This is a genomic window from Acinetobacter sp. V115_6 (assembly GCF_031799025.1).
GTDB lineage: Bacteria > Pseudomonadota > Gammaproteobacteria > Pseudomonadales > Moraxellaceae > Acinetobacter > Acinetobacter pittii.
Window position 1 is genome coordinate 865,072 of the sequence record NZ_JAVQNO010000021.1, and the last position, 115,343, is coordinate 980,414.

Annotated in this window: 114 protein-coding genes (2 of these 114 only partly in view); 70 read left to right on the top strand and 44 right to left on the bottom strand. The window is 37.3% G+C overall.

Going from position 1 to position 115,343, the window contains the following annotated elements:
* From RMA94_RS12520 to RMA94_RS12560, 9 genes are all read right to left on the bottom strand, one after another.
* Positions 1–1,650 carry the 5' portion of an ABC transporter ATP-binding protein gene (locus RMA94_RS12520; protein WP_311083185.1) on the bottom strand. Its footprint begins 198 nt before the window's first position, so the window shows 1,650 of its 1,848 coding nt (coding positions 1–1,650); its start codon is at positions 1,648–1,650; its stop codon lies beyond the left edge, outside the window.
* 363 nt (positions 1,651–2,013) lie between these two features.
* Entirely contained in the window at positions 2,014–2,550 is a 537-nt protein-coding gene (locus RMA94_RS12525; protein WP_002121466.1) for a DUF2058 domain-containing protein, read from the bottom strand.
* Between the two features lie 3 nt (positions 2,551–2,553).
* Complete coding sequence (locus RMA94_RS12530; RefSeq protein ID WP_311083188.1) at positions 2,554–3,234, bottom strand: YoaK family protein; 681 nt, start codon at positions 3,232–3,234, stop codon at positions 2,554–2,556.
* A 5-nt stretch (positions 3,235–3,239) separates the two neighbouring features.
* Positions 3,240–4,442 (bottom strand): serine/threonine transporter SstT, encoded by a 1,203-nt coding sequence (gene sstT / locus RMA94_RS12535; protein WP_311083189.1) that lies wholly within the window; start codon positions 4,440–4,442, stop codon positions 3,240–3,242.
* A gap of 407 nt (positions 4,443–4,849) precedes the next feature.
* The gene (locus RMA94_RS12540; protein WP_086264549.1) at positions 4,850–5,161 is read right to left on the bottom strand and encodes a metalloregulator ArsR/SmtB family transcription factor; all 312 of its coding nucleotides are present in this window, start codon (positions 5,159–5,161) and stop codon (positions 4,850–4,852) included.
* 469 nt (positions 5,162–5,630) lie between these two features.
* Positions 5,631–6,194, bottom strand: coding sequence for a TetR/AcrR family transcriptional regulator (locus tag RMA94_RS12545; protein WP_002121343.1), 564 nt, complete (start codon positions 6,192–6,194; stop codon positions 5,631–5,633).
* Between the two features lie 354 nt (positions 6,195–6,548).
* Positions 6,549–7,712 (bottom strand): cupin domain-containing protein, encoded by a 1,164-nt coding sequence (locus RMA94_RS12550; protein ID WP_311083192.1) that lies wholly within the window; start codon positions 7,710–7,712, stop codon positions 6,549–6,551.
* A gap of 30 nt (positions 7,713–7,742) precedes the next feature.
* Positions 7,743–8,336: a Maf family protein gene (locus tag RMA94_RS12555; protein ID WP_311083193.1), complete on the bottom strand. Its 594-nt coding sequence runs from the start codon at positions 8,334–8,336 to the stop codon at positions 7,743–7,745.
* Positions 8,336–8,719, bottom strand: a complete 384-nt coding sequence (locus RMA94_RS12560) for a DUF2237 family protein (RefSeq protein ID WP_057062355.1) — start codon at positions 8,717–8,719, stop codon at positions 8,336–8,338. The genes RMA94_RS12555 and RMA94_RS12560 overlap by 1 nt, the downstream gene beginning before the upstream one ends.
* A 138-nt stretch (positions 8,720–8,857) precedes the next feature.
* On the opposite strand from RMA94_RS12560, the gene RMA94_RS12565 reads away from it, so the two are divergent.
* The 3 genes from RMA94_RS12565 (at position 8,858) to fba (ending at position 11,573) form a co-directional block, all read left to right on the top strand.
* Positions 8,858–10,045, top strand: a complete 1,188-nt coding sequence (locus tag RMA94_RS12565) for a phosphoglycerate kinase (protein ID WP_057070728.1) — start codon at positions 8,858–8,860, stop codon at positions 10,043–10,045.
* Positions 10,046–10,168: 123 nt separating this feature from the next.
* A complete protein-coding gene (locus RMA94_RS12570) occupies positions 10,169–10,414 on the top strand; it encodes a hypothetical protein (RefSeq protein WP_002121463.1) in 246 nt (81 codons plus the stop codon).
* A 121-nt stretch (positions 10,415–10,535) separates the two neighbouring features.
* On the top strand, positions 10,536–11,573 hold the full coding sequence (fba, locus tag RMA94_RS12575; RefSeq protein ID WP_311083197.1) for a class II fructose-bisphosphate aldolase: 1,038 nt from the start codon (positions 10,536–10,538) through the stop codon (positions 11,571–11,573).
* Between the two features lie 118 nt (positions 11,574–11,691).
* On the opposite strand, the gene RMA94_RS12580 is transcribed toward fba, so the two are convergent.
* Together RMA94_RS12580 and RMA94_RS12585 are read right to left on the bottom strand one after the other, a co-directional pair.
* A complete protein-coding gene (locus RMA94_RS12580; protein ID WP_311083198.1) occupies positions 11,692–13,002 on the bottom strand; it encodes a peptidylprolyl isomerase in 1,311 nt (436 codons plus the stop codon).
* Entirely contained in the window at positions 13,002–15,437 is a 2,436-nt protein-coding gene (locus tag RMA94_RS12585; protein ID WP_311083200.1) for an LPS-assembly protein LptD, read from the bottom strand. The genes RMA94_RS12580 and RMA94_RS12585 overlap by 1 nt, the downstream gene beginning before the upstream one ends.
* A 120-nt stretch (positions 15,438–15,557) precedes the next feature.
* Here RMA94_RS12585 and RMA94_RS12590 point away from each other — a divergent pair, with 120 nt between their 5' ends.
* The 28 genes from RMA94_RS12590 (at position 15,558) to pyrF (ending at position 37,726) form a co-directional block, all read left to right on the top strand.
* Entirely contained in the window at positions 15,558–16,571 is a 1,014-nt protein-coding gene (locus RMA94_RS12590; protein WP_068929464.1) for an aminoglycoside phosphotransferase family protein, read from the top strand.
* Positions 16,571–17,260, top strand: coding sequence for an N-acetylmuramate alpha-1-phosphate uridylyltransferase MurU (gene murU, locus RMA94_RS12595; RefSeq protein WP_002121402.1), 690 nt, complete (start codon positions 16,571–16,573; stop codon positions 17,258–17,260). Before RMA94_RS12590 ends, murU begins: the two co-directional genes overlap by 1 nt.
* Before the next feature lie 87 nt (positions 17,261–17,347).
* Positions 17,348–17,980: a 16S rRNA (guanine(527)-N(7))-methyltransferase RsmG gene (gene rsmG, locus RMA94_RS12600; RefSeq protein WP_032057021.1), complete on the top strand. Its 633-nt coding sequence runs from the start codon at positions 17,348–17,350 to the stop codon at positions 17,978–17,980.
* 21 nt (positions 17,981–18,001) lie between these two features.
* On the top strand, positions 18,002–18,784 hold the full coding sequence (locus RMA94_RS12605) for a ParA family protein (protein WP_002121458.1): 783 nt from the start codon (positions 18,002–18,004) through the stop codon (positions 18,782–18,784).
* Positions 18,781–19,668 (top strand): ParB/RepB/Spo0J family partition protein, encoded by an 888-nt coding sequence (locus RMA94_RS12610; RefSeq protein WP_311083202.1) that lies wholly within the window; start codon positions 18,781–18,783, stop codon positions 19,666–19,668. Before RMA94_RS12605 ends, RMA94_RS12610 begins: the two co-directional genes overlap by 4 nt.
* 50 nt (positions 19,669–19,718) lie before the next feature.
* A complete protein-coding gene (locus RMA94_RS12615; protein WP_005069550.1) occupies positions 19,719–20,354 on the top strand; it encodes a MotA/TolQ/ExbB proton channel family protein in 636 nt (211 codons plus the stop codon).
* Positions 20,355–20,369: 15 nt separating this feature from the next.
* Positions 20,370–20,798 carry a biopolymer transporter ExbD gene (locus RMA94_RS12620; protein WP_204084885.1) on the top strand — a complete coding sequence of 143 codons (429 nt, stop codon included), beginning with the start codon at positions 20,370–20,372 and terminating at the stop codon, positions 20,796–20,798.
* Positions 20,795–22,522 carry a lipid A export permease/ATP-binding protein MsbA gene (gene msbA / locus RMA94_RS12625; RefSeq protein WP_311083205.1) on the top strand — a complete coding sequence of 576 codons (1,728 nt, stop codon included), beginning with the start codon at positions 20,795–20,797 and terminating at the stop codon, positions 22,520–22,522. The genes RMA94_RS12620 and msbA overlap by 4 nt, the downstream gene beginning before the upstream one ends.
* 2 nt (positions 22,523–22,524) lie before the next feature.
* A complete protein-coding gene (lpxK, locus tag RMA94_RS12630) occupies positions 22,525–23,535 on the top strand; it encodes a tetraacyldisaccharide 4'-kinase (protein ID WP_284086246.1) in 1,011 nt (336 codons plus the stop codon).
* Positions 23,536–23,544: 9 nt separating this feature from the next.
* Positions 23,545–24,306: a 3-deoxy-manno-octulosonate cytidylyltransferase gene (gene kdsB, locus RMA94_RS12635; RefSeq protein WP_044100054.1), complete on the top strand. Its 762-nt coding sequence runs from the start codon at positions 23,545–23,547 to the stop codon at positions 24,304–24,306.
* Positions 24,307–24,319: 13 nt separating this feature from the next.
* Entirely contained in the window at positions 24,320–25,300 is a 981-nt protein-coding gene (locus tag RMA94_RS12640) for a DNA polymerase III subunit delta' (RefSeq protein WP_311083211.1), read from the top strand.
* Positions 25,301–25,310: 10 nt separating this feature from the next.
* Positions 25,311–25,652 (top strand): PilZ domain-containing protein, encoded by a 342-nt coding sequence (locus RMA94_RS12645; protein ID WP_002121335.1) that lies wholly within the window; start codon positions 25,311–25,313, stop codon positions 25,650–25,652.
* Between the two features lie 17 nt (positions 25,653–25,669).
* Positions 25,670–26,443 (top strand): TatD family hydrolase, encoded by a 774-nt coding sequence (locus tag RMA94_RS12650; RefSeq protein WP_311083213.1) that lies wholly within the window; start codon positions 25,670–25,672, stop codon positions 26,441–26,443.
* A gap of 36 nt (positions 26,444–26,479) precedes the next feature.
* The gene (locus RMA94_RS12655; RefSeq protein ID WP_005069536.1) at positions 26,480–27,088 is read left to right on the top strand and encodes a TetR/AcrR family transcriptional regulator; all 609 of its coding nucleotides are present in this window, start codon (positions 26,480–26,482) and stop codon (positions 27,086–27,088) included.
* A gap of 6 nt (positions 27,089–27,094) precedes the next feature.
* On the top strand, positions 27,095–27,649 hold the full coding sequence (locus tag RMA94_RS12660) for a type II secretion system protein (protein ID WP_060465739.1): 555 nt from the start codon (positions 27,095–27,097) through the stop codon (positions 27,647–27,649).
* Positions 27,639–28,019: a type II secretion system minor pseudopilin GspI gene (gspI, locus tag RMA94_RS12665; protein ID WP_017482272.1), complete on the top strand. Its 381-nt coding sequence runs from the start codon at positions 27,639–27,641 to the stop codon at positions 28,017–28,019. The genes RMA94_RS12660 and gspI overlap by 11 nt, the downstream gene beginning before the upstream one ends.
* Positions 28,019–28,834 (top strand): type II secretion system minor pseudopilin GspJ, encoded by an 816-nt coding sequence (gene gspJ, locus RMA94_RS12670; protein ID WP_311083217.1) that lies wholly within the window; start codon positions 28,019–28,021, stop codon positions 28,832–28,834. Before gspI ends, gspJ begins: the two co-directional genes overlap by 1 nt.
* Positions 28,835–29,794: a type II secretion system minor pseudopilin GspK gene (gspK, locus tag RMA94_RS12675; protein ID WP_311083219.1), complete on the top strand. Its 960-nt coding sequence runs from the start codon at positions 28,835–28,837 to the stop codon at positions 29,792–29,794. It abuts the gene before it with no gap.
* Positions 29,795–30,021: 227 nt separating this feature from the next.
* The gene (locus tag RMA94_RS12680; protein ID WP_002121363.1) at positions 30,022–30,618 is read left to right on the top strand and encodes a 6-carboxytetrahydropterin synthase; all 597 of its coding nucleotides are present in this window, start codon (positions 30,022–30,024) and stop codon (positions 30,616–30,618) included.
* A 53-nt stretch (positions 30,619–30,671) separates the two neighbouring features.
* Positions 30,672–31,385: a uracil-DNA glycosylase gene (ung, locus tag RMA94_RS12685; protein ID WP_311083223.1), complete on the top strand. Its 714-nt coding sequence runs from the start codon at positions 30,672–30,674 to the stop codon at positions 31,383–31,385.
* A complete protein-coding gene (locus RMA94_RS12690; protein ID WP_311083225.1) occupies positions 31,382–32,506 on the top strand; it encodes an enoyl-CoA hydratase/isomerase family protein in 1,125 nt (374 codons plus the stop codon). Before ung ends, RMA94_RS12690 begins: the two co-directional genes overlap by 4 nt.
* 5 nt (positions 32,507–32,511) lie before the next feature.
* Positions 32,512–33,015, top strand: a complete 504-nt coding sequence (gene tadA, locus RMA94_RS12695) for a tRNA adenosine(34) deaminase TadA (protein ID WP_002121378.1) — start codon at positions 32,512–32,514, stop codon at positions 33,013–33,015.
* A 70-nt stretch (positions 33,016–33,085) separates the two neighbouring features.
* Positions 33,086–33,526: an SRPBCC family protein gene (locus RMA94_RS12700; protein WP_014206600.1), complete on the top strand. Its 441-nt coding sequence runs from the start codon at positions 33,086–33,088 to the stop codon at positions 33,524–33,526.
* 10 nt (positions 33,527–33,536) lie between these two features.
* Entirely contained in the window at positions 33,537–34,217 is a 681-nt protein-coding gene (gene cmk / locus RMA94_RS12705) for a (d)CMP kinase (RefSeq protein ID WP_005069521.1), read from the top strand.
* 111 nt (positions 34,218–34,328) lie between these two features.
* Complete coding sequence (gene rpsA, locus RMA94_RS12710) at positions 34,329–36,002, top strand: 30S ribosomal protein S1 (protein ID WP_002121348.1); 1,674 nt, start codon at positions 34,329–34,331, stop codon at positions 36,000–36,002.
* 156 nt (positions 36,003–36,158) lie between these two features.
* On the top strand, positions 36,159–36,461 hold the full coding sequence (locus tag RMA94_RS12715; RefSeq protein ID WP_002121337.1) for an integration host factor subunit beta: 303 nt from the start codon (positions 36,159–36,161) through the stop codon (positions 36,459–36,461).
* A 25-nt stretch (positions 36,462–36,486) separates the two neighbouring features.
* Positions 36,487–36,852 carry a lipopolysaccharide assembly protein LapA domain-containing protein gene (locus RMA94_RS12720; protein ID WP_002121360.1) on the top strand — a complete coding sequence of 122 codons (366 nt, stop codon included), beginning with the start codon at positions 36,487–36,489 and terminating at the stop codon, positions 36,850–36,852.
* 175 nt (positions 36,853–37,027) lie between these two features.
* Positions 37,028–37,726 (top strand): orotidine-5'-phosphate decarboxylase, encoded by a 699-nt coding sequence (gene pyrF / locus RMA94_RS12725; RefSeq protein WP_025466022.1) that lies wholly within the window; start codon positions 37,028–37,030, stop codon positions 37,724–37,726.
* Here the strand turns inward: pyrF and RMA94_RS12730 are convergent.
* Positions 37,723–38,634, bottom strand: a complete 912-nt coding sequence (locus RMA94_RS12730) for a lysine exporter LysO family protein (RefSeq protein WP_060465733.1) — start codon at positions 38,632–38,634, stop codon at positions 37,723–37,725. The genes pyrF and RMA94_RS12730 overlap by 4 nt on opposite strands.
* Positions 38,635–38,680: 46 nt before the next feature.
* The gene (locus tag RMA94_RS12735; RefSeq protein WP_311083228.1) at positions 38,681–40,228 is read right to left on the bottom strand and encodes an NAD(P)/FAD-dependent oxidoreductase; all 1,548 of its coding nucleotides are present in this window, start codon (positions 40,226–40,228) and stop codon (positions 38,681–38,683) included.
* Positions 40,229–40,349: 121 nt separating this feature from the next.
* Here RMA94_RS12735 and RMA94_RS12740 point away from each other — a divergent pair, with 121 nt between their 5' ends.
* From RMA94_RS12740 to RMA94_RS12755, 4 genes are all read left to right on the top strand, one after another.
* Positions 40,350–41,372 (top strand): helix-turn-helix domain-containing protein, encoded by a 1,023-nt coding sequence (locus tag RMA94_RS12740; RefSeq protein WP_311083229.1) that lies wholly within the window; start codon positions 40,350–40,352, stop codon positions 41,370–41,372.
* Positions 41,373–41,449: 77 nt separating this feature from the next.
* On the top strand, positions 41,450–42,592 hold the full coding sequence (gene zapE, locus RMA94_RS12745; RefSeq protein ID WP_002117902.1) for a cell division protein ZapE: 1,143 nt from the start codon (positions 41,450–41,452) through the stop codon (positions 42,590–42,592).
* A 368-nt stretch (positions 42,593–42,960) separates the two neighbouring features.
* Positions 42,961–45,126: a malate synthase G gene (locus RMA94_RS12750; protein ID WP_284086250.1), complete on the top strand. Its 2,166-nt coding sequence runs from the start codon at positions 42,961–42,963 to the stop codon at positions 45,124–45,126.
* 99 nt (positions 45,127–45,225) lie between these two features.
* Positions 45,226–45,687: a GNAT family N-acetyltransferase gene (locus tag RMA94_RS12755; RefSeq protein WP_311083232.1), complete on the top strand. Its 462-nt coding sequence runs from the start codon at positions 45,226–45,228 to the stop codon at positions 45,685–45,687.
* Between the two features lie 56 nt (positions 45,688–45,743).
* Here RMA94_RS12755 and RMA94_RS12760 read toward each other — a convergent pair whose 3' ends face one another.
* The 6 genes from RMA94_RS12760 to RMA94_RS12785 form a co-directional block, all read right to left on the bottom strand.
* Complete coding sequence (locus RMA94_RS12760; RefSeq protein WP_002117898.1) at positions 45,744–46,157, bottom strand: biopolymer transporter ExbD; 414 nt, start codon at positions 46,155–46,157, stop codon at positions 45,744–45,746.
* A gap of 19 nt (positions 46,158–46,176) precedes the next feature.
* Positions 46,177–46,599 carry a biopolymer transporter ExbD gene (locus RMA94_RS12765; protein WP_002118000.1) on the bottom strand — a complete coding sequence of 141 codons (423 nt, stop codon included), beginning with the start codon at positions 46,597–46,599 and terminating at the stop codon, positions 46,177–46,179.
* A gap of 15 nt (positions 46,600–46,614) precedes the next feature.
* Entirely contained in the window at positions 46,615–47,496 is an 882-nt protein-coding gene (locus tag RMA94_RS12770) for a MotA/TolQ/ExbB proton channel family protein (protein ID WP_075382891.1), read from the bottom strand.
* Between the two features lie 40 nt (positions 47,497–47,536).
* Entirely contained in the window at positions 47,537–48,250 is a 714-nt protein-coding gene (locus tag RMA94_RS12775) for an energy transducer TonB (protein ID WP_005069504.1), read from the bottom strand.
* A gap of 109 nt (positions 48,251–48,359) precedes the next feature.
* Positions 48,360–51,029, bottom strand: a complete 2,670-nt coding sequence (locus RMA94_RS12780) for a TonB-dependent receptor (protein WP_205666258.1) — start codon at positions 51,027–51,029, stop codon at positions 48,360–48,362.
* A 520-nt stretch (positions 51,030–51,549) separates the two neighbouring features.
* Entirely contained in the window at positions 51,550–51,672 is a 123-nt protein-coding gene (locus RMA94_RS12785) for a hypothetical protein (RefSeq protein WP_014206611.1), read from the bottom strand.
* A gap of 132 nt (positions 51,673–51,804) precedes the next feature.
* Between RMA94_RS12785 and RMA94_RS12790 the strand changes: the two genes are divergently transcribed.
* From RMA94_RS12790 to RMA94_RS12820, 7 genes are all read left to right on the top strand, one after another.
* Positions 51,805–53,595 (top strand): ABC transporter substrate-binding protein, encoded by a 1,791-nt coding sequence (locus RMA94_RS12790; protein ID WP_311083239.1) that lies wholly within the window; start codon positions 51,805–51,807, stop codon positions 53,593–53,595.
* A 15-nt stretch (positions 53,596–53,610) separates the two neighbouring features.
* Positions 53,611–55,434 carry an ABC transporter substrate-binding protein gene (locus tag RMA94_RS12795; RefSeq protein WP_311083241.1) on the top strand — a complete coding sequence of 608 codons (1,824 nt, stop codon included), beginning with the start codon at positions 53,611–53,613 and terminating at the stop codon, positions 55,432–55,434.
* A complete protein-coding gene (locus tag RMA94_RS12800) occupies positions 55,435–57,468 on the top strand; it encodes a M3 family metallopeptidase (RefSeq protein WP_311083243.1) in 2,034 nt (677 codons plus the stop codon).
* 12 nt (positions 57,469–57,480) lie between these two features.
* On the top strand, positions 57,481–58,419 hold the full coding sequence (locus RMA94_RS12805) for an ABC transporter permease (protein WP_005304778.1): 939 nt from the start codon (positions 57,481–57,483) through the stop codon (positions 58,417–58,419).
* A gap of 7 nt (positions 58,420–58,426) precedes the next feature.
* Positions 58,427–59,569, top strand: coding sequence for an ABC transporter permease (locus tag RMA94_RS12810; RefSeq protein ID WP_311083246.1), 1,143 nt, complete (start codon positions 58,427–58,429; stop codon positions 59,567–59,569).
* Positions 59,570–59,581: 12 nt separating this feature from the next.
* Positions 59,582–61,315: an ABC transporter ATP-binding protein gene (locus tag RMA94_RS12815; RefSeq protein WP_311083248.1), complete on the top strand. Its 1,734-nt coding sequence runs from the start codon at positions 59,582–59,584 to the stop codon at positions 61,313–61,315.
* Between the two features lie 107 nt (positions 61,316–61,422).
* The gene (locus RMA94_RS12820) at positions 61,423–62,082 is read left to right on the top strand and encodes an SOS response-associated peptidase family protein (RefSeq protein ID WP_311084030.1); all 660 of its coding nucleotides are present in this window, start codon (positions 61,423–61,425) and stop codon (positions 62,080–62,082) included.
* A 58-nt stretch (positions 62,083–62,140) separates the two neighbouring features.
* On the opposite strand, the gene RMA94_RS12825 is transcribed toward RMA94_RS12820, so the two are convergent.
* A complete protein-coding gene (locus RMA94_RS12825) occupies positions 62,141–62,509 on the bottom strand; it encodes a hypothetical protein (RefSeq protein WP_005069482.1) in 369 nt (122 codons plus the stop codon).
* Between the two features lie 295 nt (positions 62,510–62,804).
* On the opposite strand from RMA94_RS12825, the gene RMA94_RS12830 reads away from it, so the two are divergent.
* Both RMA94_RS12830 and RMA94_RS12835 read left to right on the top strand, forming a co-directional pair.
* Complete coding sequence (locus tag RMA94_RS12830) at positions 62,805–63,662, top strand: 3'(2'),5'-bisphosphate nucleotidase CysQ (RefSeq protein WP_262461147.1); 858 nt, start codon at positions 62,805–62,807, stop codon at positions 63,660–63,662.
* 57 nt (positions 63,663–63,719) lie between these two features.
* On the top strand, positions 63,720–64,454 hold the full coding sequence (locus tag RMA94_RS12835) for a histidine phosphatase family protein (RefSeq protein WP_002117975.1): 735 nt from the start codon (positions 63,720–63,722) through the stop codon (positions 64,452–64,454).
* 56 nt (positions 64,455–64,510) lie between these two features.
* On the opposite strand, the gene rpsT is transcribed toward RMA94_RS12835, so the two are convergent.
* On the bottom strand, positions 64,511–64,777 hold the full coding sequence (rpsT, locus tag RMA94_RS12840) for a 30S ribosomal protein S20 (protein ID WP_002117906.1): 267 nt from the start codon (positions 64,775–64,777) through the stop codon (positions 64,511–64,513).
* Between the two features lie 212 nt (positions 64,778–64,989).
* Between rpsT and RMA94_RS12845 the strand changes: the two genes are divergently transcribed.
* From RMA94_RS12845 to RMA94_RS12880, 8 genes are all read left to right on the top strand, one after another.
* Positions 64,990–65,655, top strand: a complete 666-nt coding sequence (locus tag RMA94_RS12845) for an NAD(P)H-binding protein (protein ID WP_311083250.1) — start codon at positions 64,990–64,992, stop codon at positions 65,653–65,655.
* Between the two features lie 12 nt (positions 65,656–65,667).
* A complete protein-coding gene (rraA, locus tag RMA94_RS12850; protein WP_060465720.1) occupies positions 65,668–66,174 on the top strand; it encodes a ribonuclease E activity regulator RraA in 507 nt (168 codons plus the stop codon).
* A 24-nt stretch (positions 66,175–66,198) separates the two neighbouring features.
* Positions 66,199–66,978 (top strand): glutathione S-transferase N-terminal domain-containing protein, encoded by a 780-nt coding sequence (locus tag RMA94_RS12855; protein WP_311083252.1) that lies wholly within the window; start codon positions 66,199–66,201, stop codon positions 66,976–66,978.
* Between the two features lie 143 nt (positions 66,979–67,121).
* The gene (locus RMA94_RS12860) at positions 67,122–68,054 is read left to right on the top strand and encodes a Dyp-type peroxidase (protein WP_025470601.1); all 933 of its coding nucleotides are present in this window, start codon (positions 67,122–67,124) and stop codon (positions 68,052–68,054) included.
* Between the two features lie 81 nt (positions 68,055–68,135).
* Positions 68,136–68,492: a hypothetical protein gene (locus RMA94_RS12865; protein ID WP_005076223.1), complete on the top strand. Its 357-nt coding sequence runs from the start codon at positions 68,136–68,138 to the stop codon at positions 68,490–68,492.
* Between the two features lie 134 nt (positions 68,493–68,626).
* Positions 68,627–72,088, top strand: coding sequence for a transcription-repair coupling factor (gene mfd / locus RMA94_RS12870; protein WP_311083255.1), 3,462 nt, complete (start codon positions 68,627–68,629; stop codon positions 72,086–72,088).
* A 201-nt stretch (positions 72,089–72,289) separates the two neighbouring features.
* Positions 72,290–72,724, top strand: a complete 435-nt coding sequence (locus RMA94_RS12875) for an HIT domain-containing protein (RefSeq protein WP_002117900.1) — start codon at positions 72,290–72,292, stop codon at positions 72,722–72,724.
* A gap of 56 nt (positions 72,725–72,780) precedes the next feature.
* Positions 72,781–74,247, top strand: coding sequence for an adenylate/guanylate cyclase domain-containing protein (locus RMA94_RS12880; RefSeq protein ID WP_017403203.1), 1,467 nt, complete (start codon positions 72,781–72,783; stop codon positions 74,245–74,247).
* A 55-nt stretch (positions 74,248–74,302) separates the two neighbouring features.
* Here RMA94_RS12880 and fdx read toward each other — a convergent pair whose 3' ends face one another.
* From fdx to RMA94_RS12920, 8 genes are all read right to left on the bottom strand, one after another.
* Positions 74,303–74,641: an ISC system 2Fe-2S type ferredoxin gene (fdx, locus tag RMA94_RS12885; protein ID WP_311083257.1), complete on the bottom strand. Its 339-nt coding sequence runs from the start codon at positions 74,639–74,641 to the stop codon at positions 74,303–74,305.
* 17 nt (positions 74,642–74,658) lie between these two features.
* Positions 74,659–76,518, bottom strand: coding sequence for a Fe-S protein assembly chaperone HscA (gene hscA / locus RMA94_RS12890; RefSeq protein WP_311083259.1), 1,860 nt, complete (start codon positions 76,516–76,518; stop codon positions 74,659–74,661).
* A gap of 37 nt (positions 76,519–76,555) precedes the next feature.
* Positions 76,556–77,074 carry a Fe-S protein assembly co-chaperone HscB gene (gene hscB / locus RMA94_RS12895; protein ID WP_005076214.1) on the bottom strand — a complete coding sequence of 173 codons (519 nt, stop codon included), beginning with the start codon at positions 77,072–77,074 and terminating at the stop codon, positions 76,556–76,558.
* A 90-nt stretch (positions 77,075–77,164) separates the two neighbouring features.
* The gene (gene iscA / locus RMA94_RS12900) at positions 77,165–77,485 is read right to left on the bottom strand and encodes an iron-sulfur cluster assembly protein IscA (protein WP_002117986.1); all 321 of its coding nucleotides are present in this window, start codon (positions 77,483–77,485) and stop codon (positions 77,165–77,167) included.
* A 30-nt stretch (positions 77,486–77,515) separates the two neighbouring features.
* Entirely contained in the window at positions 77,516–77,902 is a 387-nt protein-coding gene (gene iscU, locus RMA94_RS12905; protein ID WP_002117907.1) for a Fe-S cluster assembly scaffold IscU, read from the bottom strand.
* 66 nt (positions 77,903–77,968) lie between these two features.
* The gene (locus RMA94_RS12910) at positions 77,969–79,186 is read right to left on the bottom strand and encodes an IscS subfamily cysteine desulfurase (RefSeq protein WP_311083261.1); all 1,218 of its coding nucleotides are present in this window, start codon (positions 79,184–79,186) and stop codon (positions 77,969–77,971) included.
* A gap of 1 nt (position 79,187) precedes the next feature.
* Positions 79,188–79,661, bottom strand: a complete 474-nt coding sequence (locus RMA94_RS12915; RefSeq protein ID WP_002117915.1) for an Rrf2 family transcriptional regulator — start codon at positions 79,659–79,661, stop codon at positions 79,188–79,190.
* A 109-nt stretch (positions 79,662–79,770) separates the two neighbouring features.
* Complete coding sequence (locus RMA94_RS12920) at positions 79,771–80,418, bottom strand: hypothetical protein (protein ID WP_005076210.1); 648 nt, start codon at positions 80,416–80,418, stop codon at positions 79,771–79,773.
* 208 nt (positions 80,419–80,626) lie between these two features.
* On the opposite strand from RMA94_RS12920, the gene RMA94_RS12925 reads away from it, so the two are divergent.
* From RMA94_RS12925 to RMA94_RS12935, 3 genes are all read left to right on the top strand, one after another.
* On the top strand, positions 80,627–81,082 hold the full coding sequence (locus tag RMA94_RS12925; protein ID WP_311083264.1) for a phasin family protein: 456 nt from the start codon (positions 80,627–80,629) through the stop codon (positions 81,080–81,082).
* 169 nt (positions 81,083–81,251) lie between these two features.
* Positions 81,252–81,524 (top strand): HU family DNA-binding protein, encoded by a 273-nt coding sequence (locus tag RMA94_RS12930; RefSeq protein WP_001043034.1) that lies wholly within the window; start codon positions 81,252–81,254, stop codon positions 81,522–81,524.
* A gap of 131 nt (positions 81,525–81,655) precedes the next feature.
* Positions 81,656–83,521, top strand: coding sequence for a SurA N-terminal domain-containing protein (locus tag RMA94_RS12935; protein ID WP_057070757.1), 1,866 nt, complete (start codon positions 81,656–81,658; stop codon positions 83,519–83,521).
* Between the two features lie 47 nt (positions 83,522–83,568).
* Here the strand turns inward: RMA94_RS12935 and RMA94_RS12940 are convergent, their stop codons facing one another.
* Positions 83,569–84,531, bottom strand: coding sequence for an AraC family transcriptional regulator (locus tag RMA94_RS12940; protein WP_005076206.1), 963 nt, complete (start codon positions 84,529–84,531; stop codon positions 83,569–83,571).
* A gap of 171 nt (positions 84,532–84,702) precedes the next feature.
* Here RMA94_RS12940 and RMA94_RS12945 point away from each other — a divergent pair, with 171 nt between their 5' ends.
* Positions 84,703–85,914, top strand: a complete 1,212-nt coding sequence (locus RMA94_RS12945) for an alkane 1-monooxygenase (protein WP_005076204.1) — start codon at positions 84,703–84,705, stop codon at positions 85,912–85,914.
* Between the two features lie 125 nt (positions 85,915–86,039).
* On the opposite strand, the gene RMA94_RS12950 is transcribed toward RMA94_RS12945, so the two are convergent.
* The 4 genes from RMA94_RS12950 to RMA94_RS12965 all read right to left on the bottom strand — a co-directional run bounded on the left by RMA94_RS12950 (position 86,040) and on the right by RMA94_RS12965 (position 90,691).
* Complete coding sequence (locus RMA94_RS12950) at positions 86,040–87,245, bottom strand: acyl-CoA dehydrogenase family protein (protein ID WP_014206631.1); 1,206 nt, start codon at positions 87,243–87,245, stop codon at positions 86,040–86,042.
* A 23-nt stretch (positions 87,246–87,268) separates the two neighbouring features.
* Positions 87,269–88,552, bottom strand: coding sequence for an acyl-CoA dehydrogenase family protein (locus tag RMA94_RS12955; protein WP_126645232.1), 1,284 nt, complete (start codon positions 88,550–88,552; stop codon positions 87,269–87,271).
* A gap of 228 nt (positions 88,553–88,780) precedes the next feature.
* Positions 88,781–90,154, bottom strand: a complete 1,374-nt coding sequence (locus tag RMA94_RS12960; protein ID WP_017386866.1) for an AarF/ABC1/UbiB kinase family protein — start codon at positions 90,152–90,154, stop codon at positions 88,781–88,783.
* A gap of 234 nt (positions 90,155–90,388) precedes the next feature.
* The gene (locus RMA94_RS12965; RefSeq protein ID WP_005076193.1) at positions 90,389–90,691 is read right to left on the bottom strand and encodes a hypothetical protein; all 303 of its coding nucleotides are present in this window, start codon (positions 90,689–90,691) and stop codon (positions 90,389–90,391) included.
* 189 nt (positions 90,692–90,880) lie between these two features.
* On the opposite strand from RMA94_RS12965, the gene ybaK reads away from it, so the two are divergent.
* The 9 genes from ybaK to RMA94_RS13010 all read left to right on the top strand — a co-directional run bounded on the left by ybaK (position 90,881) and on the right by RMA94_RS13010 (position 101,875).
* A complete protein-coding gene (ybaK, locus tag RMA94_RS12970; protein ID WP_311084031.1) occupies positions 90,881–91,348 on the top strand; it encodes a Cys-tRNA(Pro) deacylase in 468 nt (155 codons plus the stop codon).
* Positions 91,349–91,506: 158 nt separating this feature from the next.
* On the top strand, positions 91,507–93,738 hold the full coding sequence (locus tag RMA94_RS12975) for a TonB-dependent receptor (protein WP_311083270.1): 2,232 nt from the start codon (positions 91,507–91,509) through the stop codon (positions 93,736–93,738).
* Between the two features lie 563 nt (positions 93,739–94,301).
* The gene (mtlD, locus tag RMA94_RS12980) at positions 94,302–96,449 is read left to right on the top strand and encodes a bifunctional mannitol-1-phosphate dehydrogenase/phosphatase (protein WP_311083272.1); all 2,148 of its coding nucleotides are present in this window, start codon (positions 94,302–94,304) and stop codon (positions 96,447–96,449) included.
* A 100-nt stretch (positions 96,450–96,549) separates the two neighbouring features.
* Complete coding sequence (locus RMA94_RS12985) at positions 96,550–97,176, top strand: 2'-5' RNA ligase family protein (RefSeq protein ID WP_086398973.1); 627 nt, start codon at positions 96,550–96,552, stop codon at positions 97,174–97,176.
* Positions 97,164–97,682 (top strand): bifunctional adenosylcobinamide kinase/adenosylcobinamide-phosphate guanylyltransferase, encoded by a 519-nt coding sequence (gene cobU / locus RMA94_RS12990; protein WP_075382912.1) that lies wholly within the window; start codon positions 97,164–97,166, stop codon positions 97,680–97,682. The genes RMA94_RS12985 and cobU overlap by 13 nt, the downstream gene beginning before the upstream one ends.
* 1 nt (position 97,683) lies before the next feature.
* A complete protein-coding gene (cobT, locus tag RMA94_RS12995) occupies positions 97,684–98,739 on the top strand; it encodes a nicotinate-nucleotide--dimethylbenzimidazole phosphoribosyltransferase (RefSeq protein ID WP_311083276.1) in 1,056 nt (351 codons plus the stop codon).
* The gene (locus RMA94_RS13000) at positions 98,732–99,331 is read left to right on the top strand and encodes a histidine phosphatase family protein (protein WP_311083278.1); all 600 of its coding nucleotides are present in this window, start codon (positions 98,732–98,734) and stop codon (positions 99,329–99,331) included. The genes cobT and RMA94_RS13000 overlap by 8 nt, the downstream gene beginning before the upstream one ends.
* Before the next feature lie 124 nt (positions 99,332–99,455).
* Positions 99,456–101,024, top strand: a complete 1,569-nt coding sequence (locus RMA94_RS13005; protein WP_311083280.1) for a histidine-type phosphatase — start codon at positions 99,456–99,458, stop codon at positions 101,022–101,024.
* 107 nt (positions 101,025–101,131) lie between these two features.
* Positions 101,132–101,875: an adenosylcobinamide-GDP ribazoletransferase gene (locus RMA94_RS13010; protein ID WP_311083281.1), complete on the top strand. Its 744-nt coding sequence runs from the start codon at positions 101,132–101,134 to the stop codon at positions 101,873–101,875.
* 72 nt (positions 101,876–101,947) lie between these two features.
* Here the strand turns inward: RMA94_RS13010 and RMA94_RS13015 are convergent, their stop codons facing one another.
* Both RMA94_RS13015 and RMA94_RS13020 read right to left on the bottom strand, forming a co-directional pair.
* Positions 101,948–103,057: a 3-deoxy-7-phosphoheptulonate synthase gene (locus RMA94_RS13015; RefSeq protein ID WP_017482234.1), complete on the bottom strand. Its 1,110-nt coding sequence runs from the start codon at positions 103,055–103,057 to the stop codon at positions 101,948–101,950.
* A 96-nt stretch (positions 103,058–103,153) separates the two neighbouring features.
* Entirely contained in the window at positions 103,154–104,041 is an 888-nt protein-coding gene (locus tag RMA94_RS13020; protein WP_014206645.1) for a sulfite exporter TauE/SafE family protein, read from the bottom strand.
* Positions 104,042–104,102: 61 nt separating this feature from the next.
* Here RMA94_RS13020 and RMA94_RS13025 point away from each other — a divergent pair, with 61 nt between their 5' ends.
* Positions 104,103–104,219 carry a hypothetical protein gene (locus RMA94_RS13025; protein WP_002122212.1) on the top strand — a complete coding sequence of 39 codons (117 nt, stop codon included), beginning with the start codon at positions 104,103–104,105 and terminating at the stop codon, positions 104,217–104,219.
* On the opposite strand, the gene RMA94_RS13030 is transcribed toward RMA94_RS13025, so the two are convergent.
* The 4 genes from RMA94_RS13030 to RMA94_RS13045 form a co-directional block, all read right to left on the bottom strand.
* Complete coding sequence (locus RMA94_RS13030; RefSeq protein WP_161282125.1) at positions 104,194–104,475, bottom strand: DUF1634 domain-containing protein; 282 nt, start codon at positions 104,473–104,475, stop codon at positions 104,194–104,196. The two genes, RMA94_RS13025 and RMA94_RS13030, sit on opposite strands and share 26 nt — an antisense overlap.
* The gene (locus RMA94_RS13035; protein WP_311083285.1) at positions 104,472–106,028 is read right to left on the bottom strand and encodes a PepSY-associated TM helix domain-containing protein; all 1,557 of its coding nucleotides are present in this window, start codon (positions 106,026–106,028) and stop codon (positions 104,472–104,474) included. Before RMA94_RS13035 ends, RMA94_RS13030 begins: the two co-directional genes overlap by 4 nt.
* Positions 106,021–106,320, bottom strand: a complete 300-nt coding sequence (locus RMA94_RS13040) for a hypothetical protein (RefSeq protein ID WP_311083287.1) — start codon at positions 106,318–106,320, stop codon at positions 106,021–106,023. Before RMA94_RS13040 ends, RMA94_RS13035 begins: the two co-directional genes overlap by 8 nt.
* A gap of 66 nt (positions 106,321–106,386) precedes the next feature.
* Positions 106,387–108,522 (bottom strand): TonB-dependent siderophore receptor, encoded by a 2,136-nt coding sequence (locus tag RMA94_RS13045; RefSeq protein ID WP_311083289.1) that lies wholly within the window; start codon positions 108,520–108,522, stop codon positions 106,387–106,389.
* 220 nt (positions 108,523–108,742) lie between these two features.
* Between RMA94_RS13045 and lpxB the strand changes: the two genes are divergently transcribed.
* Positions 108,743–109,918 (top strand): lipid-A-disaccharide synthase, encoded by a 1,176-nt coding sequence (gene lpxB / locus RMA94_RS13050; RefSeq protein WP_311083291.1) that lies wholly within the window; start codon positions 108,743–108,745, stop codon positions 109,916–109,918.
* A 36-nt stretch (positions 109,919–109,954) separates the two neighbouring features.
* Here the strand turns inward: lpxB and RMA94_RS13055 are convergent, their stop codons facing one another.
* Positions 109,955–110,824: a DUF2797 domain-containing protein gene (locus tag RMA94_RS13055; protein ID WP_004708933.1), complete on the bottom strand. Its 870-nt coding sequence runs from the start codon at positions 110,822–110,824 to the stop codon at positions 109,955–109,957.
* Positions 110,825–110,863: 39 nt separating this feature from the next.
* Between RMA94_RS13055 and RMA94_RS13060 the strand changes: the two genes are divergently transcribed.
* Both RMA94_RS13060 and RMA94_RS13065 read left to right on the top strand, forming a co-directional pair.
* Complete coding sequence (locus RMA94_RS13060; protein ID WP_005069394.1) at positions 110,864–111,325, top strand: DUF6231 family protein; 462 nt, start codon at positions 110,864–110,866, stop codon at positions 111,323–111,325.
* A 99-nt stretch (positions 111,326–111,424) separates the two neighbouring features.
* Complete coding sequence (locus RMA94_RS13065) at positions 111,425–112,015, top strand: YidB family protein (protein WP_130172715.1); 591 nt, start codon at positions 111,425–111,427, stop codon at positions 112,013–112,015.
* Positions 112,016–112,125: 110 nt separating this feature from the next.
* Here RMA94_RS13065 and RMA94_RS13070 read toward each other — a convergent pair whose 3' ends face one another.
* The 3 genes from RMA94_RS13070 to RMA94_RS13080 all read right to left on the bottom strand — a co-directional run bounded on the left by RMA94_RS13070 (position 112,126) and on the right by RMA94_RS13080 (position 114,188).
* Entirely contained in the window at positions 112,126–113,232 is a 1,107-nt protein-coding gene (locus RMA94_RS13070) for a porin (RefSeq protein WP_068611319.1), read from the bottom strand.
* A gap of 255 nt (positions 113,233–113,487) precedes the next feature.
* On the bottom strand, positions 113,488–113,901 hold the full coding sequence (locus tag RMA94_RS13075) for an HIT family protein (protein WP_005069390.1): 414 nt from the start codon (positions 113,899–113,901) through the stop codon (positions 113,488–113,490).
* A gap of 17 nt (positions 113,902–113,918) precedes the next feature.
* Positions 113,919–114,188, bottom strand: coding sequence for a YARHG domain-containing protein (locus RMA94_RS13080; RefSeq protein ID WP_002122146.1), 270 nt, complete (start codon positions 114,186–114,188; stop codon positions 113,919–113,921).
* Positions 114,189–115,042: 854 nt separating this feature from the next.
* On the opposite strand from RMA94_RS13080, the gene RMA94_RS13085 reads away from it, so the two are divergent.
* Positions 115,043–115,343, top strand: the 5' portion of a protein-coding gene (locus RMA94_RS13085) for a hypothetical protein (RefSeq protein WP_311083294.1). The gene runs 167 nt beyond the window's last position; the window shows 301 of its 468 coding nt (coding positions 1–301); the start codon lies at positions 115,043–115,045; its stop codon lies off the right edge, out of view.

Below are 115,343 nucleotides of genomic sequence, written 5' to 3' on the forward strand. Positions count from 1 at the left end.
ATCAACCATCAGGTCATTTAAACTTGACTGGATTGCTGCTTCAACTTCTGAGTCTAATGCACTAGTTGCTTCATCTAAAATAAGAATAGGAGCATCTTTTAAGAATACACGTGCAATGGCAATACGCTGTCTTTGACCGCCAGAAAGCTTAACACCACGTTCACCTACTTGAGCGTTATAACCACTACGTCCTTTTAAATCAACTAATTGCGGAATAAATTCAGCAGCTTTGGCTTTATTTACAGCATTTTCCATATCTGCATCAGATGCATCAGGGCGACCATATTTAATATTTTCTGCAACTGAACGATGTAATAAAGACGTATCTTGAGTAACTAAAGCAATATTAGCTCTTAGACTATCTTGAGTTACATCTTCGATGTTTTGGCCATCAATTAAAATGGCACCTTGCTTAAGATGGTAAAAATGTAAAAGCAACTGAATCAGTGTCGACTTTCCTGCGCCAGAACGACCCACAATACCTATTTTTTCACCTGCTTTAATATGCAGGTTGAAGTGATCAATTACATTTTTATTGTTATAAGCAAAGCTTACATCTTTAAATACAATTTCACCTTTGGTGACTTTAAGTGGTTTCGCATCTGGTTTGTCTTGAATGTTGATCTTTTTACCTAATGTTTGCATACCATCTTGAATAGTTCCAACATTTTCAAATAAGGCTGACATATGCCACATCATAAATTCAGCCATACTATTAAGTTTTAAAATCATTGCAGTAGTTGCTGCAATTACACCTAATGCTGCTAAACCTTGGGTCCATAGCCAAACAGAAGTACCAATTACACCTACAAACAAAACAGCAGACAACATATTGATGCTGACTTCAAATAGGGTACCTAAACGCATTTGAGCATAGACTGTAGTCATAAACTCTTTCATAGATGCTTTTGCGTATTGGCTTTCACGACCCGCATGGGCAAATAGTTTTACTGTTTGGATGTTGGTATATGCATCTGTTACGCGGCCCGTCATAATCGCTCTAGCATCGGCTTGTTGCTGAGAAACTTTACTTAAGCGGGGGATGAAGAACCATGCACTTAATAAGAATAGACTTAACCAAACTAAAAGTGGAATAAGTAAAATTGGTGAAATTGCGCCAAGAACAATGCTGACCGTAATGAAGTAAATGCTGACGTAGGCCAACATGTCACCCAAAATAATCCAGAACTCACGGATTGCTAATGCTGTTTGCATAACTTTGGCAGAAAGTCGTCCTGCAAAGTCATTATGGAAAAAGTCCAAGCTTTGTTTCAATAAAAGATTATGGAAACGCCAGCGCAAACGCATTGGGAAGGTACTATATAAAATTTGATGTTTGATAATAGATTGAATATTTACAAAAAAGATGTTGGTAAATAAGACCGCAATCAAAATGAGTAAATCAGTAGCATGATGACTTAAAAAGCTTTCCGGATGACTTTTACTTAACCAATCTACGAGTTGTCCAATCTTTGAAAAAAGTAAGGCTTCAAAGCTTGCTGCACCTGCTGTAAAAAGAATAAGTAAGAATAAGTAAGGGCGTAGGCCTTCCGTAGCTTGCCAAACAAATGGGAAAAAACGAGTTGGTAAAGGTTCATCTAAACCTTTAGTTGGGTAGGGATCTACAAGTTTTTCAAACCATTTCAGCATGAATTACTACCTTTGAGACAAAAGCCACTTTATTAAATCTTTGCAATTTAATTTGCAAAAAGTCAGTTAGATCAATATCACTTAAGGTTTCGATCTTGTGAATATATGCAAATACACATGAACTGATTATGTTGCACGTCTTAAATTAATACATGACGCAAAAAAGGAGACTCGAAGAAATCTTCAAGAACGTCGCGAGGACTAAAAGTATTATTCATTATATCGAGATTAATAGATAAAGGGTGAAGGAATTTATTCTTTAAGTATTTTTTCTTAGTATTTTGAACATTTGTTAAATTGTTACAGCTACACATTAATTAGAAAAGACCTTTAGATCTATATCATAAAGGCCTAAGTATTGTATTACCACATTAAGTCATCTGGAATAACATATGCTGCATATGGATCTTCCTCATCAGTGGCTTGTTCGTTTTTCTCAGCATTATTAATCAAAATGAAGCCTTGCATTTTTTGATCAATTTTTTCACCTAAAGCTTTTGGAAGGTAGGCGTATTGATCTTGATCTTTAGCAATAACTAGGCTACCTGCAACAAGTGCATTATAAACTTGCTGAGATAGATACACTTTTTTGATTTTATTTTCATCAATAAATTGATAAGCCACATCCCCTGCAAAATCAGTAATCTTGTGCTGCTTAATCATCTGAATGATTGATGCTTTAAGTGCTTTTTCTTCAAGCTGTTTCTGTTTTTCTAAATTTAAAGCTTGATCTTTAGCTAACTTTTCTTGTTGAGCTTTTTCAATATTTGCTTTGATTTCAGCCTCATTACTTAGTCCAAGACGCTGTTCGTGATGAGCTTGCTTTGTTAATTTTTTTGCTTTTTTATTATCAACTAAACCAGCTTTTAATAGCTGTGCTTGTAAGGCATTTTTAACCATGTCTTAGTCCTTGTGTGAAGTTGAAGTGCTATAGAGATAAACTACCCAGTAAGAAATACTTAAGGCTAAGCTTAAAGTTGCCGGCAATAAAAATGATCGTAGCTTTAAATATGGATGTACTGAAGCGGCAAGAATTCCACCCAGCAGAAAGCCGATAAAAATAAGTAGATGTAAAACAATACGTCGATTTTCTACTATTAAGCCTCTGGCTTTATACCCAAGTGCTAAACCAATATCAGTTAAAACACCTGATAGATGGGTAGTGCGGATGATTGTTCCTTTATAGTGGCTTACCATTGCATTTTGTAAACCCATTGCCGTACAAGCCCATAATAATCCATAGCGTGGAAAATAAGGAAGCAATAGCCAGCAAAGGAAAATGAATAAGGCAACAAGGCTCAAAGGTAAGCCATAACGACGACCTAGTCGAAAATGACTGCTACCTAAAATAAAACCACTATAAAATGAACCGCAAACATAGCAAATAATCACTAAAAGTAAAAAAATGATATGTTCGGGTTGCCACTCTACCAAACTCATAGCCAGCATACTAACGTTGCCAGTCATATGTGAAATAGATTGATGCAAAAGAGTAATTAACCCTAATACATTAATCATTCCGGCATTAAAAGCCAGTAAAAAGGCTCCAAGTTGGAACCAGTTTGGTAGACGTTGAAATGGCATTTTGTTTAAGACGTTTGCTTGGAGCGAATATCTACAGCTGCAGTAAATAATACATCTGTAGATGAGTTAAGGGCTGTTTCAGTAGAGTCTTGCAATACACTGATAATCATACCAACCGCTACAACTTGCATCGCAATTTCTGTTGAAATACCAAATAGACTACAAGCTACAGGAATGAGTAGTAAAGAACCACCAGCAACACCAGAAGCACCACAAGCTGAAATAGTAGCAACAACTGATAAAATAACCATTGTCGCAAAATCAACATGAATGCCAAGAGTATGTACAGTAGCTAATGTAAGTACAGTAATCGTAACTGCCGCACCTGCCATATTTACTGTTGCGCCTAACGGAATAGACACACTTGCTGTAGATGGATTAACACCTAAACGCTCTGCTAAATCTAAGTTAACTGGAATGTTGGCCGCTGAGCTTCGTGTAAAGAAAGCTGTAATACCACTTTCTTTTAAGCATTTAAATACGAGAGGGTATGGATTTCCACGTATAGTAAGGGCAACAAGAATAGGGTTGATAACTAAAGCAACAAAGAACATGGTGCCTAACAATACCACTAATAATTGTGCATAGCTCTCAAGTGTTGCAAGTCCAGCATCGGCAAAAGTCACTGCAACTAATCCGAAAATACCGACTGGTGCAAAAGCAATTACTTTATGAATAATAGCACTTACAGCATGTGAGATATCCTGCATCACTTGTTTTGTGGTGTCTGAGCTGTGGCGCATAGCTAAACCTAGGCCAATTGCCCACGCTAAAATACCAATAAAATTAGCCTCACTAATTGCTTGAACAGGGTTCGCAATAAAGCTTAAGAGCAAGTTTTTTAATATATCTGCGAGACTACCAGGCGCTTGTAAATCATTATGTGAAACTGTATTGAGAAATAATGTGCTTGGGAAAGAAAGACTGACAATCACAGCTGTGAAAGCTGCAAGCAACATACCTGCCACATATAGAATCATAATAGGGCGTAAATTGGCGCTATGACCCACTTGGAAGTTGGCAATAGAAGAAAGCACCAATACAAAAACTAAAATAGGCGCAACCGACTTTAAGGCTTTAATGAAAAGCTCACCAAATAAACTTAAGTAAGGCGTAACGTTTGGAAATAGTAATGCAACGCCTATCCCTAGAATAATGGCGATAATAATCTTAGTGACTAAGCTTAATCGAGAAAAGAATGCAAGCATATAAAGGCCTTATTAACCTAATCATGGCTAAAGGTTGAACAAGCGGAGTATTTTATACTTAAGTGATGTGAATCTTAAGCTTTTTTATAGCACCTATAAGTATTTATAATTAATGGTAATATTAAATAGTTGTTTTTATTGTGGTTAATTCTATGTTTTAAATTTTATAGTTGGTGATTTTGCTTGTTAATTGCTCATTAAAAAACTAGGTATATCAAAAAGCTGTAGAAGCATCGAATAGACTAAGGAAAAATAAATTGGCAAAAGGTTAAATATGGTGGAGCATTTGGAAAAGCTACGCGAATTTTCAAAACTTTGTGCTTGGATTGGACTCTAAGCTTTCAAGCTGAAAAATCGCATATTTCAGGAAATTACTACTATTATTATAAATTTATAATTTGAAGATATTATTTACTTGCACAGTACAGCTGATAAAGCGTGTTTAAAATCGAATGCATATTGTCATCCTTAATAGAATAAAAAATTTGCTTACCATCACGACGAGTTGAGACAACATCACTTTTACGTAACATCATCAGTTGTTGTGAAAGAGTGGGCTGGGTAATTTGGGTCTTCTCTTCTATTTGCGAGACATTTAACTCCTCATAAGCTAAGTGACATAAAATTAATAAACGATCTGTATTAGCCAAAGATTTGAGAATTCCAACGACTGAATCAGCCGCATTTTTCATTTCTTCAATTTGGAGTCCATCTTTCATACTTTATACCTATATCAATATAGCGGGCATAGTATAGATTGATCTTATGAAAATGAATGTAGCAAAACTAATCAATCCAATTGTTTTTGTTGAAAAGCAATATAAGGGGAATTGATAAATAAGTAGTCTTTCTAATTAAAAACAACTATTTGTATTTCTTTTGTGTTTAAAATGTTGCTTTGTGTTATAAGTGTAATTGTTAAGTATAAGTGAAACGAAGTCAACCTAAAACAATTCCAATTTGCTATTCAATAAATAGTTAAATCTAATTTATCTTGAGACAAATCATAAAAAAGGATTGAGTTTTTATTTTTTAAATATATAATCTGTTTTGTACAGACAGGTCTGTATATTTTGGTTCAGTAAGGTCGAAAAAAACGTCTAATTGTGAACCAAAATGACTTTCAGACGCAGCGTGATACATAAGAAGAATCATTAAATATAAGAAGAAGAATATCACGCTTTATTTTTATGCTGCTCTTTCGAAATCGATTAATTTTTCTACTCGAGTCCAGTAATCATTAATTTTTATTGAACCATGTTCGACTTGAGCCTGTATGGTCATACCTTCCAAAATATTAACGAGTAGTAAAGATAGGGGAACTGGCTCTTTTACATCATACTGGTTAAGAAGATTTTGCATGAGTTGGGTCAACCAAGCTTTATACAAAGTGGCAGGTTGATGTGTTGAAGGATATTGTTTTAAAACCTCTTCCAAGGCTTTTTGAAACATGCAGCCATTAAAATCTTCACTATTAAACCAGTCGGAATACCATAAAAATACTGCTTTAATTCTCGCAAGAGGATCTAACTCATCATGTTTTGATAAGGCAGAAGTAAGAGAGTTTTGTAGAAGCGTATTTCGAAGAAGTAGACACTCTTCAATTAATTTTTCTTTTGATGGAAAATGCTTATAGAAAGTCATTTTTGCAACGCCAGATTCATTAATGATGCGATCTACACCTATAGAATTATAGCTATACGAGTTAAAAAGTCTTAATGCGGTGTTAATAATGTCATCTTTTTTCGACATACTTTAGCCTCTCACAAATGAATTGCTATTAGCTTGAACGGTGATCTTTATCAATGAGAATCTAGATAATTTAATTTTACAAGGTATTGTTTGTTATTGATAGAAAAAAGATATTATTTTTTTAAACGCTGAAGTTTTACTTTTAGGGGAATGGCAAAGAGTTTTAGGCTATATATTTAAATAATCATACTTCCTTTTCCAAAATCTTTTAACTCCAATATTTTTGCGATAAGTCGATTTTAAAATTTAAAAAGGAAAATTAATAAACAAAAAAACAAATCTATTTTTGAATTTGTCGGCTAATTTAAAAGTGGACTTCCCGTTGCTTTGAAAAGTCCACTTTTATTAAGTTTCTTACTCTGAAGGTGGTAAAAGCATCAAAATAGATTCATTGAGTAAGTAAGCAACATTTTCAAGGATTTCAAGCTCATTAAATTCGCTATCGAAAGCTAAGCTTTCTCCATCAGCAATAGCTTTTAATTTTGGTGCGAAAGTTTCAGCTATACATAGCGCTTCGCCATTTCCCCAGAAGTTTAAAATTCCGTTATTTTCTGTATAAAGTAGGCGAGAGGCAGGTTCTAATAGAACTTCATAACCTTCATGTAAGATCTCTTGAAGATCATCAGCTTCGATCTCATCAGGTTCTGGAATATTATCTGGATATTTAGGTTCGCTCATATATGACATGATTGCGGCATCAAGTGCTGCAGAATCTTGCAACTGAGCTAAAACTAGGTTTTTTAGATAACTTAGTTCAGTTGAGTTAATTTCACCAATCTGACTCATTTGTTTGCGTGCGATATCTACAACAGGATTTTGAAGTAAAGTATTAGCTGAAAATTGATCGCTAATACGTTCCATCATTCCTGCAACGTTTGGCATGCGAAAGCCAAATGAGAATGTTAAGCAGTCGTCTTCTGCAACCCCGTAATGTGCCATTCCAGGTGGAACATATAGTAAATCACCTGGTGCTAAAACCTCATCAAATTGCACATCTATTTCTGGCAAAAGTTTTAATGGTTGATTGGGTACAAATGCAGTATTTACATCGCACATTTGACCTAACTGCCAGCGACGATGACCATGCCCCTGAACTAGAAACACATCATAGAAATCGAAATGCTTCCCAACTGAACCACCTTTAGGCGCATAAGACACCATAATATCGTCGCGGCGCCATTGAGGAATAAAAGGAAATTTTTTCCAAAGTTCAGAAAGATCAAAAGAGTAGTGATCCACTGCCTGTACTAAAATCGACCATAATTTTGGTAGCTTTTGAAAATCACTTTTGGTTAAAGGTGAAGATTTTACGTGCCATTCGTTTGGATTTTTATCTTTTTGGCGAATCAGTCTGGCACTTGCATGTTCTTCCAAGGCAAGTTCTTGTACATCTTCGGGTTGTAAAAGACCTATAATCTCTGGCAATCCGTTACGCACCAGTAAAGGTTTTTTCTGCCAATACTCTGCTAAAAATTGCTCGGCAGTAATACCGCCTAAAACTGCTAAAGGTTCTGTCATGGAAATAACCTATTTATAAAATATCTAGAATTAAGGAATTTGTAGATCAAGTTGCCTTAAAATATGGCAAAGTTGAATCATAGGAAGACCCATAAGTGTGGTCTGGTCTTGGCCTATCATTTTTTCAAACAAGCTAATTCCTAAACTTTCACACTTAAAGCTACCTGCGCAATGTAGTGGCTGATCTAATAAAACGTATCGTTCAATTTCAGGTTGATTCAGGTTTCGAAATTTAACTTGATAATGTTCAACGAGCGTTTGTTCAAAGTTTCTATCGAGCCATTGCACGCTAAGAGCTGTACTAAAAAAAACAGTTCGACCAGAATTATCTGCTAGTTGTGCTTTAGCATTTTCAATAGTCATCGGTTTGCCAATAAAGTCATGCGGAGCGTGTTCTCGCCAAGCAACTTGATCTGAACCAATAACGATGGCTGATGGGTTTTGTTCAGCAATCACCTGAGCTTTTGTGAAAGCGAGCCTTTTTGCAAGTTCATCGGCATGGGTTTCATCGCGAGGACTTTCATCAATATCGGGACTAATACAAATATAATTAATTCCAAGACGGTCCATTAAGTCTTTGCGAGTTTGACTACTCGAAGCCAAAATAATTTGTGGCTGAACCATTACACTGCAAATTCCATTAATACATCTAAAGGTACATAGCTTAATACAGCTTGATGACATGCATGTATTTTAATAGGAGGGGCTTCACCCGCTTGATAAGCCTCTACCCAGCGAGTTACGCAGATACACCAGAAATCACCCGGTTTCAGACCAGGGAAACCTACTTCTGGCAAAGGGGTAATAAGATCATTACCAATTTTCTGAGAGAAATTTAAGAAATCAGCGGTCATTTGTGCACATACGGTATGCTGACCAAGGTCTGTTACTGCTGTGTGGCAGAAACCATTTCTAAAATAGCCTGTAATAGGGTCAAAGCAACAACTTGCTAAAGGTTCCCCTAAAACATTTAAGCGATTGATTTGTGGATCTGGATGAATAGACATAATGGGTGAAATATCAAATAACTACCTCTATCATAATCAAAACTGGGGCTTTCTACAGCTTTTATGCAAAAAAACTAACCTTTTTTGATGTAATCATTTAAAATTGGCGCGTTTTTAAAATCATAAAGAGAGCTTTACATGAATTTTCAGCGTATGACTGACCTTAACTTAACAGGCAAACGTGTCCTTATTCGTGAAGATTTAAACGTTCCTGTCAAAAATGGTGTGATTACTAGCGATGCTCGCTTACGTGCAGCATTACCAACTATTAAAGCTGCTTTAGATAAAGGCGCAGCAGTGATGGTATGTTCACATCTAGGTCGTCCTGTTGAAGGTGAACCAAAGCCAGAACAATCACTTGCACCAGTCGCTGCTTATTTAACAGAAGTATTGGGTCAAGAAGTTAAATTATTAACAGATTATTTAGAAGGCGTTGAGGTTGAAGCTGGTCAAGTAGTATTGCTTGAAAATGTACGCTTTAACCATGGCGAAAAGAAAAATAATCCAGAGCTCGCTCAAAAATATGCTGCTTTATGTGACGTGTTTGTTATGGATGCATTTGGTACTGCTCATCGTGCAGAAGCATCTACTGAAGGTGTAGCTCGTTTCGCTCCAGTTGCTGCTGCTGGTCCTTTGTTGGCTGCTGAGTTAGATGCACTAGGCCGTGCAATGCAAACTCCAGAAAAACCAATGGTTGCAATTGTTGCTGGTTCTAAAGTTTCAACTAAACTTGATGTTTTAAACTCACTTTCTAGTATCTGTGATCAACTGATCGTTGGTGGCGGTATTGCAAATACATTCTTAGCAGCTGCTGGTTTTAACGTTGGTAAATCATTATATGAAGCTGACTTGGTTGAAACTGCTAAACAAATTGCTGCTAAAGTAAGTGTTCCACTTCCTACAGATGTTGTAGTTGCTGATGCATCGCAAATTAATTTTGAAGATTTCTTAGGTTCTTTAGCAGCAGCTCAAGCTGTTGTGAAGAAAGTAGAAGATGTGACTGCAAATGATATGATTTTAGACGTTGGTCCAGAAACAGCTAAAGCATTTGCTGATATTTTAACAACATCAAAAACGATCCTTTGGAATGGTCCAGTAGGCGTATTTGAGGTAGATCAATTTGGTGAAGGGACCAAAGCGCTTTCTCTTGCGGTTGCTCAATCGGAAGGATTCTCGATTGCTGGTGGTGGAGATACATTAGCTGCGATTGATAAATATAACGTCGCTGACCAAATTGGTTATATTTCTACAGGTGGTGGTGCATTCCTTGAGTTTGTTGAAGGAAAAACATTGCCAGCAGTTGCTGTTTTGCTTGAACGTGCTTAATACTGTTATATAGAAATAAGAAGGGATTGGGCAACCAATCCCTTTTTCATTGATAAGTCATTAAACTGTCATATATTTGCAATAAAATGTCGAGTATTAAATCACCAACTCTGGACAATAGTGATGAATTTAAAGCTTACATTTGCTGCTATGTTAATTGTACCGATGATGTTGACTGCTTGTGCTAAGAAAGATGAAGCATCTCAAGCGGGGCAAGAATCAGCTGCATCTACTGCTGTTTCTGAAAAAGTAACGCCTGAGCAACAAGCAGCAATTGATGCGATTGATAAGCCAGTTCTAGATGAAAAGAATACAGATGTGGTTGAAGGTAGTGCGCCAAGTGAGGCTGCTGCTTCAGAAACACATTAATTTGTTGTTTTTTGTTAAAAAATCCCTGCAAATGCAGGGATTTTTTTTGAAATACTGTGATTTGTTGCTGAATTGAAATAAATGACAGGGTAGAATAAGCCGCACTACCTGGGAGGATATTATGGCACTCATTTCAATGCGCCAGCTCTTGGATCACGCTGCTGAACATAACTACGGCGTACCAGCATTTAACGTAAATAACTTAGAACAAATGCGTGCAATTATGCTTGCCGCGGATGCAACCAATTCACCTGTAATTGTTCAAGCATCAGCTGGAGCTCGCAAATATGCAGGCGCTCCATTCTTACGCCATCTTATTTTGGCTGCAATTGAAGAATGGCCGCATATTCCAGTGGTAATGCATCAAGACCATGGAACAAGCCCTGATATCTGTCAGCGTTCAATTCAGCTTGGCTTTAGCTCAGTAATGATGGACGGTTCATTAGGTACAGATGGTAAAACACCTACTTCTTACGAATATAACGTTGATGTAACTCGTAATGTTGTTGCTTTAGCGCATGCGTGCGGTGTTTCTGTCGAAGGTGAGATTGGCTGTTTAGGTAGCCTTGAAACTGGTATGGCTGGCGAAGAAGACGGTGTTGGTGCTGAAGGTGTCCTTGATCACTCACAACTTCTTACTTCAGTTGAAGAAGCGACTCAGTTTGTTGCCGATACTAATGTAGATGCATTGGCGATTGCTGTAGGTACTTCACATGGTGCTTACAAATTCACTCGTCCACCTACAGGCGATATCTTGGCGATTGACCGTATTAAAGAAATTCATACGGCGTTACCAAATACCCATCTTGTTATGCATGGCTCAAGTTCTGTGCCGCAAGAGTGGTTGAAAGTAATCAATGAGTTTGGCGGTGATATTAAAGAGACTTATGGTGTACCTGTTGAACAGCTTGTAGAAGCAATCAAACATGGTGTACGTAAGATTAATATCGATACAGACTTGCGTTTAGCATCTACTGGTGCAATTCGTCAGTTTATGGCTGAAAACCCAGCTGAGTTCGATCCACGTAAATACTTTGCTAAAACTGTAGATTCAATGAAGCAAATTTGTATTGATCGTTATGAAGCGTTTGGTACAGCTGGTAATGCTGACAAGATCCGTCCAATTTCTTTAGAGAAAATGGTTGATCGTTATAAATAATTCCCGCTAGGGTTTAATTTATAGAAACCGGTTATTTATATAACCGGTTTTTTATTAGGTAAATTTCATTCATAAAAAAACCTGTGATAAACACAGGTTTTGATAAAGACAAAAAGACTTACTTTTGTAAGTTCTTTTTGTCTAGACTTGGGTCTTTGATTTCTACATATGCGTTTGCACGTACTTCACGCAACCAGCTATCAATCTCGGTGTTAAATTGGCGTTCACCTAAAATTTGACGTGCCATACGTTCTTGATATTCGTGTGTCATATCTTTTTCACGTTTCTCAGTCACTTGTAAGATATGCCAGCCGAATTGAGTTTGGAAAGGTTCGCTGATTTCACCTACAGGAATTTCCTGCATTTTTTTGTCAAATTCAGGCACCATCATTCCAGGGGTTACCCAACCTAGACTTCCGCCATCACGCGCTGAACCTGTGTCGTTAGAATAAGTCGCTGCAAGTGTTGCAAAATCTGCACCAGCTTTTAAGCGTTTATAGATGTTATCAATAATTTGCTTGGCATTCTCAAGAGTAACTACTTCAGATGGCTGAATGAGAATGTGGCGGGTTTGAAATTGAGGTACTAAAGCTTTTTGCTCATTTTGTTTACGTTCAAGAAGCTTTAAAACATGTACACCATCACGTACTGAAACTAAGTCAGTCGTTTGCCCATCTTGTAATGGTGTAATACGAGCCGCAAGTTCAGCAGGAATATCAGACAGTGGGCGGAAACCCATATCAGCACCTTCAACTTTTACATTTGCAGTTGAAAGTTTTTTCAAAGCATTTATATCATTACTTTGCGCAAGCTTTGAACGCACTTCTTGAGCTACAGATTGAACTTCTTGTGCATTGTCACCAGAAATGCGCATATGAATTACATGTGCTTGATTACCTAACGCAGCTTGTCCCTGAGGTGATTTTAAGAAGTTTTCTACATCTTGATCACTAATTTTAATACGAGACATCACTTGTTGTTGGCGCAAACGGCTAATCGCTAAATCCTCAGCGATTCGGCCACGTAAACTTTCATAAGTTCCTGGTGCCATAGCATCCAACTTCTGCTGGAAAGCTTCTAAACTTTTAGAGCCAGATTGACCTGCTACTTTTAAGACTGCTTCATTTAAGCTTTTTTCATCAGGTTTGATGCCATATTTTTTAACTTGTTCAAGTTGTGCCTCACGCAAGATGAGTTGATCTAATACTTGAAACTGTAAGTATTGCTGAGGTGGCACTTCTTTCTTTTGAGCTTGCAGTTCATGAGCTGCTTCAGCCATACCTTGTTGAAGATCGCTTTTTAAAATTACGCTATTGTCCACAATTGCCACAACTTCATCAGCGGGTTGGGCAAAACTATGCATTGATGAAGAGATTAGGGCAGCAAGTGTAGTTGCTTTAAAAAACTGTTTAAGATGCTTTGTCTTCATTAACGTTGTGTCCAAGATTGATTAATTTTGTTAAAACCTAAAACGCGATTTTCAAGTAAAGACGCGAGTTTATTGTTTAAACCACCTAAACCTTTTAGTGTAATTTCGGCCATGATCGCGCGCTTTTCACTAACATCTGGAGATTTTGGATCGTCTAGATCGTTATAGTATGAACGGCCATAGACAGAAATACCCCAGCAACATGACTCATAGTTAACTCCTAGCAAGAGTTCACGGGCAACATCATTGTCCATGTCATATTGTACGTGGCCCATAATACGCCAATTGTCTTTAATTGGTTGTATAAACGATGCAACAACTTGGTCATAAGTATCTTGACGACCAAGAATATCTTTACGATAGAAATAGCCTAGGTTATATAGATTTCCTTTATCACCTGTGTAGTAAAGTTGGAAGTCACGTTGAGCATTGTCACCATTTGACATCCAAGCTGAGTTGGCAGCAATGGTAAAGTTTTGGTTAAGCTGGCTTGATAGACTCACCACAGGACCGGTGTTGCGCTCAGTATCAATTTCATCTTGTTGTCGTTGTAAGGTGACACGACGGTCTTCGAAATAGTAACTTTGGCCTACGCTTGCACGTAAACGCTCTAAACCTACTGTGTCAAAAAGGCTATAACTTACACCTAATGATAAAAAGTTATTGTCTTCTAGGCGGTCATGACCATAAAAACGGTAAGGGTTAAATAATTGATCATAACTTACTGACGCAGTGGTTGAGTCAAAGTTAGGGTAACCATCTTGATTTTTGTATGGCGCATATGCATAGAAAGCACGTGGTGTAAGAGTTTGTAGATACTTACCATCACGTTCAAAGTTTAGCCCAGTGTCTAAAGTAAATTGAGGTACAACGACTGATTTATTTTCAGAACCACCAGGGTTATTTAACTGAGTATCTTTATCATAAAACGTTTGAATAGAACGTACAGAGACTTCAGGAATCACAAAAGCTGCTGGTGTACGGTAGTTATAACGCGTTGCGAACTGGTTATAAATACGTGTACCACTACTTTCTTGAGCAGAATCATCATTAATTGATTTCTTAAAGTAAGCAGTGTCGTTATTAAATTCGTATTGTAGTCCTAGTGGATTGCCAGTGACGTAATTTAATAAGAATTGTGGTAAACGTGCATATGGTTTGTCTGCATCCTTAACTTGAGGATCAAGTGTCTGGAAATCTTCGACCTTAAGCTGTGCTTTTAATCCTGGAATACCATGTTGGTAGTTAAGTTCCCAAGCTCTACGTAAGTTGAGATCTGTTTTAGAGTTAGGACTGCTATCTAAGTCAGAGAAGTAATCTTTATCTGATGCATAGTTATATTCGAGGTTAGTAGACCATTGATCATTGATATCCCAATTATGTAAAAAATGGAAATCTTTACGATCTTTGTCATCATAACCTTTATCAGATGGCAAGATGCCACCCCACATTTCACCAGCACCAAAGCCATCAGTTAAATATCTAAATTCACCTTTTAGCATTGCACCGCGGTCTGCTAAATATCGCGGAGTAAGTGTCAAATCATAGTTAGGTGCAAGGTTTAAATAAACCGGAACAGAAAGCTCAACACCACCATCGTTTGAGAAACCAAATTGTGGGTTGAGAATACCTGTAGTACGGCGGTCGTCAATCGGGAAGTTAAAATAGGGAACAGCTAGAACAGGAACGTCCTTAACATATAATTTTGTTCCACGAGTTACGCCGCGTCCAGTTTCTTGATTTAACTCAATTTTATTGGCTTGGATTTTCCAACCAGGTTTTTGGCCTGGGGGACAAGTCGTATAGGTTGCATCATTAAGAACCATAACGTTTGGTGAGGTTCTTTCGATTTTTCCTGCGTGACCATGGGCATGTTGCTGTTCAGAAATATAAAAACTATTGTCTAAATTCCCGGTTTGGGTTTTTAGGTTGTAATTAATTTCATCACTCTGTGAAAGTAACCCGCCTTGAGCTAACTGTACTCGACCTTGTGCATGCGCAAAGGTTTGGGTCTTATCAATCGTTACTTTGTCAGCACGAACTGTGCGTCCTTCCTGATCAATAACGACATCACCTTCTAAAACAGAATCACCCGCTGGATTGTAATGTCCGTAGTTAGCCGTAACGACAGAAGTCGCTTTGTCGGCATCTAAAGCTTTGGTCTCAGGGTTAATCGGTGTAACCCATGTGCCTTGGCAAAATGCCGAGCTTAAATATTTATTGTCACGAAGCTGAGCTTCAGGTGCAGATTTATCAACATAATATTGCTGAAAGAATTCTTGACCTGGGTAAGCTTCCTTGATGCTCGCTTTAAGTTGATTATTGTCTATATTGGAGACAACATCAGTTGACTCAGCATAACTTGATTGTATGGAGCCACATAAGAGCGTAAAAATAGCTGTCGCTAAAGGATTAAATTTAAACTGATGCTTCATTGTCTCATTAACCAAGTATGCTAATTCACAATTAATTATTGTCGCATCATAGAGAAAAAGTTTATAAGTGGCTACACTTAACCCTTCAAAAATCTCAGCTTGTTTTAGATTTTATTGCAAATGAATACACAACGTGAACAATTGATATATACATGGCTTACATCTGTTCTTGAAAATGATCAATTTAAGATCGCTTTTTTAGCAGGTGATGCAAGCTTCCGCCGTTATGCGCGTATCGAGTTACAAAATAAAACGTATATGCTCATGGATGCCCCTCCAGAAAAAGAAGACTGTGTTCCGTTTGTGACCATTGACGAGTTTTTTGCGAGCCATGGTGTGCGTGTGCCTCAGATCGTTGCGAAGGATCTGGCTCAAGGTTTTCTATTGTTAGAGGACTTTGGTGATGTGCTTTTGTCGACATTATTAACTAATGAAACTGTTGATAAATACTACGAACAAAGTTTTAAACAGCTTATTCAATTGCAGTCTATTGACGGGACTAATCAGTTCCCAGCTTATTCTTACGAAAAATTAATGTCGGAAATGCAGCTACTCACAGACTGGATGTTACCGTCGCTTTCTATCCAGCCGACTGCTGAACAGAAAAAAACGATTGATAATGCATTTGATTTCTTGGCTCATGCTGCATTAGCCCAACCTCAAGTTATTGTACATCGAGATTTTCATAGTCGAAATTTGATGAAAATTACCGATGAGCAAGAGTTAGGGGTAATCGACTTCCAAGATGCTGTTATTGGCGCTGATACATATGACCTAATTTCGATTACTCGTGATGCGTATGTTCAATGGAACGCTGATCGTGTTTATCAATGGTTTAAAGTGTTTTATGACCTGTTGCCAGCGTCGACTAAACAAAACCGTAGCTTTGATCAATTTAAACGTGATGCAGATTTAATGGCGATTCAACGCCATATTAAAATTCTAGGTATTTTTGTTCGCTTGTTTGAACGTGATGGGAAGTCGGGTTATTTGAAGGATTTACCACGTGTCATGTGGTATTTGCTTGAAGAAAGCCGTGGTTACGCTGAGCTTGAAGAGTTTATGGTATTTATGAATAACAACGTGATGCCTAAATTTATCGAGAAATATGGTAGCTATGAGGTAGCAGCATAATGAAAGCAATGATTCTTGCTGCTGGCTTGGGCAATCGTATGCGTCCACTTACGCTATATACACCAAAGCCTCTGCTTGAGGTGGGTGGTAAACCCCTGATTGTGTGGCATATTGAAAAACTTAAGAAAATTGGTGTGACTGAAATAGTCATCAATTCTGCATGGTTGGCCGACAAGCTCATCAGTAGTTTAGGTGATGGCTCTCAATTTGGTGTGGATATCCGTTGGACACGAGAGGATGAAGGGCTAGAAACAGCTGGTGGAATTATTAATGCTTTGCCACTGCTTGGAACAGATCCTTTTATTCTGGTGAATGGGGATGTATGGACCACAATGGATTTTGAAGGTCTGCGCCATATTAAGCTAAATGATGATTTGGCACATCTTGTGTTGGTTGATAATCCTAAACAGCATCCTGAAGGTGACTTTACATTATTGGATGGGCGCGCTTTTACATTCGATCAAGATGTGACGGGCGAAAACCTCACTTTTAGCGGTCTATCAGTTATTCATCCTAAACTTTTTGACGGATTGGAAGCGGGTAAGCGTCCTTTAGCTCCACTATTGAAGCAAGCGATGCATAATCAGAAAATATCTGGTGAAAAGCTTAAAGGTGCATGGGTAGATGTGGGAACGCCTGAGCGTTTAATGGAGCTAGATTTGCAAATTCGTGAAGGCTTCTACGATTAAGTGTGTAATCCCTAATCGTTAACTAGTGTTCCACGATGCATAAATGGGTATACTTTGTTTTAAATTTTACTTAGATGTTATCTATTTATGCATCCGTTTTTTCAAGAGTTACAACAGGGTAGTCAAAAATTAGGTTTATCGCTTAGCGATGAAGCTTTGACATTATTGTTGAAGTATCAAGATGCTTTGGTACTTTGGAACAAAGCTTATAATCTAACAGCGATTCGTGATCCGAAAGAAATGTTAGTGAAGCATTTGTTAGATAGCCTAAGTATTTTGAAAGATTTGCCAACAGGCCGTTTGCTTGATGTAGGTACAGGTGGTGGTATGCCGGGCATGATCATTGCTTTATGTCAGCCGGAACGCTCATGTGTATTACTTGATTCAAATGGTAAGAAAATTCGTTTTTTGAAACAGTTTATTGCTGACCTTAAGTTAAAAAACGTAGTAGCCGTGCAAACACGTGTTGAAAATCAAGATACAATTGATGAGCTTGGTCAATTTGATGTGATTACAAGTCGCGCTTTTGCTTCTTTAACGGATTTTGTGGATGCAGCTCAGCCATACTTGCATCAGAGCAGTATAATTGCAGCAATGAAAGGAGTTGTGCCAGTTGAGGAAATTGAGCAACTTAATCAGGACTTTTCATGTAAAGTGATTGAGCTGCGCGTACCAAGACTTGATGAACAACGTCATTTACTTTTACTTCAACGTATTTAAATAAAAATTATTAGGGTTACCATGGCTCAAATTATTGCGATTGCAAACCAAAAGGGTGGTGTTGGTAAAACAACGACTGCAGTAAATCTTGCAGCGTCTCTAGCTGTATTAAAGAAACGTGTATTACTTGTAGATATGGATTCACAAGGTAATGCTACGATGGGGTCCGGTATTCAAAAGAACGATCTTTTGTATTCGATTACGGATGTTCTACTTGGTGAAGTACCAATTGAAACAGCTATTCAAAAAGCAGAAGTTGGATATAAAGTTTTAGGATCTAATCGTGAACTTTCCGGTGTTGAGCTTGCTATTGCAGAGCAAGAAGGGCGCGAATTTATTCTAAAAAATGCTTTGAATGAAATCCGAAACTCATTTGATTTTATCATTGTGGATTGTGCGCCAAGCTTGAGCTTGATTACTGTTAATGCTTTAGCAGCTGTAGATAGTGTAATCATTCCAATGCAATGCGAATATTATGCGCTAGAAGGTTTAGCTGATTTAACCCAGACTATTGATCGTATTCAAAAGGCATTAAATCCTGATTTAGAAATTATTGGTGTATTACGTACAATGTACGATGCACGAAATGCTTTAACACGTGATGTATCTGCTGAGTTAGAACAGTATTTCGGTAAAAAACTTTATGATACTGTCGTTCCACGTAATGTTCGCTTAGCAGAAGCGCCGGCGCATGGTTTGCCTGTTATCTATTTTGAGAAAAGTTCTAAAGGTGCAGTTGCATACTTAAATCTTGCAGCTGAGATGTTGAAGAAAAGTAAAGTGAAGAAAGGAAGTAAAGTATGAGCATCAAAAAACGCGGATTGGCTAAAGGACGTGGTTTAGATGCATTACTTGGTTCAATTCAAAAAGAAAAATTACAGCTGGAAGCACAGGCACTTGACCACGGACAGTTGAAACAAATTGATGTAAATTTATTGAAACGTGGTGAATATCAACCACGTCGCTTTATTCATGAGCATGATTTGCAAGAGTTAGCATCTTCTATTGAAAAACATGGAGTGATGCAACCTATTGTAATTCGTCCAGTTGATGATGGAGCACATCCATACGAAATCATTGCTGGTGAACGACGCTGGCGTGCAGCGCAACTAGCGGGTTTAACTGAAATTCCTGCAATTGTTCGTGATTTAAATGATCAGGTTGCTATTGCACTGGCGCTTATTGAGAATATTCAGCGTCAAGATTTAAATCCGATTGATCAGGCTATAGCCTTGCAGCGTTTTCATGATGAATTCGGTTTGAGCCATCAAGAAATTGCTGACACAGTAGGGAAAGCACGTACTACAGTAAGTAATTTACTTCGTTTGTTGAGTTTGGCGGATGAAATTAAAGATTTCATGCAACAAGGCCAGCTTGATATGGGGCATGCTCGAGCTATCTTGACGTTAAAGGGTAAAGATCAATTAGACGTTGCTAAAATCGTAATTGAAAAAGGACTATCTGTTCGTCAAACAGAGCAATTGGTGCGTGATAGAAGTGAGCCTAAGCAGGAGAAGGAAAAAGCACCTGTAGCACCTGATATTGAACAATTGACACAAAAATTATCAGAGCGTTTTGGCGCTAATGTGAAAATTGATCATAATCAAAAAGGTAAGGGAAAGCTTGTTATTCATTACCATACCTTAGATGAGTTAGATGGCATTTTAAATATTTGTTTGCCTGATTAATTTGTATTTGGGTCATATATTTCTAATTTTATATTCTTGGGGAAGAAGATATGTGGGAACTTGTGAGAGCGGGTGGCTGGTTGATGCTGCCTTTAATTCTGTGCTCAATTTTAACTGTTGCGATCAGCATTGAACGTTTTGTTCGGTTAAGACGTTCACAAGTTCTACCCAAAGCATTAATCGATGATAGTTCGTTAAGAACTGAAGATATTGTGGAAAATTTGGAACAAAATGTAGAAGTGCAAAACAGCGCATTGGCTCACATTTTAAAAGCAGGTTTTGATCATCGTGAGCATGGCGAGCAATTTGCACGTGCACAAATGGAAGTAGCCGCTTCTCAAGAAATTTCTTATTTAGAGAAAAATATTAATTTCTTGGGGACTTTGAGTGCTGTGGCGCCTTTATTAGGGCTGCTTGGTACAGTAGTCGGGATTATTGAGTCATTCCTTGTGATTGATTTTGGATCGGCAGGTAGTCCAAGTTTAATGATTCCGGGTATTTCTAAAGCGCTTATTACTACAGCTGTGGGAATGTTAATTGCGATTCCTGCTTTAGTTGCTTATCGCTATTTCCAAAGACTAGTACAAGATTATATTGCTGAACTAGAACAGCAATCGACTTTATTTCATGCCTCATTGTTCTATAAACGTTCCTCGTCTATAGCAGAACATCGTCGTGTTGGGTGATGGGTGAATAGCCAGATGAAATTTAAACGTTCTCAGGTTGAAGACATTCAAATCAATTTAACGCCTATGATTGACTGTTTGTTGTTCATTTTGGTTTTTTTATTACTATCGACTACTTTTAATCAGCCAAGTCGCCTCAATTTAACGTTACCAGATGCACAAGGTGTTCCACCAAAACAGTACGATCACAAAATTGAAGTCGTGGTAGACTCTTCTGGTCATTATGCTGTAAATGGTCAGGCACTTTCGTCTAAAGAGGTTGCTGATCTGAGTACTGCGATTAAGCAAGTTGCTCAAGAGCGCCGTGATTTTATGTTCATCATTGCTGCGGATGCCAAAGCGTCTCATCAGGATGTAATTCGCGTTATGGATGTAGCAGGACAACTCGGTTTTGTTAACATCAATATTAGTACCAAAGTTCCTTCTAGAGGTTTTTCTGAGTGAATCAAGATTTTAAGGTTTATTTGCGTCTCATAGCCTATTTAAAACCTTATTGGGGCGTGGCCTTATTAGTTCTTATCGGGTTCGGTATTAACTCAGCAACAGAAGTCTCCGTTGCTAAATTGATTAAATTTATTATTGATGCAATCCAAAATGGCAGTAGAGGTGATTTGGATTGGTTCCCATTATTAATCATTTTATTGGTTTTTTTCCGTGGTTTAGGCCTTTTTATGGGAGGTTACTATACTGCGGTGATTTCACGTAGTTTAGTTTTTAGTATTCGCCAAGAAGTTTATGCCAAACTTTTAAGACTACCGGCACAATATTACCTCGATAATTCATCAGGCCATATTACTGCCAAGATTATGTATAACGTTGAGCAGCTAACGGCAGCTTCTTCGGAGTCATTAAGAACCATTGTTAGAGATGGGATGATTACTCTGGGACTGTTAGGCTACCTGTTTTATACCAATTGGCGCCTTACGCTATGTATTTTTGTATTTTTACCTGTAATTGGTGTATTGGTACGTAAAGCTTCAAAACGTATGCGAAAACTCTCATTACAGGTTCAAGATACGATGGGTGACGTGAACCACGTTGTTCAAGAGAGTATCAATGGTAATGCTGTAGTAAAAACTTTTGCTGGTGAAGAGTCTGAACAAGAACGGTTCTATAAGTCATCGGAAGAAAACTTAAAACGCGGTTTAAAAATGGTAATTGTACAAAACCTGAATAGCCCTGTGGTTCAGGTAGTAATGGCTTGTGCGATGGCCCTTATTGTATGGTTAGCTTTACGACCACAAATTTTAGGTAATACTAGTGCTGGTGAGTTCGTGGCTTACCTTACAGCTGCTGGTCTATTAGCAAAACCAGTAAAAAACTTAACTGACGTTAATGAAAAGTTACAACGTGGTTTAGCAGCAGCTCATTCTGTTTTTGAACTATTGGATTTGCCTGAAGAGCAAAATAATGGTCAGTTGAAACCTAAACTAAATGGTGCGATTCGTTTTGATCATGTGGCATTAAATTATGCTGATGGCATACAGGCTATTAAAGATTTCTCTTTAGATATTCTTCCTGGTCAAACTGTAGCATTAGTTGGACGTTCAGGCGCTGGTAAAAGCTCATTAGTTAATATGTTGGTACGTTTCCAAGAAGTATCAAGTGGGCAAATTTACTTAGATGGTTTGCCAATTAATGACATTGAGCTTTCTTGTCTGCGTACTCAAATCGCAATGGTAAATCAGCAAGTTGTATTATTTAATCGTACTGTTCGTGAAAACATTGCGTATGGTCAGTTGCAAGGTGCATCAGATGAGGAAATTCATGCCGCTGCAAAAGCTGCATATGCACATGACTTCATTATGAATTTACCAAATGGTTATGATACTGTTTTAGGGGCACAGGGCCTAAACTTATCCGGTGGTCAGCGTCAGCGAATTGCTATTGCTCGAGCAATTTTAAAGAATGCTCCAATACTAATTTTAGATGAAGCTACAAGTGCTCTTGATAATGAATCTGAACATTTTATTCAGCAAGCATTTGATGAAGCGATGCAAGACCGCACTACGATTGTCATTGCTCACCGTTTATCAACAATTGAGAATGCTGATCGTATTGTAGTGATGGATCAAGGACAAATTGTTGAACAAGGTACTCATCAAGAACTCCTCGCCAAACATGGTGCTTATTATCAATTACATCAGCGTAATTTCGAGGATAACTAAGCATGTCATTAGCCCAGCTGATCCAGAATGCATGGAATAAACAATCGAGTTGGTTGATTGTTTTACGTCCATTGTCTTGTTTGTATCGGGCTGGGTTTTTACTAAATCGTAATCTTTATAATTCAGGTTTTAAGCAAGTTTATAAAGCGCCTGTACCTGTGATGGTTATAGGTAATATCACAGTAGGTGGAAGTGGAAAAACTCCCTTGCTAATACAACTGGTGAATTATCTACAGCAGCATAATGTAAAAGTAGGGGTAATTAGTCGGGGATATGGGGGTAATGGTCCTTTTCCACTGCTGGTTACCTCGGGAGGCCAAGTAGCTCAAGCTGGGGATGAGCCAGCATTAATTGTTCAGGCTACAAGTGTACCAATGGCAGTAGGCCCTAATAGGCAGGCCGCAATAGAGTTATTGCTTGAGTCATCAGAAATAGATTTGATTATTAGTGATGATGGGTTGCAGCATTGGGCATTAGATCGACAGATCGAGTGGATTGTACTGGATCAAAATCGTGGTTTAGGGAATAAAAAACTATTACCTGAAGGTTATCTGCGAGAGCCTGTTGAACGTTTAGAAACTGGAACAGTGATTGAGCATACTCATAAACCTGCTACAGAATTAAACATGTATCTTGAGACAGGACAGCCATATTTACTTAACCCTTTATCTAATTCTAAACCAAGCTTTGATCTTGAGAATAATTATCATGCTGTAGTTGGTATTGGTTTTCCTCAACGGTTTTATCAAACACTTAAAGATCTAGGGTTGAAGCAATTCCAAGAGCATGCATTTCGCGATCATCATGATTACACAATCAATGATTTAATTTTTAATGACGAGCTGCCACTTATTACAACTGAAAAAGATGCAGTTAAACTATTACCATTACTTGAAAAACATCCTGAATTTAAACAATCTATTTGGGTAGTTCCTGTTAAAGCTGTCCTGTCTACACAGTGTTATCAGGTTTTAAAAATGCAATTGCAAGAACTTGATATTCAATTATCTTAGGAAGAAAAAATGAAACACATCGTCATTCCAGCACGCTTCTCAAGTTCGCGTTTGCCAGGTAAACCATTGTTGCTTATTCATAACCGTCCTATGATTTTACGTGTAGTGGATCAGGCAAAAAAAGTCGAAGGTTTTGATGATTTGTGCGTGGCAACAGATGACGAACGTATTGCTGAGATCTGCCGTGCAGATGGAATTGATGTAGTTCTTACCAGTGCTGATCATCCTTCGGGTACAGACCGTTTAAGTGAGGTGGCTCGCATTAAGGGTTGGGATGCAGACGATATTATTGTAAATGTTCAAGGTGATGAACCTTTATTGCCAGCTCAACTTGTTCAGCAAGTTGCAGAACTTTTGGTTGATAAACCAAATTGTTCAATGTCTACGTTGTGTGAGCCGATTCATACCTTAGATGAGTTCCAGCGTGACAGTATTGTAAAAGTAGTCATGTCTAAACAAAATGAAGCTTTATATTTTAGCCGGGCTACCATTCCTTATGATCGAGATGGGGCTAAGCATGATGAACCGACTTTACATTCACAAGCATTTCGTCATTTAGGTTTATATGCTTATCGAGTGAACTTATTACAAGAATACGTAACATGGGATATGGGGAAGCTTGAAAAGTTGGAGAGCCTTGAACAATTACGTGTTTTGGAAAATGGTCATCGAATTGCAATTGCTGTAGCCGAAGCCAATTTACCACCAGGTGTGGACACTCAAGCTGATCTTGATCGCTTAAATAGTATGCCTGTTGAATCTTTTGAATAAGCGTTAATTTTTAATGAATCCGAATGTAACTTCAAAGGTTTATCCTTGGCAGCAAACAACATGGGACACCTTGACAACAAGGTTTCCCAATATTGGACATGGTCTCTTATTTTACGGCAAGCAAGGTTGTGGAAAACATGCTTTTGCTAAGCAGTTTTTGGCATGGGTACTTTGTTTAAATAAGCAGCCGCAGGGCTCTTGTGGTGAATGTAGTAGTTGCCAATGGTTAAAATCAGACACTCATCCCAATTATGTTCATATCACAACGGATGAAGAAAATAAAAAACAGAATGCAAAAATTAAAATAGAAAAGATTCGTGACTTACTACCTTTCGTACAACAAACGGGAGAAGGTTGGCGCGTTATTGTGATTGAGCCTGCAGAAGCACTTAATTTGGCATCTTCAAATGCTTTGCTAAAGACTTTAGAAGAACCAGGTGAGCGTGTTGTTTTAATTTTATTAGCTGATCACTATCTTAAACTACCGGCCACTATTCGTAGCCGATTGCAACATTTCGCTTTAGATCGTATTTCATATGAGCAAGCTACTTCTTATTTGAATGAGCATTTATCTGAACTTGCGGAAGTACAGCCTGATTTACTGCTTGGCTTATCTAATGATATGCCTTTACAAGCAATAGAAATTGCTCAAAGTGACTGGTTTGCGAAAAGGCAAGTTTTCTTAAATGATTGGCTTAAAATTGTTGCTCAAAAAAATATGCCTTTATTTTTCTCAGGCAAATGGCAAAAAGAATTAAGTTTTAATGATTTTATAATGCTTTTTGAATACTTGTTGGGTGATTTAATTTGTGTCAAGCTAAACCAACCACAGAAAAATACTGATTTAGATTTTGATCAGTTAAGCCCATATTATGATTTAGAAAGCTTATTTAATATTTATAGTGAATTACAGCAAGCAAAAAAGCTTGTTGAACAAAATGTACAAAGCCAACTTATTATTGATCAATTATTTATAACGTTAATGAATATTTAAGGGGAAAACTATGCAGCCGCAAATGGGGGGGATTATTCAGGTAAATATTCCTGATAAAGCTACTTTGCAAGCAAGCTATATGGGATATGTGCAAGGTGGAGGCCTATTCGTACCATCAAAACAAAAGGTAAAGATGGGACAAGAAATTTTCATTTTAGCGACTTTGCCTGAGCAGTCTCAAAAAATTCCTCTAACAGGTAAGGTAATCTGGATCTCCCATAAGCAAAGTGGATTTAAACCTCAAGGTTTTGCTATTCAGTTAAGCGGAGATAAGGGAATTTACTATAAAACTGAGGCAGAACGAGTTTTGGCTGGTAGTATGTCTCTAGACCGTCCAAGTTATACGATGTAATTAAATAGGAAAGAAAAGTGTTTGTTGATACGCATTGCCATTTAACGATGTTAGATTTAACGCCTTATAACGGTGATCTGGACCTTGTGCTTGCAGCGGCGCGAGCAGAAGGAGTGTCTAAGTTTATGGCAATTTCCGTTGATCTCGATGACCATATTGCACTATCTGAGATTGCAAAGAAACATGCAGATGTTGGTTATACGGTAGGTGTACACCCTTGTGAGGATGTGGACACAATGGCACGTGCAACAACTGAATATTTGGTTGAATTGGCTCAATCAGAAAAAGTATGGGCTTTAGGTGAAACTGGACTGGACTATTATCACAGTACAGATTTTATTGAAGAGCAAAAGGTGTGTTTTGCAAGACATATCCAAGCTTCAAAAATTGTAAAAAAACCAGTTGTCGTTCATACCCGATCAGCAAAGCATGATACGGTAGATATTATCCGTGCTGAACACTCAACACATGGGATTCTGCATTGTTTTACTGAAGATTGGGAAACTGCTAAAGCTGTGCTTGATTGTGGTTATTACATTTCTTTTTCCGGTATTGTGTCATTTAAAAATGCTCAAGATTTACGCGATGTAGCTAAACAGGTTCCACTAGATCGCCTTTTAATTGAAACAGATAGCCCGTATTTAGCACCTGTCCCATATCGTGGTAAAACAAATGAACCAAAATATGTGCCTTATGTAGCCAAAGCGCTCAGTGATGTATATGATAAATCGATTGAGGAAATTGCAATGATCACCTCACAAAATTTTGAGAACTTGCTAAAAGCGATTTAGGTTATAGAAACTATATAAGAGAGTAATTGCGTGAAGATGGATCGTCAGGCTCAGTTCCGAGCAAGAGAAGTATTAATATTTCAGGTTGCGGAACAATTATTGCTAGAAAATGGCGAAGCCGGAATGACACTTGATGTCTTGGCTGCTGAGCTTGATCTAGCAAAAGGAACTTTGTACAAACACTTTCAAAGTAAAGATGAGTTGTACATGCTGTTGATCATTCGTAATGAGCGTATGTTACTTGAAATGGTTCAAGATACTGAAAAGGCCTTTCCGGAACATTTAGCCTTTTTCATGTTGCATCATTTACATCATCCTGAGCGAACAGTTTTATTCCATCAAATTGAGGAAAAACTCTCAATCACTGCTCAAGGCGTACATCATCTTTTTCACGAACTTTATCAAGTGCGTAAACAGAGATTGCGAATTATCATTCGCATGACAGACCACTACTTAGAATCTATTCAAAGCAGTATGCCTACACGAGATTATCTTGCTTCTATTTGGTCATTAACTCATGGTGCGGCAGCTATTCTCAATTCAAGTTTTTATCAACGATATTTAGGTTCAAGAGACACTTTAAGAGTGGCTTATATTGATCAGGCTTTGGCCTTACCTAAACAAGCTGTTGAGCAATATGCTTAGGTCGATATGAAATCTCAATCACCACTTAAATCCCAAAAAGGTTTTACTCTCATAGAAGTGATGGTGGTGATTGTTATTATGACGATTATGACCTCTCTAGTTGTACTCAACATAGGTGGGGTTGACCAAAAGAAAGCGATGCAAGCAAGAGAGTTATTTTTGCTTGATATGCATAAAATTGGTAAAGAGTCGCTTGATCAGTCTCGTGTTTTAGCTTTATCTACTGTCAGTGAAACAGATGTTTCACCATTTTCTTATGAATTGTATGAGTATCACGACCAGAGTAAATTACAGGTCCAAGATTTAAAAAATCGCTGGCAGAAATATTCTGAGTTTAATACACGCCAGTTGCCTAAACATGTATCGTTTACAATACAACCTTTAGATGAGCAAAACTATTCAAAAGCTACGAATACTGATTTAATTGGAGGGCAGGCTCCCCAGTTAATCTGGTTCGGTAACGGTGAAGCTAAAACTGTGAAAATACAGTTTTACTTTGAACAAAAACCAATTGGTTCAGAAATACAAATTGATCATTTGGGTAAAATAAATGAAATCTAAAGGTTTTACTCTATTAGAAGTAATGGTTGCTTTAGCAATTTTTGCAGTAGCGGCTGTCGCGTTAACTAAAGTAGCCATGCAATATACTCAATCTACCTCAAATGCAATTCTTAGAACAAAAGCTCAGTTTGTGGCAATGAATGAAGTTGCTTTAATGGAGATAAATCAGGAATGGCTTGAAGGTACTCAAAGTAAGCAAATTACTTCTCAAGGCGAAACTTGGCAGATTGACAAATCTGCACAATCTACAATTAGCCCGAATGTTCAGAAAGTAGATTTACAAATTAGCTTATATGATTCTGATAAGGGCAAAGTTCAAAATGGTATTACTCACTTGGTATTTTTTAATTATCCAATGAAAGCAAAATAATGATAAAGAATAAAAGTTTTCGCTCTCCAAGCTTAGCTTCACGTCTTGCGGTACGATCGGAGCAGATGATGAGGGGTTACTCCGAGCAAAGCTCTTCGCCTTGCACTCAGACAAAGCATTGCTTTAAAGACTCTCACACTCGAAACATAGTTTCTCATCTTGCGACACGATCGAGCAGTGCTCGATTAACTCGTGCCTCAGGATTTACTTTAGTTGAGCTTTTAGTTTCAATTGCAATTTTTGCTATTTTATCTTTGTTGGGTTGGAAGGTTTTTGACTATTTATTAAAAGTTCGCGATCGTAATACTCAACATGAAGTGCAGCTATTTGAATTACAAGATGCTTATCAACAAGTTTTGCGTGATACATTGCAAATTATACCTTTATCAGCCAATCAAGGCGGGCAATTACGTCCAGCTTTAGAGATTGATAATCAAGTTCTCCGCTTTAGTAAGGCGGGTGTTACTGATCCATTAAAGCAAGGATTATCACCTTTTGAGCGTATCGAATATCGATATGATCCTGATCAAAAAAAGCTTTATCGCCTTAAATATAGTAACTTAAATACTTCAAATAGAGAGCAACCCTTATCAAGTACGCTGTTGAGCCAAGTTGAACAACTTCAAATTATGGTTTTGACACCTCAAGAAGTAACAAAGTGGCCTGAAGTTAACATTGACCCTACAAAACCTGATGAATTTAGGAAGTTGCCAAAAGGAATAAAAATGCAACTCACGGTTGCAGGTGTAAGTTATGAGTGGATTTATAGCTTAAACCAAGGTGACTTATCGCTCTCCAAACAGGGAGGTCAATAAATGTTACTCTATAAAAAAAATCAGCAAGGTGTAGCGTTACTCACAATTTTGATAATGGTTGCTTTGGCTACAATTTTAGCTGCCTCTATCGCAAAGCATCAAACTAATACGATGGAAAATACGGGTTATTTGATGCGTCAAAATCAGTCATTACTCTATGCAAAAAGTGCAGAAGCTTTTTTTTCTGAATTATTAATTCAAGATACAAATAATGCTGGTGGTATCGATCATTTAAAGGAAAGTTGGGCTCAGCCAATGCCACCTTTCCCAATAGAAGATGGAGCCGTATCGGGGCGCTTACTAGATGAGTCAGGAAAATTTAATCTAAACAATTTAACGACCAATGAAGGCAAGGTAAACGAAGCTGCTAAAAATTGGTTTGAGCGATTGCTTGTGCGTGTAGGATTGCCAGCAGAGTTAAGTCAAGCAGTTATTGATTGGCAAGATCCAGATGACGAACCATCTGGACCTATGGGGGCAGAAAGTAATTATTATGAAGGACTTGACCCTGGCTATTTAGCTTCAAATGCTAAATTTCATCGTATAGAAGAGTTGAAATTGGTAAGAGGTTTTGAAGGTAAGAAATATGATTTAATCGCACCATACATTTCTGCATTACCTGAAAATACAAAAGTGAATATTAATACCGCATCACCATTAGTATTAGCGAGTATTGATCAAAAATTAGATTTAGGGACTATAGAAAAAGAACTTCAATTACGCCAACAGAATTTAAAGTTCTTTCAAAATATTGATGAATTATGGCAATTGAATGCTTTTTCAACAGTTGATCCACAAAAGAAAACTGAAGTTAATAGTCTTTTAGATGTGAAGTCGAACTTTTTTCAAGCACAAATTGAGGTTGTGTTAAATAATAGAAAAAGACAGTTTACAAGTGCTTTAATGCGCAGTGATAAGCAGGTTTATGTATATTCTAGAAATATAGTGCCTTTTAACTAATTGAAAAATTATGATTTATTTGCTTTTGATGTTTTTGAAGTTTGTAATTATAAATTTTTCTCAAGTTAAACGTTAAAGTAAATATAAACTTTCTATATGTTTATATTCAATATTTCTTCATCAGTCTTATCATACTTTTTGCTAATTGTTTCTAATTGAAAAGTGGTGCGAAATTTTCGTCTTTTGCTTTATAATAATGTTCTTAGAAGGAATGATCGATTTGGCACATGTTAATTCGTAAGTTATTTAAGTTTGAAAATGCACATGTTGTACGTAACTGTACATCGGATCGTTGTAAGCGATCAATTCATGGACATAGCTATAAAGTTGAGTTATTGCTTAAAGCTTCGAAATTAGATCATGGGCAAATGGTTTATGATTTTGGACTCCTAAAAGGAGTAATAAAAGACCTATTCGACAGCTTTGATCACGCAATCTGTTTTTGGGAAAAAGATGATTCTCAATATATTGATGCATGTCAGACTTTTAGTGCTCGTTGGATTTCTTTACCTGTTTCACCGTCGGCTGAACAGTTTTCACGTATTTTCTTTTATCTAGCTCAGCAAGTTTTACAATCAACAGTCACTCAAAATGGGGAAGGTGATGTTGAAGTATATTCTGTTATTGTTCATGAGACTGATACTGGATATGCTCAGAGCTTTATTGAAGATATTCAAAACGAACAAATGGGTATTTTAAGTCTTGATGGAATTGTTTTTTCAGAACAAATTCAGATAGAGTGGGCAAATCCACAAATGTATGAAGACTTGAAAAAAGGGATTAAATTTAATAATCCTCAAGTTGATTTGCAAGTCGAAGTATAAATCGAATTACTTATTTTATTTGTAGAATTGAAAATTGATCTAGGATGACATTAATGCAATTAACTGAGCAACAGCAAGATAAACTCAGTAAAGTTCAATTAGAAGAAAGTTGGAAAAGATCTTTAGCATCTTTTCTATTAAGTCCTCAGATGGATAGTTTGCGCGATTTCTTATTTCAACAGAAACAAGCTCAGAAAATAATATATCCGCCTAGTAAACAGATCTTTAATGCTTTAAATACCACACCATTAGCTGATGTGAAAGTTGTGATTTTAGGTCAAGACCCCTATCACGGGCCAAACCAAGCGAATGGATTAAGTTTCTCTGTTCAAAAAGGTATTGCATTACCACCATCTTTGCGCAATATTTTTCATGAACTACATACAGATTTGGGTATTCCGGCTCCTCGTCATGGTGACTTAACAAAATGGGCTACGCAAGGCGTGCTTTTACTCAACAGTGTGCTTACCGTTGAGGCTGGACAGCCGACTTCACATCAAAAGCAGGGTTGGGAAGCCTTTACTGATGAAGTTATTGATGTTCTAAATGAACAGAGACAACATATAGTATTTATTTTGTGGGGTGCTTATGCACAGCGCAAAGGACAACGTATAAATAGAGATAAACACTTGGTTTTAACAGCCGCACATCCATCACCTCTTGCTGCAAATAGAGGGGGATTTTTTGGATGCAAAGTGTTTTCAAAAACAAATCAATATTTGAAACAACATGGCATTGAGCCCATAGACTGGCAATTGGACGCATGATGAACTCTCCCAATGTAAATAACTATCACCCGGACTTGGTGGTTGAAGAAGCAAAAAACGGCTGGCGTATAGTACGTTTGAATCGTCCTAAATCGTTACATGCTTTAGACGAATCAATCGTAACGGCATTATTGCGTGTATTTGAAGATTTCCGTGACGATGAACAGGTTAAAGCAATTTGGTTAGACTCAACTACACCAAAAGCTTTTTGTGCAGGTGGTGATGTTAGAAAATTACGCCAACTTGTTATAAATCGAGAAGTCGATACCGCAAATAAGTTCTTCCAGCAGGAATATGCTTTAGATTTACTTTTACATAATTATGCTAAACCGGTTGTGGTTTGGGGAGAAGGTTATGTAATGGGCGGTGGTTTAGGCCTGTTTATGGCTGCACCATTCCGTCTAGTGACGCCATATTCACGTTTAGCAATGCCTGAAATTAATATTGGTTTATATCCTGATGTTGGTGCGAGCCGTTTCTTGGCAGATCGTGGTCCAATAGGTTTGTTTACGGGTTTAACTGGTTCAATTATGACTGCTGCTGGGGCGTATAGCATCGGTTGGGCAACACATATTTGTGAAGCTCAGCGTGATAATGTTTTGCAAAAAGTTTTAAATATTAACTGGGCTCATTATCCTGCAGGGGATTTCCGAGCAATTGATGATACTTTAAATAGTTTGCACCGTCCTGTTGCGGCAGGTCCATTGCAAAACTCACTTGATGTAATTCATAGCGTTTGCCGTGGTTTTAATTTTGAACAAGACTATCAAGCTATTGTTAGCTTACGTGATGCGAGCAGTGATTGGTTACGTCAAGCGAGTGAGAATTTGCAAAAAGGATCTCCTAGTACTGCGGCAATTACTTGGTTACTGTGGCAATGGGGCAAACAAATTCACTCATGGGATGAGGTCTTTGATCTAGAGGCTCAGATTTCTGAGTGGAAAATACGTCATCCTGACTTTGTGGAAGGTGTTCGCGCACGCTTAGTTGATAAGGATTTATCACCTGAATGGAAACCATGTGACGATCTAAGCTTGAGAGGTATATTGGCTGATTGTCCACCAGTAACTTCAATTGATAGCTGGAATGCCTTACTTAGACAACACGGTGTGATCACCTAAAATAAATGACTGAATATAGTGATGAATACTGGATGCAGCTTGCTTACGAGCAAGCTGAATTAGCTGCTCAGCAGGGTGAGATCCCTGTTGGAGCGGTTCTGGTGAGCCAAAATCGAGTAATTGGATCTGGTTATAATGCTCCAATTACTTTATTAGATCCAACTGCACATGCAGAAATTCAAGCTATCCGTGCAGCGTGTTCCTCTTTAGAAAATTATCGATTACCCGAAGATACAACTTTATATGTCACTCTTGAGCCATGTACTATGTGTGTAGGTGCGCTCGTACATGCAAGAATTAAACATGTAGTTTTTGGTACGCCAGAACCTAAAGCAGGTTCTTTGGTGAGTGCACGTCAGTTATTACAGCAAGGTTATTATAATCATAGGTTTACATTTCAGAATGGTTGTCTACAAGAAAAATGTGCTCAACAGCTTAGCCATTTTTTTAAACAAAGACGTGAGCAAAAGAAACAAGAGAAACAACAAAAAACGTCCTTAAATGATTAAAAATTAACATACTCTTATGGCAAACTAACGCAGTTTTAATGTCATGATTCTATTTAATAAGGACGATCCAATGCGTAATGTAATTACCGTAGAAAAAGAATTTAATGCTCCTCTTACTGATGTATTTAATTTGCTCTCTAAGCATTCAACTTACAATACTGCTTTTGCACCTTTACAAGTTGTGCGTGTTAAAGACTCCGCAGATTCTAAAAGACCTGATGGTTTAGGCTCAATTCGACGTATGGGATTTGGTCCAATTAAGCCACTTAAAGAAGAAATTACATTGTTGGAAGAAAATAAAAGTATTGAGTATAAATTAATAGACAATCCTTTGATTAAACACCATTTAGGCAGAATCGAGTTTTCTGAGATCACACCATACATTACTTTAGTTACATACCGCATCGAGTTAACGGCAAAAGCGCCAGTGGTCAGTAAATTAATCCTTGCACAGCTAAAACTAGCCATTACACTAGGCTTTTCGAGATTAGCTAAAGCATTTGCTTCTTAGTGAGAGTTCAATGACAGTTCAAATTATTACTATTGATGGTCCGAGTGGTTCGGGTAAAGGAACATTGGCCGCAAAACTTGCAGCACATTATCAATATCATTTACTTGATTCGGGTGCCTTATATCGTTTATTGGGGTTGTCATTACATAAACACGATTTATTAGAGAAATTAGACAGTCAGCTTGATGAGTGTATCCAATATGCACGTCAACTGGACATTAAATTTGAAACGTCTACCTCAGGGATTTTGGTCTTTTTGGATGGAGAAGATGTATCTCAAACAATCCGTACAGAGCGAGTTGGTGAGTACGCTTCAAAAGTTGCAGTGGTTCCAGAGCTTAGACAGGCACTATTTGAAAGACAAAGAGCTTTTGCGCAAAGTCCTGGTTTAGTTGCAGATGGCCGTGATATGGCAACATCTATCTTTCCTGAAGCAAATGCTAAAATTTATCTGACAGCTTCGGCTGAATCGCGTGCTGAGCGTAGAGTAAAACAGTTGCAGGGTATGGGGCTAGATGCTAAAATAAACGACATTTTAGCTAATATACAGGCACGAGACAAAAGAGATATGGAGCGAGAAGTTGCTCCGCTCAAGCCAGCCAAAGATGCTTATATCATTGATAGTTCGGAATTAACGATCGATCAGGTATTTAAGTTAATGGTTGATTATGTCGATAGCCGTACTATTTAGTAAATAGAATTATCAGTTGAAGCATAGCTTGATCAGTCTATAAAGACTATGTTGATACTTAACTAAACCGGCCTTGTCTGATCCAAGACCGCTGAATTTATCAGGTATATCATGACCGAATCTTTTGCAGCCCTCTTTGAAGAAAGTGAATTAAACCTCAACGTTGAAAAGGGTGCAGTCATCCAAGGTGTTGTTGTAAACATCGATAGCGACTGGGTAACTGTTGACACTGGCCTAAAGTCTGAAGGCATTGTTGACCGTGCTGAATTTTTAAATGAACAACGTGAACTTGAAGTTCAGGTTGGTGATACTGTTGACGTAGTTGTTGAAGCTCTTGACAACGGTATGGGTCAAACAGTTTTATCACGTGAAAAAGCTAAGCGTGCTGAAACTTGGACTAAACTTGAAAAAATCTTTGAAGATGGCGAAATCGTTACTGGTGTTATCTCTGGTAAAGTTAAAGGCGGTTTCACTGTTGACATCGGTCCTGTTCGTGCATTCTTACCAGGTTCATTAGTTGACACTCGTCCTATCCGTGACACTACTCACCTTGAAGGTAAAGAGTTAGAGTTCAAAGTAATCAAACTTGATGCTAAACGTAATAACGTTGTTGTATCTCGTCGTGCTGTTATGGAAGCTGAATCTTCTGCTGACCGTGAAGCATTACTTGCTCAACTTGAAGAAGGTCAAACAGTTACAGGTACAATCAAAAACCTTACTGATTACGGTGCATTCGTTGATCTTGGCGGTATTGATGGTCTTCTACATATCACAGATATGGCTTGGAAGCGTATCAAGCACCCTTCAGAAGTTGTTGAAGTTGGTCAAGAAGTTACTGTTAAAGTACTTAAATTTGACCGTGAACGTAACCGCGTATCTTTAGGCCTTAAACAATTAGGCGAAGATCCATGGTTAGCGATCATGAGCCGTTACCCTAAAGGTTCTATCGTTAAAGCTCGCGTAACTAACTTAACTGACTACGGTTGTTTCGCTGAAATCGCTGAAGGCGTTGAAGGTTTAGTTCACGTTTCTGAAATGGACCACACTAACAAAAACATCCACCCATCTAAAGTTGTTCAGATTGGTGATGAAGTTGATGTTATGGTTCTTGAAGTTGATGAAGAACGTCGTCGTATTAGCCTTGGTATCAAACAAACTCGTGCTAACCCATGGGAAGAGTTTGCTAAAGCTCATGAGAAAGGCGAAAAAGTATCTGGTACTATCAAGTCTATCACTGACTTTGGTATCTTCATTGGCTTGAACGGTGGTATCGACGGTTTAGTACACTTGTCTGATATTTCTTGGAACGAGCAAGGTGAAGAAGCTATTCGTCGTTACAAGAAAGGTGACACTGTTGAAGCTGTTATCTTGTCTGTAGACGCTGAAGGTAACCGTATCAGCCTTGGTATCAAGCAATTGAACAGCGATCCGTTCAATGACTTCTTAGCTGCTAACGAACGTGGTGCTTTAGTTAAAGGTACTGTAACTGCAGTTGATGCTCGTGGCGCAACTGTTAAGTTAGCTGACGAAGTTGAAGCAACTCTTAAAGCTTCTGAAATCAACCGTGACCGCGTAGAAGATGCGACTAAATTCTTAGAAGTTGGTCAAGAAGTTGAAGCGAAGATCATCAACGTTGATCGTAAATCTCGCTCTATCAACTTGTCTATCAAAGCGAAAGACGAAGCTGAAGAGAAAGAAGCAGTTGCTAGCTTGCGTACAGCAACTACAAGTCAAGACAATGGTCCTAAGACTATTGGTGACTTGATCAAAGCACAAATGAAGTAATAAGTTAACAAAGTACAGTTTCATGTAACGGAATTGTACTTTTTATACAAATTACTGTAAACGGTAGCCTAGTATTCAACATACTGCGCTACCGTTTTGTATTTAAACAGGTTATTATCGAACGACATAGAGTAGCAATAAATAACGAGGTCGTAGATGACTACTGAAGCTCTTAATAAGTCTGATTTGATTGAACGCATTGCGCTAAAAAACCCACACTTAGCTGAACCTTTGGTGGAAGAGGCGGTTAAAATTATGATTGATCAAATGATAGAAGCACTATCAACTGATAATCGAATTGAAATCCGTGGTTTTGGTAGCTTTGCTTTACACCACCGTGATCCAAGAGTTGGTCGCAATCCTAAAACAGGAAAATCAGTTGAAGTTGCAGCTAAAGCTGTTCCACATTTCAAACCCGGAAAAGCCCTTCGTGATGCTGTAAACGAATCTGGGAAATAAATAAAATTTATAAGTCGGGGTGCCTATGCGTTATATTTTAATTGCATTGCTTATTGTTGTATTTGGCTATTCTTTAGCACTTGTTTTGCAGAATCCAACAGAACTTTCTGTTGATTTGTTATTTACCCAAGTTCCAGCTATGCGTTTAGGCTTATTATTGCTACTCACATTAGTACTAGGAACAGTGGTCGGTCTTTTACTTGGTGTACAGGTTTTCAGAGTATTCCAAAAAGGTTGGGAAATTAAACGCCTGCGTAAAGATATTGACCATTTAAGAAAAGAACAAATCCAAAGTGCTCAATTAGCAGCGGCTGAAGCAGCTGCAAATGTAAGACATGAAAAAACCGTTGTAGATATTTATCCGCAAGATAAAAATTCTACTCCGCTATAATCCGCGTACTACTCTTTATTAATGAGTAAAGAGTAGTATCTCTCTAAATTTTATCTCTTCTTTTATTCTTCTTAATATAAATGCTTTTTCTTATCGCTTTAATTTTGGAAAGCAGCTCTCTACATTCCTTTATTCCTTCATGAGTTGTCTATTATAATAACGCTGATTTTATATGATGGAAGAAAGTCTCTTGAGTATCATTGTTGCGTTAGATGCAAAAAGCCAATATGACGCTTTAAAAATTGTTGAACAGCTTGATCCTGCTTTATGTCGTGTAAAAGTGGGTAAAGAGCTTTTTACTCATGAAGGCCCATCTGTTGTAAAAAAACTGCAAGAACAAAATTTTGAAGTTTTTCTTGATCTTAAATTTCATGATATTCCAAACACTACAGCTCAAGCAGTATGTGCAGCGGCTGATTTAGGTGTATGGATGGTAAATGTTCACGCTTCAGGTGGCCGTAAAATGATGGAAACCTGTGTGGAGCGTTTAAAAGCGGGTAACTATCAAACCCAACTTATTGCTGTGACAGTACTCACATCAATGGGTCGTGAAGATTTAAAAGATATTGGTTTAGATGTTGAGCCAGTAGAGCATGTAAAGCGCTTGGCTAATTTAACGAAAGAAAGTGGCTTGGATGGAGTGGTTTGTTCAGCTCAAGAAGCTAAGATTCTTCGTGAATTAATTGGGCAAGACTTCTCTTTAGTAACACCTGGTATTCGTCCAGAAGGTTCTAATGCAGACGACCAAAAACGTATTGTAACTCCAAAGCAAGCTATGCTTGATGGCTCTACGCATCTGGTAATTGGTCGACCGATTACTAAAGCAGAAAAGCCAACAGAAATGTTGAAATCTATTCTTGCTTCGATTGCCTAAAAATTTAGGAATAAGGTAATTAATAACGGGGCGAGTAGGCTTAATAATAAGCCGCTCATCATGGCATGTGGTACATAATGTGTGCCACATGACTGTTTTACCATTGCTAAGGTAACATCCATTGAGGTTGCACCAGCACTTGAGATAGCAGGGCGTGGAAAACGCCAACCCATGGTATACATTAGAAAAATAGCAACAATTTCTCTAAATAAGTCAGTTAATAAGGCGATTCCACCCAACTCTGCTGAATGTAATTGCGTAAATAAAATCCCCGACATTGAATACCAGCCATAGCCTTGTGCTAAAGCTAAAGTTTCATTAAGTGTAAAATGCTTGTGAAGTAAATAGTAATTCACAAAGCCCGCTATACATGACCCTATAAAAGCAGCTAAGGGTACAATTAAAATTTTCCAGCTTAACCATGTACGGTTAAAGTGGGTGAAGGCAAGTTCGATACCAATTAAAAAAATAAAAAATAATAACAAATACCAGCTATTAAATGCGATATGTGAGGTGTATTGAGTAATGATCGCGCCGAATAAAACACCGACACCTAGTGCAAGAAAAGCCTTCGCAATATTCTTTAAAGCATTTACAAAAAGTTGTAGGGAAATTTTGCCTTTAACACTTTGTTTATCAAAAATTGTATAAGCAAATAAACACGTAAAGAACGAACCAAAAGACGTGGTAAGAGCAATAATAATAGCGGGTGGGAGTATGGCAGAAGGATTCTCGATTTGATCAAGTGCCAAAGTTAATTCAAAAGCTACACTAGCTAAAAGAATATAAGAAAAATAGGGCAGTATTTTAAATATAAATTGTCGGATATTTAGAGATAGTTTGGGTGCTAGGAAATAACCGAAAGCCAGTGCTAAAAAAATTTGAATGATGAGATAAAAAGATTGCATATAATAGATAGATTGTTATCAATCTACCTATTATGTCTTGAACATTTTAAGCTGCATAGCTTTGTGAGCTTTTATTTAAAAGTAAGTAGTCTTTGGGCTTAACTTTGCGTGTTTCTAACCAATACTTCCATGTGTAAGTTGGCCATAGTGAAAAGTTTCTACCATCGGCAGATTGATACCAACTACTACAGCCACCAGCTTGCCATACGGTTGCTTGCAGCTGCTTTTGGACACGTTCATTAAAGGCGTCTTGAATTTCAGGCTTGATCTCAATTGCTCTTTGACCAGACTCTTCTACTAACTGAATAAGCTGTAAAATGTAATTCACTTGAGATTCAATCATAAAAATAATCGAATTATGACCTAGAACTGTATTAGGGCCTACCAGTTGGAATAGATTGGGAAAGTTTTTAGTCATAATGCCGTAATAGCTTTCAGCACCATCTTTCCATGCTTGTTTTAACTCGATTTGATTACGTCCGATACATGTGAAATGTTTTAAATAAATACGTGGGTCAGTAATAAAACCTGTACCGTAAATTAGACAATCAATAGGTCGTTCTCGACCATCTTTAGTAACAATACTATTTTCTTTGATCTCTTGAATACTATCAGTTACTAGCTCAACATTTTTTCGGTTAAAGGTAGGAAAGTATTTATTCGAGATAAGAATACGTTTACATCCCATGACGAAGTCAGGTGTGAGTTTTTTTGCTAACTCTTTATCCTTAACTTGAAAACGGATGAATGCTTCTGCCAATTTTTGGCCATACTTCATGATTTGAGGTTGAACAATGGGCACAACGCGAGATTCATTACTCCAGTAAAGGCGACTACGATGAAGCTGGCGATAAATATTAGAAGATTTGAATAATGCTTTACTTAAGCTTGAATATTTGCGCTCATCGCGTGGTATTACCCATGCAGCTGTTCTTTGAAATACATAGAGCTGTTTAACATCTTTGGCTATTTCAGGAATATATTGAATTGCGCTACCACCTGTGCCAATAGATGCGACTGACTTTCCGTTTAAGTCATAGTCATGTTCCCATTGTGAGGAATGAAACACTTTTCCTTTAAATTTTTCAATCCCTTTGATAGGAGGAATTTGTGGGATGTGTAGGGGGCCAGATGCAAAAACTACAAATTGCGCTTTTATTGAAGGTTGGTTCTTAAAGTATAGAGTCCACACATGACCTGTTTCATCATATTGGACATGAGTTACGTCATGGTTAAATTTACAGTAATCTTTAATTTTATATTTTTGTGTAATGTCTTGAATATAATTAAAGATCTCTGGTCCCTCAGCATAGCGTTTTGTCCAATCTGTTTTTGGTGCAAAAGACAATGAATACATGTGAGATTGAACATCACATGCTGCACCTGGATAACGATTTTCTCGCCAAGTTCCACCGACATCGTTTGATTTTTCTAAAATAACAAAGTCTTGCTGTTGATTTTGTAGTAAACGGATTGCCATTGCTAGGCCACCAAAGCCAGCACCAATAATAGCGATTTTAGTCTTTTGAATAGCATCTTGCTTTGTGTTTAGCATTGGAAACCCTGCATAAGCTGAAAAGAGGATTGCACGCAAGACTAACGTTTTTTAATCAGTTTAAACATGATTGTATCGACGTGAAAATTGATAGATTCGGCAATTAATTTTCTTGCTTCTTTATAGTAAAACATTTCAGTCTAGGGAAATTGATAGAAGAATGAAACGGTCGATACTTGGTTTAATCTATTTAATTCAAGGAATGCGCAATGCTGGCATTGATGTCGACTCACGTTTGGCCGATATAGGTATTAAAGTAGATGCTTTAGACCCGAGTTCTACAATTCATGATCGCCTTGAATGGGACATTCAACAAATTATTAGTAAAAATGTTGAGCCTGAAAAGGGTTTATTTATTGGACAGCATTATGCTTTAGCCGGTTACGGCCCATTGCTTATGCTACTTGTCACAAGTAATGATATTCAAACTGCTTTAAATAAAGGTATAAAATATCAAAAGCTTACGCACTTATTTGGTAGCTTAGCTTTATATGAAACTGATGAGCGGACCATTTTAAATTATTTGCCTGTTGATTTAAAAACGGAAATTGGTCAGTTACGGGCACAATGTGAAGTCTCTGGAACTTATAAGTTTATCCAAGATATTTATACGATGATGGGATTACAAATGCCTACGATGCGTATAGAACTCCCATTTGAAAAGCCTGCTGATATAGATACTTTGTCACACTATTTTGCATATTATGGCGAAGATGTGCATTTTAATGGTAAATATGCGGCATTTAGCCTAAGTAAGGATGTACTTGAAATCAAGATTCCTTCTGCCGATATCATCACACATCGTATTTATGAATCAAAATGTATTGCAGATATAACAAGATTAAATCAACAAGATCATCAAACTCCACATATCATACAATGTGTGCAAGATTATCTTGAACTGCAACAAGGAATTATCCCGAGCATGGCGGAAACAGCTTTTGCATTGAAAATGCCTGAAAGGACATTAAGGCATCAACTGCAACAGCTAAATACGAGTTATAAGCAAATTCGTGAACAAATTATCAAGAATAAGGCATTGAAGCTTATGGAATATAGGGAATACTCAATAGAAGTTGTTGCTGAATTACTCGGCTATTCTGAACCGGCGGCATTTAATCATGCATTTAAACGATGGTTTGGACAGAGTCCTCGACAATATGCAAAAGAGTCATCGTCGTAACTCTTGATGCTAAAAGCTAATGTGGTTGAACAAAATGTTCGCTATACTCTCATCAGTTAAAATTGAAATAAAACGATATGTTAAATTTAAAATCTTCTCATAGTACTGCATTCACACCTTCTTCCCCAGCAGAACGCTATGCTGAGGCTTTAGCTTCAGGTCAATTTATGGCAGATGAAGCGCAAGCACAGGCAGTGCAAGAATTAGATCGCGTATGGAAAGAACTTTTAAACCGTTATAAAGCCTCAAAAAAAGCTTTCCGTCGTTTCCGTCGCCAAACTTCACCTAAAGGTGTATATATGTGGGGCGGAGTAGGCCGTGGAAAAACTTGGCTAATGGATCAATTTTATGAATCTGTGCCATTTCGCCGTAAAACGCGTATGCATTTTCATCATTTCATGCAACATGTTCATAAAGAGCTAAATAAGCTTTCAGGCCAACGTAATCCACTTGAAATCGTAGCTGACCAAATCTATAAAGATGCTGTTGTTATCTGTTTTGATGAGTTCTTTGTATCAAACGTAACAGATGCAATGATCTTAAGCGATTTATTCCAAAAATTATTTGTGCGTGGTGTGACATTAATTGCAACATCAAACATTGCACCAGATGGCTTATATAAAAACGGTATTCACCGTGATCGTTTCTTGCCAACCATTGAAATGGTTAAAAAGAACTGTGCTGTTTTAAATGTAGATGCAGGTGTGGACTATCGTTTGCGTGTACTAAAACAAGCTCAATTATTTAAATCGCCATTAACGAATGAAGCTCAAAGCTGGATGGCTGAACGTTTTAGTGCATTAACTCATACACAAGCTCATTCTCAAGAGCCGATTGTGATTAATAATCGTGTTGTCGAGACTCTAGGACATACAGAAGATGTGTTGTGGTGTGAGTTTTCTGAACTCTGCTTTAAACCACGTAGCCCAGCCGATTTTATTGAAATTGCGAATATCTATAATACGGTTCTAGTGAGTAATGTTCCTCATTTGACAGATTTCTTATCTGAAGGTACTCGTCGCTTTATTTATCTAGTCGATGAGTTTTACGATCGAGGTGTGAAATTACTTTTAACGTCTCAAGATAGTATTATTGATATTTATCAAGGTGAAAAGTTAGCATTTGAGATTGAACGTACGCGTTCACGTTTGCTAGAAATGCAGTCTGATGAATATTTACATTCTGAACACCGACATATTGATGCTACAAAAACCTCTTAAGTAAAATAGATATGAAAAGCGCTCTAGATTGAGCGCTTTTTTTACAACAAAAATAGATAAATTTAGTTAAATAGTGCTTTTTCACGCAGCAAAGTTTGATATAACTAAATACGCTTTAGAAAAACAAGATAGTGAAACTTTTTGTCTGTTAACAAAAAGTCTAGTTTCAGTATCTTTAAATATTGAATAAATTGATGGGAATCCTAGTTAGAATTTTAATATTTCCTTTATAGAAAAATTTATCTTTGTCAATAGTTTTGCAAGGGAAAATGCTTACTATTTAGGAATGTGATATTAGTATTCAGCTTAATTTAAATCGGTATACTAGGATTCTCTTGGTATAAAAAGTAGCAACTTCAGGAAAGACAATGACTGCACGTATTCAAAAAGGCAAGTTAGCGATTGCTAAAGAACTTTACGATTTTATCGAAAATGAAGCTTTACCAGGTTCTGGTTTAGATAGTGAAACTTACTGGAAGAACTTTGAGCAAGTTGTTGTCGATCTTAGCCCAAAAAATAAAGCATTATTGGCTAAGCGTGATGAATTACAAGCAAAAATTGATGAATGGCACCGTAACAACAAATTTGAATTAGGTGCTTATAAAGCGTTCTTAACTGAAATTGGTTATTTATTACCAGAAGTTGAAGATTTTCAAATTACTACTGAAAATGTAGATGAAGAAATTGCGTTGTTGGCAGGACCACAGTTAGTTGTACCTGTACGTAATGCACGTTATTGCTTAAATGCAGCAAATGCCCGTTGGGGTTCTTTATATGATGCACTTTATGGCTTCGATGTAATTTCTGAAGAAGGCGGAGCTGAAAAGGGTAAAGGATATAATCCTGTTCGTGGTGCAAAAGTTATTGAGTTCGCTAAGAATTTCTTAAATGAAGTTTTCCCGCTTGCTCAAGGTTCACATGCAGATGCAACAAAATATGCAATTGAGCAAAATAAACTCGTTGTAACTTTGAAAGATGGTTCAAAAACAGGTTTAGCTCATGAAGCTCAGTTTGTTGGTTTCAATGGTGAAGAAGCAAATCCTTCAGAAGTTGTACTTTTAAGTAATGGTCTTCATGTCATTATCGAAATTGATGCAAATAGCCCAATTGGACAAACTGATCCAGCGGGTGTTAAAGATTTAACATTTGAAGCGGCAGTAACCACAATTCAAGATTTGGAAGACTCTGTTGCGGCTGTCGATGCAGAAGAAAAAGTTGAAGGTTACCGTAATTGGTTAGGTTTAATGAAGGGTACACTTCAAGAATCTATTGAAAAGAATGGTAAAACGATTGTTCGTGATCTAAATAAAGATCGCGAAATTAAAAACTTAATTGGTGGTACAACAAAACTTCATGGTCGTTCACTTATGTTACTTCGTAACGTAGGTCACTTAATGACTAACCCAGCTATTTTGGTAGATGGTGAAGAAATTTTCGAAGGTATTATGGATGCATTGGTAACTCCATTGTTATCAATTGCTGATATCCGTAGTACAAACGAAAATAAAAACTCTCGTAAAGGTTCTATGTATATTGTTAAGCCAAAAATGCATGGTCCTGAAGAAGTTGCGTTTGCTGTAGAGTTATTTGAACGTGCTGAACAGGCGATTGGATTACCACCTAAATCGTTAAAAATCGGTATTATGGATGAAGAGCGCCGTACATCTGTAAACTTGAAAAACTGTATTGCTGCTGCTAAAGACCGTACGATCTTTATTAATACTGGCTTTATGGACCGTACGGGTGATGAAATCCATACTTCTATGGAAGCTGCACCTGTTGTTCGTAAAGAAGCGGTTAAAACACAAAAATGGATTGCTGCTTACGAAAACCGTAACGTTGCGATTGGCTTGAAATGTGGTTTACAAGGTAAAGCACAGATTGGTAAAGGCATGTGGCCAAAACCAGATAGCATGAAAGATATGTTAGCAACTAAAGCTGCACATCCAAATGCGGGTGCTTCATGTGCTTGGGTTCCATCTCCAACTGGTGCTGTTCTTCACGCGATGCATTACCATCAAGTAAATGTAAAAGCACGTCAAGATCAGTTAAAAGCTGAAGAAATGTTGTCATTAGATGACCTATTAACACCTCCATTTGCACCTGATACAAATTGGTCAGCGGAAGAGATTAACAATGAACTTGAAAATAACTGCCAAGGTATCTTAGGTTATGTTGTTCGTTGGGTTGACTTAGGTGTAGGTTGTTCGAAAGTTCCTGATATTAACAACGTGGGCTTAATGGAAGACCGTGCAACATTACGTATTTCTTCTCAACACGTTGCTAACTGGTTACGTCACGGTATTGTGACTCGTGAACAAGTTGAAGACGTGCTTAAACGTATGGCAAAAATTGTTGATGAGCAAAATGCAAATGACCCATTGTATAAACCAATGGCAGCTAACTTTGAAACAAATATTGCTTTCCAAGCAGCTTCTGACCTTATCTTCAAAGGTTGTGAACAGCCTTCTGGTTACACTGAGCCGTTACTTCATGCTGCTCGTTTGAAGTTAAAAGGTTATACAGGTGATTAATTTCATCCTGTTTTGAAAAAAGCCTCTTCGGAGGCTTTTTTTATTTTCGGTATATTTTGTGCTTATAGGAAGGGAATTTATAGCTAAAAGGTTTTGAATTTGATTAGTCTAAAAGATCTTGATCGTGAGAATTGGATTCTAGGTGCAAAGCTGTCGTTGGATGAATATCAAAAGGACTATGTTGCACCAAATGTATATTCTATTGCTGAGTCTAAAGTGGAAGAACATTACTGTCCACGAGTGATTTGTTCAAATGATAGAGTCATTGGATTCTTAATGTACTGTGTCGAAGTTGACCCACCTGATGAGACATTATTTTGGTTGTTTCGTTTTATGATTGGCAAAGATCATCAAGCCAAAGGTTATGGTACCAAGGCATTGCAAATGGCAATTGAGGAAATGGCTGCAAAAGGAGCTAAACGAATTCGAACGATGTATAAATCTTCTAATAACATTGCTGGAAAACTTTATAAAAGACAGGGCTTTCAAGAAACTGGAGAATATGATGAGTGTGGAGATATTATTTTAGAGTTGAATATTTCGCTTCAAAAAAAACGCTAACTGAAGATTCAAGTTAGCGCAGGAGTTAATAGAGTTAAATATATTGAAAAGCAATATTAGTTACTGCTCACAATTCCAATTTTAGTGACACCTAAACGTTGTGCAGTAGCCATGACCATCGCTACATTCTTATATTCAGCCATCTGGTCTGGTTTGAGTTTGATCTGGTCTTGATCTTTTTTAGCAACAACACCTTGAAATAAAGTCTCTAGCGCCTTTCGGTCAGAAACCTCTTGGTTATTCCAAAATACTTTGCCTACCGCATCAATTCTTACATCAATGACTTCAGGTGGCTTTTCATTTGTTGGTGGCGGTGTGCCATTTGGCAAATTAATATTAATCGCGTTGTTTGGTGCAGGTATAGTAATAATAAACATAATAATGAGTACCAGCATGACATCAATAAGAGGTGTCATGTTGACTTCTAACATCACATCGTCATCATTATTTGAACCGACATTCATACCCATAAAATTCTCCTTAAGTTAATTACGGGGAGGCTGGAGGGGTAGTAACAAAAGCAATTTTGCCAATACCAGCTTCTTTGGTCGTACTAATGACCTGATCTATCGCTTCAAAATGGGTAAGCTGATCACCCCGAATATGAACTTCTGGCTGAGGTCTTTTTTGTGCAACTGCTTGAAGTTTTGCCAGCAATATCTCTTTACTAGGCACATAACTTTCGTTCCAGAAAATATCGCCTTTCTTATTTACTGAGAGTTGAATATTTTCAGGCGTGGTTGCATAGGGAGTATTTTTTTCTTCTGGTAGTTTCACTGGAACTGTATGTGTGACTACCGGAATAGTAATAAGAAAAATAATAAGTAAAACCAACATGACATCAACCAAAGGTGTCGTGTTAATTGTGCCAATCATTTCATCATCATCTTCAGAACCAACACTCATACCCATAATGTTTGCTCCCGATTATTTAATACTGCGATTAACTGAATTATTGGTATTAATTTCTCCACTTAATAAAACCGCGTGTAAATCTGAACCAAATGAACGGACATTTTCCATAACTGCTTTATTACGACGTGTAAGCCAGTTATAACCAAGTACAGCAGGTACTGCGACTGCAAGACCAATCGCTGTCATAATCAGAGCTTCACCAACGGGGCCTGCAACTTTATCGATAGATGCTTGACCTGAGATACCGATGGCTGTTAATGCGTGATAAATTCCCCATACAGTACCAAAAAGACCAACAAATGGTGCAGTAGAACCTACTGTTGCTAAAAAGGCTAAACCACCGCCTAAATGATTTTGTATTTTCTCAATTGCGCGTTGAATTGAAATGCTCACCCATGTATTAAAATCGATTCGTTCAAGTAAAGAACCGCCATGTGATTTAGTTGAATTAATGCCTTTTTCTGCAATAAAGCGATAAGCGCTACTTTGTTCTAAACCTTCTGCAGCATTATCAAGGGAAGTGGCTTCCCAGAAATGTTTTTCAGCTTCTTTGCCTTGGCGTTTGACTTTACCTTGTTGCAATAGTTTAGAGATGATGATGTACCAAGTTCCAATCGACATGAGTACTAATATAAATAAGGTAGACTTAGCAACTAAATCACCTTCGCGCCAAAGGGCTTCTAGGCCATAAGGGTTTTTAACAGTTTCACTCGTTGCGGGTTTCGGTGGTGGAGTTGGAGTATTTGTACTTGATGTAGCTTCAGTAGTTGCTGTGGCCACAGGAGTATTGCTTGTTTCTTCTGCGAAAACTGAGCTTAATGGAAGTAACGAGCAAGCTGCGATTAGACTTGCAGAAGCGAAACGAACTAAAGGTTGAGTTGATTTTTTCATCATATATCTCCAATATTTTTTAATTTCTTGCTAATTCAATTGTTTATTCAATTACAAATGGATATTCAATTTCATACCAATCTTGCTGAGGTACACCATCTTTCATTGCTGGTTTGAACGTACATAAGCTGTAAGCTTTAGTTGCCGCTTTATCTAAAATTTTGCTGCCACTCGATTTTTTTACTTTGGCATCAATAACCTTGCCGGAAGTATCAACTAAAACACGTATGCGCACCGTACCTTGTTCTTCATTCATAAGTGCTTCTCGTGGATATTCTGGTTTTTCACAGCCAGCAGAACCCTCTGAAACACCACGACTTACACCAGCTGGTTTTGGTGCCGGCGCAGCAGCCACTGGAGCAGGTGCGGCAACAGGGCTTGGAGATGGGGTACTAGGTGCCGCAGGAGCTGGGGTAGCCGCTTTAGTCGGTTGAGCCACTGGTGTCGTTTTTTGTACCGGTGTTGCTACTTTCTCTACTTGTTTAGGCGGCTCAGGAACCTTGGCAACTTTTTCTACCATTTTTGGTGGCTCAGGCGGTTTTTCCTTTGGTTTCGGCTCTTCCGGCTTTGGTGGAGGAGGCGGCTTAATATCCTGAATAATTTGTAATTCCACAGGTTTTTCTGCTGGTTTTTGAATATTGTTTGCTAAACCTGACATCAGAATATAGGCAACAAGAAGATGCAGAAAAATAACTGCAGCAATACCAATTAGGCGTTTGGCAGATTTATTTTCTATGTCTGTAAAAGTCATGCCCATAGTTACTCCTGAAACTGTAGACAAACAATTTTTAAAATGACTGTTTGGCTAAGAATGAGTATTTGTTCTGCAAACTAACCGTTGAGAGTTATATTTGCAGAACAACCATTTAGAACTTATATGTACCTCGTACAAAGTAAGTACGTCCTAAAGGATCTGCGTAACGTGGGTCATATCCCATTTGGAAGTTATCAATTACATTAGAAGCAGGAGGGTCTTCATCAAAGATATTCTTAATGCCCGCCGTAACTTCTAGATTTTTAAAGCCTTTGTATGTGCCTGAAATATTATAGGTTGTATAGTCACTGACTCTATGGTTTTGGTCGTTAGAATTTTGATCTTGGTACCCTCGAGAGAAGTTTTGTTGTAGGTTTAAAGCCCAGTTTTCATAATTCCAATTTAGGTTTGCAGTATGTTTCCATCGCAGAATAATGGATTGATAGTCTAAGCCACTATATGATCCAGCAACACCTATCCACTCACCATTTGGTTCGGCTTGATATTTGTAATCTGTTATATATGTACCATCAATATTGAAACCAAAGCGACCGGTAGCAGTCATTGGAGAAACCCAACTTAAACCGACGTCGAAACCTGAAGTTTTAATTCCACCTAAATTTTGTTGTGTTGTAATAATATAATCTAATGAACCATCAGGATTACGTACAAATTTGTCTGCATATTTCACAGGGTCATTAAAAATAGCAGTTTCCGAAAGTGTAGCAATTTGCTTGTCGACTTCAATATTGAAGTAATCGAGAGTAAACGCTAAATTTTTAATTGGTTCAAACACTAAGCCAGCTGTAAAAGACTTTGATTCTTCTGGATCTAGAGTTTTATTACCTCCATTTTGTCTGTCGAATTGCATATTACAATCGCGTTCTTTTTTTCCTCCTGGTTGTACTTCGCCACCTGTGCAAAGTACTGGATCATCATATGATGCACCTGTATTAGTTATCGAATTTGGACCATTCACCTCCCAAAGTGTTGGGGCTCTGAAACCTGTACTATAAGTTGTACGGAACATTAACTGTTTAATAGGTTCCCAACGAAGTGCAAATTTTGGATTAAACGTATCTCCGAAATCATTGTAGTCATCATAACGAGCAGCGATTTGAGCTTCTAAAGTTTTATGAAGGGGGATATGAAATTCAGTAAATACCGATTTAATATTACGATCGCCAGTATTTTCTGGCTCATCTGGATCGCTACCTGCACTTGGAGCTACACGGGCAATATCAGCCATAACTTTTGAAGTCCAATCTTCATAGCGATAGCTTGCCCCAACTGCAAAAGCCACGTCTCCTGCTGGTAATTTAAATATAGGTCTACTTGCAGTGAAATCGACAGTAGTCGCATTTAGATTAGCTTTTAAATATTTACCTTCAACTCCTAACTCATTCCAAGCATTGGCATCCTCAGGGTTTTGTGGTCCGAATGGATTTAAAATACCATTGTTTAAAGCTTCTTGAGTTTTATCATAATTTAAGTAGCCACTTACGAGAGCATCCGATGCACTACTATGTGCATAGGTAACACCGGAGTTAATGTCCCAACCATGAGTTTCACCCTCAATACCAGCAAATATTCTATGTGACTGGTTAATACTATTACTTACACGATTACCCGATTGTGAACGTAGATATAGAGGGATAGTTCCCGTAGCGCCTGCTAAAGCTGGGGTGATACCTTTACCTGGATAATATTTACTACTAGGGTCAAGCGTCAGATCAAAAAAAACATCTGGTGCAACTGAAGTAGTGACTTCACTTCTTGCATATAAATATTCTGCAATCGCGTTAAAATTATCATTTAATTTAAAAGTAGCTCGGCCCATAGCTGAGATGTCTTCTGTCTTTGGAACAATTCCAATCACAGCTTGGCTGTTGTATCGACAAGTTCCATCATCGTTACTATTAAGAGGATTATTACCACAACCAGTGGATGCGTAAGGGTTACCTAAACCTGGGACATTGGCAGGGAATGAACCACTACTGGTTCTATTGACACCTAATTCGGGTAATATCCCTCCACGCCGACTAACTTTACGGTCTTTGGCCATGACATCATCGCCTTTGCGATAGTCCACAACACCAAAAACGTTATAGCCATTTTCGTCTAAATCACCAAAACCGCCAAAAATGCTGTAGTCTTGCTGCTCGCCGCCTTTTTGTTCTGGTTTTTGATAGCCGGCAGTCAGATTAAGTCCTGTAAACTGCTTTTTGGTAATGAAGTTAATTACCCCGCCAATTGCATCAGTCCCATAAATGGAAGAGGCGCCATCTCGTAAAACCTCAATACGGTCTAACATTGCGAGTGGAATAATATTTAAGTTGGTAACGCCACTGTCATATGCATTTGCAGCTAATCGACGGCCATTAAGTAAAACAAGTGTCTTATTGGCACCCAAGGCTCTAAGATTTGCTGCCGAGCCAGCTGTTTTACTTGTACCTACGTTGCTGGCAGTAACAAAATTAGACTGGTTTGCGCTGATCTTTGCCAAAGCCTCTTCAGTTGTTGTTACCCCTTGTTTTAAGATTTCATCAACTTTTACGATGGTAATGGGTGAAGCACTTTGTGCCGCAACTCCTTTGATTGAAGAACCTGTAACGGCAACTTTTACGACTTTTGTTGGTTTTTCATCAGTACTTGATTGTTCAGTTTCTGCTGCCTGTGCCAGGGTAAGACACATCATACTTAAACTAAGGGTGCTTAATTTAAGAATTGTTTTGCTGATCTTGGGGGTTGCCTGAGATCGAACATTGTATTTTTTTTTCATCGTGGATTTGATCCCTTTTTGTTGTCGTTAGCGATATTGCTGGAAAGTTTTTAAGCAAAGCAAGTGCCAACTATATATTTTTCTTTTTTTAGTTTATGCAAAATATTGATATATATTGATTTTATTATGGTTCAGCACGAAGGTTCATCTTTTATTAAACAAAAATAAATTTTCCGTTTGGAAAATTTTTTAACGCTGGCCAAAAGTTTCAAATTTTTTTGTATAAAAAATATACATTACTGGACTCTTCACATGCTTAATAAATAAAAATGTATCGTTTTAGAACCTTTCTATATGTAATGTTATACTATTTGTAATGTCGAGTTTTTTTGTGTTTTTTACTTTAAATCAATTACTTACTTTATAATTATTTGTTAATTTGGCTTGTCTCAATATGAATCATAATGTGTCATTAATGTATTTTATTTGTGCATTTAAGGTATTAGATGATTAACATATGCAAATATAATATTTGGCAAAAAGTTACTTTTATTTATATAGTTCAAACCATTTTAAGTACCTAATAAAAATATGAATTTCTAATATTATTAATTATTTTGTGATGAATATTAATAAATGGCATGAAATTCGCTTTATTTTCAGTAGTTACAAAAGATTGGGTTTTTTGACTTTGTTTTTCCATTTGTTCAAATAAAAACGCTTATAGAAAAGTAAAGAATTAAACCCAAATAGGCTTATCTGTTGAAAAAGAACTTTTCTTATGCAGATTTAGATGTTACTCAAAAGGATAATATCTTTTAAAAAAACTAATTACGTGGGTATGAACTTGAAATTAAAATTTTTTAAGCTCGCCATTTTAAGTCTGGCTATTACATCAGTTCCTTGTGCTTACGCAATTATACCAGCACAACCAAACAAAATTTTGCATGTTGCCTATGAAGCTCCAGATGATGGCTTCGATATGGTTAAAACCACCAATTTCTATAGTGCTAATATTGCTGAGGCAATTTTTGAGCCTTTACTCAAATATGACTATCTGGCACGTCCATTACAGTTAGCTCCCTATACAGTAGAGAGTCTGCCTAAAGTGGAACAAGACGGTAAAGTTTATACTTTTAAAATTAAGCCAGGTATCTATTTTACCAATGATCCCGCTTTTAAAGGTAAACGCCGTGAGCTAGTAGCCGAAGACTACGTCTATACAATTAAACGGATTCTAGATCCTAAAAATAGAGCACCGTCTGTTTCATTCATTGATGGTAAGTTACTAGGTGCCGATGCGGTTGTAGCCCAAGCAAAGAAAACTGGAAAATTTGATTATGCTGCTCCAATTGCAGGAGTCAAAGCACTTGATCGATATACTTTACAATTTACCTTAACTCGCCAAGACTATAATTTCCCTTATATTCTTGCCTATATTACTTTTGGCGGAGTTGCTAAAGAGGTTATTGACTATTACGGTGATCGTATTGGTATGCATCCCGTAGGTACAGGCCCTTACATGTTAAGTAAGTATGTACCAAGAAGTAAGGTCGAGTTAGTTGCCAATCCTGATTATCGTGGTTTCGTCTGGAACTTTAAGTCGACAGGAACACCTTGGGATAACCAGCTTGTTAAAGAAATGAGCGGTAAGAAAATGCCACAAATTGGAAAGGTGGTGGTTAGTATTATTGAGGAACAACAGTCAAGATGGTTAGCTTTTCAGTCGGGTCAATTAGATTTTGACAAACTTACAGCAGATGCTGTTCCTCAAGCTTTAGATGGAAATCAGCTTAAAGCTTCTTTTAAGAAGAGAGGAATTAAACACTTCCCATATAAGGAACCTGAAATTACCTATACCATGATGAACATGCGTGATCCTGTCATTGGTGGTTTTAGCCCAGAAAAGATCGCTCTTCGTAGAGCAATTACTTTGTCTTATAACCAAAAAGAAAGTATAAAACAGGCTTATAAAGGACAAGCTGTTCGGGCTGAAATGTTTATACCTGAAGGTGTGAATGGCTATAATCCGAAATATAAAAGTAGCGTAGGATACAACCCGCTGCTAGCAAATAAATTACTTGATTATTATGGTTATAAAAAGGGGGCTGATGGCTATCGAAATTTGCCAAATGGGAAACCTTTAATTTTAAAAATTAATACAGAAAATAGCTCGGCCTCAGTTATCCACTCCGAACTCTGGAAAAAGAATTTAGATGCGATTGGCATTCGAGCTGACTTTAAAGTGAGTAATTTTGCAGATAACTTAAAAGCCGCAACTCAATGTAAATATATGATTTGGAGTGGGGCATGGATTGCTGACTATCCTGAAGGAGATAATTTTGCACAGTTGCTTTATGGACCAAATGCTGGTCAGGGAAACCATGCTTGTTATCAGTCTAAAACATATGACGCTCTTTATACTCAGGCCATTCATTTACCACCGCAACAACGTCTACCATATTATGAAAAGCTCAATCGCCAGATTGAAGCTGATAACCCATGGATTGTTCATGTAACTCGAATTCGTAACTGGTTAGTACGGCCACAAGTTCAGGGTTTTAAACCCCATCCTATGATGAATACAAACTGGCAATATCTTGATATTACTCCTATTAAAAAATAATTTTAGATAAAGATCATGATGACTGAAAATTTAAAACAAAAGCTCAAGCACTGTAGTATCAGCTTGCTATTCGCTAGTATGGCCTTAACGGGATCTACAAGTATTTCTGCGAAAAGCCCAGCCGATCCGAATAAAGTTTTACGTTATGTATTTCCAACAGCTGAGACAGGTTTCGACCCGGCTTATATCCATGATTTATATTCGGCGCATGTAACCACATCGATATTTGAAACTTTATATACCTATGATTATTTAGCAAGGCCGGCAAAGCTTATTCCGCAAATAGCAACCGCTATGCCAGAAGTCAGTGCCGATGGTCTGACCTATACCATTCACATTAAAAAGGGAATTTATTTTACGCCAGACCCTGTTTTTAAAGGCAAACCTAGAGAATTAACAGCCAATGATTATGCGTACTCTTTTAAGCGTTTATTGGACCCGAATCTGCACTCTCCAAATAGCTGGTTATTAGAAAACAAAATTGAAGGTATGGATGCGTTAGTCAAAGCAGCTAATAAATCCGGAAAATTTAACTATGACCAAAAGGTAAGTGGTTTACAAACACCTGATAAATACACTTTGGTGATTCGTTTAGTTAAGCCAGACTATAACTTTCCTTTATTACTGGCCCATGATCCGACAGGTGCGGTGGCACGTGAAGTCATCGAAAAGTATAAAGATAAAGCTGGTTATGTAATGGGCCATCCTGTAGGTACAGGTCCTTATGTACTGAGCAAGTGGGTACCAGCATCGCGTATTGTTTTAAAAGCGAATCCTGATTATCGCGGCTTTACTTGGAACTTTAATGCCAGCAGCTCTGAAGATCAGGCAATTGTGAAGCGACTTAAAGGTAAAAAAATGCCTCAAATCGGCACAATTGATATTCAGGTAATGGAAGAAAACCAATCGCGGTGGCTAGCATTTCAGCGTGGTGAGGTTGATATATTTCAGCTTGAAGGCCAACTGGTCGCAAAAGCAATTAAAGACGGTAAATTAAGACCTGAACTTGCTAAAGAAGGTGTGCAGCTATCTCGTATTGTTGATCCTGAAATTAGCTATATCTATTGGAACCTTAAAAATCCGGTTGTTGGTGGAATGAGTAAAGAAAAGGTTGCTTTGCGCCGTGCAATAGCCATGTCTCGTTCAATAGATCAAGAAATTAAATTAGTAAGAAATGATGATGCTCAGCGTTTAGATTTTCCAGTTCCACCAGGGGTAGTGGGTAACGATCCACAGTATAGAACCAGTACGCCATATTCCGTGAAAGCAGCAAATTTACTATTAGATCGATATCACTATAAAAAAGATGCTTCAGGTTGGCGTACACAACCAGACGGTAAGCCTCTCGTCATTGAATATATGGCGCGCAGTGACAGTATTGGTCAGCAAAGCGCTGAGCTTTGGAAAAAGAACTTTGATAGTTTAAATATTCGCATGGTCTTTAAACCCATGCTTTTTGCAGACCTCATTCGAGCGCAAAAACAATGTGAAGGTATGTTTGGTTCTTCTGCATGGATAGCAGATTATCCAGATGGGGATAATTTTATGCAGAATTTTTATGGACCCAATACGCATATGACGAACTGGTCTTGTGGTTCGACACCAGAGTTTGATCAGTTATATCGTCAGACACAACAAATGCAAGCAGGTCCTGAGAGAGATGCGCTTTATCGAAAAATGACACGTTTATTAGAAGTGTATATGCCTGTTCAGGTCTCTTATGCACGCTACCGAAATATGCTGGCTCAACCACAAATCATTGGGTATAAAAAGCATCCAATTTTACATGCTGAGTGGATGTATTTTGATATCGATACACATACTAAATCTAATCATTAAATGAAAAAAATTGGAGATATGATGAAAAATAATGCACTGAAAATGACAACTTTATGTATGTTGGCCATAGGTATAAGTCAGTTTGCAACGGCAGAGACAACCCGTCCTACTTTGCCATTACTTAAAGCACAACAGCTCCCAGCATGGTGTGATGCTAATTTAAAAAAGATTCAACAACAGATTACTATTTTTGAAAAAACGCCTGTTAAAGATAATGCAGCAGCGGCACCTATATTGGCAAAATGGGATAAAATTTTTGCGCATTTTGAAGATTTCTCAGGTCCGATAAGTCTATATAGTAATGTAGACCCAGATGCAAAGTTACGTAAGGCAGCTGAAGACTGTGAAATCAAAATTAATCAGTTTCACACTGATATATTTCAGAACCCAAAGCTATATAACTTAATTAAAAATACACAAGCAACAGACCCAATTGACCAAAAATACCGCCAAGATATTCTAGATCAGTTTGAAGACACAGGTGTTCAACTTGAACCGGTAAAGCGTGCACGAATGAAGGCCATTCTGGATGAGTTGACCAAACTTGAGCAAGAATATGCCCGTAACGTCCGTGATAATCCGGAGAAACTTGAGTTTACCCCTGAAGAGATGAAAGGCTTACCTCAAAGTTATATTTCAGCATTAAAGAAAAATGCTAAAGGCAATTATTTATTAGGGTTTGAATATCCTGAATATCGTCCTTTTATGGAGTTGGCAGATAATGATGATGCTCGGAAAAGATATCAAATTGCCTTTACTCGACGTGGTACTGAGCAAAATTTAAAACTACTTAAACAAGCAATTGATTTGCGTTATGAGCTTGCGCAGTTATTTGGAAAAGCAAGTTATGCAGATTGGGTTTTAAAAGACCGTATGGCTAAAACGCCTGAGGCTGTAAATCAATTTTTAGCAGAAGTTCAAAAAACAGTAGCACCACTTGAACGTAAAGAAGTAGAAGAACTCCGTGAATTTAAAGCACAAACGTTAAAAACGCCGTTAGAAAAAACCGAGATAACGCGTTGGAGTGAAGCTTACTGGAGTGAAAAACTTCGTAAGAATAAATATCAGATTGATCAGGAAAAACTTCGTGATTATTTTCCCACTTTAGCTTCTCAAAAATGGTTATTTGCCATTTCATCTGACCTTTATGGCATTGATTTTAAACCTGTCAAAGTTAAAGCATGGCAGGATGAAGTTGAATATTACGATGTAGTTGACAAAAAAACAGGAAAGCTTCTTGGCGGCTTATATATGGATAAATTTCCTCGTGAAGGGAAATATGGCCATGCTGCCGTTTGGGGAGTATACGGTGGCAGCACTTTAACCAATCGATTGCCCATTTCGGCTTTGGTCACCAATTTTAACCGTAAAGGTTTAAACAGTGACGAGCTTGAAACTTTTGTTCATGAGTTTGGTCATGCCTTACATGGCATTTTATCAAATACACGTTATGCCAGTCAGTCAGGAACATCCGTAGAGCGTGATTTTGTAGAAGCGCCGTCTCAAATGTATGAAGAGTGGGCACGCCGTAAAGAGACTTTATCTAAAGTGGCCGATTATTGTGATCCAGCATGTCCACGTGTTGATGATGAACTAATTGCCCGTTTAAAAGCTGTACATAACTATGGTCGTGGCTTGCGCTATGCGCGTCAGACTCTTTATGCACAGTACGATATGTCACTGCACACTGCTGATGCCTTAAAGGTAAAACCTTTAGAAAATTGGCAAAAAATGGAAGCTGCTACAGCCTTAGGTTATGTACCAACAACAGAATTTCCTGGGCAGTTTGGGCATTTGATGGGGGGGTATCAAGCAGGTTATTACGGCTATATGTGGTCTGAGGTTTTAGCTTTAGACATGCTTTCTGCATATGGGGACGACCTTAATAACCCGCAAGTTGGACAGCGTTACCGTCAAACCATTTTGTCACAAGGTAGCCAGAAACCAGCGGCTGAATTAGTTAAAGATTTCCTTGGCCGTGAACCTGATAACAAAGCGTTCTTTAATGAAATTACCGGACAACGGGTTAAATAAGGAATTATCACTATGCTGGCATATGTTATTCGGCGTTTATGGCAGATGATTCCAACTATGTTGGGGGTAGTCTTACTTATTTTTATTCTTTTTAACTGGGTAGGTGGCGATCCTGCTTATATTTTAGCGGGTAAGATGTCGAATCCTGAGCAGATTGAAAACATTCGTAAGCAGCTAGGTGTCGATCAGCCTTATTACGTTCAGCTCTGGATTTTCATTAAACAAATACTGACTTTTGACTATGGTGCAAGTTGGAGTACTGGCGAACCTGTTTCTCAAATTATTTTAACCCGATTAGGACCATCGCTCACGCTTTTAATTCCACTGACTATTTTACAGACGGTTATTTCAATTATTTTGGCATTGGCTGTTGCAGCGGTACGTGGTTCTCTAACCGACCGTATGGTCATGATGCTCTGTACCATCGGCATGTCGATCAGCATCTTAGTTTACATTATCGTTTTTCAATATGTTCTTGCGTATCAGCTAAGTTGGTTCCCTGTACAAGGCTGGAGCGATAGCTTTACTGATAATTTATTTAAGTTTGCCTTACTGCCGATTCTAATCATGCTGGTGGTGAGTATTGCACCGACTTTACGTTTATATCGTAGCTTTGTGCTTGATGAAATTAATCAGGACTATGTTCGAACAGCACGTGCCAAAGGTGTAGGTGAAAGCCGAATTTTAGGTGTACATGTACTGCGGAACGCTTCAATTCCTATTATTACCGATGTGATGTCAACTTTACCTGCATTGCTCATAGGCGCATTTTTAATTGAACGTTTTTTTGGTATTCCCGGGATTGGTCGAGAGGTGATTATTGCAGTTGAGCGGAGTGATTTTCCTGTTATTAAGGCAATTACAGTTTACATCGCCGCTGCAACTATGATTTTTAACCTGATTGCCGATTTGGTCTACAAAGTGGTTGATCCACGTGTACAGTTGAAGTAGGTGGGCTATGCTGAGCGTTTTATCAAAAAGAAAACAACAAACAAAAGCCGAAGCTCATTCATCTGGCCTGTGGAAACTTGCCATGCGTCGTCTTCGGGCCGACAAAATTGCAATGTCATCGCTAGTGATTGTATTGCTTTATTTTATTATCTTAGTTCTATCAATGACGGGTGTGATCGCATCTGACTGGAATAAAGAAGTTGCTGTGAGTTATGCGCCACCCACATTCATAGGGCCAGACAAGATAACAGAAGCTGGACAAAATGCAGCAGCGATTGAAGAAGAGTTACCGATAAATCCAGTTGATCCTTTAAAAGATGTAATTCACCAACTCAAGGCTGAAATTAAACAAGAAAAGAGTGCGGGAAGTGCAATTGATTATTATGGTGTAGTTGACCCTTTAGCTGATGATATGAAGGCAATTGATCAGCAACTGGGGGGACATTTACTTGATCAGCAAAGTGAACTTAAAAGCACACTTATATTTGGAGCTGACAAATGGGGACAAGATGTCCTTAAAAAGACCATTAAAGGTGCTGAAACATCAATTATTGTTGGAGTGATATCTGCTTTACTTGCAGTAGGCATCGGTACACTTTTAGGCGCAATTTCAGGGTATTTTGGTGGTTGGGTGGATGATATTCTCAACTGGTTTTATAACATTTTTACCTCAATTCCATATTTATTATTAGTGCTTGCTATTGCTGCCGTACTTCAACAAAAAGGCATTCTATCTATTGTTCTGATTTTAGGTTTAACGGGCTGGACGGGTGTTTATCGTTTAATTCGTGCTGAATATATGAAACATACTGCACGTGAGTACGTTCTTGCTGCTAAAGCAATTGGCGTTGGACACTTCCGTCGTATGTTCATTCATATTTTCCCTAATGTCAGCCATATCGCTTTGGTCCAAATGTCAATTTTGGTGGTGTCTTTCATTAAATCTGAGGTCATCTTGAGTTTCTTAGGTTTTGGTGTACCAGTAGGCGTAGTGTCTTGGGGTAGCATGTTAAATGAAGCGCAAAGTGAACTTCTTTTAGGTAAGTGGTGGCAGCTTGTCGCAGCCTCTGTCGCGATGGCTGTTTTGGTAACGGCATTTTCAATGTTTACTGATGCACTTCGTGATGCATTAGATCCAAAACTAAAATAAGAGGAAATCCTAATGTCAGAACATGAAAATAAGAATGCGCCGTTACTGCATGTTAAAAATCTACGAGTAAGTTTTAAAGATGAAGATAAACAATATATTGAAACTGTGAAAGGAATTAGCTTTGACATTCCAGAAAACACCACGGTTGCTTTAGTAGGTGAGTCGGGTAGCGGAAAATCGGTTACTTCCTTGGCAACTATGGGATTACTGCCGGTAGGTCAGAGTAAAATTGATGAGCAAAGTAAAATTATATTTGAAGGTAAAGATTTACTGAGCTTATCTCGTACAGAGATGCGTAAAATTTGTGGCAAAGATATTGCGATGATTTTTCAGGAGCCGATGTCATCATTAAATCCTGTTTTTACGGTTGGCAATCAAATTGCAGAAGTGTTGTGTTTGCATATGGGATTGAGCCGTAAACAGGCCCGACAACGCGTTTTAGAGTTGCTTAAAGAAGTAGGTATTCCTTCACCTGAAACTAAAATTGATGCCTATCCAAACCAACTTTCGGGTGGTCAACAACAACGTGTCATGATTGCTATGGCGATTGCGTGTGAGCCTAAACTGCTCATTGCCGATGAGCCGACTACGGCACTTGATGTCACGATCCAAAAACAGATTATTGATTTACTTGAGTCATTGCGTAAGCGCCGTCAAATGTCGATGCTTTTTATTACTCACGATTTAGCGTTGGTTGGTGAAATTGCAGATAAAGTCATTGTAATGCGTCATGGCGAGATTAGAGAGCAAGGTGCTGCTGAACAGGTTCTTGAACAGCCTAAAGATGTATATACGAGAGCTTTGTTATATTGCCGCCCGCAAATGTCACAACGACCTTATCGTTTACCAGTGACCAGCGATTTTATGCGTCAAGAAGACGATGTATTGGTCGAGCAAAGTTTTGATGCTTCAGAAATTCCCGAGCGCAAACGTGGCTTAATTGGTGATGAACAAATCATTTTAGAAGTAAAAGACCTGAAAAAAAGCTTTTATAGCCGTAAAGGTCTATTTGGCAAAGAAGAGTTTCAGGCCGTAAAAGGTGTTTCTTTTAAGCTGGCTAAAGGAAAAACCTTAGGATTAGTTGGTGAGTCAGGTTCAGGTAAAACGACTGTTGGGCTATTACTCATGCGCTTACATCAGGCATCTGGTGGGCAGGCTTTCATCGAAGGTAAAGATATTCTTTCATTAACTGAAAAAGAGTTTGCTAAATATCAACGAAAAATCCAGATCATCTTTCAAAATCCATATGCCTCTCTTAATCCACGCTTTACCATTGGACAGATTTTATTAGAGCCTATGCAAATTCATAACATTGGTAAAGATGATACTGAGCGCAAACAAATTGCGCTTGGACTGCTTGAGCGAGTGAATCTGCCTGAACAAGCTTACTACCGATATCCGCATGAGTTTTCAGGTGGTCAACGTCAACGTATTGCCATTGCACGCTGTTTAACACTAAAGCCTGAAATTTTGATTTGTGATGAGTCAGTTTCTGCACTTGATGTATCTGTACAGGCACAAGTACTTAATTTATTACAAGACTTACAAGAGGAGTTTGGGCTTAGTTATATCTTTATTTCACATGACTTATCGGTTGTGAAATATATCTCTGATCAGGTCATGGTCATGAATCATGGAGAAGTTGTTGAAATAGCCAATTCAGATGAACTCTATGCACATCCTCAACATGATTATACTAAACGACTATTACAGGCGATTCCTCAAGGTATTCAACACGTTTCATAAGCGTAAAGTTATGTCGTGAAGGGCACTCTCGAGTGCCTTTTTATTTGGTTAATGTGGTAAATGCTTATAAAATAAGAGAGATAAATGTTGAGTATTTTATTCTTGCTATGTGCGCCAATTTTAAACCTTTAACGCTTGCCCAATTACAGCAACTTCAGTTGCCTGTGGTCGGCTTTAGCTATGCCGAAGAGGTTTATCCTGCTGGAACAATGCCACTATTATTCAAATCATCACAAGGGTTTGAATGGCGCGAAGTGAGGTTTGGATTGGTTCCTAAATGGGCTGAAGATACAAATATAGCAAAACATACCTACAATGCCCGTCATGAGACTATTTTCCAAAAACCTAGCTTTCAAGAAGCCGCACTTAAATGTAAATTCGGTGTGATTCCAGTGTCCGAATTTTATGAAAGTAAGTATATAAATGATAAGCCAGAGCGGTGGGGTGTGCGCCGTAAAGATGGACAGGCTTTTTTTATTGCAGCAATCTATGAAATTTGCAAAATAAATGAAACGATTATTCGTTCTGCAAGCATGTTGACCATGGATGCTATAGACCATCCAATGATGAAAGACTTTCATGAGCCGGGCGATGTTAAACGATCTGTTATTGTGATTCCACATGACCGACTAGATGAATGGTTAAGTTTAGAATCACCTGATATTTCCAGCTTTATAGAAGGCTTTCCGGTTGAAGAATTTGAATGCTCTCATGTGCCAAAAGAAAAAGTTATAAAACCGACACCACAGTTAAGCATGTTTGACTAATCTATCTAAAATAAGATCAGGTTATTGATATCAACTCTGAATCAATAACCTATATCACTTATTCAATATTTTTACTTAATGTTTGTACCTCGGAATCTTCAGCTAAATAGCTCAATTCAATGGGTGAAATCACAAAAGTTGTATTATCTGAGGTCTGTTTAAATACGAAGCCATATTCAAAAGATTGGCTATTTTTACTGGGTAACCAGAATAGATAAGGACAGCCTGTATAACTACCATCCCAACCCATTTCTCTAGCGAGAGCTAAAGCTGTATCAGATTTCGCTATGATTTCTTTGAGAGATTCTTTATCTCGTGTTGAAACATCACCATCATCATCTGCAAATGTTTGTAGAAACTCATTTAAGGGCTTAAGGTCTTCCCAGTTATGTTCTATTGTTGAGAAATGATATCCATATAACATCATGTGCACTTTCTTCCATCTTGTTATTGTGTCCTTGAACATACCAAGAAATATATGAAAAGGAAATGGATAAATCTGATTTAAGTTGTTTATTTTTCATAACTTATAGATTGTTTTTTGTACGTAATAAAGACTTTTATAAATATTAAAATTATTCATATTACTTAAATAGCATAGGCGGAAAGTAACAATCCTAATGATTAGGATAAATGACTATTTTAGTAAATCAAACTGTTGGCGAATATAGAATTGTTCATAATTCACCTATAATAGAAGTGAAACTATGTAGAGCATATTTATGTTTATAACAACTACACGCCCACAAGATAATTTAATTAATCAACTTCTGCCTATTCTGGAACAGGCGAGTCAGATTTTACTAGAAGAATATCAAAATTATTCTGCGGGTCATGAGTTTACTATTCATGAAAAGCAAGATGATTCACCTGTAACCCAAGCAGATCTAAAGGTAAATAGATTTTTATTAAAGCATCTTGCAGAGATTACTCCAGAGTTGCCTGTATTGTCTGAAGAAAGTGATTATAGTGCCCGTCATGACTGGTCTACTTGTTGGATGTTAGATCCGCTTGATGGTACGAAAGAGTTTATACATGAACGTGATGAATTTACGATCAATCTAAGCTTGATCAACGGCAAAGAAACAGTTTTCTCAGTTATTGCCGTGCCATGTGAACAAGTTGTGTACTTAGGATATCTGCAAGATTTACCTTTTAAATATAGCTTTAGCCAACAACAATGGTATCAATATCAGATTAGTTCAACTTCGCTAGATGCACCTATACAAATAGGCCTTAGTCACGGTAGTAAAAATCCAAAATATCAAAAATTTATTCAACCTATTGAAAAAGAACATCGTATTATTCGACGAGAAGCTGGGAGTGCCTATAAGTTTTGCATGATGTTAGAAGGTGAAATTGATATTTACCCACGCTTTCATCCTACTTCTGAATGGGATACCAGTTCTGGTCAAGGTCTCTTAGAAAGTATAGGCGGTGGTTTACTTACTCTTGATGGAAAACCTTTTGAATATAACCAAAGAAGCACGGTTTTAAATAAGGGCTTTATCGCTTTTCGTGATCAGGAAAGCAAAAAAATAGCATTTGAAGCATTAGCCCAATCAGGTGTTATAGATTGAGAGTTATGCCAGACATGTTATAGTGGCAAAGTATTGAAAAAAGATGACAAGATAAAGATGGCACTCGATTTATTGCCTAAAAGTATGTTTGAAGCAATTGATTTATTGCCCGATGCTTCAACTCCTGTAACCTTATTTACGCGCCATTCTTTAAGAGAACTTGTAGATGGGCAGGGCTTGGCTGGTTATGATCTCCAACTTACTCCTCAAGGACGTGAGCTTGCGCAGGCATGGGGTAATTACTTAATAAAAAATACAGATCGTGTTATTCAGCATTGTATTTCAAGTCCAATACAACGCTGTGTCGATACGGCGGCACTCATGATTGAAGGGGCTGACGATGTAAGTCCTCAATCAAATACTCATACGATTGAAATTATTGAGCAAGGGCTACTTGTTGAACCGGGTAGCTTTGTGTTGGATATACAACAAGCTGCTCCTTATTTTAAAAAGCAGGGTGCTTTAGGTTTTATTAATAGTTTTGTAAATAATGCATTACCTGGTATGAAACATCCCATTACGGGTGTTTTAGATGTACTAGAGCTTATTTACCGGACTCATCCAAAAACTAAAGGCGGTCTTAGTTTAGCCGTGAGTCATGACACGATTATTGCAGCAATTGTTGCTGTAATTTCTGGCGAGAATAAAATTAAGAAAGAAGACTGGCCGGAAATGATGGAAGGATTATTTGTCTGGTTTGAAGGTGAAGAGTTTCCAAATTGTAAATTAAAGTGGATTTGGAGAGGAAAGGCCTATGAGCTGAATGTAGCTAAATTTCATAAAGTGCTATAAGCTCAAAACAATAGATAATAAAAAAAGCCCTATTGGGCTTTTTTTACATGTTCAAATTAGTTAGCTAGCGCTTTAACTTGAGCATTTAAACGGCTCTTATGACGAGCAGCTTTATTTTTGTGGATGATGCCTTTATCAGCCATGCGGTCGATTACAGGAACAGCTTTTTTGTAAGCTTCTGTAGCAACAGCATAATCACCACCAGCGATTGCACTTAAAGTACGTTTGATGTAGGTACGAACCATAGAACGCAAGCTTGCGTTGTGTTTACGCGCTGTAACGTTTTGACGCGCACGTTTTTTAGCTTGAGCAGAGTTTGCCACTCTTGCACTCCTTGAAAATAAGTTGGTCTGGGCGGGCTGTGGTCAATTCAGTAAACTGGTGTAACCATCACCAGCCCGTAAACAAGTGCCATATTGTGATGAATCAACACCGTGAAGTCAAGCCTTGCGAGCATTTTAAGCGGTTTTAGGGGCTGCTAAAACGGTAAGAAAAGGTTAAATTTGATACAAACTTAAAGAGGGTTGGATAAAAAATGACTATAAGTACTAAAAAAGCAATTGTGATAGGTGCTACGGGACTTGTGGGTTTAGCGCTTGTCGAACAGCTTGAGCAAACACCAGAATTTGAAGCGATTACTGTTGTGGTAAGAAAAGAATCACAACTACTTAATACATATAAAAAAGTTACTCAACTCGTTATAGAGGATTTTTTATTACTCAATGATGAAGATGTGAATGGCCATACCCATGCATTTAGCTGTCTTGGAACAACATTAAAATTGGCAGGCTCAAAACAGGCTTTTTACGCTGTGGATTATGAAATCAATGCTCATTTAGCAGATTTAGTACAAGATAAACATATTCATCTATTGCTAGTGAGTGCCCTTGGAGCAAATGCAAATTCTCCAATTTTCTATAATAAAGTAAAAGGACAGTTAGAAGATTATATTGAGAGTTTAGAACTCGAAAAACTATCAATTTTTAGACCGTCTTTACTGATTGGTAAACGCAGCGATGTACGGTTTATTGAAGACTTGGGACAAAGTCTATTTAAACTTATCGAGAATAAATTTCAAAAGCAATTCAAATATAAGCCAGTAACTGCGGAGCAATTGGCTCATACGATGGTCGTAGCGGCGCTAACGCAAATTGAAGCCTTTAAACGATATGATAATCTGAGCATACAACAAACTCGATAAGGGAGTATTAAAGTGTCAACAGTACCATTTGTAACATGTGATTTATTAGATGATAACCCTGAAAAAGACTTACAGGTTGTAATCCCATCAATGGATGGCAAGTTCTTTCAAAGTTATGGAGCACGTAAAACTTTTGGGGGGCAGGTTGTAACAGTAAAGTGCTTTGAAGATAACTCACGTGTAAAAGAGTTATTGGCAACAGATGGTACAGGTAAAGTATTAGTTGTTGATGGTGGTGCATCTATGCGCTGTGCACTTATGGGTGATTTGATTGCTGAGTCAGCAGTTAAAAACAACTGGAATGGTGTAGTGATTTACGGTTGTGTACGAGATGTTGATGCAATTGCGACCTTAGATTTGGGAGTACATGCATTGGCTGCAATTCCGCAAAAAAGTAATCGTAAGGGCATTGGTGAGGTAGATATTAATTTGTATTTTGGTGGAGTCACAATTCAATCTGGTGATTTTATCTATGCTGATAATAATGGGATTGTGATAGCAAAAGAAAAATTAGTCTAATTCTCTAATATAAAGGAAGGCACGATGGTGATTCATCAAATTAAAGTACTTCAAGCAGTTGTATCTGCAATTGCTGAAGGTGGTAGAGGTGTTTCAGGAACAGCATTTCCACAACAGCCTGTAAAGGCTTTGAAACTATATGAATTTGAAGGTTCACCATTTTGTCGTCGCGTTCGTGAAGTGATTACACTTTTGAATCTGGATGTTGAAATTTATCCATGTCCTAAAGGCGGAACAAAGTATCGTTCAGTGGTAAAAGAAAAAGGCGGCAAATTACAGTTTCCTTTTTTAATTGATGAAAATACTGGCGATCAGCTATATGAATCACAGGATATTATCCATCATTTATTTAAACATTATGGTAAGACAGGGAAAACACCGCAGAAATTTTCGAGTTACCCAAACATGCCTTATGTTGCAGTTGCAGGAACTATATTAAATGGAGCTCGTGGAATATGGATAAATAAAAAAATTGTTAATAGAGCTGCGCCTGAGCAAAGACTTGAGTTATGGAGTTTTGAAGCAAGTCCGTATTCACGAATTGTAAGAAGTCTACTCTCTGAACTTGAGCTTCCATATGTTTTGCATAATGTGGCAAAAGAGAGATGGCAAGATATGGGACCTGCTATTCTTCGCTTAAAACCAGGGAAATATATACCTTTAGAAGGTGGAAAAAGGGAAAAGCTATTGCCGATTATGCAGGATAAAATGCAGGTGCCTTATTTGGTAGATCCAAATACGGGAGTTAAGATGTTTGAGTCTGCTCAAATCGTAAAGTATTTGAAAAAGCAATATGGACGTTGATTGAGGTTAATTTGAGTAAGAGTTTAAGGCGTTTTAATTAAACTCTTATTAACATCAGATTTCTTAACAGGTTGTATGAAAAAAATATGAGTATGCTAAATTAATAAACTTAAATACCTAAAAAGGCATATTTTATGGAATGTATGAGAATTCAACCTGTAACGAGTGCTCCTGGTGAAAATGCATTATTTATTGTATTGGGACTAGCTCAAGGTGATTCTGTAATAGAAAAAGTAAAAGATTTTGCTGCTAATTTTTCAGCACTAACCAGAAGTCTAACTAACCGTTATCCAGATAGTAAATTTAATGCTACTTTAGGTTTTAGCTCCAATGCATGGGATATATTGTTTCCAGAGCAATCCAAGCCTCAAGAGTTACAACCATTTCAAGAAATTAGAGGTCCGAAATACACGGCTGTCTCAACTCCAGGTGATTTATTTTTCCATATACGTGCTGATCGTCAGACTTTATGTTACGAGCTGGGCAATATAATTAATCAACAGCTTGGTAAAGTAACGTATCCAATTGATGAGGTTCATGGTTTTCGTTATTTTGACGGTCGTGCAATTATTGGCTTTGTGGATGGAACAGAGAATCCTGAACCTGTTATTGCAGCACAGTGGGCATTAGTAGGCGATGAAGACCCTGACTTTATCGGGGGAAGTTATGCTTTTATCCAAAAATATACACATGATATGGACAAATGGCGTTCATTAACTGACGAAGAGCAAGAAAAAGTGATCGGCCGAAAAAAGTTCAATGATGTTGAGCTCGGCGATGATGAAAAACCTTTAACGGCTCATAATGTCGTTAGTAAAGCTCATGATGCAGAAGGTAATGAACTTAAAATTATGCGAGCTAATATGCCTTTTTCAAATCCGTCTAGAAATGAATATGGCACATTCTTTATTGGCTACTCGCGTAAATTTAGTACAACCCGACAAATGCTTGAGAACATGTTTTTAGGCAATGAGCATGGTAACCTAGATCGGTTACTTGACTTTAGTACTGCTCAAACAGGTACTTTATTTTTTGTACCGACTGTAGATTTTCTTGATGATTTAGGCGATGAATAGTCGTTAGTTTAGAAGACTTAAATGATGGGAGTGACTAGATTACTTCCATTGTTTAAATTGAAATAAATATGATGTGATGAAATGTTTAAAAAGATAACGCAGCTTTTTCAAGGCTCAAAAGAAACACCAGAACAACTTTACTTGCAAGAGAATCAATTAAAATTTGACTCTGAACGTGGGCCTATCATTAATGATGTAGTGATTAATCAAAAGTGGTCAGAGCATCTTGAATATTTTTCAAACCGTAAATTACAGAATTTTGATAATCTTCAAAAGTTATTTCAAATTACGCCACAAATTAATGAAAAGATTGATCTAGAAATCGCAACACAGCGTTATGTTGCAAGATTGGAAAATAATCAAGAAAAGCTACTTCAACTCAAAGCGATTATACAAATTTTAAATCAATATTATGTTTTGTTTTTGCGTGATAAATAATCATAGTTGATTGATTAAAAAATATAAAAAGTAGGGCCAACTAGTAGTTTGATTTTCAAAAAAATAACTCATTTCACTAAAAACATCATGCTACTATTGAGCTCATATCTTCTTAGCTGATAAAAGCCATATACATGTTTCAACAAGAAATCTCTCAATTGAATTTACAACAGCTCAAAGCCGGTGAAAAGCGTTGGGTAGGGTCGTTATTAGGTTCGTCTGCTGCATTATTATTCAAAGAAATTGCCGTTCAGCATTCATCTTTGCTCGTTGTAGTAGCTCAAAATAACCAACATGTTGCTCAGTTAGAAAGTGAACTTGAATTTTATGGCATAAAACCGACAATTTTCCCTGATTGGGAGATTTTGCCGTATGACCGCTTGTCACCTCATCAAGATATTGTTTCAGAGCGACTCGCGATTTTATCCAATATGCCACAAAAAGGTGTATTGCTCATTTCAGCAAGCACTTTAGCTCAAAGAGTTGCACCATATTCTTGGGTTTTAGGTGAGCATTTTGATATTCGTGTGGGGCAAAAATTTGATTTAGAACAACAGAAGCTACGTTTAGTACAAGCTGGGTATCATTTAGTAGATACAGTTTACGACCATGGTGAGTTTGCTGTACGTGGCAGCATTATGGATATTTTTGCATCTGGTCAGGATGCACCTATCCGTATTGACCTATTTGATGATGAAATTGATACTTTAAAATTCTTTGATCCAGAAACACAAAGAACCACCACAACTTTAAAAAGTTTTACAGTTCTTCCCGCGAAAGAGTTCCCATTAAAAGAAGCTCGTTCCATTTTCAGAGATCGTTATTCTGAACTTTTTCCGACCGCAAATCCTAAGAAAAACCCAATTTACCAAGATGTTCTTGATGGAATCGCATCTCCGGGAATTGAGTTTTATTTACCGTTATTTTTTGATAAAACTTACATGCAATCTCAAAGTACACTTACAACGTACTTTCCAAAGAATTGCATTGTAATTACAAATAATGATATAGATACTGATTTAACCAGTTTTTGGAAAGAAGTTTTCCGTCGCTATGAAGATAGACGCCATAACGCAGACCAACCAATTCTTCCTCCTGATGAGTTATTTATTGCACCCAATAACTTGCTAAGTGCTTTAAATCAGTTCCCACGTATGCTTGTAAGCGCTGAAGCAGTTGAAGAAAAAGCTGGGGCTCTAAATCTTAAGGTTGAGCAACCACCTAAGTTGCCAGTTGATCCGAAAAAAGAAAAACCATTTGCTGTAGTTAAAAAATATATTGATGAAGCAAATCATTCTGTTTTATTGGTTGCAGAAAGTGCTGGTCGACGTGAAAGTTTAAGAGATGGCTTGCGTGCTAGTCTGGGAGATATTCCTAGCGTAGATAGTTTTGAGCAATTCCAGAAAAGTCAGTTTGCGATTGCTATTACGAATGCACCATTAGACCGTGGTTTGCTTTTAACCGATCAATTGTCTGTTATTTCAGAAAATCAGTTGTATGAGCATCGCGTAGTTCAACGTCGTCGTAAACGTCAGCAAGAAGTTTCAGAAGAATTCCTAATTCGTAGTTTGACCGAATTAAGCATAGGTGCTCCTGTTGTTCATATCGATCATGGTGTCGGGCGTTATGCTGGATTAATTACTTTGGCAATTGAAGGGCAAGATTATGAATTCTTGCAACTAGACTATGCTGAAGAGGCAAAAGTTTACGTGCCTGTGACTAACTTGCATCTCATTAGCCGCTATAGTGGCGGAGATCCAGATTTAGCACCATTACATAAAATTGGAACTGACGCCTGGAGTAAGGCTAAACGTAAAGCTTTAGAACAAATTCATGATGTTGCAGCAGAGTTGCTACATATACAAGCACGTCGTCAGTCAAAACCTGGCTTTGGTTTTGAAGTCGATCAGTCACTTTATATGCAATTTGCGAGTGGATTTGCGTATGAAGAAACACTTGATCAAGCCAATGCTATTGAAGCGACACTTTATGATATGCAACAAGCTAAACCGATGGATCGACTTGTTTGTGGGGACGTTGGTTTTGGTAAAACAGAAGTTGCAATGCGAGCAGCATTTGTTGCGGTGCAAAATGGCAAACAGGTCGCTGTTTTAGTACCGACGACATTGCTTGCTCAACAGCATTATGAGTCTTTTAAAGACCGCTTTGCTGACTGGCCTGTTCGTATTGAAGTATTATCACGCTTTGGTTCAAATAAAACGCATACGAAAAATATTGAAGATCTTGCTGAAGGTAAAGTCGATATTGTGGTGGGCACCCATAAACTTTTACAAGAAAATGTGCAGTTTAAAGATCTAGGCTTAATGGTGGTCGACGAAGAACACCGTTTTGGTGTGCGTGATAAAGAGCGTATTAAAGCATTACGTGCAGATGTAGATATGTTAACGCTTACAGCTACACCAATTCCTCGTACGCTTAATATGGCTTTTTCGGGAATGCGTGATTTATCTATCATTGCTACACCACCAGCCCGTCGTTTAGCTGTTAAAACCTTTGTACAAGAACATACTGAAGCGTCTATTAAAGAAGCGATCTTGCGTGAGTTACTGCGTGGTGGACAAGTATATTTCTTGCACAATGAAGTTGATACGATTGAGAGAGCAGCTGAAAATATTCGTGTGCTTGTCCCTGAAGCTCGTGTAGCTGTTGCACACGGACAAATGAGGGAAAGAGAACTTGAGCAAGTCATGCAACAGTTCTACCACAAAGAATACAATGTATTGGTATGTTCAACCATTATTGAAACTGGAATTGATGTTCCAAATGCCAACACTATTTTAATAGAAAGGGCTGACAAACTTGGTTTAGCTCAATTACACCAATTACGTGGCCGTGTAGGACGTTCACACCACCAAGCTTATGCCTACTTATTGGTTCCTTCCATAAAGCATTTAAAAGGTGATGCTGAAAAACGTCTAGATGCAATTCAACGTGCTTCAACTTTAGGTGCTGGTTTCATGCTGGCTACAGAAGATTTAGAAATTCGAGGTGCCGGTGAGCTTTTAGGTGAACAGCAAAGTGGTTCAATGCAGGCAATTGGATATAGCCTATATATGGAAATGCTTGAAAAAGCTACTAAAGCGATTCAGCAAGGGAAAACGCCGAATTTTGATGCACCTTTATCATTAACAGCAGAAATTAATTTACACATACCTGCTCTTATTCCAGATGAGTATCTAGGTGACGTGCATCAGCGTTTATTATTCTATAAGCGTATTAGTAATACAGATACCCAAGAAAAGCTCGACAACATCCGTATGGAGCTTATTGACCGTTTTGGGGTTCCACCGCAATCAGTTAAACACTTATTTAGTGTTCATCAAATTCGACTGAAAGCTGAACAGTTAGGGATTACTAAAATCGATATTAATACTCAAGGCGGCAATATTGAATTCTCGCCTGATACACCTGTTCAGGCCATCAGTATTATTCAACTCATGCAAAAGCATCCCACCTATTATCGTATGGAAGGTGGTCAACGTTTAAAAGTTATGGTTCAGCTTGAAGAACAGGAAAAACGAATCCAATTTATTAATGATTTGTTAGCGAAATTATTGAATGAATTACATGCTTAAATAGTGTTTTAAAGTGATTTCAACTCAACAAGAATCTTTTGTATGTTGATAATAGAATTTTATGCGCGATTTCTTGGTCTATTCGGGGAATAAGTGCATAAAATCATTGTTATTTGTAATCAAACCAGACACTAGCAATACTCACATCAAAACTGATGTGATAGTATTAGCCATTATTGTTTATTGTCATTTATAAAAGATATGTTTAGTTTGCATCCACAACTTGCTCAAGATACTTTTTTTGTAGGCGATTTTCCGCTTTCAACATGTCGTTTAATGAATGATATGCAATTCCCTTGGCTGATTTTAATCCCTCGGGTGCCGGGAATCACAGAATTATATGAGTTGAGCCAAGCTGACCAAGAACAGTTTTTACGTGAATCGAGTTGGTTATCTAGCCAGCTATCTCGTGTATTCCGTGCTGATAAAATGAATGTTGCAGCTTTGGGGAATATGGTGCCTCAATTGCATTTTCATCATGTTGTACGTTATCAGAATGATGTTGCATGGCCTAAACCAGTTTGGGGTACACCTGCGGTTCCTTATACAAATGATGTGTTGGCTCATATGCGTCAAACTCTTATGCTTGCGTTACGTGGTCAAGGTGATATGCCATTTGATTGGCGCATGGACTAAATCAATGCAATGCCACATTTATATGAATGTGGCTACATTGAGGTGTGGAGGATAGGGTGCAATTAGAGAGGTTTATCGATAGAGAGCCTAAGCAGTTTGCATATTTTCATCGTTTGATGGGATATTCAATTCTGTCATTAATTTTAGTGATCTATGCTTTTACCTCACCTAATACAAATTATCAGATCTATGTTCCACCTTTTTTCCTATTTCTGCTTTTTATTAGTTCGAAGTTAGAACATTGGCTTCAGTACCAATTCGATAAAAAAACTCAAAAAAGTGTTTTCTTTGCAATCGATGCAATTGTTGTAGCAGTTACCTTAGCAGGTCTGCATCTTAATTTGGTGCCTACATTTATTGCAATTTTTGCATTATTTTATTCAGCAATTAATAGTCGTATTTCTTTCGCAGTCATTTGTTTGACCAGTTTGTTAGGCGCGATTATTTTTTATTTAAGTACTTTCTTTTTATTTGGTTTTTATACATATTTTGAGCCTACTAGCCAAGAGTTGACTGTAATTACACTTCTTGGCTTGGTTATGTTTATTACCATCGGAAACTACTACCAGCATCGTTGGGTTAAAAAAATCAGTCAGCAGCGTCAACATTACTATGATCAAATGACCCGCTATATTGCTTTTGCTAATCAATTAAGTCGTTATGCGCCATTACAGTTATGGCAATCTATCATGCGCGGTGAGGCTGAAGCAAAGATTGAATATAAGCGTAAAAAAATGACGGTGTTTTTTTCTGATATTCAGGGTTTTACAGAGTTATCAGAAACTTTAATTCCAGATGATTTAGCATTTTTGCTTAATGACTATTTAAGTCATATGACAGAAATTGCTAAACAGTATGAGGCTACTGTCGATAAATTTATGGGGGATGCCATTCTCATATTTTTTGGTGATCCGAATTCACAAGGTGTGGAGCAAGATGCCAAAGCCTGTGTAGAAATGGCAATCGCTATGCGTCAGCAAATGAAATTGTTGCGCGAGCGCTGGAAAAAAATGGGTTACTCAGCATTGCATATCCGAATGGGCATTAGTACTGGTTATTGCCACGTAGGAAATTATGGGGCAACACATCGTATGGCTTATACGATTGTAGGTCGTGATGTGAATTTAGCGGCTCGTCTGCAATATGCTGCTGAAATAGATGAAATCTTAATTTCAGATGATACTTATCAATTAATCAAAAGTGATTTCCTATGCGCACCTAAAACACCGATTTATCTAAAAGGTATTCAAGGTGCGGTAAAGACATGGCAAGTGATGGAGAAATATACAGGCAATAAATCGGATCATCAGCAATGGTTCGATTATGAGTATAAAGGCTTTCACTTGGTACTTAATTTAGAAGAAGTACAAAACTATGAATATCCTGAATTAGTAGAAGTGCTTGAGAAAATGATTCAACGAATTAAAGTTCAACAAACTTTAGTGAATACTCAAGGTATAGCGCAGTTAAGACTTGAAGATGAAGTTAAAACTTTAGAAATAGACCAACAAGATCAAGTTTAGAGTCTATAAAATATAAAAAAAGCTGCTTTTAAAGCAGCTTTTTTTATTAACACGATTAATGATTTTCTGAAGCGTGGTTGATTGTATATTTAGGGATCTCAATTTCTAAATCTTCATCAACAATTTTTACTTGGCATGAGAGGCGAGAATCTGGTTCAAGACCCCAAGCGCGATCTAAAAGATCTGCTTCAACATCATCCATTTCTTCTAGGCTATCAAAACCTTTACGAACTACTACGTGACAGGTAGTGCAAGCACATGACATGTCACATGCGTGTTCGATTTTAATTCCTCGATCAAGCAAACTTTGGCAAAGATTTGCATTTTGTTCAATTTCAAATTCTGCACCTTCAGGACAAAATTGAGCGTGAGGAAGTACTTTAATGCGGGGCATATTGATCACCTATACCTTTAGTTTGAATTTGACCAATCTTCAAGTTTTGTACCTTTTAAGGCGTGGTCAATATGTCGATTCATACGTAGTGCAGCAAAAGCATCACTATGTACTTTAAGTTGTTCTACAGATTTTTCAATCGCTTGAATATCATTGCCATCAAGTTGTACTTTAAGCATATTTTCAGCGGTTTTAAGTGCTTCGAGCTGCTCAGCATTGAGTAAATCAGCATCAACTTTCAAAGCTTGTTCTAATGCTTCAAGCTCACGTTGAGCTTCAACCTTGGTTTCTTTTAAATGACGCAGATTTTTGTCTTCTTCTGCATGTTGGAAACCTTCAATTAACAAGCGTTCAGTGTCAGACTCTGATAAACCATAAGATGGTTTAATATCAATTTGAGCTTGTACACCTGAAGTTGTTTCACGAGCTGAAACAGTAAGCAAGCCGTCTGCATCTACCTGAAAGGTAACTTCAATACGTGCTTGACCAGCAGTCATTGGGGGAATGCCATGAAGAACGAATCTTCCTAACGATCGACAGTGTTCGACTAAATCTCTTTCACCTTGAACTACATGAATCAGCATGGCAGTCTGGCCATCTTGATAAGTAGTAAACTCTTGGCGGCGAGCAACCGGAATAGCTGTATTACGAGAAATAAGACGCTCTACTAATCCACCCATGGTTTCTAAGCCAAGAGAAAGAGGAGTAACATCTAAAAGTAGTGAGCCGTCTTGGCTGTTTCCAATTAATTGATTGGCTGTAATAGAAGCACCAATCGCTACTACTTCATCAGGATTAATTGTGCAAAGTGGTTCTTGGTTAAATACATTGCGAACTGCTTGCTGAACAGCATATGAACGGGTAGAACCACCTACTAAAACAACATTTTGAATATCTGATAACTCAAGTTTTGCATCACGTAAAACGCGTTTGCAAACACTGATTGTTTTATCTAAAGCAACTTGAATAATGCTCTCAAAGGTTGAGCGATCAAGTGTTAGTACATTTTCAAGTAGTTTTAACTGAACGGATTCTTGTGTAGAGATTTGTTCTTTTGCTTGGCGAGCAGCAACAATAAATACTGCATAGTTTTCATCACTTAGCGTATCAATATTTAATTGTTTTTTAGCCCACTTAACAATGAGACGATCTAAATCATCACCGCCTAAAGCAGTATGACCACCTGTAGCTAATACTTCAAAGACACCTTGTGAAAAACGTAGGATTGATACGTCGAAAGTACCACCACCTAGGTCATAAATCACATAGTTATGATCTGTAGCTAAATTCGTTTCTTGATCTAAACCATAAGCCACAGCAGCAGCAGTTGGCTCATTTAAAAGACGTAGTACATTCAACCCAGCCAGCTGTGCAGCATCGCGTGTTGCTTGACGTTGTGCTTCATCAAAATAAGCTGGAACAGTAATTACGGCTCCATTTACTGGGTTTTGTAAACTAGATTCAGCACGTTCTTTTAGTTGTTTTAAAATTTCAGCTGAAATTTCAACAGGCGTTTTACGACCAGAACGTGTCTCGAAAGCTGGCATCTCATTTTCAGAACCCACTAATTCATATGGGTGTTGAAATTTGATATCTGCTTTTGAGCGTCCCATAAAACGCTTTACAGAAACAATTGTATTTTTTGGATCAGCAATAATGAAAGGTTTTGCTTCTTCACCATAATGAGTGACATCATTTCCATAATGCACAATAGAAGGAAGAAGTCGTCTTTCTTTTTCGTCGTTAAGGACTTTTGGTTTGCCTGATAACACTGTCGCAACTAAAGAATGTGTTGTTCCTAGGTCGATACCAATCGCAATGCGGTGTTCATGTGGGGCACTGGATTGACCCGGTTCAGCAATTTGCAAAAGTGCCATGAGTTAAATCCTTTGAATATAAATTGGAAAAAGCAAATTAAAAATCATCGTCTAAATCAAAGTTGTCTTCATCATCCAACAGTTGATCTTCTGCTTTTTCAATATCGTTAAGAACGCGCTGAAAGAAACGTAATTTACGTACAGTATCTCGAGCTTCGCCCCAATCTTCATCTGAGTAGTCAATTTTAAATTCGCGAACTAAGCCTTCAATCCACTGAAAAACTTCTTGCTTAAGAGTACTCAAATGCTCTTGTGAAGTTGCTTCATCAAGTTGCTCACGAAGCTCTAGAGCTGATTGTAGGAACTCAAAATCACTAATGGATTGATCAAGGTGATGATCTTGCTTTTTTAACGCTAATAGATAAGCAGCGCGGCTATCTACTTGCGAAAGTACTTTAAAAGCTTGATTGATTTCACTTGATTTGATCAATGCCTGATCTTTATCTTCTGCTTTATCTGGGTGATATTGCTGTTGCAAACTTAAGAAACTAGATTTTAAGCTCGCTAAATCGATATCGAGTTCTACGGGTAAATTGAACAACTCAAAATGATTCATTAGAAAGGAGGTCCACGTTAATTAAATACATTAAAACAGTGCTATAAAAAGTCACTGTTTTAATGAAAAGGATGGAAGGAGAAGAGGGAGTTATACAGTGAAAGACTCACCGCAACCACATTCACCTTTTTTATTGGGATTGTTAAATTCGAACCCTTCGTTAAGGCCATTCTTTACGTAGTCCATTTCTAGGCCTTCTAAATAGACAAGACTTTTTGGATCTACAAAAACCTTAACGCCAAATTGTTCGAAAACTTGGTCATGTTCATCGACAGAATCAACAAATTCGAGAACATAAGCCAACCCAGAACAACCAGAAGTTTTCACACCCACGCGAATGCCTTCACCCTTACCTCGATTTTTAAGGTAATTGCTAATATGAGTCGCAGCATTTTCAGTTAAATGAATCATGAAAACTCCAACGTTTACAATGGTAACAAATTAAGCTTTAGATTTTTTACTGCGGTAATCATCAATCGCAGCTTTAATTGCATCTTCAGCTAGTACAGAGCAGTGAACTTTTACTGGAGGAAGAGCAAGCTCAGTTGCGATATCAATATTTTTGATCGCTTGAGCTTCATCAAGAGTCTTACCTTTTAACCATTCAGTTACAAGTGAGCTTGATGCAATTGCAGAACCACACCCATAAGTTTTGAAGCGTGCTTCTTCAATCACACCACTATCATTTACCTGAATTTGTAAACGCATCACGTCGCCACATGCAGGTGCACCCACCATGCCTGTACCAACATTTTCAGAGTTTTTATCTAAAACACCAACATTACGTGGGTTTTCGTAATGATCAATTACCTTTTCGCTATAAGCCATTTCGCTTCTCCAAACCTCGGGGTCAGCCTAATATTAATATGAGGGTTAAAACACTAATTTCAATAATTAGTGTTCTGCCCATTCAACTGTAGAAAGATCGATACCTTCTTTGTACATATCCCAAAGCGGAGAAAGTTCACGTAATTTCTCAACAGCGGCTTTGGTAATTGTAAGCACGTGGTCAATGTCTTCTTCAGTTGTGTATTTACCAAAACTGAAGCGGATCGAGCTGTGCGCTAGCTCATCAGATAAACCTAATGCGCGAAGAACATATGAAGGCTCTAAAGTTGCAGAAGTACAAGCAGAACCACTTGATACAGCAGCATCTTTAAGTGCCATCATTAAAGATTCACCTTCAACAAAGTTGAAGCTAACGTTTAAATAGTTTGCAACGTTTTGAGTTGGGTGACCATTTAAGAACACTTGTTCAAGGTCTTGTAAACCGTTCCAAAGTTTGTCACGAAGTTTACGGAGACGCTCTTGTTCTGCATGCATTGTTTTGCCTGCAATTTCAAAAGCTTCACCCATACCAACGATTTGGTGAGTAGCCAAAGTACCAGAACGCATACCACGCTCATGACCACCACCATGAATTTGTGCTTTTAGACGAACACGCGGGCTACGACGTACATATAATGCGCCGATACCTTTTGGACCATAAATTTTATGAGCAGAGAAACTCATAAGGTCAATTTTCATCGTAGATAAGTCGATATCAACTTTACCAGCTGCTTGTGCTGCATCTACGTGGAAAAATGTTTTGTTGGCACGTGTTAATTCACCAATCGCCGCTACATCTGTGACTGTACCAATTTCATTGTTTACCATCATAAGAGAAACAAGAATAGTATCTGGGCGAAGGGCAGCCTTAACCATTTCAGGAGTGATTAAACCTGTTTGTGGTTCCGGCTCTAAATAAGTAATTTCAAAGCCTTGTTCTTCTAATTCACGACAAGGATCTAGAACAGCTTTGTGTTCAATTTTACTTGTAATGATATGTTTGCCTTTAGATGCATAGAATTGAGCTACACCTTTAAGGGCAAGGTTATCTGATTCAGTTGCACCAGAAGTCCAAACGATTTCACGTGGATCAGCTTTAATTAAATTTGCTACTTGCTCACGTGCATATTCAACTTTTTCTTCTGCCTGCCAGCCATAAGCGTGGGAACGAGACGCAGCATTACCAAAGGTACCGTCGAAAGTTAAACACTCCATCATACGTTCTGCAACTTGCGGATCTACTGGAGTGGTTGCTGCGTAATCAAGATAAATTGGACGTTTCATATCAAATACCTGTACCCGATAAAAGAGCTGAATCTGTGCCAGTCACATTTTGGCGTAATGCAACAGTTTGAACGTTGTCTCGGCTAATGAGGTCGGCAAGAGAGATTTTTGCTAAATAGTCGGCAATATGATGAGAGAGTTCTTGCCATAAATCATGAGTGAGACACATTGCACCATTTTGGCAGTTACCTTTATGGTCACAACGTGTTGCATCAACCGTTTCATTTACAGCTTCAATAATTTCTAACACAGTAATTTCATCAGCATTTCGAGCCAAATGGTAACCACCATTTGCACCACGAACACTAGAAACTAACCCATGACGCTTAAGTTTTGCGAATAACTGTTCTAAATAAGCAACTGAAATGGATTGGCGTGCGGCAATTTCGGCGAGCGTGATCGTTTGTTCAGTTGGCTGCAAAGCTAAATCAAGTAGAGCAGTCACTGCGTAGCGACCGCGAGTTGTAAGGCGCATGATTCGATACACATGTTAAGACTAGATAATAGGATTTTATGAATCCCGACTAAAATAGTCAAGTTTTTTTATTTTTAATTCAAGTGTAGGAACAAAATAGAAAAATAAATTAGGCAACCCACAAATTATATATGAAATAAACAATAAATATTAGGCTAATTATACCAAAGGAGAAGTTAATATTTCGTTGACGTCGTTGTAAGCGAGTAATTCGATTTTGATATTGTTTAATTTCCACGTGAAGGGAGTTGATCTCTGATCTTTGTTGATCAATTTTCTCAAGTAATGGAGCGATCCGTTTACGTGAAGCAAGGGTTTCAGCTTCATCATCTGAAGTGTTAAACCACTGTTTCCAGTCAACTAGCAATTTTGGAAGAGTTAAATGAGAAATTAAATCTAGAAGTTCCTTTTTCGTTTCCTCATCACCATCAATACGCATATTTTTAAGACTGCGTTGGTTAGAAAAACCAAAAATTTTAATTAAATCGATAAGCGTACTATTGATCTCAAGATCAATACGTCTATCAAAAGAATGAATATCGAATAACAAACCTTTTTCTGTAAATTGAACATAGAAGTCAAAGAAAGGTAAATAGCTATTAATACGAATCGTTGTTTTGTTCAAAATAAACTTTTTCGCTTGCAAGCGAAGGGCACCATCGTGGGTGAGAATAAATGAAAAAAAAGTTTCTAAAATAATTAGAACAATATTCAGCAACAGACGCGGATGTTTTTGTCTTTGTTGCGTTTCACTCATAAAAGTTTATCCTTAGAAATAGCAATTAACTGAAGAATGGGACATCCTATCCCAAACTTAACACAATGTCGTGTTAAATATATTTACATGACTTATTTGCTTTGTAGAACAGTTTTGTAAATGGATCAAGTCTTTACTTTGATATTATAGAAATATTTTGTGGTCAAATCAGTCATCATTTCTCTCATATGATTAGGAGTTTAGATTAATGGATAATGCAAATATAGATACCCAGATAGAAGAGTCGGAAGAAAAAAATAAATTAAAATCAAAAAGTTCAAGAAAATCAGCTTTAGATTTTAGGAAGTATACTAAGCAAATTTGGCTAGCAGGACTTGGTGCTTTTTCACGTGCGGAAGAAGAGGGAAATAAGCTCTTTGATTCTTTGGTTAAAGTGGGTGAGGAGCTAGAATCAAAAACTGGAGACTTGGCAGACAATACTGTTGGCAAGGTCACAGAAAAAGCAAAAGAATCTGTATCTGAAACAAAAGACAGAGTAGAAAAGATTCTTGATACGAGTGTTAATCACTCTTTAAACCGTATTGGGTTGGTGACGCCGAAGGATTTGCAACACATCGAACAGCTGCTTGTACAACTGCATATTAAGGTGGATGCTTTAATAGAAGAAAATCAACATTTGAAAGAAAAATTGAATAAAAAGTAAAAAAATGTTGGGATTTAGCAAATATATAACAGTTTTTTAGCATTTATTTTTGCTAAAAGCCCTGCTCTAGTATTGCGTTTTCCCCTAAAGCATTGCTATAAAGGCGTCATGGCCTTTTAAACTATAGCCTTGGACCTTAAACAAACGATATTAAGAGGATGTTTTATTCATGAATAAATCAGAATTAATCGATGCAATTGCTGAAAAAGGGGGAGTATCTAAGACTGATGCAGGCAAGGCACTCGATGCGACAATTGCGTCAATTACTGAAGCACTTAAAAAAGGTGACACAGTAACTTTAGTTGGTTTTGGTACTTTCAGTGTTAAAGAACGTGCTGCACGCACTGGTCGTAACCCTAAAACTGGTGAAGAGCTTCAAATTAAAGCAACAAAAGTACCTAGCTTTAAAGCTGGTAAAGGTCTTAAAGATTCAGTAGCTTAATCTTTTAAGATGAATAAACGCGCCAATATAGGCGCGTTTTTTATTAAATATCTGAATTGACCAATATTGCTCATTCATTGATTGTGGTTTTTCAGTTAAAATTCTCCTCGAAATAAAATATTGGAATACTTATGGAATCGTTTCGTACAGTCATTAAGGGTTGGCTCGGCAAAGTCCTTCTAATTTTGTTTTTGACCCCTTTAGCACTTGTAGGTATTGAAGGATATTTTAATAGGGGAAACAAGGCTGATGTTGCTAAGACAGTAAATGGCCAAGAAATATCTAAAAAAGACCTTGAAACTTTAACTCAGTCTTACAAAGAACAATATTTAGCTGCTGTTAAAGGGGATGAAAGTTTACTTAATTTGCCTGTCATTCAGGCTAAGGCACTCGATATTTTGGTGTCACGTAATCTATTAATACAGCAAGCAGAAAAATTAGGTATCTCTTTGAGTGATGCTCAAATTGAGCAAATGTTAGCTCAGCAGCCTAGTTTGCAAGAGAATGGTCAATTCTCACAAAAACTCTATGAAAATTACTTACGTTCTATTGGCATGACGAGTCAAGGTTTAATAGCAAGCCTACGTCAAGATCATGCTTTGAAAATGTTAACGTCAACCTTTGCTGATTACTCTTTAGTAAGCAAAGTTGATCTAATGCAAATTGCGAATTTGCAAACTGAACAACGTACGTTACATTTAGCTAGTATTAAATTAGATGCTTACAAAACAGGTTTAAGTGCCTCTAATCAAGAAGCTACAGATTACTATAACAAGCATCAAAATGAATTTAAGCAACAGGCTTCGGTTGATGTTGATTATGTTGTCTTATCTCCATCAATGATGGCTAAACCAGCTCCTGCAACTGAAGCTGAACTTCAGCAAGCTTATGCAAAGTTTGTTGAAACTCAGAAAAAAGATGCTAAACGAACTGTAAAGCATATTTTAATTACTACTGATGCTCGTGATGATGCAGCCGCTCAAAAACTTGCAAAAGAAGTTTATGCGAAAATTCAGGGCGGTCTTTCATTTGCACAAGCTGCATCGCAGTTCTCTGAAGATCCTAGTTCAAAAGCAAAAGGTGGTTTAGTTGAAGCATATGCTCCAGGCGTTTTCTCGGATGCATTTGATAAAACTGTTTTAAGTTTGAAAAATGGACAAGTTTCGCAGCCAGTAAAAACACAATATGGTTACCATATTATTGAAGCAGAAACTCAAGCTAACCAAATCCCTTCATTTGAAGCTGAGAAAGCGCGTTTAACGGCTGAGGTTGAAAAGAATAAAGTTGCTACTGTTTATTCAGATGCCGTAAACAGTTTGAATGAAACAATTGTTGGTAATGATTCTTTAGAAGCTGTTGTACAAGAAGTAAAAGGTGCAAAAGTTGAATCATTGAATGGTGTAACTTTAGCAACTCAAAACCCATATTTAAGTGATCCAAGTGTCAAAATTAAGCTATTTAATGATGATGTGAAAAATGGTGACCGTAATGCATCATCTAATATTCAATTAGCAAATGGTGATACGGTATGGGTTAAAGTACGTGATTACCACGCAGCTGGTGTAAAACCATTAGCGCAAGCGATGAATGAAGCAAAAGCCAAAGTTATCGATGCAAAAGCGCGTAAAGCAGCCCAAGCAAAAATTGCTACCATGTTGACTGAGTTTAAAACTCAACCAGCAGAACAAGTAGTTGCTAAAAATAAAGTCGCATTTGAATCAGCTGGCGTATTTAGTCGTTCACAGGGTTTAAAGCGTGAAATTGAACGTGCAGCATTTAGTTTAGCTACCCCTAAACCGGGTATGTGGTCTGTTACAACAGCAAACTTACCAAATGAGCTGGTAGTCGTTGCAGTTTCAAATGTAAATTCATCAGCCGCTAATGCTATTCCTGCTGATCAATTACAACAGCTAAAACAACTTTATCGTCAATCTCGTGGTCAACAAATATTGGAAGATTACAGCCAATATTTAAAATCACATGCAAAAATTAAATAATAATTTGATCAAATAAAAAAAGCGCTTCGGCGCTTTTTTATTTTCTATTAATCGAGATGATGTTCGATATATTGCTGTCGATATTGTTTAGGTGATAAATCAAAAATTCTTTTAAAGGCCTGACTAAAAGCAGTTTCGGATGAATAGCCGACTTTGTTTGATATTTGCTGAATTGAAAAATTACTTGTGCGTAAGTACTGACTTGCTAAACGAAAACGGTAATGTTGCAAATAAGTTAGAGGTGGTTCCCCAATAATACTATTAAATAGATTTGCAAATTTGGACCGTGACATACAGCATTGTTCTGCTAAAGATTCAACTGTCCAAGCGACTTCTGGTTGGCTATGAATAGCGGATAGGGCATTACTCAATTCAGGATGGGTTAACGCACTTAGCCAGTTTTGTTGATCAGTCATTTGTTGAACATGATCACGAATGCACTCAATGAGAAGAATACTGACTAAATGATCAATAATTTTGTCATGTCCCGGCCTGATTTTTTGAGTTTCAATTGCTAAAAAATAAAGCCCAATTTGTAGCCATTCTGGTGGGTTGGTTTGATTTTCGTGTTGAATATGCATGATCGAAGGCAATGCATTAATCAAAGGGCCTGCCATATGAGTATCAATCTGACAGCGTAAACACAGTAATAAGGTTTTATTAGGAGAGGAGGTGCCAAATTCAATTGCGTCTTGTCTATGGCCGTTAAAAAGCGAAGTAATATCTAATGAATCTACTAATTTAGTTGCTGTTGATTTTGAGTCGGTGGCATTATGTGCCTTTCCAGAAGGAATTAAAATAATATCACCAGCTGTCGCAATTATTTTTTCTGACGCATTAAGTTGAATATATACTGAACCAGTTAAAACAATATAGGCAAGTAAAGCAGATTGATCTTGTGTTTTAAAAGCCCATTCTCCTTGTGCTTTTAAATAGATGTATTCAGACTTATTAAGGTGAATATCATCAAAAAATTTACTTAGTGCATCCATCTTTAAATGATCAATCATTATTTTAATAAAATTATAGTGAGCTATAAGAATAGATCAACATGTGTTTTTAGGACAAAAAAGTGGAAGAAAATGCCAAAGACTTTGAAATAGGTTTTTTGGACGGTTACTACTGTTAAGTAAGTACTATTTCTTTAACTATATAGATATATAGAAAAAGGAAATATGACTATGAATGCACCAGTAAATGTTCAGCAAGAACTTATGCCAGTGCCAGCGTCTATGCGTGAGATAGATCGTAAGCGCTATTTATGGATGATTAGTCCGGCTCTACCTGTAATTGGTTTAGGTATTTTAGCTGGATACCATTTTGGTCCACGCCCATTAAAGAAAGTATTTGCTTTAGGTGGCCCACTTTTATTACACGTTGTGATTCCTGCAATTGATACGATTATTGGTAAAGATGCACGTAATCCAACCGACGAAGAAATTAAGCTTCTTGAAAAAGATCCGTATTATTCACGGTTAGTGAAGAGCTTTATCCCATTACAATATGCTGCAAATGTTTATGCATGTTATTTAACAAGCCGTAAAACTACGTCATTCATTGATAAAATTTTGCTCGGTGTTTCAATGGGGGCGATTAATGGTATTGCGATTAATACAGCCCATGAATTAAGTCATAAGCATGATCGTATTGATCATATTTTATCTCATCTTGCTTTAGTTCCTACAGGTTATAACCATTTCCGTATCGAACATCCTTATGGACACCATAAACGTGCAGCAACTCCTGAAGATCCCGCTTCTTCACGTATGGGCGAAACATTTTATGAGTTCTGGCCACGTACAGTTGTAGGTTCTTTTAAGTCTGCAATTGAAATCGAGAAAAATCGTTTAAAACGTAAAGGAAAAGAGTTCTGGTCAGCAGATAATGAATTATTACAAGGCTGGGGAATGAGTGCTGCTTTTCATGCTTCTATGGTGGGAATTTTTGGTAAAAGTACAATTCCATATTTAGCGACACAAGCATTTTATGGCATTAGTCTTTTTGAAATTATTAACTATATTGAACATTATGGCTTACTGCGTCAGAAAAAAGAAAATGGTCAATATGAGCGCACAATGCCAGAGCATAGCTGGAACAATAACAACGTAGTAACAAACTTATTTCTGTACCAGTTGCAGCGTCACTCAGATCATCATGCTTATCCGACTCGTCCATTCCAAGCATTACGTCATTTTGATGAGGCGCCAGAATTACCAAGTGGTTATGCAAGTATGTTATTACCTGCGTTAATTCCTTCGTTGTGGTTCAAAATAATGGATAAGCGAGTTTTTGATCACTATAAAGGTGATTTGAACAAAGCGAATATTTCACCAAAACGACGTGCAAAAATCTTCAAAAAATTTGGTGCAGTAGATAAATCATTAGAAGCATAAAAATTGAATAAATAATATATATTCCTGAAATACCAAACCCTCTAATCATGTGATTAGAGGGTTTTATCTTTTAGATAAATCTTAGAGTTATGAAGCAAAAGAGTTTAGATTCTCTTGCGTCTTTTTTATTTTAATTCACTGGAAGATTTACCAAGCTCACGACGCGCAATAATTAATTGTTGAATTTGCTGAGTACCTTCAAAAATATCAAGAATCTTTGAATCACGTGCCCATTTCTCAAGTAGTTCATCTTCGTTATAGCCAACACTTGCTGCTAACTCGACACATTTTAAAGTGATCTCGTTACCAACACGACCTGCTTTTGCTTTTGCAATAGAAGCTTCTTTAGAATTTGGCTTTTTGTTATCAGCCATCCATGTTGCTTTTAACATGAGCAGACGAGCAGCTTCCCATTCAGCCTCCATACGGTAGATTTGTGCTGCAAGGTTAGAAGCATGCAAATAGGGAGTCGAGTAGTCAGGATCAAGCTGATCTTTAAAAATCTCTTTAATACGCTCTAGTGAAGCTTTCGCACAACCGATTGCCATTGCTGCAACTAGAGGGCGTGTATTGTCAAAAGTTTCCATTACTCCAGCGAAACCTTTAGCAACATCCACTTCGGCATTACCCAAAAGGTTCTCTGCTGGTACACGGCAGTCAATAAAACTGATGACTGCTGTGTCTGATGCTTTAATTCCTAATTTATGTTCGAGACGTTCGACCTTCATGCCAGGCGTACCTTTGGGTACTACAAATGATTTAATAGCTGCACGGCCAAGTTTGCGATCAAGTGTGGCCCAAACAACGACAGAGTCTGCTCGTTCACCTGAGGTCACAAAAATCTTTTCACCATTTAGAATGTAGTCATTGCCATCTTTAGTTGCCGTGGTACGGATAGCGGCAGAGTCGGAGCCACAACCCGGTTCGGTGATGGCCATTGCTGCCCATGTTCCTTTGAACCGTTCTAATTGCTCATCATTTGCGACAGCAGCAATTGCTGAGTTTCCAAGACCCTGACGAGGCATACTCAGTAATAAGCCTGTATCGCCATAACACATCTCAATAATTCCAAGAGCGGTCGACATGTTGGTTCCATTGCGAATACCTTCATTGTCGGTATCACCGCGCTTTCCAGCACCCGCAGCACCAGCATTAATTCCTTCACCACCTTCATTCATGCCATCAATAAGGGAGGCAAGCATATCAAGTTCTTTTGGATATGCATGTTCAGCTTTATCATATTTACGGGAAATCGGGCGTAATACATTGATCGCAACATCATGTGCTTGATCAATCATCATTTTGAATTTTTTAGGATTTTGTAAATTCATTAAAGTATCCTCTGATTGATCTTTTAAGCATGTAAGCCAGATTGTAAAATTGCAGTAGCCCGTAAATCGCGGTACCAACGTTCAACAGGATGTTCTTTTGTGAAACCATGTCCACCAAGAATTTGCACACCGTCTGTGCCAATTTTCATGGATTTTTCAGCACAAAGTAGATGGGCTAAGTAAGCTTCACGGTGAAATGGCTTGCCTGACTCTGCAAGGCTTGCTGCATTTAAAATCAACATACGCATTGCATCAATTTCAATTGCCATATCTGCAATCATGAAAGCGACACTTTGACGATGTGAAATAGGTTCACCGAATGCAGTTCGTTCATTGGCATATTTAATACAGTAAGCTTTTACAGCTTCACATGTACCCACAGCCATTGCACACCACATTAAGTTGCCTAAATCTACAAAGGCTGTGTAATCAAAATCTGTTGCACCTAAACGTAGAGCAGGAGTGTGATTAAAGCGAAGAGTTGCTGTTTCTGTCGCTTTAAGACCCATGGCCGGAGTATTTTTTATTGAAATTGTTTCATTACACTGCACGACGAATACGTCTGGCTTGCCGTTAAAGTCTGCACTTACTAAAAATACATCAGCTAAATCGCCTAAAATCACTAATGTTTTTTCACCATCAATAAAAAACTTATCATTTTCAAGTGATGCTTTTGTTTTTAAAGCATAAGGATTAAATGCTGGAGTTGTTTCTTGAACAGCAAAAGTTGCTGTAATGTCTGAGTCTTCTGCAAAACATGGTAGGTACATCGACTGAACTTCAGCAGAACCCCAACGTGTGATTGCATTAATAACGCTAAATGTACTGAGTAATCCTGCTGTAAGACTAAAATCACCTTCAGCTAGTTTTTCAGCAATTAATAAGTTACTAACGATATTTTGTTCGGCTGCTACTCCACCGAGTGCTTCTGGAAGTGCATAATAGTTAAGTCCTAAATCTTCAACATATTGCCAAAGAGTTTCAGGAAACTGAGCTTCCTGATCGGCATCATGAGCTAACTCCAATAAAACCTCTTGAGCAAATTGAGACATTGCTTCAGAAGTCATTTGTTGTTCTTCGGTTAAACTTAAATCAAATAAATTTTTTTGTTGGCGAGGTAAACGTTGTTGAGAGATTTGCTTGGGCTTAAATGCTTTTTGAGTCTGCGTTAATGCTCTAAAGCCAGCTTTTGAACCTTGATAAAGAGATTTTTCAACAAATTTACGCAACTTGAGTTGATCAAGTACATCGCTTCCAGCCAATCTTGTGATCAGCGATAAACCCAAACCCTGAGCTTTATTGATCATACTTGTCATGATTATGGTGTCCTAACACATTGTTATTGTTTTATGCTGACACGCCTCATATTAAAAAACTATGTCGTTACTGACATTCGAAAAATGAGTAGATAAATGGTAAATAGAAAATAAGAAAATTATAAGTTTTTGATTTTATTTATTTAAAATAATTGCAATGTTGGGGAGCCGAGAAGGATTGACTAGAATGACATGGAATCATTCTAGTCATTCATTAAATCAAGCAAAGTTACGAATCATACGTCGCACATTGGTTTTTGCATCAATAACCGTCATAAATGTGTAGGCTCCAATGAATTTACGGCTAATAAACATAAACTCTTTTGGCGGAACTGAAAAATAACGTGAAGCCATTGATTTACTAGCTTGTTGCATAACACGGCTATGAAGCTGGCTTTTCTTCCAGTCATAACGTTCGTGTTCATCCATAAGACCAGCGGGCATATCTGGGTTATTTGCAGGAGTACTGAATGCTTCTGTTGCAAGTAAAAAGACATCAGCCATACCTGGTTTAATACTTTCAGGCATCGCATCAAAGAACTCGTAACCAGTCATGGCTTTGACCATTGCATCTTTATTATGTTGATAACCTGCCTGAATGAGTTGACGGGCAACTGATAGCAAGTGTTCATCAAACTGGCGAATAGCACCAAAATCTAATAATACAATTTTGTCTTGAATGTCTTGGCCATTACCTAAACGAACAAGGTAATTACCAAAGTTAGGGTCAGTTTGCATTTCACCCCATTCAAAAATTTCACGAACCGCAATCTCTAATGACGCTTCACCGAGTTGATTACGACGTTCCTGAGGTAATGACAACATCACAGGGCTATTAATTGGCACACCACGTTCAAAAGTCATGCAGAGCACTTGATTTGTGCAATATTCATCTACAATTGTAGGAACAATATAGCGCTCATCATCTTTTAAGCGTTCACCAAAGCGACGAGTAGTGGCAGCTTCAACATCATAGTCAACTTCACGATGCATCATTTCACGTACTTCATCAAACCACTGATCAAATTCACGGGTTTGTGGAACCATACGCGTCAGTTTAAGCATGTTTTTAAACAAACTCATATCGGAGTCAATAGCATTTGCAACGCCCGGATATTGAATCTTTAAAACTAACTCTAAACCATCTGATTTACGCGTTGCACGGTGTACTTGTGCGAGAGAGGCCGTACCAATTGGCTCATGATCAATTGTTAAATCATTTAATTTAGCGCCCAATTGCTCTTGAAGGTGCGGCTTAATTGCAGGCCAATCTAAAGCAACTGTCTGGTTATTTAAGGTGTTTAATGCTTGTGTAATTTCTTCAGGTAAAAAATGTTCACCATAAAGGGCCATCATTTGGCCAATCTTAACAATAGAACCCTTAAGTTTACCTATTTCAGAAACCAGATAATTAGCTTGCTCGCTCATCGCTTTTTTGCGTTTCTTTTCTTTTTCTTCCTCATTAGAAAATAAAGAAGAGGCACTTGCAGTTGCCCAACGTGTTCCTGCAAGTAAAGAAGCTTTCGCGATTGATAAGCGTCGATCCATGGAAGAAGTTTTTAAACTCTTAAGCTTATCTTTCTGATTTGACATGAAAATAGAATCCTATGCGCATCATGCAGCCAAACGCTGGTGATCTAAAATTGTAACGAATATTACATGTTTTGAGCGTATTAAAATAGTTCTCTCAGACTGAATGATCAGTCGAAATGGCTATCTTTATTTCATTAACTTTAAAATAGCCTAAGCAATTTTAAAATTTAAGAAACTTACAGCGTTCAGGTGAGTAAAACTAGGGTAAAAACGGATCTTTCACAAAAACTTAAATTACATTTTAAATTGGATCTTCAATTCAGACTTCTGCATTAAGTGAAGGCGATTGGACTGAATATGCTGTAATAACATTTGTTTGACTGAATCATGCATAAAACCAAGTGCATGAGCTTTTACAATAATAATGCTGGGTAAGGTATAGAAAAAATACTTAACATCCTCGAGTGTTGCGTTATTAAAGATGCCTTGTTCAATTAACGTCTGCTGTAAAAACTGCTTTTCATTTAAGACATAATCTGAAGATTCATCCCAAAAACGGTGACGCATAGCCATCAGATTGTTGTGTTTATAACTCATAAAATTGTCAGCTCAGACTTAAATCTAAATAAAATATATGGAGTCGAGCCATGAATATCAAGTTGAGATTATTTTTTATTCAGTTGCTGTTTGATTTTTTATGTAATTCTTGTAAATAGCCTAAGCAAATTTAAAAATTTTTCTAAAAAAACTATAATCCAAATAATTTCATCTATAACACTACTTATTATGACTCCTGCATGTAGACTGTTAAAAAGTAATAAAATCGAATTTTCTATTCATGAATATGAACATGATTCAAATGCTAAAAGTTTTGGATTAGAAGCAGCAGAAAAACTAAATTTAGATGTAAGGGAAGTATTCAAAACATTGATGGTTAGCGATGATAAGAATTTTTTTGTTGCAGTATTGCCAGTTAATCATCAATTAAATTTAAAAAAAGTGGCTACGGCGTTTGGCTGTAAAAAATTGCAAATAGCCAATCCAAAAGACGCTGAACGTTTAACGGGGTATTTGGTCGGAGGGATTAGTCCTTTAGGTCAGAAGAAACGCTTAAAAACCGTTATTGATGCATCTGCACAAGAGTTCAGCAAAATCTATGTGAGTGGAGGGAAACGGGGACTAGATATTGGCTTAAACCCGAAAGATCTAGCACAACTCTTAAATGCTCAATTTGTTGATGTACTTGATAAGTAAAATAAATCTCTTTCTTATCTCATTAAATTAACTAATTTTAAGATAGGTAGTATTAAATCAAGTTATTTTAATAAAAACAATTCTCATTATTATTTATATTTAGTATTATCCCGAGCCTTATAACTATCTAATAACTTTTGGGTTTGGAGAAAGGGAAAATGAATCAATACAAAAAGGTTGGGGCTAACTCAAATCATCTGATGTGTGCAGAATCACGGTATTTTAAATTAAAACCTTGTTGTATTGCTCTAGCAGCAATATTTGCGCAGCAGGTTTATGCAAATACAAATATTGAAAAGGAAATCCTTAATAATCAACCGACACAAAAGCCTGTAGCTCAATTGCAAAAAATTATAGTGACGGCGACAAGGACGCCCAAAAATATTGCTGAAATTGCCGGCACAGTTCAAACGATTGAAAAGCAGCAAATTGAACAACAGGCAACTGCTGGACGAAAAATTGCCGATATTCTGGCTCAGTTGGTTCCATCACTTGGGGTGAGTAGTGGAACGACTACCAACTATGGGCAAACAATGCGTGGTCGTGATGTCATGATTATGATTGACGGTGTATCACAAAATGGCTCACGCGATGTTGCTCGGCAGCTAAATAGTATTAGTCCAGGCATGATTGAACGTATTGAAGTTCTTTCAGGAGCTACAAGTATTTATGGATCAGGTTCTACCGGCGGGATTATTAATATTATTACGAAACGTGCTGATTCGACTAAACCAGTAAGTTTTGAAACTAAACTTGGTATTGCGTCTTCCGATACATTTCGAAGTGATAGTCTAGCTTATGATATTGGCCAATCTATTTCATTTAATAAAGATAATATAAATGGTTTCTTAGGGGCTAATTTCACTAGTCGCGGATCTCAGTTCGATAGCCATGGTGATCGTATTGCTATAGCACCTATGCAAGGTAGCCGTCCTGATACTGATACAATTGATATTAATAGTCGTATAAATATAGATTTAACTGATAACCAATCACTAAGTTTGGGTGCACAGTATTATAAGGATGAACAAGATACGAATTATGGTCCTGATTATGGGAAAAATTATATTTATGGAGGAGCGCCTAACTCATATATTGGGAAAAAGGGTTTAGAAATATCTAATCAGCCTTTTACAGAGCGCTATGCATTCAACACTCAATACCAAAATAAAGATATTTTAGGTCAGGTCTTAAATTTAGAAGGATATTACCGTAAAGAAGATGCTCGTTTCTTTCCAGTCTTTTTAGGAGGGGAAGGTACAGAAGCAAAGCAATCTCAATCTGAAATCGAAGTGGCTGGTCTGCGTTCAACAGTACAAAGTGATTTAAATATTATGAATCGTGATCTTAATCTAACTTATGGTTTAGATTATGAACATGAAAAAGATCATCAACATTATGAGCATTTCACAGCGTTTAATACAGGTTTGACCTATAAACCTACAGGTAAAACTTCCGATGCCGGTCCAAATACAACAATTCAAAGTGCTGGCATTTTTATACAAGGTGATTACGCTTTAACAGACCGTATGAATGTCCAGGCTGGTACTCGTTACCAATATATCAAAGCTGAAACAGAACAGTACTCGACTAAAAATGGCATACAGCCAAGCGGATCTGTAAATGACGATGCTGTTTTATTCAATTTGGGAGCGATATATAAATTAACAGATGAGCAGCAAATATTTGCTAATTTCTCTCAAGGTTTTAGCTTTCCAGATGTACAACGGATGATGCGTGATGCATTTAATATCTCAACAGCGAATATTCAACCTATTAGTGTAAACAGCTATGAACTAGGCTGGCGTTTACAAGGGGAGCAAAGCCTAAATCTAGGTATAACGGGTTTCTATAATACCTCAGATAAAGTTGTTCAATTCTACAAGAACAGTAATAAAGAAACTGTTGCTGAGGTTATGGACAAAGACCAACGTGTATATGGTGCTGAACTAACGGCGACCTACCCATTTATGGAAGAGTTTAAAGTTGGGGGAACACTGGGTTATACGCGAGGTCAATATAAAGATACGGATGGTAAATGGAAAGAGTTGAATGCTTTTCAAGTTTCACCAATCAAAGGTACTGTTTTTGCCGAGTGGAACAGTGATGAAGGATATGGTGCTCGTATGCAAATTCTTGCTATAAAAGGTACAAATGAAGCAGTAAAAGATGGTTCACTTTCAGCTGTAAAAATTACGGGCTATAGCACGATGGATGTTTTGGCTCATTTTCCAGCTTGGAAAGGACGTATAGATTTTGGTGTATATAATGTTTGGAATAGAGACTATCGAACTGTCTATAGTCAACAAGCAGAAAAAGTATATGGTCTTGTAGAAAGTATACCAGCTGAAGGACGTACTTACGGCCTCAGTTATACATTTAATTATTAATATGAAGTGAGATAGGGAATATCTATAAATCATAGGTATTCCTTAATAAATTAAAAAAATAATAAAATAAACTTGCATTATTAAATGCAAATGATTATCATTATCTATATTGAAAGTTGAGGAATATTCTAGTAATTAAGTTTAACGTCTACTACTTTAATGCTAAGTTTTAGGCGATTTAAAGTTATACCAGAGACTCCAATAATAATGATGTTGAAAAAGATGAGTTGATTTCTGGTATGTGAGCGCCTGCAGGATATTATAAAAATAGGCAGGTTCAACTAGCGGTAAATGGAACAAAGAAAAATAAACATTATCAGCGCAACAAAAAGAACTAACCAAAAGCAGTAGGCGAGGATGGCCTACTGCTTTTGTAGTTAAAGTTCATTTCATAGTTATTTATACATTTCAACTCTTTTGGACATTTAACTCTATACAGTAACAGTTCGAGTATGTTTTTGATTAAAAAATAACCACTAATGTTTCATTTATTAACATCCTACCTTTTTAGCGATTTTTTTGTATACCCTGAATAAAACATGATCAAAAAAAGAGGTAAAAACGTGCTTATTTTTCATGGAAAACCTGTTCACGGAGCTATCTTCGATATGGATGGGACAATGTTTGACACTGAGCGATTACGGTTTCAAACATTGCAACAGGCATCTCAAGAACTCATTGGACAGGAGTTTTCACACGAATATTTAATGCAATGTTTAGGCTTAAGTGCAACTACTGCTGAGCAACTGGCTCAACGTCTATATGGCGTAAATGTTCCATATAAAGAAATTCGAAAAAAAGCTGATGAGATGGAACTCGAATATATTCGAAAACACGGCGTACCGATTAAAAAAGGTTTGGTTCAAGTTTTAGAACGTTTACGAAAATCTGGTTTAAGAATGGCTGTTGCGACTTCAAGCCGTAGGGCAATTGCCGAAGAATATTTAATTAATGCGAATGTTTATAAATTTTTTGATGTGATTACCTGTGGTGATGAAGTAGAGCAAGGAAAGCCACATCCAGAAATCTTTTTAAAAGCTGCTAGTCAACTTCACTTGGACGCTAACCAGTGTCTTATGTTTGAAGATTCTGAAAATGGTTTAACTTCAGCTCATACTTCAAAAGGTTTAACGATTTTATTAAAAGATATTAAAGAACCAAATGACGAAATGCTGGAAAAAGCAGATTTTTATTATGATCAGATGTATGACTTTTTAACCGATCTCGACCAATTTATCCCTGTTATGGACATGCCGGAAATGCAGGAATCTTTTCCGCAAAGTCTGAATCAACTGACAGTGGGAATACATGGTTTCGGTGCTATTGGCGGTGGTTACGTAGCGCAAATCTTGTCACATTGGGATGGGTACACAAAACCAAAAAAAATTATTGCTTCAACACGTAATAGTCTTTTTCGCGAAGCTGTGAATGCATTTGGAACATATAGCATTCGCTATGGGCAATTTTCTTATGATGAACGTATTGAGAATATGACCATTGTTGATTCTGAAAATGAACAACAAATGTTGGAGATGTATACCCATTCAAGTTTGATCGCACTGTGTTTACCCGAACAGGCCATCGAAGCTGAAGCAAAAATAATCGCAAAAGGATTATATGCTCGCTTTAACTCGCCACTTGAAACATGTATTGAACCGTTAACTTTTCTAATTATTTTAAATAAAGTCGGCGCGAAATATTTAGTTATGAAGCATCTTAGAGAAGCTCTATTAGAATTGACCAACGATGAAGATGTGACTGAACATATTTTAAAAGAACATTACTTTTGCGATACCGTTGTAAATCGCATGGTTTCAAAATTATCTAATCAAAATTTATATCGCCAACTTCGTATTAAGCATAATTTCCTTGAACAGCATTTAGAAGATGTTGAACACGAAGAACAAATCGAAATTGAAGACTGTAATAAACTGACTCAAGACCAGCAAAACCAGGCATCTTTATATGTCGATAACATGCGCCGTAATTTTCAGCCAGGCCATATATTACAAAGCATGGATCTAATTCTGTTTCATAGCGAAACGGATATGCCAATTTATGTAGAAAAAGGCAGCCCTTTACTTGAAAAGTTGCGTCAAGTTGTCTTGGTGAATCAGATTACAGACATTCAATTAATCAAAAACCGTCTATGGAACGGCGTGCATGCCATGCTTGCTTGGTACGCATCTTTACTAGGTTATGAATCTATTGGTGTTGCCATGGGTGATCATTCAGTTAAAGCATTTGCAGAAAACTTAATAAGAGAAGTAAAGCAAGGGCTTGCAATTGTATTACCTAACTATGCAAAAGATCTGGATCGCATGGCACAAAGCTTCCTAGACTCATGTGAATATGCTTTTAAAGACCCTTGTCAAAGAGTTGCTAGAGATCCACTTCGCAAATTAACTCATAATGAAAGAGTAATTGCGTCAATTGAGGTGAATATAGATCATAATTTGCCTTATAAAAATCTATTAAAAGGTGCTGCACTAGGGTATGCCTATGCGATTCAATTTTTAGAAATTGAAGAGACTAATGCAATTAAACATTTACACGAGCAAGTTAAAAAACTGGATATGAGTGCTGCTCAAAAAGCACAACTTGAAGTTGAGTTAACGCAATTAGTTCAATATTTATTTTCTGAACAAGGCAAACAGCCTTTAAACATGAATATTGTCAACTCAGAAAAAGCGCGTACTCAATATGCCTAAATCCTTTTAATTATGCTCTACAACTGAAAGGCAAACATGCTTTAATACAAGAATTGAATGATTTTGAATTAAAGCTGTGTTGCTAAAACCCTCGACGTTCATGGTGCCAACATCTATACGAGATTATCCTGAGTGGCATCTTGGACGGCAAAATTATGCGTTGTGGTATTTAGAAATTAATAATCAAAAAACAGTTGATTATTTAGATGCCTTGCGCGCGCATTTTTCAGAATTCTTATTAGAACCTAATAGTCGTCAATATCATATCACGCTGTTTATATGTGGATTTTTAGATCACGAAACCAGAGTTTATAGTGATGACTTTAGTTTGAGTGAATTTGAGCAGCAAAGAGAAATCTTAAAAAAAGAAGATTTTGCTCCGTTTCATTTAAAAATTGGTTCAATCGATAGCTTTAGTAGTGCTCTATTTGTAGAAATAGCAGATACCGAAAATATCTTATTTCAGATACGCCAAAAGTTAGGTTTAGTTTCTAATGAAATTGCGGCTTTAGATTATTGCCCACACATCACTTTAGGGTTGTATAAAACAGACTATAGTAGTGATTTGATTTTACAAAAAATTTCTGAATTACCTGTACAATATAAACAGGCTGAATTTGACCTTAAAGTTGAGCATTTAACATTTGGTTATTATCAAGCTCAAATTTTACAAGGTAAGTTATATCCGTATCAGCATTTGTTTTTAGGTGATGCATGTTGCAACTGATTTTGGGTGGAGCTCGTTCCGGCAAAAGCCGACTGGCTGAACAAACGGCAATAGACAGGCAATTAGCTGTCACTTATGTTGCAACGGCGCAAGCGCAAGATTTTGAAATGCAAAGCCGAATAACACATCATCAAAATCAGCGTCCTTCTCATTGGTCTTTGGTTGAAGAACCTTTATATTTAGCAAAGATTCTGCAAAAAATTGATCGACCTAATCAAATTATTCTTGTGGATTGTTTAACACTTTGGCTAACCAATTTATTACTTTTAGAAGATCAAAATGTTCAACAACTTGAGTGTGAGCAACTATTAAAAGTTTTACCCACGCTTCAGTCAGAAATTATTTTAGTAAGTAATGAAACGGGTTTAGGCGTTGTGCCACTCGGTGAGATTAGTCGTCGATTTGTCGATGAAGCAGGCAGACTGCATCAGAGTTTAGGGCAAATTGCAGATAAGGTTGTGTTTTGTGTGGCTGGTTTTCCAATGATTTTAAAAGGTGAGAAATAAAATGAACTGGTGGTTACAATCTGTACAGCAACCTGATGTGGACGCAAAACAACAAGCTGAGCAACACCAGCTTCAACTGACCAAACCTACAGGTGCTTTAGGTGATCTAGAACTGATAGCAGTAAAACTTGCTAGTTTGCAATCAAATGCGCATCCACACATTACCCATCCATGGATTACAGTTTTTGCTGGCGATCATGGCGTGGTTGAAGAAAATATCTCTGCATATCCTCAAGCCGTTACCCGTCAAATGTTACAAAACTTCACGACTGGTGGTGCAGCAATTAGTGTTATTGCCAAATATCATCAAGCTCATTTACAAGTGATTGATTGCGGTACAGTTGGTGAAGCATATGAATATGCAGGGGTTGAACGTCATTGTGTTCGTGCCGGCACAGCAAATTTTGCTAAACAAGTTGCAATGAATGCAGATGAATGTCGTGCTGCTTTAGAGTTAGGTAAAAACAGTGTAGACACGGCCAAATCTAAAGGTGCAGATATTTATATTGCTGGTGAAATGGGTATAGGAAATACCTGTTCTGCTTCTGCCTTAGCATGTCTTTTATTAAATGATACTGCCGAGCAATTAACTGGATTTGGTACAGGAATTGGTGCAGATCAGTTAAGACATAAAATTGAAGTAATTGAAAAGGCAATTGAACTTCATCATAAACATGTTACTGGCGATGCGTTCAAAACACTGTGTGCAGTTGGTGGTTTGGAAATTGCGGCAATTACAGGTGCTTATATCCGCTGTGCGCAGGTGGGCTTACCTATCATTGTGGATGGTTTTATTAGTTCGGTCGCTGCTTTATGCGCAGTGCGGATGAACCCTAAAGTGCGTGACTGGATACTTTTTGGCCATCAATCGGCAGAATATGGACACCAGCGTATTTTACAAGAACTCAATGCTGAGCCGATTTTAAAAATGAATTTACGTTTAGGTGAAGGTAGTGGTGCTGGCGCTGCTTTGGCATTAGTTAAAATGGCATGTGTATTACACAACCAAATGGCTACCTTTGCTCAAGCTGCCGTAAGTGGGGATAAAATTGGGTAAATTTAGAATTGATTTACTTAGACATGGCGAAAGTCAATATAGCCATACTTTACGTGGCCATTTAGATGATGAGTTAACAGCAAAAGGTTGGCAGCAAATGCAGTCAACCATTGAGCAAGTGGCTAATCAGCCATGGGATGTCATTATAAGTTCATCATTAAAGCGTTGTGCTTGTTTTGCTGAGCAACTTGCGAAGACAACTCAGCTGCCTTTACTTCTAAATCATGACTTAAAAGAAATGTATTTTGGTGATTGGGAAGGCGTCTCAACTCAGCAAATTTATGAAACTTCACCCGAATTACTTGCAAATTTTTGGCAAAAACCGAGTCAATATTGTCCACCTCGCGCAGAAACATTAAACCAGTTTCAAATAAGGGTTCTTAAAGGTTTTCAAGATTTGCTGAAGCATATGCAAAAGCAAAACTTACAGCATGCTTTAGTTGTTACTCATGGCGGTGTGATTAAGCTATTGGCTTGTTTAGCCAGACAACAACCTCTAGATGACTTACTTAAAATGCCAGCAGAGCTTGGAAAATTATATTCACTCGAATTTTCTGAAACAGATGGACAGTTAACTTTTATATTTAGATAGTAGTTTTATATTTTTATACACTTGTAAGTTATTATTTTTATAAAGATATTTAAGTCTATGTAATAGAACTGTCATTGCTAAAAACTAAGCTATTGGCATTTCTTATTAATCACACATCTGGCTTATGAATATTTTATTTAAAACAACTATGCTCGCCGCATCACTATTACTCGTAGCCTGTAACGATAATGATGATCAAGAAGCTCAAGCTGTACCATCCACAAACCCATCAAAATATTATCAAACAAAAACACCTTACCAACCACAACAAGAAATAAAAAACTATGAACAAGCACCGAATGGATTCCAGCCAGTTTTTACAGAGTTAGTGGCGCGTCACGGTTCAAGAGGCCTCTCAAGTCTGAAATATGATTTGGCACTTTATAATTTATGGAAACAGGCAAAATCAGAAAATGCCTTAACACCATTAGGTGAGCAATTAGGTGCTGATTTAGAAGCCATGATGAAGGCAAATATCTTATTAGGTTATGGCGTGGAAGGGATCCGCCAGTATGGTTATGGGAATGAAACCATGACTGGTGTTTTAGAACACCGCGGCATTGCCGATCGCTTATTACAGCGCTTACCAACTCTTTTAAACTCGCAAGCATCTATTTTGGTACAAAGTTCTGGAGTGGATCGTGCGGTAGATAGTGCAAAATTCTTCACTGCTGAACTCATCAAACAACGACCGCCACTGAAAGATAAAATTGTTCCATTGTCTTATACCAATTTATCGAGTGAAAGCGTGCCAACTGTTGAAGATGGTGGCGTTGATCGTTTCAAACTCTATTTTCATAGTTTGAATGCAGACGAAGACTTAGCTCAACCCTTGAGTGCTAGCCAACAAAAAATTTATGATGCTAGTCAGGCCTATCAAGATTTTGAAGAAAATAATAAAGATTTAGCACAAAAGTTAGATGAGTTGTCGAAAAATACCGAGGCTGAAAAAACAGCTCAAACAGTGCTCAGTCCGATTTTTAAAGCAGACTTTATTAAAAAACTTGGTACAACAGGTTATAGTTTTAGCAACACTGGATCTTTTACTGTCACTTCACCTAAAGGTGAGCAAATTACAGAAAAAGGTAAGGGCAAAAATACGATTGCTAGTGCAGTAGATGCAGCAGCTTATATTTATGAGCTCTATTCAATTTCGGGCGGCATGAAAGATGAGTTAAAAGGTATTGATTTTGATAAATATATGCCTTTGGACGCTGCAAAATTTTATGCTGAATTTAATGATGCGAATGATTTTTATGAAAAAGGCCCAAGTTTCACAGAGTCAAATCAAGTCACAAGTGAAATTGCCCAAGGACTCAAACAGGACTTGTTCCAACAAGTTGATGCGGTTGTAAATAAAGCTCAACCATACAAAGCAGTTTTACGTTTTGCCCATGCTGAAATTATTATTCCTCTAGCAACCAGTCTAGATTTACATAATATGATGCAGCCTTTACCACTACATCAGACTTATAATTACTCAACTAGCGCATGGCGTGGTGAAATAGTTTCACCTATGGCTGCAAATGTGCAGTGGGATATTTATCAAAATAGCCAAGGCTCTACTTTGGTTAAAATGCTTTATAACGAAAAAGAAACTTTGTTTAAATCTGCATGTAACTATGCACGTTACACACCAACCAGTTTTTACTATGACTACATCAAATTGAAACAGTGTTATCAAATGCAATAGATTTTCAGTTTTTTGGAGTCTTTAATGGGAATAGGGATTGCTATTCCCATTTTTATTTCTTCATAATCCAATTTGCTTTAAAATATAGATCAGTTAGAGACTTGGATATGACACCTTTTTGGATTGCATTGCAATTTTTAACTGTTCTGCCTATTGAGTTAAAGACTATACCAACGGCGCAACAAAATGGTCGAGCTATTTTGTTTTATCCTCTAGTCGGTCTGATTATTGGCGGCATACTTTTTATTGTTGCCTGTCTTTTTGCCAAATTACCCGTTTTTTTGCTTGCAACTATCATAATCACTTTATGGATTTGGCTGACAGGGGGATTACATCTAGACGGTCTAGCGGATACTGCAGATGCGTGGGTAGGCGGTTTTGGTGACAAGCTGCGTACTTTACAAATCATGAAGGATCCAAGTTGTGGCCCAATTGGAGTTCTCAGCTTAGTTATCATATGTTTGCTCAAATTTGCATTGGTTTATGTATTGATTGAACAGCATCAAACGTTATTTTTAGTCTTTGTTCCTATCCTTGGGCGTGTGGTGCCATCTATTTTATTCTTAACTACACCATATGTACGTGAAAAAGGTTTAGGGCGTTCTTTGACAGATCACTTATCTAAAACAACTTCATGGATAATCACTGGGTTCGTTCTACTATTACCTTTGTATTGGGAATGGCAAGGGCTCATCGCCGTTATTGGCTTTTTAATCAGTCTGATTTATTTAAGACATCTGTTTATTAAAAGAATTGGTGGTATTACGGGGGATACCGTCGGTGCAGCGATTGAACTAAGTGAAACCGTGCTGCTTTTTGCTTTTGTTTCGAGTTATTTTTATTTAGTTTAATTTTGAGTTTCATCCAAAAATAAAAAAGCCCTCAAAAAATGAGGGCTTAATTTTCAATCTTAAAAAGATGAATTAGCGGTTTGGTAAAACATCTTTTAAAGCTTCATGCATTTCAAGCAATGTCTTTTCAGTAGTTTCCCAGTCGATACAACCATCAGTTACTGATTTGCCATATTCTAAATCACAAAGATTGTCAGGAATATCTTGGCGTCCACCTTTTAAATGACTCTCAACCATAATACCTACGATTGACTTATTACCATCTAAAATTTGTTCAGTAATATTTTTAAGAACAAGCGGTTGTAAATACGGGTCTTTATTTGAGTTAGCATGGCTCGCATCAATCATGATTTTGTTGCTCACTTTAGCTTTTGCTAAAGCATTTTCTGCTTCCGCAACAGAGCCTGCGTCATAGTTCGGTTTGCCATTACCACCACGTAATACAACGTGTGCATAAGGGTTACCATTTGTATTAATAATTGAAACTTGGCCATCTTCATTTAGGCCTAAGAAACTATGGCCATATTTAACAGATTGCATCGCATTGGTTGCAACAGTTAAGCCACCGTCTGTACCATTTTTAAAACCAACTGGTGAAGATAAGCCAGAAGACATTTCACGGTGAGTTTGACTTTCGGTTGTACGTGCGCCAATTGCAGACCATGAAATTAAGTCTTGGTAGTACTGTGGAGAGTTAGGATCGAGTGCTTCAGTTGCACATGGCAAACCTTTTTCATTTAACTCAAGCAAGAGTTTACGACCAATACGTAAACCTTTTTCGATGTTAAATGAGTCGTTCATATCTGGGTCATTGATTAGGCCTTTCCAACCAATTGTTGTACGTGGTTTTTCAAAATAAACACGCATAACTAGATATAGGGTATCTTTAACCTTTTCGCTTAGCGCTTTTAAGCGATCAGCATATTCGTGAGCAGCTTTTGGGTCGTGAATAGAGCAAGGACCAATAACAACAAACAAACGTTTATCTGAACCATCTAAAATATTACGAATAGTTTCGCGGCCTTTTAGAACAGTTTGCGAAGCAACATCAGATAAAGGAAGTTCTGACTTAAGCTCATTTGGTGTTACAAGAGTTTGAATGCTTTTAATATTAACGTCGTCGATATCTGGCTTTGAAACGGAATTTGAATGTGTAGTCATTGCTGTCACTGGTTCGATCATACTAAAGGTTGTTTTGTGTACTGAATATACCATGAAATAATTATGAAAATACTACATCTCATGGTATTTCAGATTGGAAAAATCCTATTGATTTTACTATCTTTCAGTCGAGTTGCCTGTTTTTTCGGCAACTACTGCTTGTTGTTGTACCACAGGTGCTTTCGGTTTTGCTTTGACTGGATGAACCATAAAGTTAACACCGAGGGCAAATAGGGTAATCCCTAGAATTTTTCGGATTAAACGTTCAGGCATACGAGAGCTAATTAATGTTCCAATAATAATTGCTGGAATTGAACCCACCAATAACCACATCAGAAGTGTAAAGTCGACGTTACCAGCACTCATGTGTCCGAGGCCAGCCACTAAGGTAAGCAATACTGCATGTACAACATCCGACCCGATAATTCGGATCATTGGCAAGTTCGGGAACATAATCACAAGTGCCATGATCCCAAATGCACCCGCACCAACTGATGAAAGTGTTACGAATACACCTAAAATGATGCCCATAATCACGATAAAGCTACGTTTCTTATGGATTGCCAACTGCTCATTTTCAGTTTGAGTGACTTCTTTGCTTCTGAATTTATTAAAAAATTTCTCAATACGCGTACGGAAAATGATGGAAACACCAGTTAAGGTCAACATAAAGCCTAATACCATGGTGAGTACAGCTTTATAGTGTGTTGACTGGCTTAAATAATGCTCAAGTACCCATGAAGTAATGAAAGATGCAGGGATACTCCCTACTGCTAGCCATAAAACAATTGGCCAAACAATATTGAGCTTTCGAGCGTGAACCATTGATCCACAAAATTTTGAGATTGCAGCATAAAGTAAATCGGTACCAATTGCGATATGAGGTTCAATTCTAAAAAGGCTAATTAAAATTGGTGTCATTAATGATCCACCACCAACTCCTGTAATCCCTACACAGAAACCAACTAACATACCCGCTAAGATAAATTCAAAAGCACCAGACATCTTTATCGCCACTTATCACGAAACGCAGATATCTTATTCCTTTTAGAGATAAACAGTTGTCATGAATAATGATTTACTTATGCAAAAAAAAGCTAAGCAACGAAAATTTTGCTTAGCTTGTACTATTTTTCATCATTTTTTAAAGAAAATGATTATTTTGATGACTTTAGTGGGTTAATTAAAAGTATAAGAATAAAAGTTAATGGCGTTGCAAAGATCCACCAACTGACAAAACCAATTGAAAATTTATATTGTTGAATAAGAATAAATGCGCATAAACCAAATAGCATGAATGCAGCTATTTTAAAGTGCCGGTAATATTTTTGAGCTAACGATTTGAAATGACCTGTTGATTTCGGCGATCGATATTTCTCGCTCGCCATAAACAACATATACATCCCTAATAAAATTAAGATGAAAGCTATAAGAATCATGAGCTCACCTCAGTATTTAATTTATTCAGTTTTTTTTGAATTTTTTCTATGGCTTTATGCTGGATAGGTTGAATTTTGCAAAATATAAAAATGGCTAAAGCTGCAAATAGCCACAAAAATACATCTACACGTGCAAAGATCCAATAATCACTGAGGCTTTGAACATACTCATGTTTAAGTAAATAAATTAGATTTAAGATTGGAAGTGCAAGACACAGCATAATAAAAACGCTAAGTTGAGTTCGCCACAAATGCTGCTTTTTAGTGATTAATGCAATGATTAAGCTGATTAACCAAACCAAGAAAAAGCTATAAATTTCATAATTGATCGTGGTTGAAGTGACTGTAAACAATCGATTGGCGCTTAAATAGGCGACAGTTGCACAAGGTAAGCCAACAAACGCTGCAACATTTAAACGGTCAACTAAATAGTGCCCGAAATGAAACTGACTACTTTTATTTTGAATTTGTCGTTTAAGACTCCAAAGTAACAAACCAGAGGCAATCATTACACAGCCTAAAATGCCTGAGAAAAAGAATCCTAAACGAAGTAAAGGCTGAGCAAATGTTGCCATGTGCAGGCCATAAACACCCGCATTCAATGTTGCAATAGGGCTATTATTACGTGTATCTGCCAAGACTTTGCCAGTTGAAGCATTTAATGTAATTTGAGGCTGATTTCGAGTAATAGTGCGGTCTTCTTTTTGAATAAATGTAATTTGAGCTTGATTGGTATTTGGATTTTTTACACTCATTGTTGATAAAGGTTGGTTGCCCCAACTTTGTTGAACTTGGCTCAATAACTTCTCAATCGCTAAGTTTTGAGCAGGGTGAATCGATTGATTCTCAAGTCCGGTCTTTGTACGAATTTCAGTAAAATATTGATAAGGGTTTTCAGGGTAAAGTTTTTGCATTCCCCAAGGCAAATATAAATAAAAGAAAATAGCTAAGCCTGTAAATGTAATGGTTAAAAAGAAGGGCAGAGCAACGACTGAAGAAATATTATGAAAGTCTAGCCATGAACGCTGAGACTTAAATGTACGTAAAGTAAAAAAGTCAGTGAATATTTTTTTATGGGTAATAATGCCTGAAACCAAAGCAATCAGCATAATAAATGCAGCAAGACATACGACTAATCGCCCAACCATTATTGGAATGCCAAAAAGTTGGTAATGGAAGCGGTAAAAAAAATCTCCGCCTAGGGTTGCCGAAAGTTGGAGTTCTTTTCCCGTGTTAGCATCAAGTGTGGCATTACCATAACCGCCGTCAGCTTTTTCCCAATACATAGTGTTGACGGGACTTTCTGGTGTAGCAACTGTTAAATACCAAGATTTGGCATCTGGAGCGTTTTCTTGTAAATATTGATATGCTGTTTTAATAGCAATATCTTGCTTTACTTCATATTGTGCAAGTGCAGGCTGCATCCATAAATTAATTTCGTGGCGGTAATAAGATAGGCTACCCATTAAGAAAATGGCAAATACGAGCCACCCAAAAATTAAGCCAGTCCATGAGTGTAGCCATGCCATAGATTGACGTATACCTTTATGCATAACCCACCGTCCGTGTCACAATAAAGAAAAGGGCAAATAGTGCGATTGATAAAATGGTCAGTCGCACTAATGATTGAACGCAGAAACCAACAATTACAAAGACTACGTAAAATAAAATCGCTATAAATGCTGAAAGATAGATAGCCTCAGCTTTGTCCAGATTCAAAAGGAAAATTCCAGTGAGTCCAAGACTTAAATACGCCATACAGGCAAAGCCCATACCGAAAACTAGCAAGAATCGATAGAAAACTTTTATACGATATGACATAGGGAGATTTACAGTTTTGGACATCTTTACTGACACATAAACAAAGAATAATAAGTAAAGCCAATCCCTAAATTGGGATTGGCTACGGTATTAATATTTAAACTTTACAGCAACTGTATAGTTGGCTGGAGCGCCATAAAAAGCTTGCCCATCGGGGAAACTATTTAAATATTTCTTGTCAAAAATATTATTACCATTTGCTTGAAGCGTAATATGATCATTGACTTCATAGCTTGCCATTAAATTGACTAAAGCATATGCATCTTGTTTGATCGTACTGTTTACATTTGAATCATATAACTTTATCCCATCTTGCCATTGTAAACCTGCACCAACTTTCAGCTTAGGTAAAACTGGCGGAGTATAGGTGGTTAGCAAGTTAAGTGTCTGGTTTGGATTGTAGGTTCTTGCCTCGCCACCATTTTTAGTATCTTTAATACTAAATTGAGCATAACCGAAAGAAAGATTTACGTTATCAGTAATTTGACCTGATAGACCGACCTCTACACCTTGTGACTCTAAATCACTCGTTGGTACTTTTCGATTAAGTGGATTTCCATCAGAGCTGCGTAGTGGGTAATTATTTTGTTCAGTTTTAAATACTGAAAGTGTTCCTGTTAAACGGTCATCTAGCCATGAACTTTTTACGCCCATTTCATAGCTTTTACCATCAATAGGTTTTAAAGCTTGATTGGTATCTTTATCAATACCAGTTTGAGGACGGAAAATTGAGGTGTAACTCATATAACCTGTATATTCAGGTGTAAAGTTATAAGTTAGTCCAACATATGGTGAGACTTTACTTTCACTATATGACATTGGTGAACCATAACTTTCACCTTTACTTTCAGCTTGGACATAGTTTGCACCAAGTAAAAGTTTTAAATCTTCATTAAGATGTAAGCGTGTCGCAGCATAGATGGAATTAATATTCTGCTTATAGTTTGCAGCTTCTGTGAAATCTGACCAAGTTATAGATTGTGGTGTCCAACTTGACCAATAGGTAGTGGTTGATTTTATAATGTTACTATCGTTAATCGTTCCTGTAGATTGTTTATCTTGCTGATGACTACGTACATAGCTGTAGCCTAAAGATGCCTCATGTTCTCGATTGAAAAGTTTATATGTTCCTTCGAGATTAAAATCGACAGCATGTTTTTCTTGGTGCTCTTGACCGCCCCAAGGGGTTAGAGAAACGCCTGATCCATCAGCTTTTGGATAACCATAATAATAAAGAAGACGACTATTATGCTTGGTATCAAGATAGTTATAAGTCAGTTTAGCCGTCCATAGATCATTAATTTTTTGTTTTAATTCAACAAAAGCATTTTGTGTCTCATTATCCCAGTGCGCCCAGTCAGGGTTTGGATTATATGAGCGATCATATGAAATTTGTTTACCATTGGCATCTAATAAAGGCAGAGAACCCCAGTTATTTGCATTAGGTTTATTCTGTTCTTGGCTATAACCTGCAGTAAGTAAAGTACTATCTGTCAAATCAGCTTCAATAATACCTGCGAAACCATTTTTCTCAGAAGAATACCGATCAAGGTAAGAATCACCAGTTTGTTCATAGCCCATAATACGGCCACGTACTTTTCCACTCGGTATAATTGCGCCAGAAACATCAGCTTCATAACGCTGCGTATCCCAAGAGCCATAACTTACGCCACCACTTGCTTGGAATTCTTGAGTCGGGCGTTTTCGAATATTATTAATTGTAGCGCTTGGATCACCAAATGCATTAGTTAAAGAGTCAGCTCCTTTAACCACTTCTACACGATCATAGAAATAAGTATCAGGATTCGTATTGTTATAGTTATAACCTGAGAGGGGAAAACCCACGCCGTCAGTTAATATATTTGAAATCTCAAAGCCACGAGCCATATAGGTAGTTCGCTCAGTTTCTTGATTAGATACTGTTACACCAGGGGTGTTTTTTAAAACATCGCGAGTACTAGTAAGACCAAAATCTTCTATTTGCTGACGAGTAACGACGTTAATGGTTTGAGGAGTTTCTTTAGCCTCAATATTAAGCTTGGTTGCACTACTCGAATTTTTAACATTATATGCTTTAGTTTGTTCAGAAGACTGTTCAGCATTTGATGCTTTAATTTGAATCGTCTGTAAAGCTTGTACCTGTGCATCTTGGGCATAGGTGAGGTTTGCATAACAAATCGCGCAGGCGATTACGGAAAGCTTAAATGGTCGAGGTGGGATATTCATAAGATTAAAGATAATGTAAATAATTCTCATTTATTTTATTGTTTGTAAATGTAAGCTACAATTCAAATTGCATTGTTAATTTAGATTAAAAGATGGTGAATGAGTGTAATTTTAGATAGCTTGTGCTGTGGCCTCTCTTGGTAAGTACATATAGATCAAGTTCAAGATTGATAAACCTCTATGCTAGAATGCATTATTTCAAATTCTTGGGTAAATCACCTTGGCAAACCGAAAACTTAAAATAGGTATTGTAGTTGGGGAAGTTTCTGGAGATACGCTTGGTGTGAAACTTATGCGTAGTTTTCGAGAACAGGGAATCGATGCTGAATTTGAGGGAATCGGTGGTCCTCAAATGATTGCTGAAGGTTTTAACAGTTATTACCCAATGGGAACTCTATCTGTGATGGGGATTGTTGAGGTCTTAAAAGATTTAAAAAAATTATTCGCCGTGCGTGATGGTCTAATCAATCAATGGACTCAACATCCGGTTGATATTTTTATTGGTATTGATGCACCAGATTTTAATCTCAGACTTTCTAAAAGTATTAAAGAAAAGAATCTTCCAATAAAAACAGTTCAATATGTGAGCCCATCAGTTTGGGCGTGGCGCCAAGGGCGTGTTCATGGCATCAAACAAAGTATAGATTTAGTACTTTGCTTATTTCCTTTTGAAAAAGTTTTTTATGAACAATATGAAGTTCCAGCAGCATTTGTCGGACATCCGCTAGCTAAACAATTGCCACTTGAGAATCCAATTCAAATTGCCAAACAGCAATTGGGTATTGATGAAAATCAGAAGCATATTGCCTTGTTACCTGGTAGCCGCAAAGGTGAAGTAGAGCGTCTTCTTCCTATGTTACTGGGGGCTGCCAATATTTTGCATACCAAACATCCAGACATTCAATTTTTAATTCCGGCAATTAATGATGCTCGTAAACAACAGATTGAGCAGGGTGTTGAACAATTAGCGCCTCAATTAAAAGCAAAAATTCATATTTTAGAAAATACGGATAATGAATCGAAAATTGGTCGTATGGTCATGAATGCGAGTGACGTTATTGCTTTAGCTTCTGGAACAGCGACATTAGAAGCCATGCTCATGCATCGCCCAATGGTCACATTCTATAAATTGCATTGGTTAACTTATTTAATTGCTAAATTCTTGGTGAAAATTCCTTATTACTCTTTGCCTAATATTATTGCGGGTAAAAAAGTAATTGAAGAGCTAATTCAAGCTGATGCCACACCTGAAAATTTAGCAGCTGAAATAGAAAAATTGATGAATATAGAAACCGCTCAAATTCAAGTGATGCAACATTTAACTATGCATAAACAGCTTATTTCTGGAAATACAGAAGACCCAGTCCAAACAATCCTAAAAGTACTTGAAAAGTAAAAAAAAGCCCCATTTTTAGGGGCTTTTTAAATGTACTCAGGCACGTACAATCAGCTCGTAACCAGTATATTTACGAATGTTGATAACACCAATATCAAAAATTAAATATTGGCCTTTAATACCTTGTAATACACCGCGAATTTTTGGTGTTTTATCTAAGTTTAGAGACTTAATTTTTTCAGGATATTGTTCAACTGGGTATACAAACTCACGTGGCAATTCATTTTCTAGTAGTTCAACCGTTTCGTTAAATTCAAGGTTTTGACTAAATTCTTCACGAATAGTTTGAATTTTAGGGGCGAACTCTTCGATTAATTGATCACGTTGTTCAACCATATTTAAAGGTTCAGCTTCACCCTTGAGGAGTTTGCGCCAATCTGTTTTATCAGCAATTAAAGAACCAAACATGGTTTCAAGCTGACCAGATAAACGGCGCGATCCAACTTTTAAAATAGGTAAGGCTTGAGTTGCACCTTGATCTAACCAACGACCTGGCATATGACTAACACGAGTAATACCCACTTTTAAAGCACTAGAGTTTGCCAAATATACAATATGTGGTTGGAAACAAACGCTATGGGCAAAGTCATCTTCACGACATGTACCTAAATGATAGTGACATGTTTCAGGTTTCATAATACACAAGTCACATTCCGCTTTAGTTTTAAAACATTTAAAGCAGTGACCTTGAGAATAAGACTTCGGTGTTTTAGTGCCACAAGAAGTGCAATAAATATTACCTGTCCATTCGATTTCTAGTTCTTGTCCTAAATTAAAAGGAAGATCAATTTCTGAACGGTCTAATACAAATTTGTATTCAACATTTGCCTTGGTTGTCTGTTGATCAGTTACACTAGCATCTTTTAGGCCTGCATGCATTTTATGGCAAATGCCTTGTAGTTCCATAAAGTTTAAACTCACATCTTTCAATTAAGGGTTGCAGTTATGGCTGAACAAAATGTCATCACTTCTATGCTAGACGATTTATCAAACGAACAGCCCATTCATACTGCACTTTGTATTGGCCAGAAAATTGACCAGAATAACGCAATTCAATGGCACTATTTTACCGTAACTGAGCTTTTAAGTCTGCCTTTTACTCAGCGTTATGACTTGGGTTTTGTATTGTTTGATACTGATGAAATGCAAAACATCAGCGATGTACAAAAATCACAATTATTAGTAAAGCTAAGAGATTTATTAGCGAAACGAATTGTAGTGGTAAGTAAACGCAGTGATGAGCAGTTATTACGTTCTTTAGGTTTTACTCAACTTATTGATAAAACTTCACATGATAGTGATTTTGCTTTATGGCAATTTAATATATTGACTTATAAACATGTTCCAGACTGGTTTAATTCAAAGTTCTGGGCGAACCCGGAAAACTGGAATAAATTCCGCTGGTAAAAGGGCCCTAAATCTCTTTCAAAATTTAACAATTTGGTTTTTGCTGTCTTAACAAGAATCCGCGTATGCTCATGTATAAACCATACATAAGAGTTACACATGACTAATTTAAGCAATATTGTAGAAGTTTTGGCTAAGCAGGCTTTAGGTGGGAATCAGCAAGCATCAGGTCAAGGTGGTTTAGGTGGAATTTTAGGTTCAGTACTAGGACAAATGGGGGGCAATACTTCTTCGGGCGCACAAGGTGGTCTTGGAGGCGTACTAGGTTCTGTATTAGGTCAAGTGACGGGCAATAACAATACACCTCAAACAGGTGGCGGCGTACAAAGTTTATTAATTGCAGTTGTGCCTTTAATTTTAGGTTGGGTACAGCAACAAGGTGGTTTACAAGCTGCATTAGAAAAGTTAAAAGGGGCTGGTTTAGGAAGTCAGGTTCAAAGTTGGGTTGATCCAAATCAAAGTAATAGCGAAGTTCCTACCCAACAGTTACAGAGCCTATTTAATCCGTCTGACATTGAACAAGTTGCCGAGCAAGCTCAAGCGCCCAAAGAACAAGTTTATGGTGCAATCGCATCGGTCTTACCTCAGGTCATTGACTCTTTAACACCTCAAGGTGACAGTACTAATCATCAAGAAGCAAACCAAGATATTCAAAATGTCATGAATCTTGTAAGTGGTTTTTTAAAATAAGATATAAATCTTAAAAAAGCCGATAAGTTTTATATCGGCTTTTTTTACTCAGGACAAAAAATAAAAGGGCATAAGCCCTTTTATTTTAGATCTGAATCAAACATAACTGATTAGAAGTTATATTCGATACCAGTACCTACAACAGTTTGTTTGTCGTCTTCTTTAATCCAGTCGCGTTTTTGTTGAGCAACGATACCGTAGAAGCGAGCTTGTTTGTTGATTTGGTAGTCAAGACCTAAACCGTACAAGTCGATTTTACGATCTGATTGACCACTTACTTGTGTTTCAGCTGAAGCATATTCTGCTTTCACTTTAAGTTTAGTGTTAGGAATTTTATAAGCAGCTGTTACTGCATATGCTTCTTCTTCTAAACCACGGTAAGCTTTGCCAGCTTTATCGATTGAACCATCTGATTTATATGATTGACCATATGCAGTCAAGTCATCAGTAGGTTCAGCGTGTTGCCATAAAGCACCTACAACAAAACCAGATTTAGCAATATCATAAGAACCAGTTACACGGTAAGCATCGGTATAAACATCTTTTAGACCGTAAGCTGCATATTTACCTTTAATACCAAAGTCACCAGCAGCAGCAATTGCTAAACCGATATCTTTGTTTTCGTAACCAAGCGAAGTTGATACAGAGTCAAAGCTATCATTTTTGCTGTCTTTACCAGTTTCACCTTGTTTGCTATCAGAGGTGCTTTCACCAGTTTGAGCCATAATATTGAATGTTAAACCAGCTAATAATTTAGGGTCTAATTCAAAACCGATCACGTTGTCTAAACGGTTTTCACCGTACATGATATTAGTAATATCTAAACGTGTATCGTCATTAAAGATGTCTTGGTTACCACCAGCAGCTGTTTTGAAGTAAGAATCATACTTACCTACTTTTAATGTACCAACACCTTCAGTTTTTAAACCGATAAAACGGTTACGAGCACTAAGGTCAGTATCAGAACCTGAACCATCAGTAGAAATTGCCCATTCAGCTAAATAAACAGCAGATAACTTATCAGTTAATTTCTCTTCGCCTTTAACCCCAATACGAGAAGAGTTTGAGTTAACTTCGGTAACGTCACTTTTACCATCGAAATTTTTATTATCAACTTGGTTAATAGAAACATTTAGTTTGCCATACAAAGTTGGCGCTGCTTGCACCGCGTTTACGCTCAAAGTTGCAACTGCGGCAGCGAGTAGCAATTTCTTCATTGAGATTTCTCCAAAAGGTATTTAAAAATGGCGTATGCCTAGCTAACTATTTATTTTGTAGTTGACTTATGTACAAAAAGTTACAAAAGCTCACCAACTTGCTAAGCAGTATCGGCAAATTTTGTGACAGAGAAGTGAAGAATAAATGACAGTTTTATGACGTTTAAAATTTAGAAATAAATTAGTTGTTTTCATTTTTTTATAGTATTTAGACGAAAAAAACGGAGCCTAAACTCCGCTTTAACTATATAAAAATCAAAGAGCTGCTTTAATTTTTTCAGCTAATTCTTTAATTTTTTCTTGATCCCCTAACTCCACAGCATGGCGTCCAAGATGATGCACATTTGTTGGAATTAGGTGAAAATGAACATGTGGAACAGTTTGTCCTGCTGCTGCTCCAGAAAGTTGCATCAATACAATACCTTCCAAATTGAGTGCTTTTTCCATTGCTTTAGCAATCTTTTGAACAATTTGTATAGTATAGGCTGCTGCTTCAGCAGGTAAGTCCAGCAGTGTTACAGCAGGTGTTTTTGGAATAACTAATGTATGACCATCGGCTTGAGGCATAATATCCATAAAAGCTAGAACTTGATCATCTTCATAGACTTTTATCGCTGGAAGTTCTCCACGTAAAATTTTTGCGAAGATATTTTGATCATCATATGCCATGTATTATTCCTTTAAAATTATTTACATTTCAATTCTTTTTGACGTTCTTTAATAGCGTCAAGACGTTGTTGCTCTTTGTCAGAAAACTTTGGTTTCGTCGTATGACAGTTTTCATTACCATATTTTTCTTTAGCATCAGGATCTTTAAAACAAAAGCCTTTTGACGCATAAATCAAATTGTAATCATCTTGCAATTTTTGACATTCTTGCTCAGGTGTTGCAGCTTGTACGCCTAAACTAGCAATGCTCACCATGCCAGTAAAGACTGCAACCATAAATTTATTCATGAGCTTTTCCTCAGTTAAAGGTATGAACCTGTACTCAATATAAGGTTTCTTACCAATATTTCAATGACTATTAATTACTCAAGTGTCATTTTGGTTTGTATTTTAGGCAAAAAATGAATAAAATATTTATATATCAATGTTTTAAAAACAAACAATAAAAACAAAAACTTAACTAAATTTTTATATATCTTTCGATAATTTAACTACGATCTAACACCTTGTAATTGCTCGTAATGAATGTAACAGAGGTCTTGCATCTGTTAAATAAAAAATTAAAAATGGCGTAGAAAAGCCATATTCACGACTCATCTTTTACTGAAAAGACAGTTTTAGTTTGAATTTTGGTCAATGGAAAAGAAAGATATTAATGACATGATCAAAAAATAAAGCGTGATAGTTATCACGTTTTGTATTTTAGGATTTGGTGGAATTCACTAGGCCCATTTATTTTAGACGGAAATGGGCTTCTTTTATTAAAACAAAGATAAAATTTTCTCGACTTTTATTTTAGCTTACAATTCAACTGAAAGATGTATTGATTTTACATATTTAAAGTCTTATTATATGGCCCATAATTGCTGCGTTTGATAGTTTTTTGTTTTTATAGCCTATTTCTCCAAATGAAATAGGCTTTTTTTATTAAAGTTATTTCAAATCATGAAAAATAAACGGTTTATAATGATAATTATCATACACGATATTGTATTTTTGTGATCAAATAGATGGATCACTTTCACAATTGCTCTAGTCGTTACTTTATAGCATCAGACCCTTACATATAGTAATAGTATATCCATCATACTTCCTTAAAGGATCTAGTCATTCGTTAAGACTAAATATTAAAGGAATAGGTGATGCCACAATTTTTACTAATTGCTGAAAGAGTTTATAAAAAATTTGAAGAGCAAAAGCTTTTCTCAGAGGATATGATCGAGCATTTGAATAGCTTAGTTAGTATTATTCGACTAGAGATAAAAGACACTTCATATAAACTAAAATATAATTTTATTGATTTTGAAGAATGTTTAAATAAGCCTGCAAAGGAATGTACAGTTAAACTCGATATCAGCTTAATGCCAACTTATAAGAATAAAAGTGAGTACATTATGTGGTTGGCAAGTTTTATCGAAAAAATTACTCTAGGTGGAAGAGAAA

Excerpts from the sequence above, each read along its gene's own strand:
- RMA94_RS12525 (WP_002121466.1), bottom strand. The coding sequence starts at position 2,550 with ATGGTTAAAAATGCCTTACAAGCACAGCTATTAAAAGCTGGTTTAGTT.
- RMA94_RS12530 (WP_311083188.1), bottom strand. The coding sequence starts at position 3,234 with ATGCCATTTCAACGTCTACCAAACTGGTTCCAACTTGGAGCCTTTTTA.
- sstT (WP_311083189.1), bottom strand. The coding sequence starts at position 4,442 with ATGCTTGCATTCTTTTCTCGATTAAGCTTAGTCACTAAGATTATTATC.
- RMA94_RS12540 (WP_086264549.1), bottom strand. The coding sequence starts at position 5,161 with ATGAAAGATGGACTCCAAATTGAAGAAATGAAAAATGCGGCTGATTCA.
- RMA94_RS12545 (WP_002121343.1), bottom strand. The coding sequence starts at position 6,194 with ATGTCGAAAAAAGATGACATTATTAACACCGCATTAAGACTTTTTAAC.
- RMA94_RS12550 (WP_311083192.1), bottom strand. The coding sequence starts at position 7,712 with ATGACAGAACCTTTAGCAGTTTTAGGCGGTATTACTGCCGAGCAATTT.
- RMA94_RS12555 (WP_311083193.1), bottom strand. The coding sequence starts at position 8,336 with ATGGTTCAGCCACAAATTATTTTGGCTTCGAGTAGTCAAACTCGCAAA.
- RMA94_RS12560 (WP_057062355.1), bottom strand. The coding sequence starts at position 8,719 with ATGTCTATTCATCCAGATCCACAAATCAATCGCTTAAATGTTTTAGGG.
- RMA94_RS12565 (WP_057070728.1), top strand. The coding sequence starts at position 8,858 with ATGAATTTTCAGCGTATGACTGACCTTAACTTAACAGGCAAACGTGTC.
- RMA94_RS12570 (WP_002121463.1), top strand. The coding sequence starts at position 10,169 with ATGAATTTAAAGCTTACATTTGCTGCTATGTTAATTGTACCGATGATG.
- fba (WP_311083197.1), top strand. The coding sequence starts at position 10,536 with ATGGCACTCATTTCAATGCGCCAGCTCTTGGATCACGCTGCTGAACAT.
- RMA94_RS12580 (WP_311083198.1), bottom strand. The coding sequence starts at position 13,002 with ATGAAGACAAAGCATCTTAAACAGTTTTTTAAAGCAACTACACTTGCT.
- RMA94_RS12585 (WP_311083200.1), bottom strand. The coding sequence starts at position 15,437 with ATGAAGCATCAGTTTAAATTTAATCCTTTAGCGACAGCTATTTTTACG.
- RMA94_RS12590 (WP_068929464.1), top strand. The coding sequence starts at position 15,558 with ATGAATACACAACGTGAACAATTGATATATACATGGCTTACATCTGTT.
- murU (WP_002121402.1), top strand. The coding sequence starts at position 16,571 with ATGAAAGCAATGATTCTTGCTGCTGGCTTGGGCAATCGTATGCGTCCA.
- rsmG (WP_032057021.1), top strand. The coding sequence starts at position 17,348 with ATGCATCCGTTTTTTCAAGAGTTACAACAGGGTAGTCAAAAATTAGGT.
- RMA94_RS12605 (WP_002121458.1), top strand. The coding sequence starts at position 18,002 with ATGGCTCAAATTATTGCGATTGCAAACCAAAAGGGTGGTGTTGGTAAA.
- RMA94_RS12610 (WP_311083202.1), top strand. The coding sequence starts at position 18,781 with ATGAGCATCAAAAAACGCGGATTGGCTAAAGGACGTGGTTTAGATGCA.
- RMA94_RS12615 (WP_005069550.1), top strand. The coding sequence starts at position 19,719 with ATGTGGGAACTTGTGAGAGCGGGTGGCTGGTTGATGCTGCCTTTAATT.
- RMA94_RS12620 (WP_204084885.1), top strand. The coding sequence starts at position 20,370 with ATGAAATTTAAACGTTCTCAGGTTGAAGACATTCAAATCAATTTAACG.
- lpxK (WP_284086246.1), top strand. The coding sequence starts at position 22,525 with ATGTCATTAGCCCAGCTGATCCAGAATGCATGGAATAAACAATCGAGT.
- kdsB (WP_044100054.1), top strand. The coding sequence starts at position 23,545 with ATGAAACACATCGTCATTCCAGCACGCTTCTCAAGTTCGCGTTTGCCA.
- RMA94_RS12640 (WP_311083211.1), top strand. The coding sequence starts at position 24,320 with ATGAATCCGAATGTAACTTCAAAGGTTTATCCTTGGCAGCAAACAACA.
- RMA94_RS12645 (WP_002121335.1), top strand. The coding sequence starts at position 25,311 with ATGCAGCCGCAAATGGGGGGGATTATTCAGGTAAATATTCCTGATAAA.
- RMA94_RS12655 (WP_005069536.1), top strand. The coding sequence starts at position 26,480 with ATGGATCGTCAGGCTCAGTTCCGAGCAAGAGAAGTATTAATATTTCAG.
- RMA94_RS12660 (WP_060465739.1), top strand. The coding sequence starts at position 27,095 with ATGAAATCTCAATCACCACTTAAATCCCAAAAAGGTTTTACTCTCATA.
- gspI (WP_017482272.1), top strand. The coding sequence starts at position 27,639 with ATGAAATCTAAAGGTTTTACTCTATTAGAAGTAATGGTTGCTTTAGCA.
- gspJ (WP_311083217.1), top strand. The coding sequence starts at position 28,019 with ATGATAAAGAATAAAAGTTTTCGCTCTCCAAGCTTAGCTTCACGTCTT.
- gspK (WP_311083219.1), top strand. The coding sequence starts at position 28,835 with ATGTTACTCTATAAAAAAAATCAGCAAGGTGTAGCGTTACTCACAATT.
- RMA94_RS12680 (WP_002121363.1), top strand. The coding sequence starts at position 30,022 with ATGTTAATTCGTAAGTTATTTAAGTTTGAAAATGCACATGTTGTACGT.
- ung (WP_311083223.1), top strand. The coding sequence starts at position 30,672 with ATGCAATTAACTGAGCAACAGCAAGATAAACTCAGTAAAGTTCAATTA.
- RMA94_RS12690 (WP_311083225.1), top strand. The coding sequence starts at position 31,382 with ATGATGAACTCTCCCAATGTAAATAACTATCACCCGGACTTGGTGGTT.
- tadA (WP_002121378.1), top strand. The coding sequence starts at position 32,512 with ATGACTGAATATAGTGATGAATACTGGATGCAGCTTGCTTACGAGCAA.
- RMA94_RS12700 (WP_014206600.1), top strand. The coding sequence starts at position 33,086 with ATGCGTAATGTAATTACCGTAGAAAAAGAATTTAATGCTCCTCTTACT.
- cmk (WP_005069521.1), top strand. The coding sequence starts at position 33,537 with ATGACAGTTCAAATTATTACTATTGATGGTCCGAGTGGTTCGGGTAAA.
- rpsA (WP_002121348.1), top strand. The coding sequence starts at position 34,329 with ATGACCGAATCTTTTGCAGCCCTCTTTGAAGAAAGTGAATTAAACCTC.
- RMA94_RS12715 (WP_002121337.1), top strand. The coding sequence starts at position 36,159 with ATGACTACTGAAGCTCTTAATAAGTCTGATTTGATTGAACGCATTGCG.
- RMA94_RS12720 (WP_002121360.1), top strand. The coding sequence starts at position 36,487 with ATGCGTTATATTTTAATTGCATTGCTTATTGTTGTATTTGGCTATTCT.
- pyrF (WP_025466022.1), top strand. The coding sequence starts at position 37,028 with ATGGAAGAAAGTCTCTTGAGTATCATTGTTGCGTTAGATGCAAAAAGC.
- RMA94_RS12730 (WP_060465733.1), bottom strand. The coding sequence starts at position 38,634 with ATGCAATCTTTTTATCTCATCATTCAAATTTTTTTAGCACTGGCTTTC.
- RMA94_RS12740 (WP_311083229.1), top strand. The coding sequence starts at position 40,350 with ATGAAACGGTCGATACTTGGTTTAATCTATTTAATTCAAGGAATGCGC.
- zapE (WP_002117902.1), top strand. The coding sequence starts at position 41,450 with ATGTTAAATTTAAAATCTTCTCATAGTACTGCATTCACACCTTCTTCC.
- RMA94_RS12750 (WP_284086250.1), top strand. The coding sequence starts at position 42,961 with ATGACTGCACGTATTCAAAAAGGCAAGTTAGCGATTGCTAAAGAACTT.
- RMA94_RS12760 (WP_002117898.1), bottom strand. The coding sequence starts at position 46,157 with ATGGGTATGAATGTCGGTTCAAATAATGATGACGATGTGATGTTAGAA.
- RMA94_RS12765 (WP_002118000.1), bottom strand. The coding sequence starts at position 46,599 with ATGGGTATGAGTGTTGGTTCTGAAGATGATGATGAAATGATTGGCACA.
- RMA94_RS12770 (WP_075382891.1), bottom strand. The coding sequence starts at position 47,496 with ATGATGAAAAAATCAACTCAACCTTTAGTTCGTTTCGCTTCTGCAAGT.
- RMA94_RS12775 (WP_005069504.1), bottom strand. The coding sequence starts at position 48,250 with ATGGGCATGACTTTTACAGACATAGAAAATAAATCTGCCAAACGCCTA.
- RMA94_RS12780 (WP_205666258.1), bottom strand. The coding sequence starts at position 51,029 with ATGAAAAAAAAATACAATGTTCGATCTCAGGCAACCCCCAAGATCAGC.
- RMA94_RS12785 (WP_014206611.1), bottom strand. The coding sequence starts at position 51,672 with ATGGAAAAACAAAGTCAAAAAACCCAATCTTTTGTAACTACTGAAAAT.
- RMA94_RS12795 (WP_311083241.1), top strand. The coding sequence starts at position 53,611 with ATGATGACTGAAAATTTAAAACAAAAGCTCAAGCACTGTAGTATCAGC.
- RMA94_RS12800 (WP_311083243.1), top strand. The coding sequence starts at position 55,435 with ATGAAAAAAATTGGAGATATGATGAAAAATAATGCACTGAAAATGACA.
- RMA94_RS12805 (WP_005304778.1), top strand. The coding sequence starts at position 57,481 with ATGCTGGCATATGTTATTCGGCGTTTATGGCAGATGATTCCAACTATG.
- RMA94_RS12810 (WP_311083246.1), top strand. The coding sequence starts at position 58,427 with ATGCTGAGCGTTTTATCAAAAAGAAAACAACAAACAAAAGCCGAAGCT.
- RMA94_RS12815 (WP_311083248.1), top strand. The coding sequence starts at position 59,582 with ATGTCAGAACATGAAAATAAGAATGCGCCGTTACTGCATGTTAAAAAT.
- RMA94_RS12820 (WP_311084030.1), top strand. The coding sequence starts at position 61,423 with ATGTGCGCCAATTTTAAACCTTTAACGCTTGCCCAATTACAGCAACTT.
- RMA94_RS12825 (WP_005069482.1), bottom strand. The coding sequence starts at position 62,509 with ATGATGTTATATGGATATCATTTCTCAACAATAGAACATAACTGGGAA.
- RMA94_RS12830 (WP_262461147.1), top strand. The coding sequence starts at position 62,805 with ATGTTTATAACAACTACACGCCCACAAGATAATTTAATTAATCAACTT.
- RMA94_RS12835 (WP_002117975.1), top strand. The coding sequence starts at position 63,720 with ATGGCACTCGATTTATTGCCTAAAAGTATGTTTGAAGCAATTGATTTA.
- RMA94_RS12845 (WP_311083250.1), top strand. The coding sequence starts at position 64,990 with ATGACTATAAGTACTAAAAAAGCAATTGTGATAGGTGCTACGGGACTT.
- RMA94_RS12855 (WP_311083252.1), top strand. The coding sequence starts at position 66,199 with ATGGTGATTCATCAAATTAAAGTACTTCAAGCAGTTGTATCTGCAATT.
- RMA94_RS12860 (WP_025470601.1), top strand. The coding sequence starts at position 67,122 with ATGAGAATTCAACCTGTAACGAGTGCTCCTGGTGAAAATGCATTATTT.
- RMA94_RS12865 (WP_005076223.1), top strand. The coding sequence starts at position 68,136 with ATGTTTAAAAAGATAACGCAGCTTTTTCAAGGCTCAAAAGAAACACCA.
- mfd (WP_311083255.1), top strand. The coding sequence starts at position 68,627 with ATGTTTCAACAAGAAATCTCTCAATTGAATTTACAACAGCTCAAAGCC.
- RMA94_RS12875 (WP_002117900.1), top strand. The coding sequence starts at position 72,290 with ATGTTTAGTTTGCATCCACAACTTGCTCAAGATACTTTTTTTGTAGGC.
- fdx (WP_311083257.1), bottom strand. The coding sequence starts at position 74,641 with ATGCCCCGCATTAAAGTACTTCCTCACGCTCAATTTTGTCCTGAAGGT.
- hscA (WP_311083259.1), bottom strand. The coding sequence starts at position 76,518 with ATGGCACTTTTGCAAATTGCTGAACCGGGTCAATCCAGTGCCCCACAT.
- hscB (WP_005076214.1), bottom strand. The coding sequence starts at position 77,074 with ATGAATCATTTTGAGTTGTTCAATTTACCCGTAGAACTCGATATCGAT.
- iscA (WP_002117986.1), bottom strand. The coding sequence starts at position 77,485 with ATGATTCATTTAACTGAAAATGCTGCGACTCATATTAGCAATTACCTT.
- iscU (WP_002117907.1), bottom strand. The coding sequence starts at position 77,902 with ATGGCTTATAGCGAAAAGGTAATTGATCATTACGAAAACCCACGTAAT.
- RMA94_RS12910 (WP_311083261.1), bottom strand. The coding sequence starts at position 79,186 with ATGAAACGTCCAATTTATCTTGATTACGCAGCAACCACTCCAGTAGAT.
- RMA94_RS12915 (WP_002117915.1), bottom strand. The coding sequence starts at position 79,661 with ATGCGCCTTACAACTCGCGGTCGCTACGCAGTGACTGCTCTACTTGAT.
- RMA94_RS12920 (WP_005076210.1), bottom strand. The coding sequence starts at position 80,418 with ATGAGTGAAACGCAACAAAGACAAAAACATCCGCGTCTGTTGCTGAAT.
- RMA94_RS12925 (WP_311083264.1), top strand. The coding sequence starts at position 80,627 with ATGGATAATGCAAATATAGATACCCAGATAGAAGAGTCGGAAGAAAAA.
- RMA94_RS12930 (WP_001043034.1), top strand. The coding sequence starts at position 81,252 with ATGAATAAATCAGAATTAATCGATGCAATTGCTGAAAAAGGGGGAGTA.
- RMA94_RS12935 (WP_057070757.1), top strand. The coding sequence starts at position 81,656 with ATGGAATCGTTTCGTACAGTCATTAAGGGTTGGCTCGGCAAAGTCCTT.
- RMA94_RS12940 (WP_005076206.1), bottom strand. The coding sequence starts at position 84,531 with ATGATTGATCATTTAAAGATGGATGCACTAAGTAAATTTTTTGATGAT.
- RMA94_RS12945 (WP_005076204.1), top strand. The coding sequence starts at position 84,703 with ATGAATGCACCAGTAAATGTTCAGCAAGAACTTATGCCAGTGCCAGCG.
- RMA94_RS12950 (WP_014206631.1), bottom strand. The coding sequence starts at position 87,245 with ATGAATTTACAAAATCCTAAAAAATTCAAAATGATGATTGATCAAGCA.
- RMA94_RS12955 (WP_126645232.1), bottom strand. The coding sequence starts at position 88,552 with ATGATCAATAAAGCTCAGGGTTTGGGTTTATCGCTGATCACAAGATTG.
- RMA94_RS12960 (WP_017386866.1), bottom strand. The coding sequence starts at position 90,154 with ATGTCAAATCAGAAAGATAAGCTTAAGAGTTTAAAAACTTCTTCCATG.
- RMA94_RS12965 (WP_005076193.1), bottom strand. The coding sequence starts at position 90,691 with ATGAGTTATAAACACAACAATCTGATGGCTATGCGTCACCGTTTTTGG.
- ybaK (WP_311084031.1), top strand. The coding sequence starts at position 90,881 with ATGACTCCTGCATGTAGACTGTTAAAAAGTAATAAAATCGAATTTTCT.
- RMA94_RS12975 (WP_311083270.1), top strand. The coding sequence starts at position 91,507 with ATGAATCAATACAAAAAGGTTGGGGCTAACTCAAATCATCTGATGTGT.
- RMA94_RS12985 (WP_086398973.1), top strand. The coding sequence starts at position 96,550 with ATGGTGCCAACATCTATACGAGATTATCCTGAGTGGCATCTTGGACGG.
- cobU (WP_075382912.1), top strand. The coding sequence starts at position 97,164 with ATGTTGCAACTGATTTTGGGTGGAGCTCGTTCCGGCAAAAGCCGACTG.
- cobT (WP_311083276.1), top strand. The coding sequence starts at position 97,684 with ATGAACTGGTGGTTACAATCTGTACAGCAACCTGATGTGGACGCAAAA.
- RMA94_RS13005 (WP_311083280.1), top strand. The coding sequence starts at position 99,456 with ATGAATATTTTATTTAAAACAACTATGCTCGCCGCATCACTATTACTC.
- RMA94_RS13010 (WP_311083281.1), top strand. The coding sequence starts at position 101,132 with ATGACACCTTTTTGGATTGCATTGCAATTTTTAACTGTTCTGCCTATT.
- RMA94_RS13015 (WP_017482234.1), bottom strand. The coding sequence starts at position 103,057 with ATGATCGAACCAGTGACAGCAATGACTACACATTCAAATTCCGTTTCA.
- RMA94_RS13020 (WP_014206645.1), bottom strand. The coding sequence starts at position 104,041 with ATGTCTGGTGCTTTTGAATTTATCTTAGCGGGTATGTTAGTTGGTTTC.
- RMA94_RS13025 (WP_002122212.1), top strand. The coding sequence starts at position 104,103 with ATGAATAATGATTTACTTATGCAAAAAAAAGCTAAGCAACGAAAATTT.
- RMA94_RS13030 (WP_161282125.1), bottom strand. The coding sequence starts at position 104,475 with ATGATTCTTATAGCTTTCATCTTAATTTTATTAGGGATGTATATGTTG.
- RMA94_RS13035 (WP_311083285.1), bottom strand. The coding sequence starts at position 106,028 with ATGCATAAAGGTATACGTCAATCTATGGCATGGCTACACTCATGGACT.
- RMA94_RS13040 (WP_311083287.1), bottom strand. The coding sequence starts at position 106,320 with ATGTCCAAAACTGTAAATCTCCCTATGTCATATCGTATAAAAGTTTTC.
- RMA94_RS13045 (WP_311083289.1), bottom strand. The coding sequence starts at position 108,522 with ATGAATATCCCACCTCGACCATTTAAGCTTTCCGTAATCGCCTGCGCG.
- RMA94_RS13055 (WP_004708933.1), bottom strand. The coding sequence starts at position 110,824 with ATGGAACTACAAGGCATTTGCCATAAAATGCATGCAGGCCTAAAAGAT.
- RMA94_RS13060 (WP_005069394.1), top strand. The coding sequence starts at position 110,864 with ATGGCTGAACAAAATGTCATCACTTCTATGCTAGACGATTTATCAAAC.
- RMA94_RS13065 (WP_130172715.1), top strand. The coding sequence starts at position 111,425 with ATGACTAATTTAAGCAATATTGTAGAAGTTTTGGCTAAGCAGGCTTTA.
- RMA94_RS13070 (WP_068611319.1), bottom strand. The coding sequence starts at position 113,232 with ATGAAGAAATTGCTACTCGCTGCCGCAGTTGCAACTTTGAGCGTAAAC.
- RMA94_RS13075 (WP_005069390.1), bottom strand. The coding sequence starts at position 113,901 with ATGGCATATGATGATCAAAATATCTTCGCAAAAATTTTACGTGGAGAA.
- RMA94_RS13080 (WP_002122146.1), bottom strand. The coding sequence starts at position 114,188 with ATGAATAAATTTATGGTTGCAGTCTTTACTGGCATGGTGAGCATTGCT.